An 82,912-nucleotide genomic window follows, 5' to 3' on the forward strand; every position below is an offset into this window, starting at 1 on the left:
GCGCTCCAGGCATCGAGCAGGCCGCGATGGGGCGTGCGCCCCAGGCGCACCACCTCGGCCACCGACAGATCGGCCTCGGTACCGGCCTGCTGCTCCACCAGGGCGACCCGCCGTGCCAGGTCGCGCCGGCGCAGCTCGGCCAGCGGTGTCGCGTCGAGACTGACCCTGCCCTCCTCTGGCCGCCGCAGCCCGGCCAGCAGCCGCAGCAGGCTGGACTTGCCCGAGCCATTGGGGCCGAGCAGTCCGAGCACCCCGCCGGGCGGCACCGCGAGGGTCACCCCGGCGAGGATCGGCTGGCCGCCGGCGCTCCAGGCCACGTTCCGCGCGGCGAGGCTCATCGGACCTCCCGCGCGCGGTAGAGGATGAAGGCGAAGGCCGGCGCGCCGACCAGGGCGGTGACCACGCCGATGGGCAGAGTCTGCTTGGCCACCAGGGTGCGGGCGACGATGTCGGCCAGCACCATGAACAGCGCGCCGATCAGGGCGCAGGTGGGCAACAGCCGGCCATGCCCCGGACCGACCAGGAAGCGTGCCACATGGGGGATCACCAGGCCGACGAAGCCCACCGCACCCACCAGGCTGACCAGGCAGGCGGTGATCAGGCCGGTGACCGCCAGCAGCAGCAGGCGCAGCGGCCCCACCGCCACGCCGAGGCTGGCGGCGGCGTCTTCGCCAAAGGCGAAGGCATCCAGCGCCCGGGCGCAGGCCAGGCACACCAGCAAGCCAGCGAGCACCACCCCGGCGGCCAGCCAGACGTCCGGCCAGCGCACCCCGGCCAGGCTGCCGAGCAGCCAGAACATCACGCTACGTGCCTGCTCGGCATTGGCCGCGGTGGCGACGATATAGGCGGTCAGGGCATTGAACAGCTGGGACGCGGCCACCCCGGCGAGGATGATGCGGGTGCTGCCGCCACTGCCGAGAAAGGGCAGCACCACGGTAAAGGCCAGCACCGCGCCGAGAAAGGCGCCGAGGGACACGCCGAGCATGCCGCCACCGACCCCCAGCAGCATCACCAGCACCGCGCCGGTGGAGGCGCCGGCCGACAGCCCCAGCACATAGGGTTCGGCCAGGGCGTTGCGCAGCAGCGCCTGGAGGATGGCGCCGGAGACCGCCAGGCCGGCGCCGCAGCAGGCGGCCACCAGGGCGCGACTGAGACGGTATTCCCAGACGATGCCCTGGACGATGCGTTCCACCGGGTAGGGCCCCAGGCCGAGGCCGTTGGCGATGGCCTGCAGACTGGTCAGGGGCGCGATGGGCATCTCGCCGAAGGACGCCGCCAGCACCACGCTCGCCGCCAGCGCCAGCACCGCGGCCAGGCCCAGCAGCCAGCGCCAGGGCCGGGCCCCCTCGGCCGCCAGGGGCAGACTCATGGTTGCGGCTTGGCCAGGTCGGCGGCCAGGGTCTCGACGCTGTCCACCACCCTCAGCGAGGGATTGAGGGTCGGGGCGTCCACCACCAGCAGGTGGTTCTCGCGCACCGCGCGCAATTCGCGGGTCAGGGGATCGCTGCGCAGGAAGGCCAGCTTCTTGTCCACGTCATCGGCGGGATAGAGACGGCGGTCCATGCGCGCCACGACGATATAGTCAGGGTCCAGACTGGCGATGCGCTCCCAGCTCACCGCCGGCCATTCCTCGGCGCTGTCGACCACGTTGCGCAGGCCCAGGGCGCGGGCGATCCAGGCCGGCGCGCCGAGGTTGCCAGCTACCCAGGGATCCCCTTCCAGCCGCGGACTGGAAAACCAGAACAGCACCGAACGCCCCCGGACCCCGGCCGCCTTGGCCTGCTCGCCAGCGGCGGCGATACGGCGGTCCAGCTCGGCAACCAGCTGCTTGCCGGCCGGCTGCACATCGAGGATGGCCGCCAGCTCCTGGGCTTCACGGGTCACCAGATTCATGTCGAACGGCGCGCTGCGGCTGCCGTCGCTGTTGGAATCGGCGGTCACCGCCTTGCCCTCGCAATCGCTGGGCGCCACATAGGCGGAGATGCCCAGCGTGGCGAAGCGCGGGAAGTCCGCCACCTCGCCGCCCGGCCCGACGTGATAGGTGTACTGGGCCGCCACCAGATCCGGCCGGGTGCCGACCACGGCTTCGAAGCTGGGGGCGTTGTCGGCCAGCCGCGGAATGCCCTTGCCCGCCGCCTGCAGGTCCGCGGGCAAGCCGCCGAACCAGACGCCGGTGCCCACCAGCCGCGCGCCCACGCCCAGGCGCAAGAGCAACTCGGTACTGGCCTGGCCCAGACTGACCAGGCGTTGAGGCGCGCGCTCGAAGACCAGGTCGCGGCCGCAGTTGTGGATGGTCAGCGGATAGGGGGTGGCCGCCTGGGCGGTAAGGGAGGCTACGGACAGCAGGCCGGCGGCGAGCAGCGGTAGAAGATGGCGAAACATGGACTCTCCTTGGGATGACGCGTCCCTGGTGGATGATGGATGTCCCCTGGCAAGGTCTGGCTCACTTCTCGCGAAGCTCACAGTGGCGCGACCGCGCCGGAGTTGCACCGGCTTCCCGCCAGGGAACGGAAAGGTCGCCGAGGGTGAGCCAGCGGCGACCAGGATTCAAGCACTAAATGTTACTTTATAACAATTCCGTATCGTACCAGCGCGGGGTATAGACCCATTCGCCGCCGTCGGCCCGCGGAAAGCGCCGGGTATGGCTGGAGCCGAGGATCACCAGGGTGCGCGAATCCACCATCTCGCTGCGCAGGGCGCCGAGGCTGGTGTATTCGAGACCGCCACCGGGACGGCCGACGTCGCGACCGAGGATCACCGGGGTGTTTGCCGAGCGGCAGCTGCGCAGGACGTCCAGCGCCCGGTCCAGCTGATGCGGTCGGGCCTTGGAGATGGGATTGTAGAAGGCCATGGCCAGGTCCGCCGCGGCGGCCTGGCGCAGGCGCTGCTCGATCACCGTCCAGGGCTTGAGGTTGTCGGACAGGGAGATCAGGCAGAAGTCGTGACCCAGCGGCGCCCCGGCCAGGGCGGCGCTGGCCATGGCCGCGGTGATGCCTGGCAGGATCTCCAGCTCCACCGCCGCCCAGCGCGGGTCGGCGGCGCCCTCCAGCACCTCCAGCACCGCGGCGGCCATGGCGAAGACGCCCGGATCGCCGGACGACACCATCACCACCTGGCGCCCGCTGGCGGCCAGTTCGAAGGCATGGCGGGCGCGCTGCAGTTCTTCGCGATTGTCGCTGGCATGGGCCAGCTGGTCCGGGCGCAGGGGACCGGCCATCTGCACGTAGGTGGCGTAGCCGAGCACGTCCTCGGCCTGGTCCAGGGCGCGGCGCACCACCGGTGCCATGAGTTCGGCCGCGCCGGGGCCTAGGCCCACCACACTGAGGCGGCCACGGCGCTGGCCGAGGTCATCGGCGTCCAGCGGCCGGTCATGCAGGTGCAGGGCGAGGCCCTGGGCCTGGGCCCGTGCCACGGCCGCCTGGGCGAATTCCGGGGTACGGGCGTCGACGAATCTCAGCGGCACCTCCAGCGTCTGGCTCAGCTCGGCCAGGCCGGGCGCGGCCATGTCGGCCGCCTGAGCCAGCAGCACCGCCACGGCCCCGGTGGCATAGCCGGTGCTGGCGAGCAGCGCGGTAATGGCGGCGGCGGTGGCATCGGCGCGTACCGCCACCAGCACGGCGCGGGGGTGGATCAGCAGGGTATGGTCGTCGGCGCTGGTCAGGGGCGAGACCAGGATGCGTTGCCGCGCCTTGGGATCGCGGGCCAGGGGCACCTCATCTAGCCAGGGCGCCTCGCCCTCGATGCGTACCGGGGCGCCGGCCAGCAGATCGGCGACCCGGTGCTTGGCCACGTCGACATCGGCCAGGGCATAGCCGGCCGGCGGATCGAGCAGGCAGGTGCCGAATCTCAGTTCACCGCTGGTGGTGATGGCCGGGGCCACGTCCAGCAAGGTACCCAACTGGCGAGCCAGGCGATTGGCACCGGCCAGGCCGCCCAGCAGCGGCACCACGGCGCTGCCGTCCTCGGCCACGGCCAGCACTGGTGGCTCGGCGGTCTTGTCATCCAGCAAGGACGCCAGGCTGCGGATGACGATGCCGGCGGCGCAGAGCACCAGCAGCGGGCGCTGCTGGCGATAGAGGTCACGCAGGTGGTCGCCGAAGGCGTTGTAGCTGACATCGCCCTCGACCCGCCCGGCCAGGCCGTGCACCAGGCTGCCCGGCAGGCCAGCCTGCAGGCGGCGGGCGGTGGCCAGGGCACCGGGACCGAGGATGACGATGGCCGGGCTCAACCCTTCCATTTCACCCCCGGCACCACCACCAGCGAGAAATACGGCGAAGCCATGGGCTCGACGGCATCCAGCGCGACGATGCGCTGGTTGTCCATGGTGGCGCGCTCGATGTAGCGGGCGCGCTGGTCCAGACCCAGGTCGCGCAGCACCTGGCGCACCTTCTCGAAATTGCGTCCGAGCTTCATCACCACGGCGGCGTCGGCGCTGGCGAGGCGCGCCTTGAGCTCCTCGGCGGAAAGCACCCCGGAGAGCACCGTGAGAGTCTGGTTGCGATAGACCAGCGGCAGGCCGAGCATGGCCACGCCGCCGAGCATGGAGCAGACCCCCGGCACCACCTGGGCTTCGTAGCGCTCGGCCAGGCGGTCGTGCAGGTACATGTAGGAGCCGTAGAAGAAGGGATCGCCCTCGCAAATCACCGCCACGTCGCGACCGGCGTCGAGATGGTCGGCCACCTGGGCGGCGGCGGTGTCGTAGAAGTCGGCGATCACCGTCTCATAGGACAGCGGCGGCGCCAGCTTCTCGGTGGTCACCGGATAGACCAGCGGCAGGCGCTGCTGGCCGTCCAGCAGATAGCCCTCGATGACGCCATAGGCATTGCCGCCCTGGCCCGCGTTGGCCTTGGCCTTGGCGACGAAATAGGCCACCACCGGCGCGCTCTGCAAGAGGCGCAGGGCCTTCACGGTGATGAGTTCCGGATCGCCGGGGCCGACGCCCAGGCCGAGCAGGCGGCCCGCCATCACTCCACCTCCGTGGCCAGGGCGTTGACCGCGGCGGCGGCCATGGCACTACCACCCCGCCGGCCGCGGACGATGACATAGGGCACGCCGCGGCTGTCGGCGGCCAGGGCGTCCTTGGACTCCCTGGCGCCGACGAAGCCCACCGGCATGCCGAGTATCAGCGCCGGCTTGGGCGCGCCGGCATCGAGCATCTCCAGCAGATAGAACAGCGCGGTGGGGGCGTTGCCGATCACCACCACGCTGCCGGCCAGGTGCGGCCGCCAGCGCTCCAGGGCCACCGCTGAACGGGTGTTGCCCTGGGCCACGGCCAGTTCGCGAATGCCTTCGTCGTGCAGGGTGCAGATCACCTGATTGTTGGCCGGCAAGCGGGTGCGGGTGACGCCCTCGGCGACCATGCGCGCATCGCAGAGGATGGGCGCGCCGGCCGCCAGGGCCGCGCGACCGGCCGCGCCGGCACCCGGGGAAAAGGCCAGGTCCTGGACCACGTCGACCATGCCGCAGGCGTGGATCACCCGCACGGCGAGCTTTTCCAGGTCGGCGGGGATGGCCGAGAGATCGGCTTCGGCGCGGATGGTGGCGAAGGATTGGCGATAGATCGCCTGGCCGTCGCGTTCGTATTCAAGCATCACTGGGACTCCGGGCCAGCCAGGCGGCGGCCTCGTCGAGGGATAGATGGGTGGCGCGCCGCCGGCCCGGACCGGGCTGGGTGGCGTCGCGCACGAAGAGGTCATAGCGGCCGGGAGCCACCGCCAAGAGGGTATGGGGTGCCTGGCCGGCCAGGGCGCAACTGCGCGGGCAACCGGAGAGATGCACCTCCACGTCCGCCGGCAGCCGCTCGGCCAGGCGCAGGGCATCGCCCTTGGTGTCGGCCTGGCCCTTGGCGCAGCCCTGGCTGCCGGTGCAGGCGATCAGCCGGGCCAGGGGCGCGGCGGGATCGGTGGTCAGCTCCAGGGTGGCCAGAGCGCCGAGCAGCTCGGAGGCCCTGTCGACCGGCACATCGGGCAGCAGCAGGCCCTGCCAGGGGGTCAGGTGCAGCGCGCCCTCGCCGAGGTGCTCGGCCAGGTCGGCGAGGGCAGCCAGGCTGGTTGCCGGCAGTCGGCCCAGGGCGGGCTGGGCGCCGACCCAGCAGCGACCCGGCTGAAGCTGGGGATGGCTGCCCAGGCGCAGCGCGGTTGCGGCCGCCGCACGAGGGCTGCGCGGAACCGGCAGCAGGTCCAACCCCGCCAGCAGTTCGGCGACCGGACGCTGCGCCAGCAGCTGGCGCAGGCGGCCCTGCTCGGGACCGGCCAGGTCGAGAAAGCGATGCAGCAGGCGCGCGACGGTCGCCACCTCCTGGCCCGGGACAATCAGTCCAACCGGCGCATCCAGCGGGATACCGGCGAGACCGAGCACGTAGCCTTCGGCGCGAGCCGACAGCCAGACATCGTGGGGATGGTCGAGCCGCGCCAGGGCTTCGCCGCCGTCCAGTTGCAGGGCGAACTTGGCCGACAGCCCATGCAGTCGGCGGTCACCCTCCAGCAGGGCGAGCAACTCGGCGGCCAGGGGACGGACATCCTGCAACTGCTGAGGATCACGGCCTGCCGCCGGGCTGAGCAGCAGATTGCGCACGTCGTCGGCGGCCGGATCGGCCGGACCAAGGCCGGCGGCCTGCAACTCGGCCACCAGGGCGTCGGCGCCGTCCGGGCGCACGCCGCGCAATTGCAGGTTGGCTCTGTTGGTCAGCTCCAGTACCCCGTTCGCCCAGCGCTCGCTGGCGGCGGCGATGGCCCGCGCCTGGCCTGCCGTGAGTCGCCCGCCCGGCAACTTCACCCGGCACAGGCCGCCATCGCGCGCGGGCACGATGCGCAGCAGCCCCGGACAGGCCGAAGGCCGCGGGACGAGGGCGGAAGGAGAGGGAGGATTCACGGCGGAAGGTCGGGCTGAACGGGGAAAGACGTTATTATGCCCGCTTTGGTGCGACACGTATGCTCGTGTTGTGCTTGGTTGACCAGCTTAGTCTTGGCGCCGAAACCCTTGTTCTACAGGGGTTTGAAGCCTAAATAAAGCACGAGAGCCGGTCCTGCCGCGCCTGATTCGACCCACTTGTGGGGACAATGCGATCCCTGCTTGCCAGGGTAAGTACGTCTCAAATTTGGCCACTTTTGGCTATAAATTGATCAACCAGACGTAACAGTGAGCAGTTTCCGCCAAGGAAATTGTATCTAAATGTAACAAGACTCCCTGTGGGTGATTTGACCCCGCAAGGGGTCAATCCATCTCTGGGATGCCTTGGTCTCATTTGGCCCATGCCAACGTCGTGAGACGCTAGGGTATCTCGTCCAAGCACGGAGCAACCGCTCCGCTGTGCATTGCTCAACTTCGCTGACATAGGAAGCACCGAGCCTGGCATGTACCTGCCAGTTCACTACATCGGCATGCGTCGGGGGCCAACCCTGGGGTGTGAAGCCCGATCGACAATGTCCTATCCCGTAAGGGACACGCTTGACTGGCAACAGCTTCGTGAAGCTTCCGAACTGCACGGAAGCTTAGGGCTAGTGACCCAACCCGTATGGTTAACGCATGTGAACCGTTGCTAGACCCCTCGTAAGCATAACTGGGCCTACGGCAGTTAATAGGCCCTGGCCAAAATCGGCAAAGCAGTCTGGCGCTCGTTGTCAAAGCTAACGACGCGGTACCACTACGACTGTCGGGGGAGAGACGGAACCTAACCGGGGAATCGATGCACAGCGGGGAACGTGGCAATCCCGACCACCCGCCTAACCAGCAACATCGGAAGGCAGGCAATCCGCAAGGAAAGCTGTTGGGTGTGGGGAATGGGAGGGTGCAAAAAGCGAATGGCTGTCTGTAATGGGCGGCATATCGGTTGAAACATCATCGACAGGGGCAACCCTGGCTGACGTGCACCTGGTTTACGGGCGCATGATCTAGTGCTGATTTCCAGCGAAACGACCCTAGGGGGGACTTCAACCCCTAGGGGAGAAGTCCGTCCCGAAGGTTACTGACCTGAGGAGGACTGTATGAATACGCAACCAGCAACATCGGTTTCGTCTGCGTCTCCTGACGGCGTGAAGGGCTGGCACGATCTCAATTGGGCCAAGATCCAAATCTCCGTTCGGAAAACGCAGTTGAAGATTGCGCAGGCAACAATGGCCGGTGACTGGCGTAGGGTTAAACGCCTACAACGGTTACTGACCCATTCGTTTTATGGTCGCTGTTTGGCTGTAAGACGGGTGACTGAAAACCGGGGTCGCAAGACCCCGGGCGTTGATGGAGAAACCTGGGGGACGCCTCCAGCCAAGCTCTACGCCGCGAAGCGTCTATCGGAGAAACGAGGCTATCGGCCCAAACCGCTAAAGAGGGTTTGGATACCGAAGCCAGGGAAGAAGGAAAAGAGGCCGCTAGGCATACCGACGATGTTTGATCGGGCCATGCAAGCGCTCTACCTGTCCGCCCTGGAACCCGTCATCGAAAGCACCAGCGACCCGAAAAGTTTCGGCTTCCGGCCGGATCGCTCGACTGCTGATGCGATGGTGGAAATCTTTCAGTTAATGTCGAGAGACGACTCACCTACGTGGGTTCTGGAAGGTGACATCAAGGGGTTCTTCGACAACATCAATCACGAGTGGCTGTGCCAGAACGTCCCTATGGACAAAAAGGTACTGCGGCTGTGGTTGAAGGCCGGGGTAATTGACCGGCGACACTTCATGGCTACGGAGGCCGGGACGCCACAAGGTGGGATTATTTCGCCCTGTTTGGCTAACGCCACCCTTAACGGTTTGGAGAAGCAGCTCAAAGGCCATCTGGCCAAAAAGCTAGCGGGTACCAACGCCGATACGCCCAGAGTGCATGTGGTGCGATACGCGGATGACTTCATCATCACAGCAGCTACCAAAGAGCTGTTGACTGACGAGGTCATACCTTGGGTTGAGCAATTCCTGTCAATACGAGGGGTAAGCTTGTCCCAAGAGAAAACGCAGATAACCCACATCCTTCAGGGCTTTGATTTCCTAGGGTGGAATTTCAGGAAATACGTGCCGAAATCGCCTTACCGCCGGACCAAGCTATTCATCAAGCCCTCGAAAAAGAACATCTCAACGTTCTATCGAAAGGTGAGAGAAATAGTAAAAACCAGCGGGGCATTAACTCAGGAAGAGCTTATCGGACGCCTGAATCCGGTGCTGAAAGGGTGGGCTCAGTACCACTCTCCGGCCGTAGCAAAGAAAGCCTTTAGCCGCTTGGACAGCTTGATCGTCTGGCTGCTACGAAGGTGGGCGAAGCGCCGTCATCCGAGGAAGCAAGCTAATTGGTGCCGGAATAGATACTTCCACTCCATAGGCAAGCGAAATTGGGTTTTTGCGCATCCCTACAGAGGTAAGAAGGGTGAACGCAAGTTCTGCCAGCTATACCAGCTAGCGGACACTGAGATAAGGCGGCAACCGCGGCTATCGGGTGGTTACCATCCATACGATGCGGAACACGAAGAGAAATGGGAAAAGCTAAGAGTTCGACGAATGCAGCACAAACTGCATTTCAGAAAACAAATCCTGTATCTCTTCCAGCGGCAGAAAGGACTCTGCGCCTTATGTGGTCATGCGGTAACTAAGGAAACTGGCTGGGACGACCATCACGTCATTCGACGGGTGGACGGCGGCAAGGACACCCTGAAAAATCGCGTGCTCATACACCCCAACTGCCACTCGCTGGTGCATAGCCAGCGGCAACAGGTAAACCTGAGATATAGCGGTCTCTGATGTTAGGATCGCGCGTCACAGTTGCCGGCCAGCCTATGGCTGGTTTTTCGTAAGCCTGAGCCGTGTGCTGCAAAAGTCGCACGCACGGTTCTTAGGGGGCTCCGGGTCAGATAATGACTCCGGGGCTACCCGACCCCGACCCCTTGAAAACGCCCGGTCGGCTGACGTTCGATGAGGTGTGTTCATGATCCCCTGGCTGACCGTGGTGGGTATCGGCGAAGACGGCTACCCCGGCCTCGGCAAGCAGGCCCGCCGCGCGCTGCTGGACGCCCAGGTCATCATTGGTGGTCCACGCCAGCTGGCGCTGCTGCCACCCTGCCTTCGCGCCATCCGCGAGCCCTGGCCGCAACCCTTCACCCTGGCCCCGGTCCTGGACCGCCGCGGCACCCCGATCTGCGTGCTGGCCAGCGGCGATCCCATGCTGTTCGGCGTCGGCGCGAGCCTTTCGCGCCAGCTGTCGGCCGACGAACTGCAGGTGCTGCCGGCGCCCTCCTCCTACTCCCTGGCCGCGGCTCGTCTGGGCTGGCCGTTGCAGGAGGTGGCGTTGATGTCGGTGGTGGCGCGGCCCCTGGCCGGGGTGGTGCGCCACCTGCATCCTGGCGCACGCCTGCTGGTATTGAGCAATGACGGCCACAGCCCTGCCGCCCTGGCCGCGCTGCTGGTGGACCAGGGCTTTGGCGCCAGCCAGCTGCAGGTGCTGGAGCACCTGGGCGGTCCTCTGGAGCGACGGATCAGCGGCCGCGCCCAGGACTGGTCGCTGGCGGAGGCGGCAGCGCTCAACCTGGTGGCCATCGAAGTCCTGAGCGAGACCGGTGAAGCGGGACTGCCGCTCACCCCCGGTCTGCCGGACAGCGCCTATCGCCACGACGGCCAGCTGACCAAGCGAGACGTGCGCGCCGTGACCCTGGCGCGCCTGGCGCCGCGCCCGGGCGAATTGCTGTGGGACGTGGGCGCCGGCTGCGGCTCCATCGGCATCGAATGGGCGCGCAGCCATCCCCGCTGCCGGGTGCTGGCCATCGAGGTCGACGCCAATCGCCAGGCCCATATCCTTCATAACCGCGACCAGCTCGGCGCCCCGGCCCTGCAACTGGTCGCCGGCCAGGCGCCCGAGGCGCTGGCCGGTCTGGCCACCCCGGACGCCATCTTCATCGGTGGTGGGCTTACCGCGCCGGGCGTGCTGGACGCTTGCTGGACCGCGCTGCGCCCCGGCGGTCGCCTGGTCGCCAACGCCGTGACCCTGCAGACCGAAGCCGCCCTGGTGGCCTTTCGCGAACGCCACGGCGGCGACCTGACCCGCCTGCAGGTGGCCCAGGCCCAGCCACTGGGCGCCTTCGACACCTGGCGCGCGGCGCTGCCCATCACCTTGTTGGACGTGGTGAAGCCGTGAGTGGCCGTCGCTCGGCACAAGTAGAGAGGATGATTGGGTGTGCCTCCTTCATCCCTGAAGACTGTGAGCGGCGCCTGGCCCGCTCACCCCAACCCTCTCCCCGCGGGGGAGAGGGGGTCGCTGGGTGGTGGCCTGGAAATCTGGTGTCCGGGCTGACGCCCACGACGCTTGCTGAGCACGCTGCAATGACCGGCGGGAAAGCCGCCTACGAGACCAATACGCCTATTCCGCCGCTCGATCCCAGGCACTGGCTTTGCTCCCCTCTCCCCCCGGGAGAGGGGCCGGGGGTGAGGGCACGCCATGCATGACGAAGCCTCCGCCACTCTGACGGAAGACCGCCCATGAAGATCCTCCTGCTCGGCGGCACCACCGAAGCCCTGGCCATCGCCCGCACACTGCCGGCGAAGGCGATCTACAGCCTAGCCGGTCTCGGCCGGGTGCCTCAGGACCTGCCCTGCCAGGTGCGAGTCGGCGGCTATGGTGGCGCCGAGGGGCTGAGCGCCTTTCTCCGCAGTGAAGGCATCGACCTGCTGATGGACGCTACCCACCCCTACGCCGCCCGGATCAGCCACAACGCCGCGCGGGCCGCTGCTGACGCTGGCCTCCCCTGCTGGGCGCTGCGCCGACCCGGCTGGCAGGCCGGACCAGAAGACGACTGGCGCGAGGTGGCCGACTGGGCCGAGCTGCAGCGAACCCTGGCACCCTTCGCCCGCCCCTTCTTCACCCTGGGTCGCGAGCCGCTGGAGCATCTCCAGGAGATCCCGCCCCACCAGTTCTGGACCCTGCGCCTGCTCGATACCCATCCCGGTCACGTCCGGGCGCGGATCATCGCCGACCGCGGCCCCTTCGCCCTGGAGGCCGAGCGCGCGCTCTTCGCCCAGGGTGACTTCGATGTGCTGATCAGCAAGAACAGTGGTAGCGCCGCTACCCAACCCAAGCTGCAGGTCGCCCGCGAGCGGGGCCTGCCGGTACTGATCCTGCGTCGCCCAGCCCTGCCTAGCGTCGATCGCGAATTCGCCAGTGTCACCGACCTGCTCACCGCCCTCGCCGAGGAAATCCCATGACCGTCCATTTCATCGGCGCCGGCCCCGGCGATCCCGACCTCATCACCGTCAAAGGTCAGCGGCTGATCCGCCAGTGCCCGGTGATCCTCTATGCCGGCTCCCTGGTGCCGCCCGCGGTGCTGGAGGGTCACCAGGCCGAGACGGTGATCGACACCGCCCACCTGGACCTGGAGGCCATCGTCGGCCACCTGGCCGCCGCCCATGCCCGCGGCCAGGACGTGGCCCGGGTGCATTCCGGCGATCCCTCGCTGTACGGCGCCATCGGCGAGCAGATCCGCCGCCTGCAGGCGCTGGGCATTCCCTACGAGATCGTTCCCGGCGTGACCGCCACCGCCGCCTGCGCCGCCCTGCTGGGTTGCGAACTGACCCTGCCCGGGGTCAGCCAGACGGTGATCCTCACCCGCTATGCCAGTCGCACGGCCATGCCGGAAGGCGAGGCGCTGGCCGACCTGGCCCGCCACCGCGCGACCCTGGCCATCCACCTCGGCGTCGGCCAGCTGGAACGCATCGTCGCCGACCTCCTGCCGCACTATGGCCCTGCCTGCCCGGTGGCCATCGTCCACCGCGCCAGCTGGCCGGATCAGGACAGCGTCCAGGGCACCCTGGCCAACATCGTCGAACGGGCGCGGGACAAGGATTTCCGCCGCACTGCCCTGATCCTGGTCGGCGAGGTGCTGGCACCGGGAGATTTCCAGGATTCCAAGCTGTATCGGCAAGGACCGGGGTAGCACGCGTAGGTTGGGCCGAGGCGGCTCCTCCGCCGAAGCCCAACACCAGGCGGCATCGTTGGGCTTCGCTGCGCTCAACCCAACCTACAGGCGTCCTGCTCTAATACCCCGCCCCACCCTCGCCGCCGCTGACGATGGCCACGCCCGAACTGGTCCCCAGCCGGGTCGCGCCGGCGTCCAGCATGGCCTGGGCGGTGGCTCGGTCACGCACGCCACCGGAGGCCTTGACGCCCATCTCCGGACCCACCTCCTCGCGCATCAGCCGCACATCCTCCAGGGTCGCGCCGCCGTGGCCGAAACCGGTCGAGGTCTTGACGAAGGCGACCCCGAGGTCGCGACAGATCCGGCAGGCCTGGCGCTTCTGGGTTTCGTCGAGCAGACCGGTCTCCAGGATCACCTTGAGCGGTACCGCCCCGCAGGCGGCCTGGACCGCGGCGATGTCGGCGGAGACCTCGTCCAGCAGGCCATCCTTGAGCCAGCCGATGTTGAGCACCATGTCGATCTCCCCCGCCCCGGCGGCGATGGCCTGCTCGGCTTCGAAGGCCTTGGCCGCGCTCAGCCCGGCGCCGAGCGGAAAGCCCACCACCGCGCAGACCTTGACCGCACTGCCGGCCAGTTGCGCCGCGGCGTGGGGGACCTGGGCGGAATTCACGCACACCGAGTAGAAGCCATGGGTACGCGCCTCCTGGCACAGGCGCTCGATCTGGGCGCGGCGGGCATCGGCGGCGAGCAGGGTGTGGTCGATGGTCTTGGCGAGTTCGCCGGGTTCAAGCTGCATGGGGCCTCCTCAGGCACGGGTAGCGTATGATCGGATCAGAATTCTTGGTTGGTGCGGCCTGCACCTCTAGTCGGACTCCCGTAGCGCACCCCTCATGGATAGCAAGAAAGCCGCTCGGCTCAAGCTGATGCACCAGGCGCTGCAGGATCAGCACGCCATTCACCTGCGCGAGATGGCCCAGCTGCTGGGTGTCTCGGAAATGACCCTCAGACGCGACCTGCGGCTCCCGCCGGACGGCCTGCGGCTGCTCGGCGGTCACGTCACCCGCGATGTCGGCGGCAGCGAGGCGCCCGGCTATCAGGTGGTGGAACAGGACCTGCGCCAGGTCGAGGAAAAGCGCCGCATCGGTCGGCTGGCCGCGGCGCAGATCCGCGCCGGCGATACCGTCTTCCTCGATTGCGGGACCACCACGCCCTTCGTGGTGGATTTCATTCCCGATGACCTGGAATTCACCGCCGTCTGCCATTCGCTCAATGTGCTGCTCAAGCTGCAGCAGAAGGTCAACTGCACCCTGGTAGTGTGCGGCGGGACCTTCCAGCGCAAGAATCAGATCTTCGAGAGTCGCCTGGAGACCGGGGTGCTCGATGGCGTGCGCCTCACCCACGCCTTCGTCTCGGCGGCCGGGGTGAGCGAGGACTTCGGCGTCACCTGCTTCAACTTCAACGAGGTCGAGGTCAAGCAGAAGGTCCTGCGCCAGGCCCAGCAGCGGCTGCTGCTGGTCGACCATACCAAGTTCGACGTGGTGCGCGCCGCGCATTTCGCGGCGCTCGACGACTTCGACTTGGTGGTCAGCGACGGGCGCATTCCGCGCAGCTATCGCGAGCGGATCGAGGCGAACGGCGCGCAACTGCTTACCTGATCCGCGCCGGGTCGGCCAGGCGCGCCAACAGCACCTCGCGCTCGGCGGCGGCGAGATAGCCGGTCCGCACACTGAAGGTGCGCCGTTCACCCGGCTGCAGCTGCTGCACCTGGCCCTTGGCGGTCTCGGCCAGATAGCCCTCCGGCTCACAGGTCGCCGGCAGCACGAAGGCCGCCACCTGCTGATCGGGGTTGTGCAGCACCCAGCGCGTGGCATGGGGCAAGGCCGCCGGGCGATAGGCCGTGTAGAAGGCGGCGCCGCCCGGATGCTCCAGCAGGAAGTGCGCCTCCCCCGCCGCGTCGGTGCCCGGCGCATCGATGAAGCTGACGATTTCCGGCTGGTAGCGCTCAGGCGCATCCAGCACCCGCAGCCGTTCCGAATCTTCGGCCAGCTCGGCGATGAAGGCCTGCCAGTCGGCGGTCGGCCGCACATGGGCCGGCACGCTGGTGCGCACCCGGGTGCGGGTCACGCCCAGCGGCTCATGGAAGCGACCGCCGGGTACGTAGGCGTAGTTCATGTGCGCCATATACATGAGGTCCATGGGCTGGCCGGCCTGGTTTTCCACTTCCAGGCCCAGCTCGAACACGGCGCTGTCCGGTCTCAGGGTCACGCTGGGCTGGGCGCGATAGCGATCGCCAAAGCCCATGGCGTAGTCATGGCGCCCGCCCAGGCGCAGGAAGTCACCCTCAGCGTCCCGGCCCAGCTCCAGCCAGGCCTCGTCCAGCGGCGCGCAGGGCAGTTCGCCGTGCAGCTCGTGGCTGTCCTCCGGCGCCGGGCAGCCGTTGCGCAGCACCCCGGCGTGGAACATGAAGCAGCCATAGGTCTCGATGATCCGCCGGGTTGGCCGCGGCTGGTCGAACAATCCGGGCATGGTCAGGCGGCAGCCGTCGAAGCTGGCGTCCCAGACCATCTGCCCCTGGTAGGGCAGTACGATCAGCCGGCCACGGCGATTCTCCAGCGCCAGGGCGCGCACCCCGGAGGGATAGGTCCAGGCGCGCACCTGGAAGGCGTCGCTGGCGAGCAGGGTACGCTCGCACGCGGTGAATTGCTCAGGCTGCAGGGGCAGGCGTACGGACATGGCGGTGCCCTCCTCAGGCGGTCTGGGCGGCGCCCACCGGCAGCCGCTCGCTGGCCGGATGACGCAGGCAATAGAGGGCGTAGGCGACGATCACCGTGAAGCACAGCAGCGGCACCGAATAGGCCAGCTGCATGTTGCCGCCGGTGTAGTCCGACAGCAGGCCCTGGAAGATCGGGATCACCCCGCCGCCGACGATGCTCATCACCAGCAGCGAGCCGCCGAATTCGGTGTCGCGGCCGATGCCGTCGACGGTCAGGCCATAGATGGTCGGCCAGCAGGGGCCGAGGAAGATGCTCACGCCCACGGCGGCGTACACCGCGGTGATGTTGGGCACCAGGATGGTGTAGGCCAGCAGGGCGATGCACAGCACCCCGTAGACGCCCAGCACCTTGGCCGGATGCCAGCGACGCATCAGCAGGTTGGCGATCAGCTTGCCGACGAAATAAGCGGCGAAGGTGGTGAGCAGGAACCAGGAGGCGCTGCGCTCGTTCATGCCGCCGAGCTGCATGGCCAGGCGGATGGTGAAGCTCCAGACGCCGACCTGGGCGCCGACATAGAGGAACTGCGCCAGCACGCCAAAGACGAAGCGCGGATTGCGCCGCAGCCGCCCGAGGCTGGCGGCGATACCGTCGCTTTCGCTGCGCACGGCATCGTTGCCCTTGCAGGCCGGATAGCGGGTGCAGGCGATCAGCACGAAGATCAGCACCAGCACGCCGATCATCCACTGGTAGGGCGTCAGGGTGGCCTGGATCATCTGCAGCTGCTGGGCGGCGGCCTCAGCGGGATTCATCTGCAGCAGCTGCGCCTGGCTGGCGTCGCCGTCCTTGAACATCACGAAGCTGCCCACGTAGACGCCGGTCATGGCGCCGAAGGGGTGGAAGGTCTGGGAGATGTTCAGCCGGCGGGTGCCGGTCTCGCGCGGCCCGAGCAGGGTCGAATAGGTGTTGCAGGCGGTCTCCAGGAAGGACAGCCCGGCGGCGATCACGAACAGCGCCAGCAGGAACATGCCGTACTTGGCCATGGAGGCGGCCGGAAAGAACAGCAGGCAGCCGACCATGTAGAGGAACAGGCCGAAGAGGATGGTCGTCTTGTAGCTGAAGCGCCGCACCATCAGCGCGGCCGGCAGGGCCAGGAAGAAATAGCCGAGGTAGAAGGCCGACTGGACGAAGGCGGTCTGGAAGTCACTGAGCAGGAAGGCCTTCTTGAAGTGGGCGATGAGCACGTCGTTCATGCTCGCCGCGGCGGCCCAGAGCGCGAAGATGCAGCACAGCAGGATGAAGGCGAACCACGGCGTGCGGTTCAGGTAGTAGCCGTCGGCGCTGGGCCGCAGGGATGACTGGCTCATTGTTGTTCTCCGTAGGGGTGCCAGGGTGAGGGATTGCCGACCTTGCGTCAGAGATCCAGGGACGCGAGGTAGTCTTCGAAGACCGCGGCCTCGGGATAGGAGGTCTGGGTGCCGCGCCCGGTGACCGACAGTGCCGAATAGGCCACGGCCCGCTGCATGGCGTCCCGCAGGCCGAGGCCCTGGACGCGGCCATGGGCGAAGCAGCCGATGAAGGCATCGCCGGCGCCGGTGGTGTCGATGGCCGCCACCGGCTGGCCGGGAAGGCTGAATTCGCCCTCCTCGCCCACGTACAGCGCGCCCGCGGCGCCCAGGGTGACCACCACGTGGCGGATGCCGCGACCGGCCAGCACCCGCGCGGCGGCGAAGGCGCTCTCGCGATCCTGCACGGGCAGACCGCTGACCAGGGCCAGTTCGGTCTCGTTGGGGACGAAGTAATCCAGCCGGGCGAGGTGCGTGGCGCTCAGGTCGGCCACTGCCGGCGCCGGATTGAGCAGCACGGGGATGCCCAGGCGCTGGCCGCAGTCGATGGCCGCGTAGACCGTCTCCAGGGCGATTTCCAGCTGCAGCACGATCAGCGCGCAATCGCGCAGATCGGCTTCCGCGGCCTGGATGTCGGCCGGGCCGAGGGCGGCGTTGGCGCCCTTCACGATGAGGATGCTGTTGTGCGAGTCGGGCTGGACGAAGATCGGCGCCACCCCGCTGGAGCGACCCGGCGCGCGGATCACGTGACGGGTGTCGATACCGAAGCGGCGGAAGTTGGCCAGGGTGTTGTCGGCGAAGAGGTCGTCGCCGACCTTGGTCACCATCAGCACCTCGCTGCCCAGCTTGGCCGCGGCGACCGCCTGGTTGGCGCCCTTGCCGCCACAGCCGAGGGCGAAGTCCGGCGCCTCCAGCGTCTCGCCCTGCACGGGCAGTCGCTCGATGTAGGTGATGAGATCGACCATGTTGCTGCCGATGACCGCGATTTTGCCCATGCCGAGCGCGCCTCCGTTTTTCTTGATGTTATTAAATTAACGGTTTTTGTTAATTTTCCATCATAGATACTGCAACTCGGGGCGCAGCTCAAGCGCCGGTGATCGCCCACGGACGACACCGGGCCGCCAGGACTCAAGGCTGGGAGCTGCGACACGAAATGCGGGAAGCGCAGAGATCAAACGGCGGAGCGATACGGCAGCGGGAAGCGGCGCACCGGGGACCCGGTGCGCGCGAGGATCAGTGAAACACTTCGGCGATGAAGGCCGCGCCGATGAAGGTGCCGAAGCTGGCGATCAGCGAAACCACCACGATGCGCCAGCCGAGGCGACGGAAGGCCGGGATGTCCTTGGCGATGGACAGGCCGGCGAAGGCCAGCATGGGGGTGATCAGCGCCATGATGCCGACCGCGTTGTGGGCGGCGGTGATCTGCGGCGCCAGCGGGCACCAGGGCGAGGTCAGGAACATGGCCACCAGCGATACCCAGCACACCGCCGGCACCTTGCGGCGAAACAGTTGGCAGAGCAGTTCACCGACGAAGGCCGCCAGGATCATCACCGCGACGCCCAGGAAAGCAGCCGGTGGCAGGGTCTTGCTCATCACCAGGGTCGCCAGCAGCGCCAGGGCACCCGAGGCCAGCCAGGCGCTGAAGCGTGCCGACCAGCCCAGTTCCACGGGTTCGTCCACCACGGCGGCATCCACCGAACTCTGCTGGAAGGAAGCCTTGGTGGTACGGCCGATGCGCGGCTCCATCACACGGTAGCCCCAGACAGCCAGCGGCAGGGAGATGAACAGGGTGAAATAGGTGCCCAGGGTCAGGGTGATGAGGTTGGCAGCGGCGGCCAGGGCCATGACCTCCTTGGCCACCTCGGCGGTCTGCTGGGCGGCGATGGCACCGGCCGCGGCGGCCATGATGCTGCCCGAGCCCAGGCCGGCGCCCATGGCCAGGGAATAGGGGTGGAAGATGTTCAGGCTGGCGATGAAACCGGCGACGATGGCCATGAACACCGCGCCGAACAGGGTGCCGGTCAGGTACTCGGCGAGCACGCCGCGACCTTCCGGGGAGTCCATGCCATAGCGTTCGCTGATGATCGCCAGGCTCGGTTCACGCCCCACCGAGAAGGTGGCACCGATGGCCTCGCGCTTGATGCCCAGCAGCAGGGCCACCGGCAGGCCGAGCAGGATGGTGCCGACGAAATGCCCCAGCTCTTGGAAGGCCAGTGCCCAGCCGGCGGCGATCACCGTGGGCAGCGAGCCACCCACCACCAGGCCGAGCTTGGCGATGAACACCAGCAAGGCGTATTGCAGGATGGCCGCCGAGCGCACCTGGGCACCGCGGTCGATCCCCAGCCCCAGCGGCATGCGCTTGCCGACCTGCCCCACCGCCGCACCCAGCAAGAGCGCCCAGATCATCGGCAGCAGCACCACCTTGCCCGGCCCCAGCGGTATGGTGAGGGAGCCGATCAGCTCGGCGATCAGCAGCACCAGTGCTGCCCAGATGTAGAGTCTGACGGTATTGCTGACGGCTCGGTCCTGGCCCACGGCCAGCGTCGGATTGGCGCTCATTCTTCCCCCTGCGGCCCGCTCGCGGGCTCGGTTGTTGGTCTGGTTGGCAGTCGCGAGCGACTCAGAGCGACCAACAAAACTACTGCGCGTCCGCCAGACACGTGCGTGCAGTGCTCGGAATCCTCATGTACCGCTCGTACACTCCGGTTCCTGCGCGCCGCGCGCACCCGCCTGACAACCGCTCGCTACGTTTTGTTAGCCGCTCTTAGGCCCGCTGGGCAGAAAAGGGCTCCGCTAGGGAGCAGGACCCGGTCGTTCTGGAGGCCTGGTCGAGGTCGCACGCCTGGCGTGCCGAAGGGAGGAAGCCCGACGCGGACAGGGTCTCGCCTGGGACTTCTCGCCGTTCCGGAGCTCTGCGTCGCGGGCCTTGGCCAGGCCGGGGCGGCCGTGGTCTTGGCCCGAGTATGGACAGCGGCCTGTTCTCTCTCCAATACTGGAAATGGCCTTTTCCGTTGCCTTTAAGAGAACACACGGATGCGTGGAATTCACGAACAACGCTTGCATTATTTCGTCGAGGCGGTGCGCCTGGGCAGCGTGCGCGCCGCGGCTGACGCCCTGGATATCGCCCCTTCCGCGGTCAGCCGGCAGATCGCCCAGGTCGAGGCGGAGCTGGGTGTCGACCTCATCGAGCGCCACCGCCGTGGCATCACCCCAACCGAGGCCGGACGTCTGGTGCTGGACTATTTCCGCCAGCGCCAGACCCAGCTCGACGGCCTGAGAGACGCTATCTCCGATCTCCAGGGCCTGCGCACCGGCCGCGTGGTGCTGGCCATCGGCGAGGGCTTCATCGGCGACCTCTCGCGCAGCCTGGGCGACTTTTCCGCGCGGCATCCGGAGATCGAGGTCAGGGTCAATGTGGTGGGCACCAACGAGGTGATTCGCCAGGTAATGGAAGACGAGGCGCAACTGGGGCTGGTGTTCAATCCGCCGCGCGATCCGCACCTGCGCGTACATGGCAGCCGCGAGCAGCCGCTGTATGCCATGGTGGCGCCCGAGCATCCGCTGGCCGCGACACAGGGCCCCGTGACCTTGGCAGCGCTGGGCGAGCATCGCCTGGCGCTGCCGGATATCTCCTACGGCATCCGCCAGATGCTCGACGCCGTGGAGCAGGCCGCAGGCGTGCGCCTGGCGCCAACCCTGACCTGCAACACCTTCGCCCTGCTCAAGCACTACGCCCAGCAGGGCGGCGTGACCCTGCTGCCGCTGTTCGCCGCCACCCAGGAACTGGACAGCGGCGCCTTGCGCGCCCTGCCCCTGGCCGATCCGGGTTTCGCCCGCGCCCACGTCGAACTGGTCACCCGCCTGGGGCGCAAGCTCAGTCGCGCCGCGGACGAGTTGCGCACGGCCATGGTGCAGCAGATGACCGCCTTTCGCTGAGCGTCGGCGGCGCTCGCTGCAAGAGACTTAGACCGGCAACTCCTGGCGCACCAGCTCGGCCCACAGCCGTACGGCCGGCTCGATGATGGCGTCGTTGAAGTCATAGGCCGGGTTGTGCAGCGGTGCCGAGGGCTGGGCGCCGTCGACGCCCAGCCAGAGATAGGCCCCCGGGCGCGCCGCCAGCATGAAGGCGAAGTCCTCGGAGGCCATGGACGGCGGTACGCCATCGCTGACCCGCTCGGCGCCAAAGGCGGTCACCGCCGCCTGACGTACTCGCGCCGCCTGCTCGGGATGGTTCTGGGTCACCGGATAGCCGCGGGTGAATTCCAGCTCGCCGCGCACCCCCTGGGCCAGTGGCGCCTGGGCGACGATCTCGCCGATCAGCCGCTCCACCTCGGCACGTACCGCGCCATCCAGGCAGCGCACCGTGCCCCTGAGCCGCGCCACCTCGGGGATGACGTTGATGGCCTCCCCTGCCTCCAGCATGGTCACGCTGACCACCGCGGCGGCCAGCGGCGAGATCCGCCGGGCGACGATGGTCTGCAGCTGCAGGATCAGGTCCGCCGCGGCGACGATGGGATCACGCCCGCGCTCGGGCATGGCCGCATGGCAGCCCTTGCCGGTCAGGGTGATGGCGAAGGTGTCCAGCGAAGCCATCATGGCGCCCGGATTGACCACCACCTGCCCGGCTGGCAATCCCGGCCAGTTGTGCAGGCCGTAGAGGGCGTCCATGGGAAAGCGTTCGAACAGGCCGTCCTCGATCATCTTCTGGGCGCCGCCAAGATTCTCTTCGGCGGGCTGGAAGACGAAATAGAGGGTGCCGCGGAAATCGCGGTTTTCGCTCAGGTGGCGGGCGGTGGCCAGCAGGATGGCGGTGTGGCCGTCATGACCGCAGGCATGCATGCGCCCGGCGGCGGTGGAACGGTGGGGGACATCCCCCACCTCCTGCATCGGCAGGGCGTCCATGTCAGCGCGCAGACCCAGGCTGGGGCCCTCGCCGTGACGCAGCACCCCGACCACGCCGGTCCCACCGAGGCCACGATGGACCTCCAGGCCGAAGCCCTCCAGCAACTCGGCCACCCGCGCCGCGGTGCGGTGCTCGGCGAAACCCAGTTCCGGATGGGCGTGGAAATCGCGACGCCAGCTGCGGGCGTCGTCCAACAAGGCTTGATGGATGGTCATCTGTTACTCCAGGCTGGCGCCGTAGCCGAAGCCAGCGGCGGGCACCGCGGCGGTTTCCACCCAGACGCTCTTCACTTCGCTGTATTCGCGCAGGGCGTCGAGGCCGGAGGAGCGACCGTAGCCGCTCTCGCCGTAGCCGCCGAAGGGCGAGCTGACGTGGATGGTCTTGTAGCCGTTGACCCAGAAGGTACCGGCGCGCACGCCCCGGGCCACCCGGTGGGCGCGACCGACGTCGCGGGTCCAGACCGCCCCGGCCAGGCCGAAGCGGCTGTCGTTGGCGATACGGATGGCGTCGGCCTCGTCCTTGAACGGGATAGCCACCACCACTGGCCCGAAGATCTCTTCCTGGGCGCAACTCAGGCCGTTGTGACCGGCCAGCACCGTGGGATTGACGTAGTAGCCGGTTCCGGCGGGCAGCGGCTCGACGCCATTGGCGACATGCCGCGCGCCTTCACCCAGGGCGCCTTCCACCATGTTGCGCACATGGGCGAATTGCTTGGCGTTGTGGATCGGGCCGATCTGGGTCTCGGGATCGCTCGGATCTCCCACCTTGAACTGGCTGGCGGCGCGGGCCACCGCCTGGATGAAGCGCTCGTAGATGGATTCCTGCACCAGCAGCCGCGAACCCGAGACGCAACTCTGGCCGGCGCCGGAAAAGATCGCCGCCTGGGCGCCGCGTACGGCGAGGTCCAGGTCGGCGTCTTCGAAGACGATGTTGGCCGACTTGCCACCCAGCTCCAGCACCACCGGGATGCAGCGCTGGGCCGCGGCGGCGGCGATGTGCCGGCCGGTGGCCGGCGAGCCGACAAAGACCACCTTGCGGATGTCGGCGTGGGCGATCACCTGCTGGCCAACGGTATGGCCCTGGCCGGCGAGCACGTTGACCAGGCCCTTTGGCGCACCGGCGCGTTCCACCAGCACGCCCAGCAGCAGCGAGGTCACCGGAGTCAGCTCGGAAGGCTTGAGGATCACCGCGTTGCCGGCGGTGATGGCCGGGGCGATCTGCCAGCCGCCGGTGAAGATCGGCGCATTCCAGGGGGTGATCTGCAGCACCGTACCCAGGGGTTCGTAGGTCACGTAGTTGAGGTGGCTGGTGGGCACCGGGATGACTTCGCCATGCAGCTTGTCGGCCCAGCCGGCGTAGTACTCGAACATCTCGGCGACCTTGAGCACCTCGACGCGGGCATCGCGGATCGGCTTGTTGGCGGTCAGCGATTCCAGCTGCGCCAGGGCCTCGGCCTCCTCGCGGATCAGCGCGCCGACGCGGTAGATGATGCGCCCGCGCGCCTGGGCGGTCAGGGTGCGCCATTCCTCGCGCGCCCGGCGGGCGGCGGTATCGGCGCGCTCGACCACGGCCAGGTCGGCATCGGGGTAGCTGTAGGCCGGGCTGTCGTCATGGGCGTTGCGCACGGTGATCCGCTCGCCGCTGCCATCGACGAAGGCGCCGTCCACAAAGCTTGCGACCTGCTGGCGGTCGCCCCAGAAGGGCTTGAGCAATTCCAGTGTCTTGGCGTTCATCATGATCATTCCCCCTTGCCGAACAGGTCTTCGCTGGTGCGTCGCGCGATGGCGCAGAAATCCTCGCCATCGGCCAGGGTCTCGGCGCTGGCCTTCCAGGCCTGTGCGGTGGCCGCGGCCAGCGGCAGGTCGAGGCCGAGTTCGGCGATGAGCTGCTGGGCCAGGCCCACGTCCTTGCGCATCAGGCCCATGGTGAAGCCGGAGTCATAGGCCTTGTTCAGCACCCAGGTAGGGAACATGCCCTGGCTGGCGGCGCTGCGCCCGGAACCGGCATTGATGCCTTCGAGCAGCTTCTCCGGGGCGACGCCGGCACGGGCAGCCATGGTCACCGCCTCGGCGGTGGTGATCAGGTGCGCCGCGGCGAGCAGGTTGTTGGCGATCTTGGCGATGTTGCCGGCGCCCACGGCACCGATGTGCACCCGGGTCGCGCTCATGGCTTCCAGCGCCGGCAGCGCCTTGGCCAGGGCCGCCTCGCTGCCGCCGATGACCATGGTCATGGTGCCGGCCGCGGCACCGGCGGGGCCGCCGGAGACCGGGGCATCGAGGAAATCGGCACCGACCTCGGCAAAGGCCGCCGCTACCCGGCGGCTGGTCTCCGGGGTGGAGGTGGTGGTGTCGACCACCACGGTGCCCGGCCGCACGCGGCTGACCAGGCCCGCCTCGCCCAGGCACACGGCCTCGACGTGCTCGGCCTTGGGCAGCGACAGCACGATGACGTCGCTGCTGGCGGCCAGGGCCGCCAGATCACCGGCGATGGCCACGCCCTGGGCAGCGACCCGCTCGCAGGCGGCGCTGGAGGGATCCAGCCCGGTGACGACAACGCCCTTGCGCGCCAGGGTGATCGCCATGTTGCCGCCCATGTTGCCGAGTCCGATGACCCCGACCTGCCTGCCCATGCCTTGTTCCTCTGCTTCGAATTGGCGGTGACCGACCCGGTGGCCGACCTCTTGTGATCGAGTATGGGAGGCCCCAGGCATCACCACCAATACGGCATTCGGACTTTCATGTTGCGCAAAAGGCAACGTCAGGCGGGAGCACCAGCATCGTGCAAAGGCGCGATTCGAGGGCACTGCTCGGCCCCAGGCTGGTGCAGGACAACCGGTCGCGTAGCCGCGGCTGGCGGCAAGGCGCCAGTCCCCATGCGCCTTGCCGACGCCTGGCACAGTTCCTGAAAAGGCGCCCTGGCTGGCCCGCAGTCCAGCCCAACAACAGCGCACGTTCGCTCAGGAGCCTTTCGCATGAAGCGCCGCCCCCTACTGAAGACCACCCTTGCCGCGTCCGCCCTGCTCATGAGCGGCCTGTTTCCCTGGAGTGCCGCCCACGCCGCGGACACCATCAAGGTCGGCATCCTGCATTCGCTGTCCGGCACCATGGCCATCTCCGAGACCTCGCTCAAGGACATGGCGCTGATGACCATCGACGAGATCAACGCCAAGGGCGGGGTACTGGGCAAGAAGCTGGAACCCGTGGTGGTGGACCCGGCCTCCAACTGGCCGCTGTTCGCCGAGAAGGCGCGCCAGCTGGTGACCCAGGACAAGGTCGCGGTCACCTTCGGCTGCTGGACCTCGGTCTCGCGCAAATCGGTGCTGCCGGTCTATGAAGAACTCAACGGCCTGCTGTTCTACCCGGTGCAGTACGAAGGCGAAGAGATGTCGCCCAACGTCTTCTACACCGGCGCGGCGCCGAACCAGCAGGCCATCCCGGCGGTGGAATACCTGATGAGCGAAGAAGGTGGCGGCGCCAAGCGCTTCTTCCTGCTGGGCACCGACTACGTCTATCCGCGTACCACCAACAAGATTCTCAGATCCTTCCTGCACAGCAAGGGCGTGCAGGACAAGGACATCGAAGAGGTCTACACCCCCTTCGGCCACAGCGATTACCAGACCATCGTCGCCAACATCAAGAAGTTCTCCGCCGGCGGCAAGACCGCGGTGGTCTCCACCATCAACGGCGACTCCAACGTGCCCTTCTACAAGGAACTGGGCAACCAGGGCCTGAAGGCCACCGACGTGCCGGTGGTGGCCTTCTCGGTGGGCGAGGAAGAACTGCGCGGCATCGACACCAAGCCGCTGGTGGGCCAGCTGGCCGCCTGGAACTACTTCGAGTCGCTGGATAACCCGGTGAACAAGAAATTCGTCGAGGCCTGGAAGGCCTATGCCAAGGCCAAGAACCTGCCCAACTACCAGACCGCCGTGACCAACGACCCCATGGAAGCCACCTATGTCGGCATCCACATGTGGGCCCAGGCGGTGGAAAAGGCCGGCAGCACCGACGTCGACAAGGTCCGCAAGGCCATGGCCGGCCAGACCTTCGCCGCACCGGACGGCTACACCGTGAAGATGGACGAGAAGAACCACCACCTGCACAAGCCGGTGATGATCGGCGAGGTCCAGGACGACGGTCAGTTCAACGTCGTCTGGCAGACCGAGGGCCCGGTCCGCGCCCAGCCCTGGAGCCCCTATATCCCCGGCAACGATAAGAAGTCCGACGAACCGGTGAAGAGCGGCAAGTAACGGCCAGCCCTCACCCTAGGCCCCTCTCCCCCGAGGGGGGAGCGAAGCCTGAAAGATGGCACCCCGCTCCTACCCCCTCTCCCCTGGGGAGAGGGTTGGGGTGAGGGCCAAAGCCGTTCCGAGGCCAATAGCTCTTCCCCCCCTCTCCCTCGGGGAGAGGGTTGGGGTGAGGGCAAAAGGCGTTCCGTAGCCAACAGGAAGCACCCGCACCACCACCGCTCCGCCCCCCCCTCTCCCCCGGGAGAGGGCCGGAGTAAGGGCCCGCCAGCGCACCCGGCCACACGGCTCGGTGCCCGGCACCAGAAACGAGGCCACGCCCGCCCTCCCCCGGGAGACGTCGCGCAGGAGCCTTTACCCATCGACGAGGCCGAGCATGTCCCTACGCCTTTTTCTTCTGCCCCTGCTGTTGCTGCTCGTGGGCACCGCCCAGGCCGGCCCCGCCGCCGAACTGGCCGCCGCCAGCGCCAACGACCAGGCCAAACTGCTGCAGGACTGGGCCGCCGCGCCTGATCCCACCCAGCTGCCGGTGCTCCAGGCACTGCAGGACGGCCGCTTCTATGTCGACGAAGACAAGCGCCCCTTCTACAAGACCGGCGATCGCTACAGCGCCGCCGAAGGTGAGGCCACGGCGCCCACCGGCACGCCCAAGCAGATCCGCCTGAACAACCGCCTGCGCATCCTCATCGGCGCTGCCCAGGCCAGCGGCGGGCTGCTGTCCACGGATGCCGGCGTGCGCCTGGCCGCCGCCCAGGCCCTGCGCCAGGAGGCCAAGCCCGAGCAGCGTGCCTTCCTGGAAAAACGTCTGCAGAGCGAAGCCGACAAGGAAGTGCAAGGCGCCCTCGCCGCCGCCCTGGCCAACCTGCAGCTGACCGATCCCGATCCCGCCGTGCGCCTGGCCGCGGTACGCCTGCTCGGCGAATCCGGCGAGCCCCAGGCCAGGACCCGCCTGCAGGTCCTGCTCGATCCCGCGGTGGAAGCCAACGAAGACGTCCGCAAGGCCGCCGCTACCGGCCTCGCCCAGGTGGATCGCAAGCTGCTGCTGGGCGATCTGCTCGGCCAGGCCTTCACCGGGCTGTCGCTGGGCTCCATCCTGTTGCTCGCCGCCCTGGGCCTGGCCATCACCTATGGCCTGCTCGGCGTCATCAACATGGCCCACGGCGAGATGCTGATGCTCGGCGCCTACAGCACCTATATGGTGCAGCTGACCCTGCAGCGCCTGGCCCCCGAGTGGCTGGCCTGGTATCCGCTGCTGGCACTGCCGGTAGCCTTCGCCGTCACTGCCGCCATCGGCATGGCGCTGGAGCGCACCGTGATCCGCCATCTTTATGGCCGACCGCTGGAAACCCTGCTGGCCACCTGGGGCATCAGTCTGATGCTGATCCAGGCGGTGCGGGTGCTGTTCGGCGCCCAGAACGTCGAAGTGGCCAACCCGGCCTGGCTGTCCGGCGGCATCCAGGTGCTGCCCAACCTGCTCCTGCCGTGGAACCGGGTGATCATTCTCGGCTTCGTGGTCTTCGTGCTGGTCCTGACCTGGGCCCTGCTGAACAAGACCCGGCTGGGTCTCAACGTGCGCGCCGTGACCCAGAATCGCAACATGGCCGCCTGCTGCGGCGTCCCCACCGGGCGCGTCGACATGCTCGCCTTCGGCCTTGGCTCCGGCATTGCCGGCCTCGGTGGCGTGGCCCTGTCACAGATCGGCAACGTCGGCCCGGACCTCGGCCAGAGCTACATCATCGACTCCTTCCTGGTGGTGGTGCTCGGCGGCGTCGGCCAACTGGCCGGCAGCGTGCTGGCGGCCTTCGGCCTGGGCATCGTCAACAAGATCCTCGAACCCCAGATCGGCGCCGTGCTGGGCAAGATCCTCATCCTCGGCCTGATCATCCTGTTCATCCAGAAGCGGCCCCAGGGCCTGTTCGCCCTCAAGGGGAGGGTCATCGATTGAACCAGCCACTCGCGCTTACCGCTGTGCAGAAGGCCGGCCCGCGCCTGAGCCTGGCCGTGCTCGGCCTGGCCCTCGCCGTGCTGATCGCCCTGCCGCTGCTGTCCCTGCTGCCGGCCGACAATGCCTTCCAGGTCTCGGCCTACACCCTGACCCTGGTGGGCAAGATCCTCTGCTACGCCATCGTCGCCCTGGCCCTGGACCTGGTCTGGGGCTATGCCGGGATGCTCTCCCTCGGCCACGGACTGTTCTTCGCCCTCGGCGGCTACGCCATGGGTATGTACCTGATGCGCCAGGCCGCCGGCGACGGGCTGCCCCCCTTCATGAGCTTTCTCTCCTGGACCCGCTATCCCTGGTTCTGGGCCGGCACCGACCATTTCCTCTGGGCGCTGTGCCTGGCGGTGCTGGCCCCCGGTCTGCTGGCGCTGGCGTTCGGCTTCTTCGCCTTCCGCTCGAAGATCAAGGGCGTCTACTTTTCGATCATGACCCAGGCGCTGACCTTTGCCGGCATGCTGCTGTTCTTTCGCAACGAGACCGGCTTCGGCGGCAACAACGGCTTCACCGGCTTCACCACCCTGCTGGGCTTTCCGGTGGCCGCCCAGGGCACCCGCGCGGTGCTCTTCCTGCTCACCGTGGCCCTGCTGACCGCCAGCCTCTGGCTGGGCTGGCGCCTGGCGCAGAGCAAGTTCGGCCGCATCCTAACGGCGATCCGCGACGCCGAGAACCGGGTGACCTTCTGCGGCTACGATCCGCGCGGCTTCAAGCTGTTCGTCTGGGTGCTCTCGGCGGTGCTCTGCGGCCTGGCCGGCGCCCTCTATGTGCCCCAGGTGGGCATCATCAACCCCAGCGAGATGGCCCCGACCAACTCCATCGAAGCGGCAATCTGGGTCGCCCTCGGCGGACGCGGCAGCCTGATCGGCCCGGTGCTCGGCGCCGGCATCGTCAACGGCGCCAAGAGCTGGTTCACCGTGGCCTTTCCCGAATACTGGCTGTTCTTTCTCGGCGCCCTGTTCATCGTCGTCACCCTCTATCTGCCGCGTGGCGTGATCGGCCTTATCAAGAAGGAGCGCGACGCATGAAAGCCGCCCCCATCCCCCCCACCGCCGCGGAAGTGCTCGATCCCGGGATCGGCGCCGAGGCCAGCGGTCTCGGCCATCGCGCCGGCACGGGCCTGGACACCCGTCACGGCACCATCCTCAGCCTGGAAGGCATCGAAGTCAGCTTCGACGGCTTCAAGGCCCTGCGCGACCTCAATCTCTACATCGGCGTCGGCGAATTGCGCTGCATCATCGGCCCCAACGGGGCCGGCAAGACCACCATGATGGACGTCATCACCGGCAAGACCCGCCCCGACCGCGGCAGCGCCTGGTTCGGCGAGACCCTGGACCTTACCCGCCTGCAACCGGTGGAGATCGCCCAGGCCGGCATCGGCCGCAAGTTCCAGAAGCCCACGGTGTTCGAGGCCCTGACCGTCTGGGAGAACCTGGAGCTGGCGCAACGGACCGACAAGTCGGTCTGGGCCAGTCTGCGCGCACGGCTTTCCGGCGAGCAGCGCGACCGTCTGGAAGAGGTGCTCACTACCATCCGCCTGCAGGAGTCGCGCGGGCGCACCGCCGGGCTGCTCTCCCACGGCCAGAAGCAATTCCTCGAGATCGGCATGCTGCTGGTGCAGGAGCCGCAACTGCTGCTGCTCGACGAACCCGTCGCCGGCATGACCGACGCCGAGACCGAATTCACCGCCGAGCTGTTCAAGTCGCTGGTGCCCCGGCACTCGCTGATGGTGGTGGAGCACGACATGGGCTTCGTCGGCAGCATCGCCGACCACGTCACCGTGCTGCACCAGGGTCACGTCCTCGCCGAAGGCTCGCTGGACCAGGTCCAGGCCAACGACCAGGTGATCGAGGTGTATCTGGGGCGCTAGCGCCGCGCCGAACTGAATGCATATCGCGGCCATGGCGGTTCGCCGCTGCGACCGCTCCTACGTAGGAGCGGTCCATGGCCGCGATCAAAGAATCTCCCCGAGGCCCCCATGCTCCAGGTCAACGAACTCCATCAGTACTACGGCGGCAGCCACATCCTGCGTGGCCTGTCCTTCGAGGCCCCCATCGGTGAGGTCACCAGCCTGCTCGGCCGCAACGGCGTCGGCAAGACCACCCTGCTGCGTTGCCTCATGGGCCTGATCCCGGCCAAGCGCGGCAGCGTCACCTGGGAAGGCCAGGACATCACCGCCCGCAAGCCGCATCAGCGGGTGCAGTCCGGCATCGCCTACGTGCCCCAGGGCCGCGAGATCTTTCCGCGCCTCACCGTCGAGGAAAATCTGCTCATGGGCCTGTCGCGCTTTCCCGCCCGGGAAGCCCGCGAGGTGCCCGAATCCATCTACGAACTCTTCCCCGTGCTGCGGCAGATGCGCCAGCGTCGCGGTGGCGACCTCTCCGGCGGCCAGCAGCAGCAGTTGGCCATCGGCCGCGCCCTGGCCAGCCGCCCGCGGCTGCTGATCCTCGACGAACCCACCGAGGGCATCCAGCCCTCGGTGATCAAGGAGATCGGCACCGTCATCGCCCACCTGGCCAAGCGCGGCGACATGGCCATCCTGCTGGTGGAGCAGTTCTACGACTTCGCCAGCGAACTGGCCGACGGCTACCTGGTGATGTCCCGTGGCGAGATCGTCCAGCGCGGTCGCGGGGTCGACATGGAGGCCGAGGGGGTGCGCGGACTGGTGGCGATCTGAGTCACCAGGGCCGATAATCGAACGCTTCCGCAGCCTGCCCTGCCACCCGCCCGACCGACTCGATTGACGGAATTAACCGGCTGGTACATTTTCTCTCCAGTGCCGGGCAGCGCCTGCCCGGCAAGACAACAAGAGAGAAGGCTGTCATGTCCTCCCGCCGCATCCTGGTCCTCAACGGACCCAACCTCAATCTGCTCGGCACCCGCGAGCCCGCCACCTACGGCCACGAGACCCTGGCCGACGTCGCCCGGCTGTGTACCGAGAGCGCCGCCGCCGGGGGTTACGAGGTGGACTTCCGCCAGACCAACCACGAGGGCGAATTGCTCGACTGGATTCACGCGGCCCGCGGCGCCTATGCCGGGGTGGTGATCAATCCCGCCGCCTGGACCCACACCTCGGTGGCCTTGCGCGACGCCCTGGTGGCCAGCGAGCTGCCGGTCTACGAGGTGCACCTGTCCAACGTGCATCGCCGCGAAGCCTTCCGTCATCATTCCTATGTCTCGGGCATCGCCGTCGGCGTCATCTGCGGCCTCGGCAGCCAGGGATATCGCGCCGCCATCGCCGCCCTCATCGCCCACCAGGGAAACTGACTCCATGACCGCACCCAAATCCGTCCTCGCCGGCCTCATCGGCGCCGGCATCCAGGCCTCGCTGACGCCCGCCATGCACGAACGCGAAGGCGACGCCCAGGGTCTCAGATACCTCTATCGGCTGATCGACCTGGATGCCCTCGGCCTCGCTGCCGACGCCCTGCCCGAGCTGCTGCAGGCCGCCCAGCGCACCGGCTTCACCGGCCTCAACATCACCTTTCCCTGCAAGCAGGCGATCATCCCGCTGCTCGACGATCTCTCGCCCGAGGCGCGCGGCATCGGCGCGGTGAATACCGTGGTGCTGGCCGACGGCCGCACCGTGGGTCACAACACCGACTGCCTGGGCTTCGCCGAAGGCTTTCGCCGCGGCCTGCCGGACGTGGCCAAGCGCCTGGTGGTGCAGCTGGGCGCCGGCGGCGCCGGCAGCGCCGTGGCCCACGCCCTGCTCGCCGAGGGCGTCGACCAGCTGTTCATCTTCGACGTCGAGGCCGAGCGCGCCCAGGCGCTGGTGGACAACCTGACCCGCCACTTCGGCCCCGGGCGCGCCGCGGTCGGCACCGACCGGGCCGCCGCAGTCGCCGCCGCCGACGGCCTGGTCAACACCTCGCCGGTGGGCATGGCCAAGCTGCCCGGCATGCCACTGCCGGCCGAACTGCTGCACCCCGGCCTCTGGGTCGCCGAAATCATCTACTTCCCGCTGGAAACCGAACTGCTGCGCCAGGCCCGCGCCCTCGGCTGCCGCACCCTGGATGGCGGCACCATGGCCGTGTTCCAGGCGGTCAAAGCCTTCGAACTCTTCAGCGGCCGCAGCGCCGACGCCGACCGCATGCAGGCCCACTTCGCCGAATTGCGCAGCTGATATCGCGGCCATGGCGGTCCGCCGATGCGGCCGCTCCTATAGGCTCCGATATGCCCCGTAGGAGCGGCCCATGGCCGCGATCAGCTTTCCTGGCACGATCTACAACCACACCGCATCCCAAAACGGATAATCACCCGCCCGCTTCACCAGCCCCGCCCGCACCGGATTGGCAACGATGTACCGGGCCACCGCCTGGACATCTTCTTCGGCTCTTAGAGCGTGGTCATGATAGGCCGGCGCCCACACAGCCCCTTTGGTATTGCGGATCGCATTGACCCGACGTGCACTGGCCGACTTTAGGCGCAGGACCAACTCGTCCAGGCTGAAACGCTCACCCAACGAAACCAGCCAATGGACGTGATCCGGCATCAACACCCACGCAAGCAGCCTGGCGTCATCAAGCAAACAAGGATCGTTAAAGGTCCGGGCCACCGTGCATGCCACGGGGAAATCGGCGAACAGCGCCTGGCGCTGGCTGGTAGTCGTGGTCAGGAGATACAGCTGGCCGGGCAAAGAAACACGACCCCTGCGCAACGCCGCATGACGTGATGACATCGCTCGTCCTTGAGAGATGAAAACGACCAGTTAAACATTTGTAGCGGCTTGATCGCGGCCATGGGCCGCTCCTACAGAAGCATCGCACCCCGTAGGAGCGACCGCTTCGGCGGACTGCCATGGCCGCGATAGCCTCAGCGCGGCATGTTCGGCTGGCGCCGCGACTTCTTGCGCGGACCGCCCTTGGCGTAGCCGGCGGCCTGGCCTTCCTGGCCCTTGTCCCAGGCCTTGCTGCCATCGCTGGCGCGGGGCGGCAGGCCGGTGTGCTGGGTGAGGATGCGCCCACCGCCGGTACCGGCCTTCTTGCTGCCCACCGGGGTGGAATTCTTGCGCCGCGCGCTCTGGTAGCCGGCGTCGCCCACCGGCTGGGTGGCCGGGATCAACTGGTGCTTGCCCGGCCCGATCAGGTCGGCGCGGCCCATCTCCTTGAGCGCCTCGCGCAGCATCGGCCAGCCCCTGGGATCGTGGTAGCGCAGGAAGGCCTTGTGCAGGCGGCGCTGCTGGTCGCTCTTGACGATGGTCACGCCGTCGCTCTTGTAGGTGACCTTGCGCAGCGGATTCTTGCCCGAGTGGTACATGGCCGTGGCGGTGGCCATCGGCGAGGGATAGAAGGCCTGGACCTGATCCGCGCGGAAGCCGTTGCGCTTGAGCCACAGCGCGAGGTTCATCATGTCCTCGTCGGTGGTGCCCGGGTGCGCCGCGATGAAGTAGGGGATCAGGTACTGCTCCTTGCCCGCCTCCTTGGTGTACTTCTCGAACATCTGCTTGAAGCGGTCATAGCTGCCGATGCCGGGCTTCATCATCTTGTCCAGCGGACCGCGCTCGGTGTGCTCGGGCGCGATCTTCAGGTAGCCGCCGACATGGTGGGTGACCAGTTCCTTGACGTATTCGGGCGACTCCACGGCCAGGTCGTATCTCAGCCCCGAGGCGATCAGGATCTTCTTCACCCCCGGTAGCGCCCGCGCCTTGCGGTACAGCTCGATCAGCGAGGAGTGATCGGTATTGAGGTTCTCGCAGATACCGGGGAACACGCACGACGGCTTGCGGCAGTGACGCTCGATCTCCGGATCCTTGCAGGCTATGCGGTACATGTTGGCGGTCGGCCCGCCAAGGTCCGAGACCACGCCGGTGAAGCCCGGCACCTTGTCGCGCATCTCCTCGATCTCGCGAATGATCGAGTCGTGGGAGCGATTCTGGATGATCCGGCCTTCGTGCTCGGTGATGGAGCAGAAGGTGCAGCCACCAAAGCAGCCGCGCATGATGTTGACCGAGAAACGGATCATCTCGTAGGCCGGGATCTTTTCCTTGCCATAGGCCGGGTGCGGCACGCGCGCATAGGGCATGCCGAACACATAGTCCATTTCCTCGGTGGTCATGGGGATGGGCGGCGGCGTGAACCAGACGTCCACCTCGCCATGCCGCTGCACCAGCGCGCGGGCGTTGCCCGGATTGGTTTCCAGGTGCAGCACGCGGTTGGCGTGGGCATAGAGCACCGGGTCGTTGCGCACCTTCTCGAAGGACGGCAGGCGGATCACCGTCTTGTCGCGGGTCATGCGCGGGCTTTCCAGCAGCTGCACCACCTTGGCTTCGTTGGGGTCCTCCACCTCACCCTTCGCCTGCTCGATGGCGCAGGCCTCGGTGTCCTGCGTATTCACGTAGGGATTGATGATCTTGTCGACGCGGCCGGGTCGATCGATGCGGGTCGAGTCGACCTCGAACCAGCCCGCGGGCGTATCACGCCGGATGAAGGCGGTACCGCGCACATCGGTGATGGCCTCGACGCGCTCGCCACGCGACAGCCGCTGGGCGATCTCGACCACCGCCCGCTCGGCGTTGCCATAGAGCAGGATGTCGGCGGTCGCGTCCATCAGGATCGAGCGCCGGACCTTGTCCTGCCAGTAGTCGTAGTGGGCGATCCGGCGCAGCGAGGCCTCGATGCCACCGAGCACGATCGGCACGTGGCTGTAGGCTTCCTTGCAGCGCTGGCTGTAGACCAGGCTGGCGCGATCCGGACGCTTGCCGGCGACGTTGCCCGGGGTATAGGCATCGTCGGAACGGACCTTCTTGTCCGCGGTGTAGCGGTTGATCATCGAGTCCATGTTGCCCGCGGCCACACCGAAGAACAGATTCGGCTCGCCGAGCTTCATGAAGTCGTCCTTCGAATGCCAGTCCGGCTGGGCGATGATGCCCACGCGGAAGCCCTGGGCCTCCAGCAACCGGCCAATGATGGCCATGCCAAAGGACGGGTGATCGACGTAGGCGTCCCCGGTGACGATGATGATGTCGCAGCTGTCCCAGCCGAGTTGCTCCATCTCCGCCCGACTCATGGGCAGGAAGGGTGCAGGACCAAAGCACTCGGCCCAGTATTTCGGATAGTCGAACAGCGGCGTGGCGGCTTGCATGGCAGCTTCCGGGATAGGGGTGTTTTCAGGAGGGCGCGAAGAATAGCACAAAAAATGACCAGTTCAGCCCCCGGACATCGATTGCCTTTGGCTATCGACGGTGGTTCTGGACTCGCCCTCACCCCAACCCTCTCCGCAGGAGAGAGAGAGGGTAAAAGCACCTCAGGCACCTGCTCGTTCCCCTCTCCAGGGGAAGAGGGCCGACAGGGAGACTCACCGGCGACCCCTGCCCCGCTACGCTCTTCCCCCTCTCCCTCCGGGAGAGGGCCGGGGTGAGGGCAACGTCCCAGGACCAGGCCCCTGGCGACAGGAGTGCTACCATAGCCGCCCGCTCCCCTCACCACCGAGACACCCCCGTCCATGTCCCAGCCCCAACCCGCCGCCGGCCAGTTGCAGCGCGGCCTGAAGAATCGTCATATCCAGCTGATCGCCCTCGGCGGGGCCATCGGCACCGGTCTGTTCCTCGGCTCGGCCGGGGTGCTCAAGTCGGCGGGTCCGGCGATGATCCTCGGCTACGCCATCGCCGGCTTCATCGCCTTCCTGATCATGCGCCAGCTCGGCGAGATGATCGTCGAGGAGCCCGTGGCCGGCTCCTTCAGCCACTTCGCCAGTCGCTACTGGGGCCGTTTCCCGGGCTTTCTTTCCGGCTGGAACTACTGGGTGCTCTATGTGCTGGTGGGCATGTCGGAGCTCACCGCGGTGGGCAAGTACGTGCAGTACTGGTGGCCCGAGGTGCCGACCTGGGCCAGCGCCCTGGTGTTCTTCGTGCTGGTCAACGCCATCAACCTGTTCAACGTGAAGGCCTTTGGCGAGACCGAGTTCTGGTTCGCGCTGATCAAGGTGGTGGCCATCCTCGGCATGATGGCCTTCGGGCTCTGGCTGCTGGTCAGCGGCAGCGGTGGCCCCGAGGCCTCGGTGAGCAATCTCTGGAACCATGGCGGCTTCCTGCCCAACGGCTGGAGCGGCCTGTTCGCGGTGCTGGCGATCATCATGTTTTCCTTTGGCGGCCTGGAGCTGGTAGGCATCACCGCCGCCGAAGCCGACCAGCCGCGCACCGTGATCCCCAAGGCCATCAACCAGGTGGTCTGGCGCATCCTGATCTTCTATGTCGGCGCCCTGACCATCCTGCTGTCGCTGCATCCCTGGGACGAACTGGTGCGCAGCATCGGCGCCGGCGGCGACGACTACGCCGGCAGTCCCTTCGTGCAGACCTTCGCCCTGCTCGGCAGCGACACCGCCGCCCATCTGCTCAACTTCGTGGTGCTGACCGCGGCGCTGTCGGTCTACAACAGCGGCGTCTACTGCACCAGCCGCATGCTCTACGGCCTGGCCGAACAGGGCGATGCCCCGCGCGCCCTGCTGCGCACCAATCGCCAGGGCGTGCCCCTGCTGGGCATCGCCGTGTCCTCGGCGGTGACCCTGCTCTGCGTGGTGGTCAACTACCTGCTGCCGCAGAATGCCCTGGAGCTGCTGATGTCGCTGGTGGTGGCCTCGCTGGTGATCGCCTGGGCGCTGATCAGCCTGACCCACCTGAAATTCCGCGCTGCCCAGCGCCAGGCCGGGCGCACCTCGCACTTCCCGGCGTTCTGGTCGCCCTTCGTCAACTGGCTGTGCCTGGCCTTCGTCGGCATGATCCTGGTGCTGATGCTGCGCATCCCCGGCATCGCCGTCTCGGTCTACGCCATCCCGGTCTGGCTGGCCTTCCTGTTCCTCTGCTACAAGCTGCGCCGGGACTGATCGCCTTCGCCCCCGCAGGTATTGGGCTGAGCAGAGCGAAGCCCAATACCTGCATCAGGCACCGCTCGTTGGGCTTCGACGAGGGAACCGTCTCAGCCCAACCTACCCCGCTACTCGAACGGCACCCAGGGTCGCTGCGGCTTCATGATGATGCAGCCGTCCTCACCCAGCGCCCAGATGTCGTAGAAGCGGTTGTCCACCAGCCGCGTGGCGGCGCCCGGCACGGCCACCCGCTGGCTGCAGCTGTCGCTGTCGGCATCGTCGATCACCCCCAGGTCCAGCAGCCGCTCGGCGATCATGAAGTTGCCCGGCGACAGGCCGAGGATGAAGGGTAGCACCGGCACCTGCTCGAAGGTCTTCTGCGCCAGCGGCAGCCAGGCCACCTCCAGTGGACCGCCGGTCCAGAGCAGGCGCTTGAGCGGCCGCAGCTCCGGACGACTGCTGAGGTCGTGGTGCAGCTCCTGGACGAAACCGCGCTCGAAGGTCTTCTGCGCCGACAGCACCTGGCCATAGACATAGGCCAGCGACAGCATCCACAGCACCGGCAGCACCAGCAGCCAGGTCAGCCGTGGCTGGAATCGCTCCAGCAGATCATGGGCCAGCAGCAGCGCCAGGGTCAGGACGACCGCCAGTCCCATCAGGGTGCGGGCTTCGAGGATGAAATCGCTGAACAGCAGGGTGATGCCGGCCACGCAAAAGGCCAGCACCGGCAAGGTCGCAGCGTACAGCAGCAGGGGCAGCAGCGCCCGTCGGCCATAGGCGCAGGCATAGGTCAGGGCCCCCAGGCCGTAACCGATCGCGGCCAGCCCGCCAAACAGCCACCACAGCCAGAGATTGCCCGGGGTGACCAGCAGGCCGACGCTGTGCAGCACCTCGCCCAGCCGGTGCCAGAGCTCGGGTAGCACCTGGCCGCCCACGCCGGCGTGCCGCGTGGTCGCCATCAGCTGGTAGGCCGTCAGGCAATAGAGCATGCCACCCAGCAGCAGCTGCAGGCCCTGGCGCAGCACCAGCCGCAGCGCCTGCTCGGGCGCCTCGCGGCGCTGCACGGCGCGGACCAGCTCCAGGCAGCAGAGCCCGACGAAGACATTGAACGCCACCTGGTAGAAGGCGATGGCCGCCGCCAGCAGCGCCACCGGTACCAGCAGCGCCAGCGCGGTATGGCGACTGCGATAGATCACCGCATAGATCACCGCCACCAGGCTCAGGGCCATGGTCGGGCCGTCGTACTGGTAGGTCAGGTTGCCCAGCCAGAACGGCGAGAACCATAGCGGCAGCAGGGCCAGGCACTGGGTCGGCCGCGGCGCGCCGAAACAGTGGCGGGCCAGGTCGGTCAGGGCCCAGGTGGCTGCGGCGCAGGCGATCAGCAGTGGCAGGGGGAAGAGATTGAGAGTGCTGCCGCTGAAGGTCAGCAGCCGGTAGAAGACCTCGGTGAGCACCCGCCCCTGCTGCCGCCACTCCGGACCGTTCTCCAGCTGGATGCGCCAGTTGTCATCGACATAGGGGAAGTCGACCAGGATGAAGGGCAGCACGAACAGCAGCAGCGCGGAAAAGAACAGCGCCCGGGTCTGCAGCGGGGTGAGCGTCTGGGGCATGGCGGCGGATCCGAATCCGGCTTCGACGGGAGACGCAGCCGCCGCCACCCGAAGCGATAGCGGCGCCGGCTGCGTGGGGGGTCAGTCCTGCAGGGCCAGCTGGCAGATCCGCTCGCAGAGTTCGTCGAAGTCGATGCCCATGGCCGCCGCCGATTGCGGCAGCAGGCTGGTGGCGGTCATCCCCGGCAGGGTGTTGACCTCCAGGCACCAGAGCCGCCCCTCGGCGTCCAGGCGGAAGTCGGCACGGCTGTAGCCGTCGAGCTTGAGCGCCCGATGCGCGGCCAGGGCCAGGTGGCGCGCTTCCTCGGCGATCTCGGGCGAGACCTCGGCCGGAAACACCTCCACCGCGCCCTTGGGCTGGTATTTGCTGGTGTAGTCGAACACCCCGCTCTGGCCGAGGACGATCTCGCCCACCGCCAGCGGCTGGTCGCCCAGCACGCCCACGGTCAGCTCGCGCCCGGCGACGAAGCGCTCGATCATCACCTCGCGGTCATAGCGCAGCGCCAGCTCGATGGCCGGTTGCAGGTCTTCGGCGCGGCTGACCTTGCTCAGGCCCACGGTGGAGCCCTGCTGGCTGGGTTTGACGATCACCGGAAAACCCAGGGTCGCGGCCACGGTCGCGGCATCCGCCGGTGCCATCAGCCAGTCGGCGGTGGGTACGCCAGCGGCGCGGAACAGCCGCTTGCTGAGGTCCTTGTCCATGGCCACGGCGCTGCCCACCCGGCCACTGCCGGTGTAGCGCAGTTCGGCCAGGTCGAGCAGGGTCTGCAGGGTGCCGTTCTCGCCGGTGCCGCCGTGCAGGGCGAGGAACAGCAGATCCTGGTCGCCCAGCTGGGCGCGGCTGAGCAGCGCGCCGGCGTCCTGGCCGCGCATCCGCACCAGGGCGGTCCGCTCCGGCGGCTCGAGGCCGACCCGGGCTTCCAGCAGCGCGCGCTCGGCATCCTCGTCGAGCAGGCCCAGGGCGGTATCCACGGTCACCACCTGGTGCCCGCGCCGGCGCAGGGCCGCCACCACCTGGGCACCGCTGGCGATGGACACGTCGCGTTCTTCGCTGGTGCCGCCGAGCAGGACCGCGATCTTCAGCTTGTCCTTGACCATCATTCGTCCTCGAAAACGTAGCTGCCGGGCGCGAGATTCTCGAACCGGGTGTATTTGCCGATGAAGGCCAGCCGCGTGGTGCCGATCGGACCATTCCGCTGCTTGCCGATGATGATTTCCGCCACGCCCTTGTACTCGGTCTCCGGGTGGTACACCTCGTCCCGGTAGACGAACATGATGACGTCGGCGTCCTGCTCGATGGCCCCCGATTCCCGCAGGTCGGAGTTCACCGGGCGTTTGTTCGGCCGCTGTTCCAGCGAGCGGTTGAGCTGGGAGAGCGCCACCACCGGGCAGTTGAATTCCTTGGCCAGGCCCTTGAGCGAGCGCGAGATCTCGGAGATCTCGGCGGTCCGGTTCTCGCCGCTGCTGCCGCCGATCTGCATCAGCTGCAGGTAGTCCACCATGATCAGCGCCAAATCGCCGTGCTCGCGCACCAGGCGCCGGGTGCGGGCGCGCATTTCCGAAGGACTGATGCCGGCGGTATCGTCGATGAACAGCTTGCGGTCGTTGAGCAGGTTGACCGCCGAGGTCAGCCGCGGCCAGTCGTCGTCGTCGAGCTTGCCGGAACGCACCTTGGTCTGGTCGATGCGACCGAGGGACGAGAGCATCCGCAGCACGATGGAGTCGGCGGGCATCTCCAGGGAAAACACCAGGACCGCCTTGTCGGTGCGCAGCACCGCGTTCTCCACCAGGTTCATGGCGAAGGTGGTCTTGCCCATGGACGGACGACCGGCAACGATGATCAGGTCCGCCGGCTGCAGGCCGCTGGTCTTTTCGTCCAGATCGGCAAAACCGGTGGAGACCCCGGTGATGGCTTCGCTGGAGTTGAACAGGGTGTCGATACGGTCGATGGCCTTGGTCAGGATGTCGTTGACCCCGACCGGACCACCGGATTTCGGGCGGGCCTCGGCGATCTCGAAGATCTTGCGCTCGGCTTCGTCGAGCAGCTCGTTGGCGCCGCGGCCTTCCGGATTGTAGGCACTGTCGGCGATGGCGGCGCTGATGCCGATCAACTGCCGCAGGGTGGCCCGCTCGCGCACGATCTGCGCATAGGCCTTGATGTTGGCCACCGAGGGGGTATTCCTGGCCAGCTCGGCCAGATAGGCCAGGCCGCCCACCTGGGGCAGTTGGCCTTCGTTGTCCAGCTGTTCGGACAGGGTCACCACGTCGAACGGCTGGTTGCGCTCGGCCAGACGGGCCACGGCGCGGAAGATGAGTCTGTGGTCGTGGCGATAGAAGTCGCCATCGGACACCTGATCGAGCACGCGCTCCCAGGCATTGTTGTCCAGCATCAGACCACCCAGCACGGCCTGTTCGGCCTCGATGGAGTGCGGCGGGACCTTGAGGGCAGCGGTCTGCAGATCGTACTGCTCGGGCAGGGAAATCTCGTTCATGCGCAGGTCTTGGGCCCCCATTGCGGGCGGCGAAATGATTTTTTGGACGGCAGAAAAGACAAAGGGCACGTCACTGCCTTGGCAATGACGTGCCCGATTGTCGACAGACCGGCGCCGGGGCGCAAGTCCGCCAGTCAGGCGACGGCGCGCTTATTCAGCGACGACGACGATCTTGACGGTAGCTTCGACGTCGGTGTGCAGGTGCACTTCGACATCGTATTCGCCAACGCTGCGCAGCGCGCCGTTGGGCAGGCGAACTTCGCTCTTGTCCAGCTCGACGCCAGCGGCGCTGACGGCTTCGGCGATGTCACGGGTGCCGATGGAACCGAACAGCTTGCCTTCGTCGCCGGAGTTGGCAGCGATGGTTACGGTCAGGTCAGCCAGCTTGGCGGCACGGGCGTCAGCCTCGGACTTCTTCTCGGCAGCCTGCTTCTCGAGCTCGGCGCGACGAGCTTCGAAAGCCTCGACGTTGGCAGCGGTGGCTGCGGTAGCCTTGCCCTGCGGCAGCAGGAAGTTACGGGCGTAGCCGCCCTTGACGTTCACTTTGTCGCCCAGGTTGCCCAGGTTGGCGATCTTTTCCAGCAGGATGACATCCATTGAGTCTTTCCTCTTAACTTTTAACCTTCACCGTCCGCGGGCCCCTGCGGCTCTTGCGCAGACCGCCCACGGAAATCGAACACGCTATCGATCACAGCCAGAATCACCAACAACGGATAGATCAGCTGCCCGAACAGCAGCAGCGTCACGTACAGCCCCACCAGCCAGAATCCTGCCAGGCGCTTGGCCGCCACCAGCCCGTGCAGCAGGGCGATGCCGGCAAAGGCCAGCGGCACGCTGCACAGCGGGGTCAGCAGGCCAAGCCCGCTGCCCAGGTTCGGCGCCAGCACCAGCAGGGCCAAGAGGCCGAGCGCGATGACCGGACGCAGACGCAGGACGCGAAACTCGCGACCGAACCCCTGGGGGTTGTACAGCGCCGCCTGCCAGTAGCGCCCGAGCATCAGGCACAGCAGGCAGGTGATCTGGAAGAACGCCGCCATCAGGCCGGTCAGCACGGGCAGCAGCAACTGCTGCAACTGCGCCTGCTTTTCCGGCGGCAACTGCGCCGCGCTCGGGCCCAACACCTGGGGCAGCAGCCGGCGGATTTCCTCCGCCAGTTGCGCGATGCCCTCGGCATAGACCTGCCCCAGCACCAGGGCGAAAACCAACCCCAGCGGGACACTGGCCAACAACACCCGTGTCCAGGACAGGCTCTGGCGCAAAATGGCCGCCAGCAGCGTCGAACCCAGCAACACCAGCACGATGCTGGCATCACCCAGATACAGCCAGAACAGCGCTGGCAGCAGGGCCCAGACCAGCACCCCGGCCGCCGCGGCAGGTCCCCGGCGCAACAGCACCAGGCTGCCACCGGCAGCGGTCATCCAGTACAGCAGCGGCACGACTGCACCCAGCACCACCACGAGGGTGGCTTGAGTACGGCCGCGCATGATGAACTCAGCCAGAGGCCGCATGCCGTGTTTATCCGTTATTCGTGATCAGGCGTCGATCAACGACCGTGGCTGTCGGTGTAGGGCAGCAGGGCCAGGTAACGGGCACGCTTGATGGCGGCGCCCAGCTGACGCTGGTACTTGGCCTTGGTGCCAGTGATACGGCTCGGGACGATCTTGCCGGTTTCGGAGACGTAGGCCTTCAGGGTGTTGAGATCCTTGTAGTCGATCTCTTTCACGCCTTCGGCGGTGAAACGGCAGAACTTACGACGACGGAAGAAACGTGCCATGACAATGATTCCTCGCTAGATCCAGATTACTCGGCGCTGTCGGCGTCGTCGGAGTTGCCTTCGGCAGACTCGGACTCGGACTCGGCAGGACGCTCGCGACGCTCGCGACGCTCGTTGCGGTTTTCTTCGGCCTTGAGCATCTCGGATTGACCGGTGACGGCCTCGTCACGGCGCAGGATCATGTTGCGGATCACGGCGTCGTTGTAGCGGAAGTTGTCTTCCAGCTCGGCCAGGGCCTTGGCGCTGCACTCGATGTTCATGAGTACATAGTGAGCCTTGTGAACGTTGTCGATGGCGTAAGCCAGCTGACGACGGCCCCAGTCTTCCAGGCGATGGACTTTGCCACCGTCTTCTTCGATAGCCTTGGTGTAGCGCTCGACCATGCCGCCCACCTGTTCGCTCTGGTCCGGATGAACCAGGAACACGACTTCGTAATGACGCATTTAATGCTCCTTACGGGTTGCAGCCTGCCGCGGAAACGCGGTCAGACAAGGAGTGAATAGTTCGGATGACTTGCCCTGCGGAATGCGGACGCACTCCGGGCAAGGGGCAACATTCTAGAGAAGGGCGCCGGAAGGCGCAACCGCAGGCATGTCCGATGCGACCGCCGGACAACCTCAGGCACTCAGCGTTGCACGTCGGCCAGGGCCTGGCGGATCTTGTTCAGGTCATAGGGCTTGATCAGCACCCCGACCCGCGCCTCCATGCCCGGCTCGCGCTCGAAGGCATAACCCGAGGCGACGACGATGCGCAGCGTCGGATCCATCGCCAGGGCGCGCCGGGTCAGTTCGATGCCGGACATGCCGCCCAGCCCGATATCGGTGAACAGCACATCGTGTTCGCGCTGCGGCAGCAACTCCAGGGCAGCCTCTGCCGAGGCGACCGCCGTGACCTGATGGTCCAGCTCCTCGATGACTTCGGTGGTCAGCATGCGCAGCGTGGCATCGTCTTCGACGAGCAGCACTCGCAAGCCTACCGGCTCTTGGATCTCCTGACTCACGCGGGCATCCTCTTGTTGACAGGCCTCGCCCCGGGCTTTTCCGGGGCGAGGCCGGTATTCTGCGCACTGCGGCGCGATTCGTATAGTGCGATACGTGCTGCGTCGGTACCCAGACGTTTCCTGGCGTGAACTACCGGGGCGCAGAGGCGCGTCTTTGACGCACGGCCTCGAACAGGCAGACCCCGGTCGCCACCGAGACATTGAGACTGCTGACGCTGCCAGCCATGGGCAGCCGAGCCAGATGATCGCAATGCTCGCGGGTCAGACGGCGCATGCCCTTGCCCTCGGCACCCATGACCACCACGGTCGGCCCACTCATGTCGACGTCGTAGATCTCCTGGGTCGCCTCACCGGCGGTCCCGACGATCCACAGGCCACGCTTCTGCAGCTTTTCCAGGGTGCGCGCCAGGTTGGTGACAGCCACCAGCGGCAACACTTCGGCAGCACCACAGGCCACCTTGCGTACCACCGCGGTCAGGGTAGCCGACTTGTCCTTGGGCACGATGACCGCCAGGGCCCCGGCGGCATCGGCGCTGCGCAGGCAGGCACCGAGGTTGTGCGGATCGGTCACACCATCGAGCACCAGCAGCAGCGGCGGCCCTTCGGCCCGGTCGAGCAACTCCTCGAGCATGGCTTCGCCCCAGACCTGGCTCGGACTGACCTGGGCCACCACGCCCTGGTGCACACCCTCGGCCAGCTCATCGAGCAAGGCCCGCGGCTTGTTTTCCACCGCCAGACGCTGACCGGCGGCCAGCTCCAGCAGGGCCTCGACCCGCGGCTCACGCCGCCCTTCGGCGATCCACAGCTGCTTCACCCGCCGCGGATGGAAGCGCAACAGCGCTTCCACGGCGTGGATACCGTAGACGGTTTCCAGCTGGCTCATGCGTCATCCTTGGGGCGCGACTGACCCTTGCGATGAGGCTTCTTCGCCTTGGTCTTCGTCTTGCCTTTGGCTGCAGCCTTGGTCTGGCCTTCGGCCTTGGACTTGCCTGCCGATTTCTTCTTGGCACTTGCAGCCTTGGCCTTCTTGACCTTGGCATCCACCGCCGCAGCCCCTTCGGCAGCCGCCCCTTTATCCTGACGTGCTGGTGCAGTACGGCTCTTGGCCGTATCGCTGGCCTTGCCCTTGTCGCTATTACCTTTGGCCTTGGCCTTGGCCTTGCCTTGGGTTTTGGGCTTGCCGCCCTCGACCTTGGCTTCGGCCAGCAGCGCCTGCTTCACCGCACGACTACGTCTGACGTCGGTATTACCAAGCAACGGGTCGTCCTGCTTCGGCGCTTCTGGCGAAGTCGCCTCAACCGAGGCTGGCATAGACGCCCCGGCGTCCTGCTTTCGCCCCGCAGCGGCCGCGCGCCGACGGGCGCTGCGCGAGCGCCGCGGTTCGGACTCCGACTCTGGCGAAACGCTTGCAGGTGTTGCCTCGACCGCCGCGGCGACACCCTGCTCCTGCGCCGGCGCACCACGACGACGACCGTTACGCGAAGAATTGGGTTGCTGCTCAGACTTCGCCGAAACGGGCTCGACCGCAGCCTCGGCAACCGGGACGACGCTCGATTCCTGCGCTGGCGCACCACGACGACGGCCGTTACGCGAAGGGTCGGGCTGCTGCTCAGGCTTCGCCGAAACGGTCTCGACTGTAGCCTCGGCAACCGGGACGACGCTCGATTCCTGCGCCGGCGCACCGCGACGACGGCCGTTACGCGAGCGGCGAGACCCTCGCTCTGGCGCGGGGGAGACAGGCTCGCCCGAGGCTTCGACAGCCGGAGCAGCGCTTGGCTCCTGTGCTGGCGCTGGCGCACCGCGGCGACGGCTGTCGCGCTTGTTGCGCGGCTCGCGCTCTTCACGCACCCGTGGCGCCCCGGCACTGGCCGGTAGCACGAAGTCGATCTTGCGCTCGTCCAGATCGACCCGGGCCACCACCACCTCGAGGGGGTCGCCCAGGCGATAGCTGCGACCGCTGCGCTCACCGGAGAGGCGATGGTGGACGCTGTCGAAGTGGTAGTAGTCGTCGGGCAGCGCGGTGACATGCACCAGACCCTCGACGAACACCTCGGACAATTCGACGAACAGGCCGAAGCCGGTCACTGCGGTGATGACGCCGGCGAAGGTTTCGCCGACGCGATCCTTCATGAACTCGCACTTGAGCCAGTTGGAGACGTCCCGCGTGGCTTCATCGGCGCGGCGCTCGGTCATGGAGCATTGCTCGCCGAGCTGATCCAGGCGCAATTCGTCATAGGGATAGATGCGCGCCTTGGCCATGCTCGTCGCGCCTGCGCGCTTGACGTGCTTGGTCTCCAGCTTGGAGCGGATGACGCTGCGGATCGCCCGATGCACCAGCAGATCCGGATAGCGCCGGATCGGCGAGGTGAAATGGGTATAGGCCTCGTAGTTGAGACCGAAGTGACCGTTGTTGTCCGGGCTGTAGACCGCCTGGCTCAGCGACCTGAGCATCACCGTCTGGATCAGCCGGAAGTCCGGCCGCTCGCGGATCTGCTGCAGCAGCGCCTGGTAGTCCGACGGCACAGGATTGGCCTTGCCCTTGGTCAGCGACAGCCCCATCTCACCGAGGAACTGCCGCAGATTGGTCTGCTTTTCCAGGGGTGGCGCATCGTGTACCCGGTACAGGGCCGGCACCTTGTGCTTCTCGAGGAACTTGGCGGTGGCCACGTTGGCGCACAGCATGCATTCCTCGATCAGCTTGTGGGCATCGTTGCGCTGAGTCGGGCGGATCTCGGAGATCTTGCGATCGGCGCCAAAGACGATGCGGGTGTCCTGGGTGTCGAAATCGATGGCCCCGCGGACATGCCGGGCAGCCAGCAGCACCCTGTACAGGCTGTAGAGCTGCTCCAGGTGCGGCACCACCTCGCCGAGCTGCTTGCGCAACTGCTTGCCTTCGGCCGACTTGGGCTGCTCCAGCACCGTGGAGACCTTGTTGTAGGTCAGGCGCGCGTGGGAATGGATGACCGCTTCGTAGAACTGGTAGCCGGTCATGCGCCCGGAGGCGGCGATGGTCATCTCGCAGACCATGGCCAGGCGATCCACCTGAGGATTGAGCGAGCAGAGCCCGTTGGACAGGGCCTCAGGCAGCATGGGGATCACGCGCTCGGGGAAATACACCGAGTTGCCGCGCTTTTCCGCCTCGGCGTCCAGCGCCGAACCGACCTTGACGTAGTGGGAGACGTCGGCGATGGCGACGTAGAGCCGCCAGCCACCGGACTTCTTGGCTTCAGCATAGACGGCATCGTCGAAGTCACGAGCGTCTTCGCCATCGATGGTCACGAAGGGCAACTGGCGCAGGTCGATGCGCTTCTGCTTGTCCTTCTCTTCCACCTCGGGCTTGAGCTTGGCGGCTTCCTTCTCGACGGCCTTGGGCCATTCATTGGGGATGTCGTAGCTGCGCAGCGCCACCTCGATCTCCATGCCCGGCGCCATGTAGTCGCCGAGAATCTCGACCACTTCGCCCTGGGCCTGGCGAAAGGTGGTGGGCCACTCGTCGATGCGCACCTGCACGAACTGGCCGTGGGCGGCGCCGCCGTGCTTGCCTTCGGGCACCAGCACCTGCTGGCCGATCTTGGGATTGTCCGGCACCACGTAGGCCAGGCCGCTCTCCTGGAAGAAACGACCGACCAGGGATTCATGTGCCCGGGTGACCACCTCGACCAGGCCGCCTTCGCGACGACCGCGCCGATCGTGGCCGGCGACCCGCGCCAGGGCGATGTCACCGTCGAACACCAGGCGCATCTGCGCCGGGCTGAGGAAAAGGTCGTCGCTGCCGTCGTCGGGGATCAGGAAGCCGAAGCCATCGCGATGGCCGGCGATGCGTCCGCGCACCAGATCCAGCTTGTCGATGGGCGCATAGGCGCCGCGGCGGGTATAGATCACCTGACCATCGCGCTCCATGGCGCGCATGCGTCGCCGCAGGGCTTCGAGCTGGTCCTCGGTGACGAGACCGAATTCCTCGGCCAACTGGGGCCGTGTGGCCGGGGCGCCGCGATCGGCGAGATGAGCCAGAATGAGTTCGCGACTCGGAATGGGGTTATCGTACTTTTCCGCTTCCCGGGCGGCCTCGGGATCGAGGGATTGCCAATCGGCCATCAGTCTGGGGTTACCTTCTAAGTCTGGGTTCGGTAGGAACTGCCATAACGCCTATTGAAACGTGAAAACCACGCAATAGTTAGCCTGGCATGCTCAATAAAAATATTTTTCACAGCAGGGGTTTACAAGCAAACGCCCCCTAAGTAAAGTGCCGCCCCACGACGCCGTGAGCAATCGCGACGTCGGAGATGAGCAATCATCGCCTTGAGTGCCCAGGTGGCGGAATTGGTAGACGCACTAGGTTCAGGTCCTAGCGGTGGCAACACCGTGGAAGTTCGAGTCTTCTCCTGGGCACCACTCATTATAGTCGATCGATTTGCAGATCGGTCGACGAAAAGCCGGCGCTAGCCGGTTTTTTAATCCTGAAACCCGCAAGGGTGACGGGAAGCGATCAGAAGTCGCGCTGCAGGCCCAGGTGGCGGAATTGGTAGACGCACTAGGTTCAGGTCCTAGCGGTGGCAACACCGTGGAAGTTCGAGTCTTCTCCTGGGCACCAATACCAAGCGAACGATCCCAGATCGGACGCAACAGAAAAACCGGCTTCGGCCGGTTTTTTCTTGCCCGCGAAAAGGCGCGGGTCTCTCCTACGCCTTGAACTGTCCCAGACTGCCGCGCAGCTGAGCGGCCAGTTCCGCCAGGGTGCGACTGCTGTCCGCAGTGGCCGCCACCGACTCGGCTGCACGCAGCGCCTCACCATGGATGACCTCGACTCGCTGGCGCACCGCCGCGGCACCCGCCGCCTGGCGCTGGGCGGCCTGGGCAGCCGTGCTCATGCTGGCATGCACCTGATCCACTGCGCGGTGGACATCCTGCTGGATGCGCTTGCTGTCGCGCAGCACGGCCAACCCGCTGCTGGCCTGCTGCCGCGCCTCGCCTATGGCGGCGACCGCCTCGCGCGCCCCTTCCTGCAGTCCGGCGATATGCGTCCGGATGCTGCCGGTGGATTCCTGGGTCTTGCTGGCCAGCGCCCGCACCTCGTCGGCGACCACCGCGAAGCCACGCCCGCTCTCGCCGGCCCTGGCCGCCTCGATGGCCGCATTGAGCGCCAGCAGATTGGTCTGCTCGGCGATCCCGCGGATCACGTCCAGCACCACCTCGATCTGCTCGCTTTGCGCGGCCAGCCGCTCGATCACCTGGGCACCCGACTCGACCTGGGTCACCAGCCCCTCGATACCCTCGGCCACCTCGGTGGCGATCCGGGCATTGCTCTGGGCAGAGCTGCGGATGGCTTCCACCTGCTGCAACGCGCCCTGCATGGCCAGACTTTCGCCCTCGGCCTCCGCGGCGATGCCGGACAAGGCCTCCAGGCTGCGGGCCACCTCTTCGCGCTGACGCAGCGCTGCCGCTTCGGCGGTGGCGCTGCTGCCGGCCAAGCCGCGGATTTCTTCGCCGGTGCGTGCGGCCACGCCATGGGCCTCGCCCACCAGCGGCTGCAGCTTGGCCAGGAAGCGATCGACCGCCCCACCCAACGCCTGGATCTCATCGCCCTGCCCCAGCTGCAGGCGGCGGGTCAGATCCCCCTCCCCGGCCGCCAGATCGTCCAGCGCCCGCTGCAGCACGCCGATCCGGCGCAGCACCCGTCGACCCAGCACCAGCGCCACGGCCACGACCATCACCACGCCAACAGCGATCAGCCCCAGGGCGATCTGCCAGCGCAGCGCCCCTGCCAGGGTGACAACCGTCTCACCGGCATTGCGACTCATGGCCAGGGCGGCCTGGCGGGTGCCTTCCAAACGCGTCGCCAGGGTCGCGGCACTGCCCTTGGCGGCTGCCGTCACGCTACTGGAGACCAGACCACCGGCGTCGTCGACCAAGGTCTTGAAACTCTGGTCCAGGGCCGCACCAGTACGCTCGATGACCTGAGTGGAAAAGCCCACCACCACCTTGCCGATTTCCACGCCGTTGGGACTGATGGAGGCATCCACGCGATAGACCGAGGGATCCCGGGTCGCCGCATCCAGCACCTTGGCCAGGGCACCCTCGCCCTGCCCCATGGCGAGCAGGCGCGCCACGCGCTCATCCTGACGATTGAGATAACGGGTCAGATTCTGGCCCTGGGCATCCTGGAAGACGACGAACAGCACCTCGGGATTGCCCTGCGCCCGGCGCGCCAGATCGGACAGCGCCGGTACATCGGCATCCCACATCGCCTTGGGCGCCACACCCGCCAGCAACTCGGCCAGATTCTGCGCATTGCTCTTGAGGGTAGCGGTCAGGGTTTCACCCACCTGCTGCCGCTCGCGCGCCAGGCGTTGCGCAAGCCCCTCGGCCAGTCGCGTGCGGGTCTGCCCGGCCAGCTCGGCAAGACTGCCATCCACCTCGCCACCGGCCTGGCGCAGGGTATGGGCGAGCTGCTCGGATTCACCGGACAGGCGTGCGGCCAGACCGGACTGCAGGCCCTTCACCGCATCCTGGGTCAGCCAGAGCGCCAGACCCACCTGGAGAACGACGGCGAGCAACAGGCTGATGAATACCGGCAGCAACAGGCGGCTGCGCAGCAGCGACAAGAGAAACGACATGGGGGTCTCCAGCGGCGAGGGACATTTACAGGCTGTCGGCCAACTCGAGAAGAGCTGGAGCCTCAGCGATAAATAGTCATAGCAATATGCTGGCCATTTCGGACCAGCGGCCGTCCGCGACCTACCAGCGTCTCTCGCACCCCGAAAACAGAAAAGCCCCGCGGGGCGGGGCTTTCAGGCTGCATCCTTTTAGCGCATCAGGCGAAAGGATGGCGCAGCACGATGGTTTCCTTGCGATCCGGACCGGTCGAGACGATGTCGATCGGCGCCTCGACCAGCTCGGCGATACGGCGGATGTAGGCCTGGGCATTGGCCGGCAGCGCCTCGAGGCTCTGGGCACCCACGGTGGATTCGCTCCAGCCGGGCATGTCCTCGTACACCGGCTGCAGACCGGTGTAGCTGTCGGCGTCGGTGGGCGCCTCGGTCAGCAGGTTGCCGGCGGCATCCTTGTAACCGGTGCAGATGCGCACGGTTTCCAGACCGTCGAGCACGTCCAGCTTGGTCAGGCACAGGCCGGAGATGCTGTTGATCTCGATGGAGCGACGCAGGATGACGGCGTCGAACCAACCGCAACGGCGCGGACGACCGGTTACGGAGCCGAATTCATGTCCCTGCTTGGCCAGGTAGGCACCGGTCTCGTCGAACAGCTCGGTCGGGAAGGGACCGGAGCCGACGCGGGTGGTGTAGGCCTTGGTGATGCCGAGGATGTAGTCCAGGTACAGCGGACCCACGCCGGAACCGGTCGCCACGCCACCGGCGGTGGTGTTGGAACTGGTGACGAAGGGATAGGTGCCGTGGTCGATGTCCAGCAGGGTGCCCTGGGCACCTTCGAACATCAGGTTCTCACCGGCCTTGCGCAGCTCGTGCAGACGGCTGACGACGTCCATGACCAGCGGCTGCATGACCTTGGCGTGCTCCATCGCCTCGTCGTAGGTCTTCTGGAAGTCCACCGGCGGCTCGTTGAAGTAGTTCTGCAGGACGAAATTGTGGTAGTCCAGCACTTCCTTGAGCTTGACCGCGAAACGCTCCGGGTGGAACAGATCGCCGACACGCAGACCGCGACGGGCGATCTTGTCTTCGTAGGCCGGGCCGATGCCGCGACCGGTGGTACCGATCTTGGCTTCGCCACGGGCCTTCTCACGCGCCTGATCCAGGGCCACGTGATAGGGCAGGATCAGCGAGCAGGCCGAGCTGATGCGCAGACGCTCGCGCACCGGCACGCCGCGCGCTTCCAGCTCGCCGACTTCCTTGAACAGGGCTTCCGGCGACAGCACCACGCCATTGCCGATCAGGCACTGGGTGTCGGCGCGCAGGATGCCCGAGGGAATCAGCCGCAGGATGGTCTTCTGGCCATCGATGACCAGCGTGTGGCCGGCATTGTGACCGCCCTGATAACGCACCACCGCAGCGGCCTGGTCGGTCAGCAGATCCACGATCTTGCCCTTGCCCTCATCACCCCACTGGGTGCCCAGGACGACGACGTTCTTACCCATAACCTTATCCCCTGTCAGGAAGATTTCTGTCGGCCAGGCCGACGATGCTCACGTTCACCCGGATGCCAGATCCGGTGCTTAGGAATTCAAGGGCACCACGACCCAGGCGCCCTGCTGCTCGACCAGGCGGCGATCGCAACCCGAGCTGTGCAGCTGGTCCGCGTCGTCATGACCGGTGGCCTGGACCACCCGCTCGCCCGCGGCGCGCAATTCGCGCACCGCCTGCCAGAGCACCGGCGCATTGCCAGCCGGCGCCCAGATGCCGCGACGTGGTTCGTCGAGCACGGCGGTGCCCAGCTCGACGAGGGTTTTCAGATCGGTGGAAAAACCGGTGGCGGGACGCGAACGCCCGAAGTCGGCACCGATGTTGTCATAGCGACCACCCTGGGCGATGGACTGCCCGGTGCCCGGCACGAAGGCGGCGAAGACAACCCCGGTGTGGTAGTGATAACCGCGCAGCTCGCCCAGATCGAAATACAGCGGCACGCCCGGGAAACGACCTCTGAGCGATTCGGCCAGAGCGATCAGCTCGTCCAGCGACTGCAGGACGCCTGCGGGCGCACCCGCCAGCCGCTGCCGGGCCTGGTCGAGCACTGCGGCATCGCCGCTGAGCTCGACCAGGGCACGCAGCCAGCCGCGCTCGGCGGCGGGCAACTCGGCGGTCAGCTCGCCGATCTCGTCCACCGCCTTGCGCTGCAGGGCATCGAACAGCTGCTGCTCGCTGGCGCCGGAGATGCCGGCCGCCTGGCACAGCCCGCGATAGATTCCCACGTGCCCCAGATCCATGTGGATATCGGGCACCTGGGCCTGCTCGAGCACATCGAGCATCAGGCTGATGACTTCCAGATCCCCTTCGCTGCCGGGCACGCCATAGAGCTCGGCGCCGACCTGGATCGGGCTGCGCGAGGTGGACAGGGCACGGGGACGGGTATGCAGCACGCTGCCGGCATAGCACAGTCGGCTCGGGCCGCTCTGCTTGAGGCTATGGGCTTCCATGCGCGCCACCTGGGGCGTGATGTCGGAGCGGAAGCCCATGAGGCGACCGGAACTGGGATCGGTCACCTTGAAGGTGCGCAGCTCCAGCTCCTTGGCCGCGCCGGTGAGCAGCGATTCCAGGAATTCCAGGTGCGGGGTGATGACGAACTCGTAGCCCCAGCAATGGAACAGTTCCAGCACCCGGCGCCGAGCGCCTTCGATGCGCGCCGCGTCGGGCGGCAGGATTTCCTCGATACCGTCAGGCAGCAGCCAGCGGTCTACCGTAGCCATTAGGCCTCTTCTCCATGTCATGGATCGGCACGCGGCTGCCGAGGTCGGCGCAGTGGATTCCTGGAGAATCCTGCCGCCGGATCAAGCCGCTCTGCCGTGGATTGCTACCCGGATCAGCCAGGGCGTCGCCCTTCCACGGGTTTCGTACGGACGCAAAAAAGCCGGGGATGGCCCCGGCTGATTCATGATAACACGAAAAAATCGGCGATCGGGGATGAACGACGAGCGAAGCCTAGCCGCCGTTCATCCCGGACCTCACTGCCCCGGACTCTGGAAATACTTGAAGAAATCGCTCTTCGGATCCAGCACCAGGACATCGCTCTTGCTGGAGAAGCTGGAGCGATAGGCCTGCAGGCTGCGATAGAAGGAGAAGAACGACGGATTCTTCGAGTAGGCCTGGGAATACACCTGGGCCGCCTGGGCATCACCCTCACCGCGAGCCTGTTCGGCCTGGCGATAGGCTTCGGCCAGCAGCACGCGGCGCTGACGATCGGCGTCGGCACGGATGCCTTCGGCCAGTTCGCGACCCTTGGCACGGTGCTCACGGGCTTCCCGTTCGCGCTCGGTACTCATCCGCTCATAGACGCTGCGACTGACTTCCTTGGGCAGGTCGATGGCCTTGACGCGCACGTCCAGCACCTCGATACCCAGCTCCTGGTTGGCCATCTTGTTCAGCGCCGCGGTCAGCGAACCGACCATGGCATCCCGCTCACCGGAGACCACCTCGTGCAGGGTGCGACGACCGAACTGGTCACGCAGTCCCGCTTCCAGGCGGCGCAGCAGGCGTTCGTCGGCGATCTGCTTGAGGCCCGAAGTCGCGGTGTAGTAGCGATCGGCATTGAAGATGCGCCACTTGGCGTAGGCATCGACCATCACCGCTTTCTTTTCCAGCGTCAGGAAACGCTGCGTCGGGGTATCCAGCGTCTGCAGGCGGGCATCGAACTTGCGTACCCGGTTGACGTACGGGATCTTGAAGTGCAGACCGGGCTCCAGGTTGGGCTCGACCACACGACCGAAGCGCAGCATCACCGCGCGCTCGGTCTCCTTCACCACGAACAGACTGCTCCAGGCCGCAAGGCCCAGAACGACCACGACGATCAGCGCGGCCAGCGATTTGTTGCTCATCAGCGGCTCTCCCTCGTACGCGCTTCGGTGGACTGCGGCAGATTGCGAATGACCGAGGCCGCCGTGTCGCTCGATGCCGCCGGGGCAGCACCGCTGCTGATGGCCGAGGTCGGTGCCGGGGCACGGTTCTGCATCAGCTTGTCGAGCGGCAGATAGAGCAGATTCTGGCCGGCCTGACCGGTGACCATGATCTTGCTCGACTGGCCAAGCACTTCCTGCATCGTCTCGATGTACAGACGCTCGCGGGTCAGCTGCGGATTGGCCGCGTACTGGACCGCCAGCTGGCTGAAGCGCGAGGCATCACCCTGGGCACGAGCCACGACTTCGTCGCGATAGCCGTTGGCTTCCTCGATGATGCGCTGGGCAGCACCGCGAGCCTCGGGGATCACGCCATTGGCATAGGCTTCGGCCTGGTTCTTCTCGCGCTGCTCATCCTCGCGAGCACGGATCACGTCGTCGAAGGCTTCCTGAACTTCACGCGGCGCCGCCGCGCTCTGGATGTTCACCTGGGTCACCGTGATGCCGGTGCCATAGGTGTCGAGGAAGCGCTGCAGACGCTCGCGCACATTGGTGGCGACCTGCTCGCGGCCGTCGGTCAGCAACTGATCCATGGTCGAGGAGCCGGCCACGTGGCGCACGGCGCTGTCGGTCGCCTGCTGCAGGCTGACCTCGGGCTGGTCGACGTTGAGGACGAAGTCCTTGAGGTTGGTGATGCGGTACTGGACGGTCAGCGGCACCTCGACGATGTTCTCGTCCTGGGTCAGCATGGCGCCCTGCTTGCTGTAGGCCCGCTCACGGGTCACGTTTTCCTGGTACTTGGTCTCGAAGGGCGGGAAGTAGATGTTCAGGCCGGGCCCTACCGTCTCATGGTATTTGCCCAGGCGCAGCACCACCGCCTGCTCCTGCTCGTCCACGACGTAGACGGCGTTGTACAGCCAGAGCGCGCCGACCAGCAGTACGCCCAGGAGCAGCAAACCCTTGCCACCACCCGAGCCGAAACTGTCGCCGCCACTGCCGCCGGACCGCTTCTTGCCGCCGACCAGGCGGTTGATGCGGTCCTGAAACTTACGCAAGGCTTCGTCGAGATCCGGCGGCCCCTTGCGTCCACCATTGCCGCCACCGTTGTTGTTGCGGCCGCCCCAGGGGTCTTGATTGTTCGAGTTGCCACCGGGCTCGTTCCAAGCCATAGCGCTCTCCCTACTGATAACGCGAAAACGCGCCGAAATGGCGCGCCGACCAATGCTACCGGATGGTCCCTGCCCGAACAAAAGCGCCGAGCGGGGGTTTATTGCAAAACATGTTGCTGGATAAAGACTTCCGGTTCTTCACCGGCCCGGCTGAGCAGTCGATTGAGTTCGGCGCGGGGTACTCGTACAGACAACAGGATGTTGCCTTCGTCATCATGATCGTCCTGGCGAACCACGCCCAGGTCGAACAGCTGCGCGCGCAGCCGGGCATGCCGCTGAGGCAGGCGCAGCACGCCGACGAAGAGATCCTCGCCAAGCAATTCGGCGACGGCCTGACCGACCAGCTCCAGACCGCGACCTTCGCGCGCCGACACCCAGACCCGGATCGGGCGTCCGGTTTCGTCGTCGCGCTGGATATGGGGCTCGACCCCGTCGAGCAGATCGAGCTTGTTGTAGATTTCCAGCATCGGCAGCTCATCGGCGCCGATTTCGTGCAGCACCGCCTCGACCTGCTCGATCTGCAGCTGGCGATCGTCCTCGTGGGCATCGATCACGTGCAGCAACAGGTCGGAGTTGCTGGATTCCTCCAGGGTCGCGCGGAACGCCTCGACCAGCTTGTGCGGCAGATGGCGGATGAAGCCCACGGTATCGGCCAGCACGATCGGCCCCAGATCCGGCAGCTCCAGACGGCGCAGGGTGGGGTCGAGGGTGGCGAACAGCAGGTTGGCCGCATAGACGCCGGATTCGGTGAGGCTGTTGAACAGGGTGGACTTGCCGGCGTTGGTATAACCGACCAGGGACACCGAGGGGATCTCGGCCCGCCGACGCCCACGACGGGCCTGCTCGCGCTGGCTGCGCACCTTGTCCAGGCGCTGGCGGATCTGGCGGATGCGGATCCGCAGGAGACGGCGGTCGGTCTCCAGCTGGGTTTCACCCGGACCGCGCAGACCGATACCGCCCTTCTGCCGTTCGAGGTGGGTCCAGCCGCGTACCAGCCGCGTGCTCATGTGTTCGAGCTGGGCGAGTTCCACCTGCAGCTTGCCCTCGTGGGTCCGGGCGCGCTGGGCGAAGATATCGAGAATGAGGCCCGTGCGGTCGAGGACGCGGCACTCGAAGGCTTTTTCGAGGTTGCGTTCCTGACTGGGCGTGAGGTCATGGTTGAAGATGACCAGATCGGCGGCATGGGCGTGCACCTGATCGTGCAGTTCCTCGACCTTGCCGGTACCGATGAGATAACGCGCGGTCGGCTGACTGCGATTCACCGTGACGAAAGACACGGTCTCCGCACCCGCCGATCGCGCGAGTTCGAGAAACTCCTGAGGATCTTCGCGCGCCTCGGGATGCAGGCCTTCCAAATGGACCAGAATGGCCCGCTCACCACCTTCGTGACGCTCGAAGAACAACAGGGCGCTCCTCTTGTTATTTATTCGCTATCCGACTCGCTCGTCTCGGAGCTGGGCAGACGGACCGGGCGGCTCGGCACCACGGTGGAGATTGCATGCTTGTAGACCATCTGGCTGACGGTGTTCTTGAGCAGAATCACGAACTGGTCGAAGGACTCGATCTGACCCTGCAGCTTGATACCGTTGACGAGATAGATGGAAACCGGAACGCGCTCTTTACGCAGGGTGTTCAGGTAAGGGTCTTGTAGCGAATGCCCTTTTGACATCGTGTCGCTCTCCTAAGGAAATGAAAATACCGATCTGGCGACATGCCAGTTTCCGCTGCCCACCATGGACACGCGGACAAAAACGATTCAGCTGTGGAGCGATATGGTGTCACCGGCCAGGCATTTCAAGATCCGCGGCAGATTGTCACAAGCCAGGCTGTCGAAGCTGTGCGCGGCGGGCCAGCCACGCAACCAGGTCAACTGCCGCTTCGCCAATTGCCGCGTCGCCGCAACGCCACGCGCCACCATCTCTTCCCGCGTGCATTCCCCTTCCAGGAATTCCCACACCTGACGATAGCCTACGGATCGCATGGACGGCAGACCAGGATGCAGATCGGGACGTTCCCGCAAGGCTGAAACTTCGTCGATGAAGCCCTGTTCCAGCATCAGATCGAAGCGCTCGGCGATACGCGCATGGAGCACCTCACGCCGACCGGGCGCCAGGATCAATTGGGTCACAGTATAGGGTAATTGCGTCTGGCGCGCGCCGTTCGAATCGGCATTGGCGCTCATTTGCAGCGCGCGATGCGCGGTCATCGACTGGCCGCTGACCCGATACACCTCGAGGGCGCGCAGGAGCCGCTGGGGGTCGTTGGGATGGATGCGCGCGGCCGACACCGGATCGACCTCGGCCAGTTGCCGATGGATCTCGCCCCAGCCCGCCGTGGCCGCCAGCGCCTCGATCTCAGCGCGCACCCCGGCATCGGCCCCCGGCATGTCGGCCAGGCCTTCGAGCAGGGCCTTGAAGTAGAGCATGGTGCCGCCCACCAGCAGGGGGATGCGTCCGTCCGCGGTGATCTCGGCCATGGCCGCCAGGGCATCGGTACGAAATTCGGCGGCGGAATAGCTCTCGGCGGGATCGCGGATGTCCACCAGCCGGTGCGGATGGGCGGCCAGCAGCTCGGCGTCAGGTTTGGCGGTGCCTATGTCCATGCCGCGATAGATGAGCGCCGAGTCCACGCTGATCAGCTCTATGGGCAGCAGCCGTGCCAGCTCGATGGCGAGATCGGTCTTGCCGGAGGCGGTTGGCCCCATGAGAAATATGGCGGGCGGCAGGGGGGCGGTCATGAGGGATTCTCGAAGGGCGCCGGGCGGGACACGGCGGGGCGGTCAGCGGCCGCGCAGGAAGAGTTTGTCCAGGTCGTCCAGGCTGAGCTGGGCCCAGGTGGGCCGACCGTGGTTGCACTGGCCGCTGCGCTCGGTGGTTTCCATGTCGCGCAGCAGGGCATTCATCTCCGGCAGGGTCAGCCGCCGGTTGGCGCGTACCGAGCCATGGCAGGCCATGGTGCCGAGCAATTCGTTGAGGTGCGCCTGGATGCGATCGCTGGTGCCATAGTCCAGCAGGTCGGCGAGCACGTCCTGCACCAGTCGCGCGGCCTGGGCCTGCTTGAGCAGCGCGGGGATCTGCCGGATGGCCAGGCTCTCGGGGCCGAGCCGCTGCAATTCGAAGCCGAGCCGCTCGAACCACTGGCCGTGCTCTTCGGCGCAATCGGCCTCGCGCTCGCTGACCGCCAGGGATTCCGGCACCAGCAGCGGCTGACCGCGCAGGCCTTCGCTGGCCATGGCTACCTTGAGCCGCTCGTAGGTGATGCGCTCGTGGGCGGCGTGCATGTCCACCAGGATCAGGCCCTGGGCATTCTCGGCGAGGATGTAGATGCCCTTGAGTTGCGCCAGGGCATAACCCAGCGGCGGTACGTCGCCTTGCTCCACCGGCAGGGACGCGGCTTCGGCACCCTCCGGCAGCGGCGCGAAGAAGGCCTTGTAGGCGCTCTGCACCTCGGCAACCGGCGCGCCCGCATAGGGCTGCGGGGTGGGCGCGTAATGCGCAGCGCCACCCGCCCCGCCGCCACCGGCGAAGGGCTGGGCCGGCGGCGGAGGGCTGTCGTGCAACATGGCGGCGGCCAGGCGCATCTCGCCCTGGGGGCCGAATTCACCGGCGGCCGGACCGCTCAGCGGCGCTGGCGCCGTGGGCGCCACCACGGCGAGCTGGTCGTCCGGGCGAATATCGCCCAGGGCGCGGTGCAGGGTGCCGTAGAGGAAGTCGTGCACCTGGCGGCTGTCGCGGAAGCGCACCTCGTGCTTGGTGGGATGGACGTTGACGTCCACCACCGCCGGATCCACTTCCAGGAACAGCACGAAGGCCGGGTGGCGGCCGTTGTAGAGAACGTCGCGATAGGCCTGGCGCACCGCGTGGGCGACCAGCTTGTCGCGCACCATACGGCCGTTGACATAGAAGTACTGCAGATCCGCCTGGCTGCGCGAAAAGGTCGGCAGGCCGACCCAGCCCCACAGGCGCAGGCCGTTGCGCTCGTGCTCCAGCGGCAGCGCCTGTTCGAGAAAGGCCGGGCTGCAGACCGCGCCGACGCGCCGCCCCTGGCTCTGGGGATCGCTCGCCGGATGCAGGGCCAGCACGCTCTTGCCGTTGTGTCGCAGATGAAAACCCACGTCGAAGCGCGCCAGCGCCAGGCGCCGCACCACTTCCTGCAGGTGATCGAATTCGGTCTTTTCGGCGCGCAGGAACTTGCGCCGCGCCGGGGTATTGAAGAACAGGTCGCGCACCTCCACCGAGGTGCCCTGGGGATGGGCGGCGGGCTGCACCCGTGGCTGCATCTCGCGGCCTTCGGTCTCCACCTGCCAGGCCTGGTCCTCGCCGCGAAAACGCGAGGTCAGGGTAAGGCGCGACACCGAACTGACCGACGCCAGGGCCTCGCCGCGAAAGCCCAGGCTGGTGACGCTTTCCAGTTCGTCCAGGTGATAGATCTTGCTGGTGGCATGGCGCGCCAGGGCCAGGTGCAGGTCATCCGCCGGGATGCCATGCCCGTCGTCGCGGATGCGCAGCAGCTTGACCCCGCCCTGCTCCACCTCGATGTCGATGCGCCGGGCACCGGCGTCCAGGCTGTTCTCCAGCAGCTCCTTGGCCACCGAGGCGGGGCGTTCGACTACCTCGCCGGCGGCGATCTGGTTGGACAGCCGCGGGCTGAGCAGCTGGATGCGCCGGGGTTCAGTCATTGCTGGCCGCCAGTTCGTGGGTGGGGATGGTCAACACCTGACCGGAGCGGATGCGATTGCCGCGCAGCCCGTTGGCGGCGCGCAGGGTGGAAAGGTCGACATCATAGCGGCGGGCGATGAGGCTCAGGCTTTCGCCCGGCTGCACCCGGTGCTGATCGAAGCCGCGCACGCTGCCGACCTTGTCGCCCCGCTGCTCGCGCTGCCAGGCCAGGTAGGTGCCTGGCGGCGGACGATGCTGGAAGTACTGCACGATACCGGCCTGGATCTGCCGGGCGAGCAGGCCCTGGTGCGCCGGACTGGCCAGCTTGGCCGACTCGTTGGCATTGGTGATGAAGCCGGTCTCCACCAGGATCGAGGGAATGTCCGGCGATTTCAGCACCATGAAGCCGGCCTGCTCCACCCGCGAATGCAGGAGCTTGGTCGCGCGCCCGACCTGACCGAGGATGGTCTGGCCGACCTCCAGACTGGAGGCCACGGTGGCGGTCATGGACAGGTCCATGAGCACCCCGGCGAGCATCGGGTCCTTGTTGTCCAGGGCATCGGACACCCCACCGACCTGGTCGGAGCGGTTTTCCGCATCGGCCAGCCAGCGCGCTGCCTCGGAGGTGGCGCCGCGCTGGGACAGGGCGAAGACGGTGACGCCCTCGGCGCTGGCGCTGGGCGCGGAGTCGGCATGGATGGAGATGAATAGGTCGGCCCCCTTCTTGCGGGCGATGACCTGTCGCTGGCGCAACGGGATGAAGTAGTCGCTGGTGCGGGTCAGCTCGGCGCGAAAGCCCTTCTGCCGATTGAGATTGGCCTGCAGCTGCTTGGCGATGGCCAGCACCACGTTCTTCTCGTACAGCCGGCCGCGGCCGATGGCGCCCGGATCCTCACCGCCATGACCGGGGTCGATCACCACCACCACGTCGCGCTTGCCGCTGGGGCTGGAGGGCAGACGGGTCGCCGGCTGGGCCGGGGTCACCGGGGTGGCCGGCAGGTTGGGCGTGACGGTGGCGGGAATATCGCTGGCGGCAGGGTCGGTGCCCTGGTCGTAGAGATCGACCACCAGGCGATTGCCGTATTCCTTATTGGGCGCCAGGGTAAAACTCTTGGGCGTCAGGGCACCCTTGGTGTCCAGTACCAGGCGCACCTCGCCCGGCGAGCGCTGGGCCGCCCGCAAGCCGGTGATGGGGGTGTTGCGCAGCGGCTTTTCGTTCAGCCCACCGTCGAGCTGCGCGCCGGACAGGTCGATGACGATGCGATCCGGGGCACTGAGGGTGAAGACGCTGGCCTTGACCGGGCCGGTCAGATCGAACACCAGACGGGTATTGTCGGGCGCGCGCCAGACGCGCATGCCCTTGATCTGGGTGGCGGCCAGCAACTGACTGCTGAGAATCAACAACAACAGGCCGAGTCCCGACCTGAAAAAACGCTTGCGCATGCCTGCGACCGTATAGCTGGAGAACGAGGGATCGGCGCCTAGGGCGCGAGGGCGGCGCACCAGGCCTCGCCGTGAGCGCCCTGGCTGACCAGGCGTAGATCACGGCCGTCGGCGCGTGGCGTAATGGTAATGTCCAGGTCCGGCTTTGGCAAAAAGCCCTGACCGCGCTCGGGCCATTCCACCAGGCACAAGGCCTCGGGTGTGAAGTAGTCGCGAATCCCCATGAATTCCAGTTCTTCCGGATCGGCCAGGCGGTAGAGGTCGAAGTGATAGACCGCACCGCTGGCCAGTTCGTAGGGTTCAACCAGGGTGAAGGTCGGACTCTTCACCGCGCCGCCATGGCCGAGACCGCGCAGGATGCCCCGCGACAGAGTGGTCTTGCCGGCACCCAGATCGCCGTGCAGATAGAGCACGCCGCGACCGCCACTGGCCTGGGCCAGGCGGGCACCCAGGGCATACATGGCGTCTTCGTCGGCGGCGTGCAGGGTCAGTTCAGGCATGGCTGGAGTTCCTCGAGCAACTGGCGGGCGACCGGGGGCAGATCGCTGGCAGCGAGACCGCGGCCCTGGCGACCCAGCTCGGCGCCGGCACGGCCGTGCAGCCAGGCGCCCAGACAGGCGGCCTCGAAAGGCGCCAGCCCCTGCCCCAGCAGGGCAGCGATGATACCGGTGAGAATGTCTCCCAGGCCACCCGTCGCCATCGCCGGATGCCCCTCTCCGCACAGCGCCATGCGGCCGTCCGGGTGGGCGATCAGGGTGCCGAAGCCCTTGAGCAGCGCCACGCCGCCGTAGCGCCGCGCCAGTTCGCGGGCGCTGCCGGGGCGATCGGCTTCGATGTCCTTGATCGAGACCTCCAGCAGCCGCGCCGCTTCGCCCGGATGGGGCGTCGTCACCCAGGGCCCGCGCGGCGCCTCGACCATCCCGGCGGCCAGCAGATTGAGGGCATCGGCGTCCCAGACCTGGGCGACTTCCAGCGTCGCGGCGGCACTGGCCAGGGCCTTGCCCCAGGCGCCCTGGCCCAGGCCCGGCCCGACGGCGAGCACATCGGCCTTCCTGGCCAGCTCCAGCACGGCGAAACTGGAGTGCACCCCGGCGACCATGACCTCCGGCCGCCGCGCCAGCACCGCGGTCACATTGGACGGCCGGGTCGCCAGGCTGAGCATGCCCACGCCGCAGCGCAGCGCCGCCTCGCTGGTCATGATGGCTGCGCCACCGGTGCCTTCGTCGCCGCCGATCACCAGCAGATGACCGTATTGCCCTTTGTGCGCATTGAGCGGGCGCGCCGCCAGGCGTGGCAGGTTGCCAGGCGCCAGGCGCTGGGCCGTGGCATGGGCGGGATTCTGCGGCTCCTCCACCAGCGGCTCGAATACCAGACTGCCGACGTGATCCGGGCCCTTGCCGGTGAACAGCCCGAGCTTGAGGCCGATGAAGGTGATGGTCAGATCTGCGCGCACCAGAGCGCCCGCCGCAGCGCCGGTGTCGGCATCCAGTCCGGACGGCAGGTCGATGGCCACCACCGGCAGTTCGCTGGCGTTGATCCGCTCGATGGCCGCGGCATAGGGCTCGCGTGCGGCGCCCTTGAGCCCGGTGCCCAGCAAGGCATCGACCACCAGCCCCTCCAGCGGAGCGTCCGCGCGCCAGGGCTGGATATCCACGCCGGCGGCGAGGGCCTCGGCATGGGCCTGGGCAGCATCGCCCTGGAGTCCGGCCGGCTCGGCCAGGTGCCAGACCCGCGCCTGCCAGCCGGCCTTGCGCGCCAGCGCAGCGACCAGATAGCCGTCGCCGGCATTGTTGCCGCCGCCGGCCAGCACGCAGAGGGCGCCAGCATGGGGCCAGCCGTGGCGCAACGAGCGCCAGGCCGCGGCCGCCGCGCGTCTCATCAACTCGAGACCGGGCAGACCGCCGGCGATCAGTTGGGCGTCGAGATCCCGTACCTGCTGGGCGCTGTAGAGCTGGAACGGCAGTTCGTCGTGCATGCTGGGAAAGCCTCCGGAGTCTGGCAAAATAGGCGGCCCTCCTGCCTGTGCGTTCCCGTCGATGTCCGCTGTCGCTCTCGATCTCGCCGCCCTGGCCGACCTCATCAAGACCTGGGGTCGGGAATTGGGCTTTCAGCAGACCGGCATCGCCGGGCTGGATCTGGCACGTCACGAGGAACATCTGGAGCGCTGGCTGGCCGCCGGTTTCCACGGCGAGATGGACTATATGGCCGCGCACGGCAGCAAACGTTCGCGACCGGCCGAACTGGTCCCGGGGACCCTGAGGGTGGTTTCCCTGCGCATGGACTACCTGCCCGGCGACACCCGCATGAGCGAGCGCCTGGCCGACGGCGCGGCCGCCTACGTCTCGCGCTACGCCCTGGGCCGCGACTACCACAAGCTGATCCGCAAGCGCCTGCAACAACTGGCCGAGCGCATCCAGGGCGAGATCGGCCCCTTCGGCTATCGCGCCTTCGTCGACAGTGCGCCGGTGCTGGAAAAGGCCATCGCCGAACAGGCCGGCCTGGGCTGGATCGGCAAGAACACCCTGGTGCTCAATCGCAAGGCCGGCAGCTGGTTCTTTCTCGGCGAACTCTTCGTCGATGTGCCCCTGCCGGTGGACGAACCTACCCCGCGCGATCACTGCGGCACCTGCCGCGCCTGCCTGGACATCTGCCCGACCCAGGCCTTCATCGGCCCCTATCAGCTCGACGCCCGGCGCTGCATCTCCTACCTGACCATCGAGTTCAAGGGCTCCATCCCGCTGGAGCTGCGGCCACTAATCGGCAACCGGGTCTTCGGCTGCGACGACTGCCAGTTGGTCTGCCCCTGGAATCGCTTCGCCAAGCCGACTGCCGAAGGCGATTTCCAGCCGCGTCACAGTCTGGACAGCGCCAGCCTGGCCGAACTGTTCCGCTGGACCGAAGCCGAATTCCTCAGCCGCACCGAAGGCTCGCCCCTGCGCCGTGCCGGCTACGAGCGCTGGCTGCGCAATCTGGCCGTCGGCCTGGGCAATGCCCCCACCAGCATCCCGGTTGTGGAAGCCCTGAAGCTGCAGCGCGAACACCCCTCACCCCTGGTGCGCGAACACGTGGAATGGGCGCTGCAGCGGCACGGCGAGGCCTGAGCGGCAGGCTAGACGTTCAGGGCCCTACCGTGGTGTAGGGGATCGGTGCCCACCAGCTGCCATAGGGGACGCCGTACTTGTCGACATAGCTTTTGACCACCGGCGACAGCGGTCGGTACTTGCCGCCCGACTTGCCACCATAGGGCCCCTTGGGTTCGATCTCGGCCTGGAGGGTCAGGACTTCGATGGGATCGAGACAGGGGCCCATGATCCAGACCTTGACCACCCCACCGGGCGCCAGGCCGATGGTTAGGGCTTCGCGATAGTCGAAGTGGTAGCCGCTCGGACACTGGCCCGGGATACGCTCGACCATCTTTGCCCTGGCCCAATCGGGGATGGTAAACAGTGCGTGATAGGTTTGGGGCTCGACCATGGATTGCCAGCGTAGGGATACGACATAGGGCAGATCCAGGCCGGTCAGAGTACGACCTTTGCCTGAGCCGATTCGCCTGGGCCAGCCTTTGGCGGTAGCCGATAGGCTAGCCGGTTGCCCCATGGCGACCACTCCCCCCATGGCATTGGGAAAGATACGCCCACTGTTGTCGCCAATGTTGGCTTGCTCCAGCCAGACTTCCATATAGTTGGGCGCCAGAAAGCCCAGGTACCAGGCGTCATAGGGCAGCTTGTTCGCGGCGCCGGACTGGCAACCCGCCAGACTCATGAACAGGGCGATAGACAGCAGCCAGCGCCTCATCGCGGGTACCCTGTTTGGGGACGATTGGGATAGAGGCTGCGCCTACCATCGGCGGTGGGTGCATCGACGAAGATTGCATCCATATTGCCCAGGCCACTACCCACGCGCGCATTCCAGTGAGCCGATCTGTGCACATAGCGACTGAGCAGCAGACGATTTTCGGCCTGACTCATTGGCTCAGGCGCATGCGGACTGCCTGCCTGAAGCTTGCTGGCCATAGGAACTAGGTCGGCAGGCAAGCGCCACTCCGGATCCTCTTCGTCAAGAGCAATGAAGGGCACACCCTGGGCGCTGGCCAGACGGTGCATTATCCGCAGATAAACCAGGGATAGCTCTCCACGCACCTGCCGCTCCAACCGTATCGCCGCGAAGACTTCGACTTCTGGCAGGTCGCCCCGGACGCGGGGCAACTCGAGGCGCCAGGTATCGATGCCAAGACGAGTGCTGGTGGAGTCGTACCAAGGCGCCCCTTGCAGGCGCCGCAACTCCCGTTCGGCCTGACGATAGCTCCAAGCCTGGTGGCTGTCCGTACCCCTGGGCTCACGGGAAGCCCTCGGCTGGGTCAAGAGCAATCGCTCCTGCATCTCGGCAGGATAGCCGCCACCAATATCAGCGTGGGCACCAGGCAGGAAGATCTCTTCGTGCTCAGGTGCCACACTAGTAAGGGCGAAGTTACGGCGGTACTCATGCTGGGCAGCCAACTGCACTACCTTGAGCCCACAACCGGATGGTAAATAAAGATTAAGTCCAGGATTTACTGCATTGGCCGGACTGAAATCGCCCCGCAGGGGATCGGCTATCGCCGCCACGGTATCGAACAGGCCGATGAAGTTGAGTTTCACTTTGGCGCGCTGCCAAAGGAAGCACGGTGCTAGGCCTGCTGCGGCGATACCCCCTTCTACCTTAAGCACTTCGTTGGCAAAGTGGCGAGTCGCTGCCGCACCACGGCTGAATCCAAAAAGATCGAATTCAATAGTATCGACAACGACGCTAGGGTTGCTCCGCTGAAATAACACATGCTGTTTAGCAAAGGCTGATGGAAATGTCTCAACACAAGCCAGTACACCACTGCTACCCAGCCCCGTCCCCATCGAAAGCAAATTATCCGGCTGACCGGCCCGGGTACCGATGCCCTCGATATAGACGGGGATGACTGCCGAGCTTTCGTCCGGCTCGATCGCTCGCTGGGTATCGTCCCGGTAGAGCCGATACAACCGCGCAATATTCGTCTCCGCCCCCGCATAGCTGCCATCGGAACTCAGCATGAACTTCTCGCAATGCCTAGCAATGCTGCGTGCCTGATCCTGGCGAAAGCCCTGCTCTTCCGCCCGACAAGCCGCACCGGTGGCGGCATTGAAGAGGTTGTTGCCGGTGCCGTCGAAGAAGACGCCGATGCGCAGGGTGATGCGCTGTTCTAGCGGGCGCTCCGCCTGTTCGGCGGCTTCATCCCTGGCGACGGGTACGCCCTCCGGGTGGTTGGCAGGCCCCTCGATATTCCGTCGCTCCCGGGAGCGACGTGCCGAAGGCTTGCCCTGCCCCGGTGCCAGGCCGGTAGTGCCTGCATGGCTTGCGCAGGCGCCCTTGGCCGCGCCGCCGGCGTCCAGGCCGATGATGACGCTGCCCGAGCCGCCGATCACCACGCCGCCATGGCTGGTAAGGCTGCCGAGCACCGCCGCAGGCCGGCCGTTGATCAGGACAGTAGGGATGACCGCGGCGCTCAGGACCGCGCCACAGCCGCAGGCATGGCCGAGGGTCGCGGCGGGCAGGCCATCGAAAGCGACATCGGCGGAGCCCTGGATCAGGGCGGTGGTACCGCATTGGGGGCAGGCGACGGCGTCGCCCAGGCGAGCAGCAGGCTTTCCAGACATGACCGATCTCCCTATCGGTAACTGGGGCCTGAAAAATGCCGCACAAAAGGCTCTAGGACAAGCCTTTCAGGGCGATACCACGCAATTTCTCACTGCCTCAACCGTGAGGATCGTCCGGATAGGTGAAGGTCGGCATCTGCCAGTTGAATCTCAACGCCAGCAGGCGCAGCAGCAACCCCGCGGCCAGGGTGATGAGCAGCGCCTGCTCTTCGCCGAGCCACGGGCGGCAGAGCAGGTAGCAGCCGGCAGAGAGTACCGCCACGCTGGCATAGAGCTCGCGCCGGAGGATCAGGGGTACGTCGTTGCAGAGGATGTCGCGCAGGATGCCACCGCAGGTGCCGGTGAGGGTGCCGCTGACGATGACGATGGCCGGACTCAGGCCCATCTCCAGGGCCACCTGGCAACCGATCACGGTAAAGGCCACCAGGCCCAGGGCGTCGAGCACCAGGAACAGCCGGCGCAGATAGCGCATGACCCGCGCGATGGCCACGGTGGCGAGGCCCGCGCCGACGGTGAGCGCGAGGTACTCCGGGTGCTTTACCCAACCCAACGGATAGTGCCCCAGCAGGACGTCGCGCACCGAGCCGCCGCCCAGGGCGGTGACGCTGGCGATCAGTGCCACGCCGAACAGGTCCATGCCGCGGCGCCCCGCGGACAGGGCGCCGGTCATGGCCTCGGCGGTGATCGCGACCAGATAGAGGATGGACAGCAGCACGGACGGGTGGCCGTCAGACCTTGATGAAGTGCTCGCGATAGTGCCGCAGCTCGGCGATGGAATCGCGGATGTCGTCCAGCGCCAGGTGGCTGCCGCTCTTCTTCACGCCGTCACGCACATGGGGCGCCCAACGCGCGGCCAGTTCCTTGAGGGTGGAAACGTCCAGGTTGCGGTAGTGGAAGTAGGCTTCCAGCTCCGGCATGCGGCGATAGAGGAAGCGGCGATCCTGACAGATGCTGTTGCCGCAGATCGGCGACTTGCCCTTGGGCACCCACTGCTGCAGGAATTCCAGGGTCAGGGCCTCGGCCTGGGCGGTATCGACGGTGCTATCGCGCACCCGCTGAGTCAGCCCCGAGCCGCCGTGCTGGCGGGTGTTCCACTCGTCCATGCCGGCCAGGATCTCGTCCGACTGGTGGATGGCCAGCACCGGGCCTTCGGCCAGCACATTGAGATCGCTGTCGGTGACGATGGTGGCCATCTCGATGATCACGTCCCGATCCGGATCCAGGCCGGTCATTTCCAGGTCGATCCAGATCAGGTGCTGCGGATTGGGGGCGGTCATGGTGAACTCCTTGATGATGGCACCAGTGTAGCAGCGCGCCTGCCGCGTACCTACCGGCGCCAGAGCAGCAGCCGGCTGCCGCGCAGGTCACCTACCTCCAGCACCTGATCCGCCGGCTGGTCGGGAATCTCGAAGGTGTTGCTGATCAGCCAGCTGCCGGCCCGCTGTTCCGTGCGGGCCTTGTCGCCCAGGCGTGGCATGGGCGCCGGCGAGAGAAAGCAGTAGACGACGTCGAACTCGCCCAGCTGCACCCGCCAGAGATCGCGATAGCGCACCTGGCAATTGCGCCGCGGCAGGCAGCGCAGCCAGGCCAGGGCGAAACTCAGCGGCGCCGTCTCCACCCCGACGAAGGTAGCCTGGGGAAAGCGCCGGGACAGATCGACCAGGGTATCGCCCAGGCCGCAGCCGAGGTCGACGAAGCGAAAGGTCGGCTCGCGCTCGGCGAGCAGTTCGGCCAGCCGCTCGCGGGTCTGGCGCCCGGTGAGATAGAGCGGTACCCGCTCGCGCAGGCTGTTCCAGTTCAGCAGCAGGAGCAGCAGGAAGCCGAGCGCGGCGATGCCTGCCGAGAGTCCGCGACCGCTGACCAGGTAGAGTGCCGGGGCGAACAGCAGATTGATGAACACCCACCAGCGGGCGAGTCCCAGCAGCTCGCCCAGCAGGGCCGCCAGTACCGCCTGCAGGCAGACCAGCGCCAGCAGCGAGGGGCGCTGGCCGGCGAAGCCGGCCCACAGGCGGATGCCGACGACGGCGACCACCAGGGCGGCCAGTTGCACCAGCACGGCCAGCAACAGCGGATAGCGCGAGGCGAGATGGGCCAGCATGGGGGCTCCGGAGCGACGAGGTACGCCAAGTTTAGGTAATCCGCGAGAGGCGGCCAATGCTAGACTCAGCGGTCCTGAAACCCGCGGATATCCCATGGCCAAACGCCACCTGACCCGTCGCCAGAGCTGGCGGATCGAAAAAATCCAGACCGAACGCGCCGCCCGCGCGGAAAAGCGCGAATCCAAGCTGATCGACGAACTCGAAGGCGGCGATCTGGGACCGGAGCAACAAGGCCTGGTGATCGCCCACTTCGGCGTTCAGGTGGAGGTCGAGGATGACGAAGGCCAGCTGCAACGCTGTCACCTGCGCGCCAACCTGCCGACCCTGGTCACCGGCGACCGGGTGGTGTTTCGTCCCAGCCTCCAGGGCAACGGCGTCATCGTCGCCCAGTTGCCGCGGCGTTCGGAGATCTGCCGGCCGGACATGCGCGGTCTGCTCAAGCCGGTGGCGGCCAACGTCGACCGCCTGGTGATCGTCTTCGCCCCGCTGCCCACGCCTCACGCCAACCTCATCGATCGCTACCTGGTGGCCGCCGAGCATGCCGGCATCCAGCCATTGCTGCTGCTCAACAAGGCCGACCTGATCGACGCGCACAACGGCCCGGCGCTGGACGAGCTACTGGGCGTCTACCGCGAGCTGGACTATCCGCTGCTGGAAGTCTCGGCTCACAACGGCCTGAGCATGGACCAGCTCAAGAGCGAGCTGGACGAGCACGTCAGTGTCTTCGTCGGTCAATCGGGGGTGGGCAAGTCATCGCTGGTGAACGCCTTGCTGCCGGGCGTCGATACCCGCGTCGGGCCGCTGTCCGAGCTGACCAACAAGGGCACCCACACCACCACCACCGCCCGGCTCTTCCACTTTCCCGATGGCGGCGATCTGATCGACTCGCCCGGTATCCGCGAATTCGGCCTCAGCCACGTCAGCCGTGACGACGTCGAAGCCGGCTTCAAGGAATTCGGCGACTACCTCGGCCACTGTCGCTTCCGCGACTGCAAGCACGAGCGCGAACCCGGCTGCGCCCTGCTCGCGGCCCTGGAGCGCGGTGACATCCATCCGCAGCGGATGGCCAGTTACCGGCACATCCTGGCCAGCCTCGAAGGCGAGTCGCGCTACTAAGCAAAACGCCGGGCAAGCCCGGCGTTTTCTTGTATCAGTCGACGACCATCAGCCAAAGACGCGGAAGCGCTCGGCGTCGTCCATGAAGCCCTTCTCCGGGAAGTCCCCCTCGTTGGAACCGAAAGGCATCTGCGCGCGCAGGTGCCAGGTCTCCGGCAGCTTCCACTCGGCGGCGGCCAGGGCGTCGGGCAGCGGATTGTAGTGCTGCAGGCTGGCGCCGATGCCGGCGTTGGCCAGGGCCGCCCACACGGAGAACTGGGCAATGCCGCTGGCCTGCTCCGACCAGATGGGGAAGTTGTCGGCGTAGGCGGGATACTTGTCCTGCAGGCCGGCGACGACGTGCCGATCCTCGTAGAACAGCACGGTGCCGGCGCCGGCCGCGAAGCTGTTGATCTTGCCTTCGGTGGCGGCGAAGGCGTCGGCCGGCACGATCTGCCGCAGCGCCTGCATGACAAAGCCCCAGAACTTGTCGCTCTCGGCGCCGAACAGGATCACCGCGCGCGAGCTCTGCGAGTTGAAGGCGGAGGGCGACAGCTTGACCGCTTCCTGGATAAGCGCGGTGACCTGGTCCTGGGCCAGTGGCAGATTCTTGCCCAGCGCGTACTGGCTGCGGCGGCGCTTGATGGTGTCGATAAAGGCGTTGCTCATCGGAAGGCTCCTGCAAGGGAATCGGAGATCGGGAGACCGCGCGCCAGGGCGCAAGGTGCCCGATCCAGCATGAATACCCTTGCAGCTTAACCAGCCCTGCGCAGGCCAACGGACGAAAAAACCGAACGCTAGCAGCGAATTTTCCTATCGATCACCGCCACCCTTCAGGGCTTGCTCTGGATGACGCCGGCATCGAAGGCATTGACCTGATTCTTGAAAGCCGCGTTGTTGATGGGTTGCGCCAGGTTGCCGGTGGCGCTGACGCCGCCACTGGAGACTCCGCTGCGGCTCGCCGCCGGTGCGGCGCCAGCCGCGGGCTTGGGTGCCTGGTTGCCACCGGCGCGGCCCTCGATGGCCTGCTGGGCCTTCTTGGTCAGCACGATGATGTCGATGCGGCGGTTGACCGGATTGAGCGGATGTTCGCGATCGAAGGGAGCCGAAGAGGCATAGCCGACGATCCGCGCCACCTGCTCTTCCGGATAGCCACCGGCGATCAGCGCCCGGCGTGCAGCGTTGGCGCGACCGGCGGACAACTCCCAGTTGCTGAAGTCGCCCTTGCCGGCGTAGCGCGCGGCATCGGTATGGCCGCTGATGCTGATCTTGTTCGGCACCTGGCGAATGGTGTCGGCCATGGCCAGCAGGATGTCCTCGAAATAGGACTTCAGCCGCGGACTGCCGGAATCGAACATCGGCCGGTTCTCGGCATCGACGATCTGGATGCGCAGGCCGTCCTGGGTGATCTCCAGCAGGATCTGGTCCTTGAACTTCTGCAGCTCAGGATTCTGCTCGATCTTGTTCTGCAACTCCTGCAGCAACAGCTCCAGGCGTTCCTTGTCCACCTGCTCGGCGATCTTTTCCGCCTGGCTCGGATCCATCTTCGCCTGGCTGGCATCCTTCTGCTGCTGGGCCGCGTCGTTGGGCTGGCGCTTGTCGGACTGATCGGGCGCCTGGGTGGGATCGGGCGCGACGCGGTTGGAATCGTTGGGGTCGGCGCGCTCCTGCACGTCCGGATTGACCTTGTTCTGGGTCGAATCCGGCTGCGCCTGGATCTCGGGATTCAGGGTGCGGTCAGGTGCCGGCGTCGGCGTGCCGCCCAGATCGATGACATAGGGGCTGGCACTTTCGGTGAAGCCGATCGGATCCTGGAAGTAGCCGGCGATGGCCTTCTTCTGCTCCGGGGTGGCCGAGGACATCAGCCAGAGCACCAGGAAGAACGCCATCATGGCGGTGGCGAAGTCGGCGAAGGCGATCTTCCAGGCGCCGCCATGGTGGCCGGCGGCGCTTTTCTTGATGCGCTTGACGATGATCGGCTGGTTGTTGTCCATCAGCTGCCCCGCATCGCCTGCTCGAGCTCACTGAAGGACGGCCGGTGCGCCGGAAACAGCACCTTGCGGCCGAATTCCACGGCGACGGTGGGCGGCATGCCGCTGGCGGCGGCGACCAGGCAGGCCTTGATGGCCTCCAGCACATTGAGCTCTTCCTTGGCGTCGTGCTCCAGGCAGGTCGCCAGCGGACCGAAGAAGCCGTAGGCGGCGAGAATACCGAGGAAGGTACCCACCAGAGCCGCGCCCACGTGGCCACCGATGGCCGCCTGGTCACCCTCGCCGAGCATGCCCATGGTGATCACGATACCCAGTACCGCGGCGACGATGCCGAAGCCGGGCAGGCCGTCGGCGACCCGCGATACCGCGTGGGACGGATGCTCCAGCTCTTCCTTGATGCCGGCCAGCTCCATGTCGAACAGGCCTTCCAGCTCATGGGGGGCCATGTTGCCGGAGGACATCAGCCGCAGGTAGTCGGCAACGTAGGCGGTCATCCGCTCATCCTTGAGGATGTTCGGGTACTTGCTGAAGATCGGACTGGCCTTGGGATCCTCGACGTCCGCCTCGATGGACATCATGCCCTCGCGCCGGCTTTTGTTGAGGATCTCGTAGAGCAGCTTGAGCACGTCCAGGTAGAAGGCGTGGGTGAAGCGGTTGCCAAACATCTTCAGCGACTTCTTGAACACCTGCATGAAGGTACTGCCCGGGTTGGCCTGCAGAAAGGCCCCCAGGGCGGCACCGCCGATGATCAGGACCTCGAGCGGCTGGATGATCGCAGCGATCTTGCCATGCGCGAGGATGTAGCCGCCGAGGACAGCCGCGAATATCACGATGATGCCGATGATTTTTGCCATGGTTGGGAATACTGTGTGCTAAGGAAAATTGAGCCGGGGATCTGCCCTCACGTCCCCTTTATCGGACCCGGCGCCCCGGACTGAAGGCCTTTCATCAAATTTCAAGGCGACCGTCGTATGTCCAGCCGCCCGAACACCGTCGAAGACTGGGTCAAACACCTGGAAGGCGTACGCCTGCCGGTGGCCACCGCCAGCGCGGAGCGTCTGCGCCGCGCCCTGGCCGATGGCCGTCTGGCGTTGCATGAGATCGCCGAACGGCTCTGCGAGTCACCCCCCCTGGCGCTGGCCCTGCTGCGCGAGGCCAATCGCGGCCATGCCAGCCTTGGCGATCCGGCCGCCAGTCTGGAAGCCGTGCTCGGCCGCGTCGGTCTCGGGCCGGCGGAGTACCTGATCGCCCGCCAGCCGACCCTGCCCGAGGAGCGCCTGCCGCGTCCGCTGCGGCAGCTGTGCCTGGTCAGCCAGCACGCCATGACCCTGGGGCTGGGCCTGTTCGGCGTGCCCCTGGCGCGGCTGTGGCCGGACATCCGCCTGGCCGCCCTGCTCTTTCTGGCGCCACTCTGGCCGCTGGCGACCCGCTATCCGGAACTCTTCGAGGAGTGGGAACGGCGGGTGCTGGGCGAAGGCGAACCGGCGCTCAAGGTCGAGCGCGAACTGCTCGGCGTGCCGGCGATCCGCCTGTGCCAGGCGCTGGCCCGTCACTGGCAGTTGCCCGAGTGGATCGTGGAAGGCTATCGCCTGCTGGACCAGGATCGCCGGCAACTGGTCAGGGCGCTGCACATCGCCCATGGCGATGATCCCCTCGAACAGCAGCAGCGCCTCGACGACGACCCCAATCTGCGGCGCTGGCTGACCCATCCCGGCAACACCATCCTGCTGGCCAATGGCCTGGCCCTGGCCAGCCACCATGCCTGGGATGGTCCTCATACCCTGCGCTGGCAGCGTTTCAGCGCCCTCTATCTGCAACTGCCGCTGGCACGGGTGCAGAGTCGCAGCCATGAGCTGGCGGTGCAGGATGCCCAGCGCCATGCCCGACCCGGCCTCTGGCATCCGGCGGAAGGCCTGGTCTGGCCACCGGGCGAACGGCGCCTCAAGCCGGTGCCCCGGGTACAGGTCGCCAGCGAGAGTCAGGCACAGCGCTGGCGCGGACTCTGCGAGCAGTTGCTGCACACGCCCAGCGCCTTCGCCACCCTGCCCCAGCTGTTCGATTGCGCCCGCCAGGCGCTGGTGGCCTGCGGCCTGCCGCGGCTGCTGCTGCTGACCCCGGATCGCAACGGCCAGAAGGGCAATGTCCAGCTGCACCATGGCCTGGACGACGCCCCCGGTCTGCAGCTGGACATCGCCAGCCATCCGCTGCTGGCCAAGCTGTTCGGCAGCCCCGGCCAGTTGCGCATCGATGACGACAACCGGGCGCGCTTCGCGCCGCACCTGCCCGCCGATCTGCGCCGGCTGTTCAGCAACGAGCGGCTCTGGCTGCGCAGCCTGGGCTTTGGCGAACGGGTGGTGCTGGTGGCGATCCTGGACAGCGAACTGCAGCCGGCGGATCCGCGGCGCAGCGCCGCGCTGGACAAGACCTTCACCTGCATCGAGCGCGCCATCGGCACCTTTGCCAATCGTCCGCGGGCACGACCGACCTGACGCTGGCCGGTCAACCTCGGTACACTTCACCTTTGCTACGGACCGACGGGAAATCCGCGATGCCCTTTTCCGCCCTGCCCCTGGTGATCGAACCGGCCGATCTCGCGGCGCGCCTGGATGCGCCCGAACTCATCCTGGTGGATCTCTGCAGCGCCGCCCACTATGCCGAGGGCCATCTGCCCGGCGCGCGCCATGTCGCGCCCGCCCGCACCCAGCTGGGCAGCAAGCCGGCGCCCGGCCTGCTGCCGGCCCAGGCGGACCTGGAACGGCTGTTCGGCGAACTGGGGCAACGCGACGAGGCCGTCTACGTGGTCTATGACGATGAAGGCGGCGGCTGGGCCGGACGCTTCATCTGGCTGCTGGACGTCATCGGGCATGGCCACTATCACTACCTCAACGGCGGACGCCAGGGCTGGATCGCCGCCGGCCTGCCGCTGAGCACCGAGGTACCGGCTGCGGCGAGCGCGCCGGTCGCCCTGACCCTGCACGAGGAGCCCACCGCCAGCCGTGCCTATCTGCAGAGCCGGCTGGGCGCCGAGGACCTGGCCATCTGGGACGCCCGGGGCGCCGATGAATACCGCGGCGAAAAGGTGCTGACCGCCCGTGGCGGGCACATCCCCGGGGCGATCAACTTCGAGTGGACCGCCGGCATGGATCGCGAGCGCCAGTTGCGCATCCGTGAAGACCTGGCCGCCGAACTGGAGCGCCTGGGCATCACCCGCGACAAGGAAATCATCACCCACTGCCAGACCCATCACCGATCCGGCTTCACCTATCTCGCGGCCAAGGCCCTGGGCTATCCGCGCGTCAAAGCCTATGCCGGCTCCTGGGGCGAATGGGGCAACCACCCCGACACCCCCATCGAATGATTGCCAAGGACCTCTCATGAAACTGCAAGACCGTCTGTTCATCCTTGCCCAGCACCTGCTGCCGCACCATCTGCTGTCGCGGCTGATCGGTGGCTTCGCCGAGTGCCGGGTGCCCTGGTTCAAGAATCTGCTGACCCGCTGGTTCGTCCGTCACTATGACGTCGACATGCGCCAGGCCCAGGTGGAAGACCCCACCGCCTACGAGAACTTCAACGCCTTCTTCACCCGCGCCCTCAAGCCCGGCGCCCGTCCGCTGCCGGCCGCAGCCGACGTGGTGGTCAGCCCGAGCGACGGTGCCATCAGCCAGCTCGGCCGCATCGAGCACGGCCGCATCTTCCAGGCCAAGGGCCACAGCTACAGCCTGCTGGAGCTGCTCGGCGGCGACGGCCTGCGCGCCGCGCCCTTCATGGGCGGTCATTTCGCCACCATCTACCTGTCGCCCAAGGACTACCACCGGGTGCACATGCCGCTCACCGGCACCCTGAAGGAGATGGTCTATGTGCCCGGGCGCATTTTCTCGGTCAATCAGCTCACCGCCGAGAACGTGCCCGAGCTGTTCGCCCGCAACGAGCGGGTGGTGTGCATCTTCGACACCGCCGTGGGGCCCATGGCGGTCATCCTGGTCGGCGCCATGATCGTCGCCAGCATCGAGACGGTCTGGGCCGGTCTGGTCACGCCGCCCAAGCGCGAACTCAAGCGCTTCGCCTACGACGAGGCCGCGCGCGCGCCCATCACCCTGCGCACCGGCGACGAGCTGGGCCGCTTCAAGCTGGGCTCCACTGCCATCGTGCTGTTTGGCCCGGAAGCGGTGAACTGGTCCGCTGAACTCGGCGCCTTGTCCACCGTCAACATGGGGCAACTGCTGGGGGTTCCGACCACGTCGGCCCCCTTGACCACCGTTTCCGAGCCAGGGCCTCTCGCCTAGATGCGCGGTTCATTGCCCATCGAAACAGGAGTGTGCGCGGCGAATGGATAGCAAAAGGCCACAGCTCATGTTGCGGGTACCGACACCCGATCAGCGCAGCCTGACGTTTTGTGACGCCACGCCGGCCGGCCTCAAGCGCTGGCTGGAGCAATTGCCGCGGGCCAAGCTGGGCGAGTTCGCCCGGCTGCTCTACCAGGGTCTGCTGGAACTCAATCGGCTGATCCTGACGCCGGAAGCGCGTCTGCGCCTGCTCGAATCCCTGCGCCCGGACGTGCAGCGGGTCTGCCAGCTGCTCGAACGCCATGTGCTCAACCAGGCCATCGTGCTCGACGAGCGTTCGCGCAAGGTGGCCAATCTCTGCCAGGCCCTGCAGAACCTGCTGGCGGCCGGCTACAAGCTGATCGTGGTCGAGGAAAGCGACCGTGGCGAACGCAGCACGCTGCTGGCGACCGCCATCCAGCGCGCCCTGCGCGCCCTGCTCGGGCCGCTGATCCGCGCCGCCCAGCTCTACACCCCGGTGCACGACAACCTCTGGCTGGAGCTGCACCAGCTCTATCGGCTGGCGGTGACCACCGGCCTGCACAACCAGAAGATTCGCGATGAACTGCTGCCCGGCGACGGCAGCCAGACCATCACCCAGGCCTATGGCGCCGCCCTGCTGTTCGGCGCCGCGCGCTGCAACCAGTTGCGCCAGAGCCACATCGCCCAGCTGACGCTGCACCTGGACGACTGGGCCAGCCTGATCCGCCTGCAAGGTCCCGAGCAGAACGGCACCCTGATGGTGGTGGCGCCGCAGATCGACGCCCCGCCGCGCTATCGCTCGCTGTTGCGCGAAGCCAATCTCAGCGGTCTTCTCGGCCTCGCCCCGCAACAACTGGTGCAGGCCATCGAAGACTACCTGGCGCTGGCCCCGGAGCAGCGCCCCCGCGCGCGCCTGCCGGTGCACGGTGATCTGTCCCTGGATCTGCTGCAACACCTCGTCGGGGCCTGGGGCCAGGAGGCGGATCGCGCCTTCCAGCGCATGCCCGGCCAGGGTCAGGTGCAGGTCTGCATCGGCATGAGCGCCCTGCACTACCAGCTCTCGGGTGGTCAGGTGTTCGCCGACACCCTGCGCCTGTCGGCCGTATCCGCGCCAGAGACCTTTGCACCCAAGCCTAAGGACGACGTCTGGTCGCTGGCCTTCGACGCCGACACCCAGACACCCGACGCCCTGGACTGGAGCGCCGAGAACCTGGAAGAGATCCACTACGACGTCCTGCCCGGTGACGGCGAGGCAGCCAGTCCCGCCTTTCCGATCCATGCGGTGCAGGTGGTCAATCACAGTCCGGGCGGCTATTGCCTGAGCTGGAGTGGCGAGGTGCCCGAGCAACTGCAGGCCGGCGAACTGCTCGGCGTGCGCCTGCCCGAGGATCACAACTGGGGCCCGGCGGTGGTGCGCTGGGTCCGCCAGGTGCCGGGCAGCGGGACCCAGATGGGCGTCGAACTGCTGGCGCCCACCGCGCGCCCCTGTGGACTGCAGCTGCTGCGCAAGGCCGAGCAGAACAGTCAGTACCTGCGTGCCCTGCTCCTGCCGGAGATCAAGGCCATCGACCAGGCGCCGACGCTGATCGCGCCGCGACTGCCCTTCCAGGAAGGCAGCAAGGTGCAGATCAATCAGCAGGGCAACGAGCAGCGCGGCATGCTCGACCGGCGGCGCAGCATGACGGTCAGCTTCAGCGTCTTCGAATATCACCTGCTGGAGCAGAGCGGTACGCAGCCCAGCGGCGGATCCGCTGGCGGCGGCGCGCGTCAGGAAGAAGACTTTGACTCGCTGTGGAAGTCTCTGTAGCTTCGCTGAATCATCGTTATCGCCAGGGCGCGAATAGACCATGGCCGCCGAACACAGCGCGATCCGCCTGTTACTGCTCGAAGCATCGCAGAACGAGGCGGAACGCCTGGTCAGCCTGTTCCGCAATGCCGGACGGGCGACGCGGGCCCAGCGCCTGGCCGACCCCGCGGGTCTCGACGAACTGCTGTCCCAGTCCTGGGACCTCGCCATCCTCGCCCCCCCCTCGCCGGAACTCGACAGCCTGGCCGCCCTGCGCCAGTTGCGCCGCCGGATACCCCAGCTCGCCGTCATCCAGCGGGTGGCACCGGACGATCCCGCGGCGGTGCTCGACGCCCTGCGCCTGGGCGCCCGCGACGGCATCGCCAGCGACAACGACGAACACCTGCTGCTGGCCAGTCTGCGCGAACTCGGCAACCTGGCCGAGCGCCACGAGCGCCGGCGCCTGGAACAGGCCCTGGCCGAGGCCGAGCAGCGCTGCCAGCTGCTGCTGGCCAACGCCGTGGAAGCGGTCGCCTATGTCCACGACGGCCTGCATATTCACGTCAACTCGGCCTATGTGGAGCTGCTGGGCTATCCGTCCGCGGAAGACCTCGAAATCACTCCGCTGATGGACCTCATCGCCGCCGCCGACCAGCCGGCGCTGCGCGAGGCCTTTCGCCAGTTGCGCGACGATCCCCGCCCGCTCGAACTGGATTGCCGCTGCGTTCGCCAGGACGGCAGCACCCTTGGTGTGCGCCTGCGCCTGACGCCGGCCATCTATCTCGACGAACCCTGCGTGCAGCTGCACCTGCGCGAGGAACGCGCGGCCCCGGGCGCCGAGGCCCTCGAGGAACAGCTGCGCGAGGTGCGCTTCCAGGACATCCTGACCGGTCTGCTCAATCGCAGCCGCATGCTCGAATTGCTCGAGGATGCCCTGGAACGCGCTCGGCTCGGTGCGCCGGCCAGCTTCGCCTACCTCAGCATCGATCGCTATCCGACCCTGGTGGCCGAGCTGGGCATAGGCGCCATGGACGAATTGCTGGTGGTCCTGGCCGAGCGCCTGCGCGAGCATTTCGGCAACCTGGTGACCCTGTCGCGCTTCGCCGACGACGCCTTTACCGCCCTCCTGCCGCAGGCGGCCGACGCCAGCCTGGACAGTGCCTTCGAGCGCCTGCTCGGCCGTCAGGAGCGCCAGCCGCTGACCCTGGCCGGGCGCACCCTGGCCATCAGCTATTCCATCGGCGTGGTCAGCCTGGACAGCCATACCAAGAGCGCCGGCGACCTGGTGGACCGCGCGCACCGCTCCGCGCGCCAGGTCGCCCAGCGCGGCGGCAATGCCTGCAAACGCTACGATCCCCAGGAAGAGCTGGCCGCCGCCGCCAATCGCGGCAATCTGGTGGCGATGGTCAAGCAGGCCTTGCAGCAGAACGGCTTCCGCCTGCTGTTCCAGCCGGTGATCAGCCTGCGCGGCGGCAGCCACGAGTACTACGAGGCGCTGCTGCGCCTGATCAATCCCCAGGGTGAAGAGGTCTCACCGGCCGAATTCGCCCGCACCGCGCGCGACAGCGGCCTGAGCGGCCAGATCGATCGCTGGGTGATCCACCAGGCCATGCGCCAGCTCGGCGAGCACCGCGCCCGCGGTCATGGCACGCGCATCTTCGTGCATCTTTCGGGGGCGACCCTGGGCGATCTGGAGTTGTTGTCCTGGCTGCGGGAAACCCTGCAGGCGCAGCAGCTGGACGCCGAGGCGGTGATCTTCCAGCTCAGCGAAGAAGACCTGCTGGCCCAGCCGGAGCAGGCCCTGGCCATGGCGCAGCGGCTACGTCGCCAGGGTCATCCGGTCACCCTGAGCGGTTTTGCCGCCGGCGATCCGCCGCTGGCGGCGCTGCGCCTGCTGGTACCGGATTACGTCAAGCTGTCGGGCAAGCTGATCAAGGACCTGGCGCAACCGGACCATCAGGAGCGCCTCAAGGCACTGGTCGCCGAACTCAGCGCGCAGAACGTCCAGACCATCGCCCCCTTCGTCGAGAGCGCCAGCGTGCTGGCCCAGCTCTGGCAGGTCGGGGTGCACTTCATCCAGGGCTACTACCTGCAGGAGCCCAGTCAGGCGATGGACTACGAATTCCAGGCCGAGCACTAGGGCTTGGCCTGGAATTCGTAGCGCGCGGACTCAACCGCGGGTCAGGCGATCTTCCACGCCGAGCAGATAGAGCACGCCATCCAGGCCCAGCACGCTCACCGACTGGCGCGCGGACTGGCGCACCAGCGGCTTGGCGCGGAAGGCCACGCCCAGACCGGCCAGGGCCAGCATCGGCAGGTCGTTGGCGCCATCGCCCACGGCGATGGTCTGCTCCAGCGTCAAGCCTTCACGGCTGGCCAGTTCCTGCAGCAGATCGGCCTTGCGCTGGGCATCGACGATGGGCTCGACGGCGCGACCGGTCAGCTTGCCGTCGACGATCTCCAATTCGTTGGCATAGACGTAGTCGATGCCCAGCCGTGCCTGCACCTGGCGGGCGAAGTAGGTGAAGCCGCCGGAAAGGATGGCGGTCTTGTAGCCCAGCCGCTTCAGCTCGGCGAACAGCCGCTCGGCCCCCTCGGTCAGGCGCAGCCCGGCACCGATGTCCTCCAGCACCTCTTCGGACAGGCCCTGCAGCAGCGCCATGCGCTCGGTGAAGCTGGCGCGGAAGTCGATCTCGCCGCGCATGGCACGCTCGGTGATGGCCGCGACCCGCTCGCCGATACCGGCGGCCTTGGCCAGCTCGTCGATGACCTCGGCCTGGATCAGGGTGCTGTCCATGTCGAACACCGCCAGCCGGCGATGCTGACGCTGCAGCTCATCCGGCTGCCAGCCGATGTCGGCCTGGCCTTCCTGGGCCAGCGCCAGCAGGCCCGCGCGCAGCGCCTGGGGTTCGTGCGGCTCGCCGGTGACGCGCAGCTCCAGGGCGGCCCGTTCGGTCGCGCCCGGTTCGCTCAGGGCGCGGATGGCGTGGATGTTCAGGCCCTGCTCGCGGCACAGCGCGGCCAGGCGGGTCAGCGGCAGATCAGCCAGGGCGCGGCCCATCAGCGTCAGGACATGGGCTTCGCCGGTCTCCGGTGCGGGCTGCGCCAGGGGCGCCACCTGCAGACCCAGGGCCTGCAGCGCCTGCCCCAGCGCCGCGCCGGCACTCGCCGGACTGACCAGCAGGGTCACCGCGGCACTGTTGTCCAGACCCTGCTGCTGCAGCGATTCCAGCCGGGCACCGGCCGCGGCCAGGGCGCCGGTGAGAGCAGCCAACCAGTCGGCGGGCAGGATGCCCACGGCCTGGAGTCCGATAACGTCTTGCATGGCGATCCCCTCGCGGAAAAGCGCGCAGTCTACCCTTTCGCCTCGGCGGTGCCGAGCCGCGGGCACCGGCTGGCGGAGTGAGTCCACCGCCGGCCTCTTTTGCGGGCGAAGCCCTGCATTCGCCGTTTTCGCACCCCTGGCGCGCTGGTTATACTGGCCGCACATTTTTTGTCCAAAGAAACGATTTCTGTGACCCGCCCCGCGACCGTCAAGCCCGATAATTTCTTCCTGCTGATCTACCGAGCCCTGCGCCAGCGTCGTGTGCCGGTGGCCTTGCGCATCGTTTCCCACAGCCTGCTGCTGGTGGCGGCTGCCCTGGTGATCTATGCCGGCATCATGAGCATGCAGTTCCGCCATGCCATGCAGCAGCAGGCCGACGCCGTCGGCCAGAGCCTGGTGACCCAGACGGCCAATTCCGCCGCCGAATTGCTGGTGGCCAACGACAATCTCAGCCTCAACGTGCTGCTGAGCAACCTGGCGCGCAATCCGCTGGTGGCCCATGCCGCGGTCTACAGCCCGGACAACCGCGTGCTGGCCGAGTCCGGCACGCGCCCGAGCCAGGGCCTGCTGACCGCCACCGATGGCATCTACAGCACGCCGATCCGCTTCCAGGACGTCACCGCCGGTCAGGTGCGCCTGGCGCTGGACATGGACCAGTTCCAGCAGCCGATGATGATCAGCCTGCAGAACATGGGCCTGCTGGGCCTGATCCTGCTGGCGCTCACGCTGATTCTCAGCCTGCGGCTCGGTCGTCAGCTGTCGATTCCGCTGCTGGAACTGCGCGTCTGGCTGCGCGATCCCGATGACCCCGCACCGGGCGCCGGCCGTCTCGACGAACTGGGCGACTTGGCTCGCCAGCTGCAGAGTCGCCTGGTCCCGCCCAAGCCGCCCAAGGCGGAAGTGGCTGAGGCCGAGGACGACGATCCCTTCGCCGACGAGCAGGGTGGCCTGAGCGTCAAGCCGCCCGCACGCAAGGCTGCCGCCGCCAAACCGGTCGCGCGCAAGGCGCCAGCCGCGGGCGCCGACAGCGAACTGGACGCCGAGGCCTTCGCCGAGCTGGTGCCTGAGTCCTTTACCGAACCGCCACCCACCCCGGCCCCCACGGTGCCCTG

At 67.0% G+C, this 82,912-nt stretch carries 69 protein-coding genes, 2 tRNA genes, 1 other RNA gene, 2 pseudogenes and 1 riboswitch (1 of these 75 running past the window's edge); of the genes and pseudogenes, 25 read left to right on the forward strand and 49 right to left on the reverse strand.

Going from position 1 to position 82,912, the window contains the following annotated elements:
• The 7 genes from OMP44_RS21590 to cobG form a co-directional block, all read right to left on the reverse strand.
• A protein-coding gene (locus tag OMP44_RS21590; RefSeq protein WP_280311154.1) for an ABC transporter ATP-binding protein crosses the window boundary here: on the reverse strand, nucleotides 1–338 show its 5' end (the start). The gene continues 427 nt to the left of window position 1, outside the view; only the first 338 of its 765 coding nucleotides appear in the window; the start codon lies at nucleotides 336–338; its stop codon lies off the left edge, out of view.
• Complete coding sequence (locus tag OMP44_RS21595; RefSeq protein ID WP_133862284.1) at nucleotides 335–1,369, reverse strand: FecCD family ABC transporter permease; 1,035 nt, start codon at nucleotides 1,367–1,369, stop codon at nucleotides 335–337. Before OMP44_RS21595 ends, OMP44_RS21590 begins: the two co-directional genes overlap by 4 nt.
• A complete protein-coding gene (locus OMP44_RS21600) occupies nucleotides 1,366–2,382 on the reverse strand; it encodes an ABC transporter substrate-binding protein (protein ID WP_187981029.1) in 1,017 nt (338 codons plus the stop codon). Before OMP44_RS21600 ends, OMP44_RS21595 begins: the two co-directional genes overlap by 4 nt.
• Nucleotides 2,383–2,413: 31 nt before the next feature.
• A riboswitch (cobalamin riboswitch) is annotated at nucleotides 2,414–2,560 on the reverse strand.
• Nucleotides 2,561–2,566: 6 nt separating this feature from the next.
• Nucleotides 2,567–4,237, reverse strand: a complete 1,671-nt coding sequence (gene cobJ / locus OMP44_RS21605) for a precorrin-3B C(17)-methyltransferase (RefSeq protein WP_280311157.1) — start codon at nucleotides 4,235–4,237, stop codon at nucleotides 2,567–2,569.
• Nucleotides 4,225–4,965: a precorrin-2 C(20)-methyltransferase gene (locus tag OMP44_RS21610; protein ID WP_280311159.1), complete on the reverse strand. Its 741-nt coding sequence runs from the start codon at nucleotides 4,963–4,965 to the stop codon at nucleotides 4,225–4,227. Before OMP44_RS21610 ends, cobJ begins: the two co-directional genes overlap by 13 nt.
• The gene (locus OMP44_RS21615; protein ID WP_273808144.1) at nucleotides 4,965–5,591 is read right to left on the reverse strand and encodes a precorrin-8X methylmutase; all 627 of its coding nucleotides are present in this window, start codon (nucleotides 5,589–5,591) and stop codon (nucleotides 4,965–4,967) included. The genes OMP44_RS21610 and OMP44_RS21615 overlap by 1 nt, the downstream gene beginning before the upstream one ends.
• The gene (gene cobG, locus OMP44_RS21620) at nucleotides 5,584–6,870 is read right to left on the reverse strand and encodes a precorrin-3B synthase (protein ID WP_280311164.1); all 1,287 of its coding nucleotides are present in this window, start codon (nucleotides 6,868–6,870) and stop codon (nucleotides 5,584–5,586) included. The genes OMP44_RS21615 and cobG overlap by 8 nt, the downstream gene beginning before the upstream one ends.
• A 1,112-nt stretch (nucleotides 6,871–7,982) precedes the next feature.
• On the opposite strand from cobG, the gene ltrA reads away from it, so the two are divergent.
• The 4 genes from ltrA to cobM all read left to right on the forward strand — a co-directional run bounded on the left by ltrA (nucleotide 7,983) and on the right by cobM (nucleotide 12,895).
• A complete protein-coding gene (gene ltrA / locus OMP44_RS21625) occupies nucleotides 7,983–9,716 on the forward strand; it encodes a group II intron reverse transcriptase/maturase (RefSeq protein ID WP_280311167.1) in 1,734 nt (577 codons plus the stop codon).
• 184 nt (nucleotides 9,717–9,900) lie between these two features.
• On the forward strand, nucleotides 9,901–11,103 hold the full coding sequence (gene cbiE / locus OMP44_RS21630) for a precorrin-6y C5,15-methyltransferase (decarboxylating) subunit CbiE (protein WP_280311169.1): 1,203 nt from the start codon (nucleotides 9,901–9,903) through the stop codon (nucleotides 11,101–11,103).
• Nucleotides 11,104–11,444: 341 nt separating this feature from the next.
• Complete coding sequence (locus OMP44_RS21635; protein ID WP_280311172.1) at nucleotides 11,445–12,167, forward strand: cobalt-precorrin-6A reductase; 723 nt, start codon at nucleotides 11,445–11,447, stop codon at nucleotides 12,165–12,167.
• Nucleotides 12,164–12,895: a precorrin-4 C(11)-methyltransferase gene (gene cobM / locus OMP44_RS21640; RefSeq protein ID WP_280311174.1), complete on the forward strand. Its 732-nt coding sequence runs from the start codon at nucleotides 12,164–12,166 to the stop codon at nucleotides 12,893–12,895. Before OMP44_RS21635 ends, cobM begins: the two co-directional genes overlap by 4 nt.
• A 100-nt stretch (nucleotides 12,896–12,995) precedes the next feature.
• Here the strand turns inward: cobM and deoC are convergent, their stop codons facing one another.
• Entirely contained in the window at nucleotides 12,996–13,673 is a 678-nt protein-coding gene (gene deoC, locus OMP44_RS21645) for a deoxyribose-phosphate aldolase (protein ID WP_208692920.1), read from the reverse strand.
• 94 nt (nucleotides 13,674–13,767) lie between these two features.
• Here deoC and deoR point away from each other — a divergent pair, with 94 nt between their 5' ends.
• A complete protein-coding gene (gene deoR / locus OMP44_RS21650) occupies nucleotides 13,768–14,532 on the forward strand; it encodes a DNA-binding transcriptional repressor DeoR (RefSeq protein WP_017642939.1) in 765 nt (254 codons plus the stop codon).
• Here deoR and OMP44_RS21655 read toward each other — a convergent pair.
• From OMP44_RS21655 to OMP44_RS21670, 4 genes are all read right to left on the reverse strand, one after another.
• The gene (locus tag OMP44_RS21655) at nucleotides 14,525–15,610 is read right to left on the reverse strand and encodes an aldose 1-epimerase family protein (RefSeq protein ID WP_280311181.1); all 1,086 of its coding nucleotides are present in this window, start codon (nucleotides 15,608–15,610) and stop codon (nucleotides 14,525–14,527) included. The two genes, deoR and OMP44_RS21655, sit on opposite strands and share 8 nt — an antisense overlap.
• A 13-nt stretch (nucleotides 15,611–15,623) precedes the next feature.
• On the reverse strand, nucleotides 15,624–16,955 hold the full coding sequence (gene fucP, locus OMP44_RS21660) for an L-fucose:H+ symporter permease (protein ID WP_187981019.1): 1,332 nt from the start codon (nucleotides 16,953–16,955) through the stop codon (nucleotides 15,624–15,626).
• A 47-nt stretch (nucleotides 16,956–17,002) separates the two neighbouring features.
• The gene (gene rbsK / locus OMP44_RS21665) at nucleotides 17,003–17,929 is read right to left on the reverse strand and encodes a ribokinase (protein WP_273862795.1); all 927 of its coding nucleotides are present in this window, start codon (nucleotides 17,927–17,929) and stop codon (nucleotides 17,003–17,005) included.
• A 238-nt stretch (nucleotides 17,930–18,167) separates the two neighbouring features.
• Nucleotides 18,168–19,493: a DUF3100 domain-containing protein gene (locus tag OMP44_RS21670; RefSeq protein ID WP_059316366.1), complete on the reverse strand. Its 1,326-nt coding sequence runs from the start codon at nucleotides 19,491–19,493 to the stop codon at nucleotides 18,168–18,170.
• Nucleotides 19,494–19,618: 125 nt separating this feature from the next.
• Between OMP44_RS21670 and OMP44_RS21675 the strand changes: the two genes are divergently transcribed.
• Nucleotides 19,619–19,694: non-coding RNA, sX9 sRNA (locus tag OMP44_RS21675), on the forward strand.
• Nucleotides 19,695–19,967: 273 nt separating this feature from the next.
• Complete coding sequence (locus OMP44_RS21680) at nucleotides 19,968–20,870, forward strand: LysR family transcriptional regulator (RefSeq protein ID WP_280311185.1); 903 nt, start codon at nucleotides 19,968–19,970, stop codon at nucleotides 20,868–20,870.
• A gap of 27 nt (nucleotides 20,871–20,897) precedes the next feature.
• Here the strand turns inward: OMP44_RS21680 and OMP44_RS21685 are convergent, their stop codons facing one another.
• Genes OMP44_RS21685 through OMP44_RS21695 form a run of 3 tightly spaced genes read right to left on the reverse strand, consistent with a single transcriptional unit; the run spans nucleotide 20,898 to nucleotide 24,547 of the window.
• The gene (locus OMP44_RS21685) at nucleotides 20,898–22,052 is read right to left on the reverse strand and encodes a M20 aminoacylase family protein (protein WP_133862299.1); all 1,155 of its coding nucleotides are present in this window, start codon (nucleotides 22,050–22,052) and stop codon (nucleotides 20,898–20,900) included.
• 3 nt (nucleotides 22,053–22,055) lie between these two features.
• Nucleotides 22,056–23,573, reverse strand: coding sequence for an aldehyde dehydrogenase family protein (locus OMP44_RS21690; protein ID WP_280311187.1), 1,518 nt, complete (start codon nucleotides 23,571–23,573; stop codon nucleotides 22,056–22,058).
• Between the two features lie 2 nt (nucleotides 23,574–23,575).
• On the reverse strand, nucleotides 23,576–24,547 hold the full coding sequence (locus OMP44_RS21695) for an NAD(P)-dependent oxidoreductase (RefSeq protein WP_273862791.1): 972 nt from the start codon (nucleotides 24,545–24,547) through the stop codon (nucleotides 23,576–23,578).
• A 261-nt stretch (nucleotides 24,548–24,808) separates the two neighbouring features.
• Between OMP44_RS21695 and urtA the strand changes: the two genes are divergently transcribed.
• The 7 genes from urtA to OMP44_RS21730 all read left to right on the forward strand — a co-directional run bounded on the left by urtA (nucleotide 24,809) and on the right by OMP44_RS21730 (nucleotide 32,199).
• Nucleotides 24,809–26,083, forward strand: a complete 1,275-nt coding sequence (gene urtA, locus OMP44_RS21700) for an urea ABC transporter substrate-binding protein (protein WP_187981015.1) — start codon at nucleotides 24,809–24,811, stop codon at nucleotides 26,081–26,083.
• A 373-nt stretch (nucleotides 26,084–26,456) separates the two neighbouring features.
• A complete protein-coding gene (gene urtB / locus OMP44_RS21705) occupies nucleotides 26,457–28,025 on the forward strand; it encodes an urea ABC transporter permease subunit UrtB (protein ID WP_280311192.1) in 1,569 nt (522 codons plus the stop codon).
• Nucleotides 28,022–29,101 carry an urea ABC transporter permease subunit UrtC gene (gene urtC / locus OMP44_RS21710; protein ID WP_187981013.1) on the forward strand — a complete coding sequence of 360 codons (1,080 nt, stop codon included), beginning with the start codon at nucleotides 28,022–28,024 and terminating at the stop codon, nucleotides 29,099–29,101. The genes urtB and urtC overlap by 4 nt, the downstream gene beginning before the upstream one ends.
• On the forward strand, nucleotides 29,098–29,943 hold the full coding sequence (gene urtD, locus OMP44_RS21715) for an urea ABC transporter ATP-binding protein UrtD (RefSeq protein WP_273862788.1): 846 nt from the start codon (nucleotides 29,098–29,100) through the stop codon (nucleotides 29,941–29,943). Before urtC ends, urtD begins: the two co-directional genes overlap by 4 nt.
• Nucleotides 29,944–30,051: 108 nt before the next feature.
• Nucleotides 30,052–30,750: an urea ABC transporter ATP-binding subunit UrtE gene (gene urtE, locus OMP44_RS21720; RefSeq protein ID WP_187981302.1), complete on the forward strand. Its 699-nt coding sequence runs from the start codon at nucleotides 30,052–30,054 to the stop codon at nucleotides 30,748–30,750.
• A 146-nt stretch (nucleotides 30,751–30,896) separates the two neighbouring features.
• Nucleotides 30,897–31,340, forward strand: a complete 444-nt coding sequence (aroQ, locus tag OMP44_RS21725) for a type II 3-dehydroquinate dehydratase (protein ID WP_133862306.1) — start codon at nucleotides 30,897–30,899, stop codon at nucleotides 31,338–31,340.
• 4 nt (nucleotides 31,341–31,344) lie between these two features.
• Nucleotides 31,345–32,199: a shikimate dehydrogenase gene (locus OMP44_RS21730; protein WP_280311196.1), complete on the forward strand. Its 855-nt coding sequence runs from the start codon at nucleotides 31,345–31,347 to the stop codon at nucleotides 32,197–32,199.
• 99 nt (nucleotides 32,200–32,298) lie between these two features.
• On the opposite strand, the gene OMP44_RS21735 is transcribed toward OMP44_RS21730, so the two are convergent.
• Entirely contained in the window at nucleotides 32,299–32,754 is a 456-nt protein-coding gene (locus OMP44_RS21735) for an REP-associated tyrosine transposase (RefSeq protein ID WP_271653199.1), read from the reverse strand.
• A gap of 134 nt (nucleotides 32,755–32,888) precedes the next feature.
• Nucleotides 32,889–35,156 (reverse strand): YgiQ family radical SAM protein, encoded by a 2,268-nt coding sequence (locus OMP44_RS21740; RefSeq protein WP_187981009.1) that lies wholly within the window; start codon nucleotides 35,154–35,156, stop codon nucleotides 32,889–32,891.
• A gap of 360 nt (nucleotides 35,157–35,516) precedes the next feature.
• On the opposite strand from OMP44_RS21740, the gene OMP44_RS21745 reads away from it, so the two are divergent.
• Nucleotides 35,517–36,893 (forward strand): amino acid permease, encoded by a 1,377-nt coding sequence (locus OMP44_RS21745; protein WP_187981008.1) that lies wholly within the window; start codon nucleotides 35,517–35,519, stop codon nucleotides 36,891–36,893.
• A 110-nt stretch (nucleotides 36,894–37,003) separates the two neighbouring features.
• On the opposite strand, the gene OMP44_RS21750 is transcribed toward OMP44_RS21745, so the two are convergent.
• The 10 genes from OMP44_RS21750 to rnr all read right to left on the reverse strand — a co-directional run bounded on the left by OMP44_RS21750 (nucleotide 37,004) and on the right by rnr (nucleotide 47,846).
• Nucleotides 37,004–38,485, reverse strand: coding sequence for a glucosyltransferase domain-containing protein (locus OMP44_RS21750; protein ID WP_280311203.1), 1,482 nt, complete (start codon nucleotides 38,483–38,485; stop codon nucleotides 37,004–37,006).
• 81 nt (nucleotides 38,486–38,566) lie between these two features.
• A complete protein-coding gene (locus tag OMP44_RS21755; protein ID WP_280311205.1) occupies nucleotides 38,567–39,583 on the reverse strand; it encodes a D-alanine--D-alanine ligase in 1,017 nt (338 codons plus the stop codon).
• On the reverse strand, nucleotides 39,583–40,977 hold the full coding sequence (dnaB, locus tag OMP44_RS21760) for a replicative DNA helicase (RefSeq protein ID WP_158896716.1): 1,395 nt from the start codon (nucleotides 40,975–40,977) through the stop codon (nucleotides 39,583–39,585). The genes OMP44_RS21755 and dnaB overlap by 1 nt, the downstream gene beginning before the upstream one ends.
• Before the next feature lie 150 nt (nucleotides 40,978–41,127).
• Complete coding sequence (rplI, locus tag OMP44_RS21765) at nucleotides 41,128–41,574, reverse strand: 50S ribosomal protein L9 (RefSeq protein WP_158896715.1); 447 nt, start codon at nucleotides 41,572–41,574, stop codon at nucleotides 41,128–41,130.
• Between the two features lie 20 nt (nucleotides 41,575–41,594).
• Nucleotides 41,595–42,485 carry a hypothetical protein gene (locus OMP44_RS21770; protein ID WP_280311209.1) on the reverse strand — a complete coding sequence of 297 codons (891 nt, stop codon included), beginning with the start codon at nucleotides 42,483–42,485 and terminating at the stop codon, nucleotides 41,595–41,597.
• Between the two features lie 35 nt (nucleotides 42,486–42,520).
• Complete coding sequence (rpsR, locus tag OMP44_RS21775; protein ID WP_059316384.1) at nucleotides 42,521–42,751, reverse strand: 30S ribosomal protein S18; 231 nt, start codon at nucleotides 42,749–42,751, stop codon at nucleotides 42,521–42,523.
• 26 nt (nucleotides 42,752–42,777) lie between these two features.
• Entirely contained in the window at nucleotides 42,778–43,194 is a 417-nt protein-coding gene (gene rpsF / locus OMP44_RS21780; RefSeq protein ID WP_007161146.1) for a 30S ribosomal protein S6, read from the reverse strand.
• 182 nt (nucleotides 43,195–43,376) lie between these two features.
• A complete protein-coding gene (locus tag OMP44_RS21785; protein ID WP_007161147.1) occupies nucleotides 43,377–43,751 on the reverse strand; it encodes a response regulator in 375 nt (124 codons plus the stop codon).
• Between the two features lie 130 nt (nucleotides 43,752–43,881).
• Nucleotides 43,882–44,634, reverse strand: a complete 753-nt coding sequence (rlmB, locus tag OMP44_RS21790) for a 23S rRNA (guanosine(2251)-2'-O)-methyltransferase RlmB (protein WP_187981004.1) — start codon at nucleotides 44,632–44,634, stop codon at nucleotides 43,882–43,884.
• Nucleotides 44,631–47,846 carry a ribonuclease R gene (gene rnr, locus OMP44_RS21795; RefSeq protein WP_348529689.1) on the reverse strand — a complete coding sequence of 1,072 codons (3,216 nt, stop codon included), beginning with the start codon at nucleotides 47,844–47,846 and terminating at the stop codon, nucleotides 44,631–44,633. Before rnr ends, rlmB begins: the two co-directional genes overlap by 4 nt.
• Nucleotides 47,847–48,056: 210 nt before the next feature.
• On the opposite strand from rnr, the gene OMP44_RS21800 reads away from it, so the two are divergent.
• Both OMP44_RS21800 and OMP44_RS21805 read left to right on the forward strand, forming a co-directional pair.
• Nucleotides 48,057–48,143: transfer RNA gene (locus tag OMP44_RS21800), tRNA-Leu, on the forward strand.
• A 112-nt stretch (nucleotides 48,144–48,255) separates the two neighbouring features.
• Nucleotides 48,256–48,342 (forward strand) — tRNA-Leu (locus OMP44_RS21805).
• Nucleotides 48,343–48,430: 88 nt separating this feature from the next.
• On the opposite strand, the pseudogene OMP44_RS25175 reads toward OMP44_RS21805, so the two are convergent.
• The 13 genes and pseudogenes from OMP44_RS25175 to OMP44_RS21865 all read right to left on the reverse strand — a co-directional run.
• Nucleotides 48,431–48,946: pseudogene (locus OMP44_RS25175) on the reverse strand (methyl-accepting chemotaxis protein); the annotation flags it as partial.
• A 342-nt stretch (nucleotides 48,947–49,288) separates the two neighbouring features.
• Nucleotides 49,289–50,365 (reverse strand): annotated as a pseudogene (locus OMP44_RS25180) (HAMP domain-containing protein); the annotation flags it as partial.
• Between the two features lie 197 nt (nucleotides 50,366–50,562).
• Nucleotides 50,563–51,858 carry an adenylosuccinate synthase gene (locus OMP44_RS21815; RefSeq protein WP_187981001.1) on the reverse strand — a complete coding sequence of 432 codons (1,296 nt, stop codon included), beginning with the start codon at nucleotides 51,856–51,858 and terminating at the stop codon, nucleotides 50,563–50,565.
• 78 nt (nucleotides 51,859–51,936) lie between these two features.
• Nucleotides 51,937–53,124 (reverse strand): ATP phosphoribosyltransferase regulatory subunit, encoded by a 1,188-nt coding sequence (locus tag OMP44_RS21820; protein WP_280311215.1) that lies wholly within the window; start codon nucleotides 53,122–53,124, stop codon nucleotides 51,937–51,939.
• Between the two features lie 255 nt (nucleotides 53,125–53,379).
• Nucleotides 53,380–54,249, reverse strand: coding sequence for a protease modulator HflC (hflC, locus tag OMP44_RS21825; protein WP_017642910.1), 870 nt, complete (start codon nucleotides 54,247–54,249; stop codon nucleotides 53,380–53,382).
• Nucleotides 54,249–55,436, reverse strand: coding sequence for an FtsH protease activity modulator HflK (gene hflK / locus OMP44_RS21830; RefSeq protein WP_158891391.1), 1,188 nt, complete (start codon nucleotides 55,434–55,436; stop codon nucleotides 54,249–54,251). The genes hflC and hflK overlap by 1 nt, the downstream gene beginning before the upstream one ends.
• 98 nt (nucleotides 55,437–55,534) lie before the next feature.
• Nucleotides 55,535–56,839: a ribosome rescue GTPase HflX gene (hflX, locus tag OMP44_RS21835; RefSeq protein ID WP_158891393.1), complete on the reverse strand. Its 1,305-nt coding sequence runs from the start codon at nucleotides 56,837–56,839 to the stop codon at nucleotides 55,535–55,537.
• 20 nt (nucleotides 56,840–56,859) lie between these two features.
• Complete coding sequence (hfq, locus tag OMP44_RS21840; RefSeq protein ID WP_007161156.1) at nucleotides 56,860–57,105, reverse strand: RNA chaperone Hfq; 246 nt, start codon at nucleotides 57,103–57,105, stop codon at nucleotides 56,860–56,862.
• An 87-nt stretch (nucleotides 57,106–57,192) separates the two neighbouring features.
• Complete coding sequence (gene miaA / locus OMP44_RS21845) at nucleotides 57,193–58,173, reverse strand: tRNA (adenosine(37)-N6)-dimethylallyltransferase MiaA (protein ID WP_280311222.1); 981 nt, start codon at nucleotides 58,171–58,173, stop codon at nucleotides 57,193–57,195.
• 42 nt (nucleotides 58,174–58,215) lie between these two features.
• Nucleotides 58,216–60,114 carry a DNA mismatch repair endonuclease MutL gene (mutL, locus tag OMP44_RS21850; protein ID WP_280311224.1) on the reverse strand — a complete coding sequence of 633 codons (1,899 nt, stop codon included), beginning with the start codon at nucleotides 60,112–60,114 and terminating at the stop codon, nucleotides 58,216–58,218.
• Nucleotides 60,107–61,537, reverse strand: coding sequence for an N-acetylmuramoyl-L-alanine amidase (locus tag OMP44_RS21855; RefSeq protein ID WP_158891399.1), 1,431 nt, complete (start codon nucleotides 61,535–61,537; stop codon nucleotides 60,107–60,109). Before OMP44_RS21855 ends, mutL begins: the two co-directional genes overlap by 8 nt.
• A gap of 38 nt (nucleotides 61,538–61,575) precedes the next feature.
• Nucleotides 61,576–62,037, reverse strand: a complete 462-nt coding sequence (gene tsaE / locus OMP44_RS21860) for a tRNA (adenosine(37)-N6)-threonylcarbamoyltransferase complex ATPase subunit type 1 TsaE (RefSeq protein ID WP_133862326.1) — start codon at nucleotides 62,035–62,037, stop codon at nucleotides 61,576–61,578.
• Nucleotides 62,025–63,512: an NAD(P)H-hydrate dehydratase gene (locus tag OMP44_RS21865; protein WP_280311227.1), complete on the reverse strand. Its 1,488-nt coding sequence runs from the start codon at nucleotides 63,510–63,512 to the stop codon at nucleotides 62,025–62,027. Before OMP44_RS21865 ends, tsaE begins: the two co-directional genes overlap by 13 nt.
• A gap of 61 nt (nucleotides 63,513–63,573) precedes the next feature.
• On the opposite strand from OMP44_RS21865, the gene queG reads away from it, so the two are divergent.
• Entirely contained in the window at nucleotides 63,574–64,638 is a 1,065-nt protein-coding gene (queG, locus tag OMP44_RS21870) for a tRNA epoxyqueuosine(34) reductase QueG (protein ID WP_280311229.1), read from the forward strand.
• Between the two features lie 16 nt (nucleotides 64,639–64,654).
• Here queG and OMP44_RS21875 read toward each other — a convergent pair whose 3' ends face one another.
• From OMP44_RS21875 to OMP44_RS21895, 5 genes are all read right to left on the reverse strand, one after another.
• Nucleotides 64,655–65,332, reverse strand: coding sequence for a DUF2931 family protein (locus OMP44_RS21875; protein WP_280311231.1), 678 nt, complete (start codon nucleotides 65,330–65,332; stop codon nucleotides 64,655–64,657).
• The gene (locus tag OMP44_RS21880) at nucleotides 65,329–67,200 is read right to left on the reverse strand and encodes a PAAR domain-containing protein (RefSeq protein ID WP_280311233.1); all 1,872 of its coding nucleotides are present in this window, start codon (nucleotides 67,198–67,200) and stop codon (nucleotides 65,329–65,331) included. The genes OMP44_RS21875 and OMP44_RS21880 overlap by 4 nt, the downstream gene beginning before the upstream one ends.
• A gap of 97 nt (nucleotides 67,201–67,297) precedes the next feature.
• Nucleotides 67,298–67,912, reverse strand: coding sequence for a trimeric intracellular cation channel family protein (locus tag OMP44_RS21885; protein WP_042137396.1), 615 nt, complete (start codon nucleotides 67,910–67,912; stop codon nucleotides 67,298–67,300).
• 16 nt (nucleotides 67,913–67,928) lie between these two features.
• Nucleotides 67,929–68,477: an oligoribonuclease gene (orn, locus tag OMP44_RS21890; protein WP_273862772.1), complete on the reverse strand. Its 549-nt coding sequence runs from the start codon at nucleotides 68,475–68,477 to the stop codon at nucleotides 67,929–67,931.
• 50 nt (nucleotides 68,478–68,527) lie between these two features.
• Nucleotides 68,528–69,298: a class I SAM-dependent methyltransferase gene (locus OMP44_RS21895; RefSeq protein WP_280311236.1), complete on the reverse strand. Its 771-nt coding sequence runs from the start codon at nucleotides 69,296–69,298 to the stop codon at nucleotides 68,528–68,530.
• 94 nt (nucleotides 69,299–69,392) lie between these two features.
• Here OMP44_RS21895 and rsgA point away from each other — a divergent pair, with 94 nt between their 5' ends.
• Nucleotides 69,393–70,415, forward strand: coding sequence for a small ribosomal subunit biogenesis GTPase RsgA (gene rsgA, locus OMP44_RS21900; RefSeq protein WP_158896607.1), 1,023 nt, complete (start codon nucleotides 69,393–69,395; stop codon nucleotides 70,413–70,415).
• A gap of 48 nt (nucleotides 70,416–70,463) precedes the next feature.
• Here rsgA and OMP44_RS21905 read toward each other — a convergent pair whose 3' ends face one another.
• From OMP44_RS21905 to motA, 3 genes are all read right to left on the reverse strand, one after another.
• Nucleotides 70,464–71,063 carry a nitroreductase family protein gene (locus OMP44_RS21905; RefSeq protein WP_273862770.1) on the reverse strand — a complete coding sequence of 200 codons (600 nt, stop codon included), beginning with the start codon at nucleotides 71,061–71,063 and terminating at the stop codon, nucleotides 70,464–70,466.
• A 164-nt stretch (nucleotides 71,064–71,227) separates the two neighbouring features.
• Nucleotides 71,228–72,388, reverse strand: a complete 1,161-nt coding sequence (locus OMP44_RS21910) for a flagellar motor protein MotB (RefSeq protein WP_187980989.1) — start codon at nucleotides 72,386–72,388, stop codon at nucleotides 71,228–71,230.
• A complete protein-coding gene (motA, locus tag OMP44_RS21915; RefSeq protein WP_017642892.1) occupies nucleotides 72,388–73,239 on the reverse strand; it encodes a flagellar motor stator protein MotA in 852 nt (283 codons plus the stop codon). The genes OMP44_RS21910 and motA overlap by 1 nt, the downstream gene beginning before the upstream one ends.
• Before the next feature lie 117 nt (nucleotides 73,240–73,356).
• Between motA and OMP44_RS21920 the strand changes: the two genes are divergently transcribed.
• From OMP44_RS21920 to OMP44_RS21940, 5 genes are all read left to right on the forward strand, one after another.
• On the forward strand, nucleotides 73,357–74,874 hold the full coding sequence (locus tag OMP44_RS21920) for an HDOD domain-containing protein (RefSeq protein WP_187980988.1): 1,518 nt from the start codon (nucleotides 73,357–73,359) through the stop codon (nucleotides 74,872–74,874).
• Nucleotides 74,875–74,933: 59 nt separating this feature from the next.
• On the forward strand, nucleotides 74,934–75,743 hold the full coding sequence (locus OMP44_RS21925; RefSeq protein WP_187980987.1) for a rhodanese-like domain-containing protein: 810 nt from the start codon (nucleotides 74,934–74,936) through the stop codon (nucleotides 75,741–75,743).
• A gap of 16 nt (nucleotides 75,744–75,759) precedes the next feature.
• Nucleotides 75,760–76,668 (forward strand): archaetidylserine decarboxylase, encoded by a 909-nt coding sequence (asd, locus tag OMP44_RS21930; protein ID WP_273862768.1) that lies wholly within the window; start codon nucleotides 75,760–75,762, stop codon nucleotides 76,666–76,668.
• A gap of 67 nt (nucleotides 76,669–76,735) precedes the next feature.
• Nucleotides 76,736–78,496 (forward strand): molecular chaperone, encoded by a 1,761-nt coding sequence (locus OMP44_RS21935; protein WP_280311241.1) that lies wholly within the window; start codon nucleotides 76,736–76,738, stop codon nucleotides 78,494–78,496.
• Between the two features lie 40 nt (nucleotides 78,497–78,536).
• Nucleotides 78,537–80,615, forward strand: coding sequence for an EAL domain-containing protein (locus OMP44_RS21940; protein WP_280311243.1), 2,079 nt, complete (start codon nucleotides 78,537–78,539; stop codon nucleotides 80,613–80,615).
• 30 nt (nucleotides 80,616–80,645) lie between these two features.
• Here the strand turns inward: OMP44_RS21940 and serB are convergent, their stop codons facing one another.
• A complete protein-coding gene (gene serB / locus OMP44_RS21945; protein WP_273862765.1) occupies nucleotides 80,646–81,800 on the reverse strand; it encodes a phosphoserine phosphatase SerB in 1,155 nt (384 codons plus the stop codon).
• 189 nt (nucleotides 81,801–81,989) lie between these two features.
• Between serB and OMP44_RS21950 the strand changes: the two genes are divergently transcribed.
• On the forward strand, nucleotides 81,990–82,912 hold a 923-nt coding region (locus OMP44_RS21950; RefSeq protein ID WP_280311246.1), incomplete at its 3' end, for an AhpA/YtjB family protein.

The sequence above is a fragment of the Pseudomonas flavocrustae genome (assembly GCF_029872515.1).
Taxonomy (GTDB): Bacteria; Pseudomonadota; Gammaproteobacteria; order Pseudomonadales; family Pseudomonadaceae; genus Chryseomonas; species Chryseomonas aestiva.

Bases quoted from the DNA above. Each gene is read 5' to 3' on its own strand.
- OMP44_RS21595 (WP_133862284.1), bottom strand. From the start codon at position 1,369: ATGAGTCTGCCCCTGGCGGCCGAGGGGGCCCGGCCCTGGCGCTGGCTG.
- OMP44_RS21600 (WP_187981029.1), bottom strand. From the start codon at position 2,382: ATGTTTCGCCATCTTCTACCGCTGCTCGCCGCCGGCCTGCTGTCCGTA.
- cobJ (WP_280311157.1), bottom strand. From the start codon at position 4,237: ATGGAAGGGTTGAGCCCGGCCATCGTCATCCTCGGTCCCGGTGCCCTG.
- OMP44_RS21610 (WP_280311159.1), bottom strand. From the start codon at position 4,965: ATGGCGGGCCGCCTGCTCGGCCTGGGCGTCGGCCCCGGCGATCCGGAA.
- OMP44_RS21615 (WP_273808144.1), bottom strand. From the start codon at position 5,591: ATGCTTGAATACGAACGCGACGGCCAGGCGATCTATCGCCAATCCTTC.
- ltrA (WP_280311167.1), top strand. From the start codon at position 7,983: ATGAATACGCAACCAGCAACATCGGTTTCGTCTGCGTCTCCTGACGGC.
- cbiE (WP_280311169.1), top strand. From the start codon at position 9,901: ATGATCCCCTGGCTGACCGTGGTGGGTATCGGCGAAGACGGCTACCCC.
- OMP44_RS21635 (WP_280311172.1), top strand. From the start codon at position 11,445: ATGAAGATCCTCCTGCTCGGCGGCACCACCGAAGCCCTGGCCATCGCC.
- cobM (WP_280311174.1), top strand. From the start codon at position 12,164: ATGACCGTCCATTTCATCGGCGCCGGCCCCGGCGATCCCGACCTCATC.
- deoC (WP_208692920.1), bottom strand. From the start codon at position 13,673: ATGCAGCTTGAACCCGGCGAACTCGCCAAGACCATCGACCACACCCTG.
- deoR (WP_017642939.1), top strand. From the start codon at position 13,768: ATGGATAGCAAGAAAGCCGCTCGGCTCAAGCTGATGCACCAGGCGCTG.
- OMP44_RS21655 (WP_280311181.1), bottom strand. From the start codon at position 15,610: ATGTCCGTACGCCTGCCCCTGCAGCCTGAGCAATTCACCGCGTGCGAG.
- fucP (WP_187981019.1), bottom strand. From the start codon at position 16,955: ATGAGCCAGTCATCCCTGCGGCCCAGCGCCGACGGCTACTACCTGAAC.
- rbsK (WP_273862795.1), bottom strand. From the start codon at position 17,929: ATGGGCAAAATCGCGGTCATCGGCAGCAACATGGTCGATCTCATCACC.
- OMP44_RS21670 (WP_059316366.1), bottom strand. From the start codon at position 19,493: ATGAGCGCCAATCCGACGCTGGCCGTGGGCCAGGACCGAGCCGTCAGC.
- OMP44_RS21680 (WP_280311185.1), top strand. From the start codon at position 19,968: ATGCGTGGAATTCACGAACAACGCTTGCATTATTTCGTCGAGGCGGTG.
- OMP44_RS21685 (WP_133862299.1), bottom strand. From the start codon at position 22,052: ATGACCATCCATCAAGCCTTGTTGGACGACGCCCGCAGCTGGCGTCGC.
- OMP44_RS21690 (WP_280311187.1), bottom strand. From the start codon at position 23,573: ATGATGAACGCCAAGACACTGGAATTGCTCAAGCCCTTCTGGGGCGAC.
- OMP44_RS21695 (WP_273862791.1), bottom strand. From the start codon at position 24,547: ATGCCTGGGGCCTCCCATACTCGATCACAAGAGGTCGGCCACCGGGTC.
- urtA (WP_187981015.1), top strand. From the start codon at position 24,809: ATGAAGCGCCGCCCCCTACTGAAGACCACCCTTGCCGCGTCCGCCCTG.
- urtB (WP_280311192.1), top strand. From the start codon at position 26,457: ATGTCCCTACGCCTTTTTCTTCTGCCCCTGCTGTTGCTGCTCGTGGGC.
- urtD (WP_273862788.1), top strand. From the start codon at position 29,098: ATGAAAGCCGCCCCCATCCCCCCCACCGCCGCGGAAGTGCTCGATCCC.
- urtE (WP_187981302.1), top strand. From the start codon at position 30,052: ATGCTCCAGGTCAACGAACTCCATCAGTACTACGGCGGCAGCCACATC.
- aroQ (WP_133862306.1), top strand. From the start codon at position 30,897: ATGTCCTCCCGCCGCATCCTGGTCCTCAACGGACCCAACCTCAATCTG.
- OMP44_RS21730 (WP_280311196.1), top strand. From the start codon at position 31,345: ATGACCGCACCCAAATCCGTCCTCGCCGGCCTCATCGGCGCCGGCATC.
- OMP44_RS21735 (WP_271653199.1), bottom strand. From the start codon at position 32,754: ATGTCATCACGTCATGCGGCGTTGCGCAGGGGTCGTGTTTCTTTGCCC.
- OMP44_RS21740 (WP_187981009.1), bottom strand. From the start codon at position 35,156: ATGCAAGCCGCCACGCCGCTGTTCGACTATCCGAAATACTGGGCCGAG.
- OMP44_RS21745 (WP_187981008.1), top strand. From the start codon at position 35,517: ATGTCCCAGCCCCAACCCGCCGCCGGCCAGTTGCAGCGCGGCCTGAAG.
- OMP44_RS21750 (WP_280311203.1), bottom strand. From the start codon at position 38,485: ATGCCCCAGACGCTCACCCCGCTGCAGACCCGGGCGCTGTTCTTTTCC.
- OMP44_RS21755 (WP_280311205.1), bottom strand. From the start codon at position 39,583: ATGGTCAAGGACAAGCTGAAGATCGCGGTCCTGCTCGGCGGCACCAGC.
- dnaB (WP_158896716.1), bottom strand. From the start codon at position 40,977: ATGAACGAGATTTCCCTGCCCGAGCAGTACGATCTGCAGACCGCTGCC.
- rplI (WP_158896715.1), bottom strand. From the start codon at position 41,574: ATGGATGTCATCCTGCTGGAAAAGATCGCCAACCTGGGCAACCTGGGC.
- OMP44_RS21770 (WP_280311209.1), bottom strand. From the start codon at position 42,485: ATGCGGCCTCTGGCTGAGTTCATCATGCGCGGCCGTACTCAAGCCACC.
- rpsR (WP_059316384.1), bottom strand. From the start codon at position 42,751: ATGGCACGTTTCTTCCGTCGTCGTAAGTTCTGCCGTTTCACCGCCGAA.
- rpsF (WP_007161146.1), bottom strand. From the start codon at position 43,194: ATGCGTCATTACGAAGTCGTGTTCCTGGTTCATCCGGACCAGAGCGAA.
- rlmB (WP_187981004.1), bottom strand. From the start codon at position 44,634: ATGAGCCAGCTGGAAACCGTCTACGGTATCCACGCCGTGGAAGCGCTG.
- rnr (WP_348529689.1), bottom strand. From the start codon at position 47,846: ATGGCCGATTGGCAATCCCTCGATCCCGAGGCCGCCCGGGAAGCGGAA.
- OMP44_RS21815 (WP_187981001.1), bottom strand. From the start codon at position 51,858: ATGGGTAAGAACGTCGTCGTCCTGGGCACCCAGTGGGGTGATGAGGGC.
- OMP44_RS21820 (WP_280311215.1), bottom strand. From the start codon at position 53,124: ATGGCTACGGTAGACCGCTGGCTGCTGCCTGACGGTATCGAGGAAATC.
- hflC (WP_017642910.1), bottom strand. From the start codon at position 54,249: ATGAGCAACAAATCGCTGGCCGCGCTGATCGTCGTGGTCGTTCTGGGC.
- hflK (WP_158891391.1), bottom strand. From the start codon at position 55,436: ATGGCTTGGAACGAGCCCGGTGGCAACTCGAACAATCAAGACCCCTGG.
- hfq (WP_007161156.1), bottom strand. From the start codon at position 57,105: ATGTCAAAAGGGCATTCGCTACAAGACCCTTACCTGAACACCCTGCGT.
- miaA (WP_280311222.1), bottom strand. From the start codon at position 58,173: ATGACCGCCCCCCTGCCGCCCGCCATATTTCTCATGGGGCCAACCGCC.
- mutL (WP_280311224.1), bottom strand. From the start codon at position 60,114: ATGACTGAACCCCGGCGCATCCAGCTGCTCAGCCCGCGGCTGTCCAAC.
- OMP44_RS21855 (WP_158891399.1), bottom strand. From the start codon at position 61,537: ATGCGCAAGCGTTTTTTCAGGTCGGGACTCGGCCTGTTGTTGTTGATT.
- tsaE (WP_133862326.1), bottom strand. From the start codon at position 62,037: ATGCCTGAACTGACCCTGCACGCCGCCGACGAAGACGCCATGTATGCC.
- OMP44_RS21865 (WP_280311227.1), bottom strand. From the start codon at position 63,512: ATGCACGACGAACTGCCGTTCCAGCTCTACAGCGCCCAGCAGGTACGG.
- queG (WP_280311229.1), top strand. From the start codon at position 63,574: ATGTCCGCTGTCGCTCTCGATCTCGCCGCCCTGGCCGACCTCATCAAG.
- OMP44_RS21875 (WP_280311231.1), bottom strand. From the start codon at position 65,332: ATGAGGCGCTGGCTGCTGTCTATCGCCCTGTTCATGAGTCTGGCGGGT.
- OMP44_RS21880 (WP_280311233.1), bottom strand. From the start codon at position 67,200: ATGTCTGGAAAGCCTGCTGCTCGCCTGGGCGACGCCGTCGCCTGCCCC.
- orn (WP_273862772.1), bottom strand. From the start codon at position 68,477: ATGACCGCCCCCAATCCGCAGCACCTGATCTGGATCGACCTGGAAATG.
- OMP44_RS21895 (WP_280311236.1), bottom strand. From the start codon at position 69,298: ATGCTGGCCCATCTCGCCTCGCGCTATCCGCTGTTGCTGGCCGTGCTG.
- rsgA (WP_158896607.1), top strand. From the start codon at position 69,393: ATGGCCAAACGCCACCTGACCCGTCGCCAGAGCTGGCGGATCGAAAAA.
- OMP44_RS21905 (WP_273862770.1), bottom strand. From the start codon at position 71,063: ATGAGCAACGCCTTTATCGACACCATCAAGCGCCGCCGCAGCCAGTAC.
- OMP44_RS21910 (WP_187980989.1), bottom strand. From the start codon at position 72,388: ATGGACAACAACCAGCCGATCATCGTCAAGCGCATCAAGAAAAGCGCC.
- motA (WP_017642892.1), bottom strand. From the start codon at position 73,239: ATGGCAAAAATCATCGGCATCATCGTGATATTCGCGGCTGTCCTCGGC.
- OMP44_RS21920 (WP_187980988.1), top strand. From the start codon at position 73,357: ATGTCCAGCCGCCCGAACACCGTCGAAGACTGGGTCAAACACCTGGAA.
- OMP44_RS21925 (WP_187980987.1), top strand. From the start codon at position 74,934: ATGCCCTTTTCCGCCCTGCCCCTGGTGATCGAACCGGCCGATCTCGCG.
- asd (WP_273862768.1), top strand. From the start codon at position 75,760: ATGAAACTGCAAGACCGTCTGTTCATCCTTGCCCAGCACCTGCTGCCG.
- OMP44_RS21935 (WP_280311241.1), top strand. From the start codon at position 76,736: ATGTTGCGGGTACCGACACCCGATCAGCGCAGCCTGACGTTTTGTGAC.
- OMP44_RS21940 (WP_280311243.1), top strand. From the start codon at position 78,537: ATGGCCGCCGAACACAGCGCGATCCGCCTGTTACTGCTCGAAGCATCG.
- serB (WP_273862765.1), bottom strand. From the start codon at position 81,800: ATGCAAGACGTTATCGGACTCCAGGCCGTGGGCATCCTGCCCGCCGAC.